Below are 115,343 nucleotides of genomic sequence, written 5' to 3' on the forward strand. Positions count from 1 at the left end.
TACGATTATGGTAAACATAAATATTTAGATCAACAAAGACAATTAGGTAAACTACTTGGAAAAGAAGATAAAGTAAAAAAATGGGAAGAAAAATGGAAATCACAAACTGAAAAAGATGGTGAAGCAATCAAAGCGAAAATTGGTGAAGATACAACAGTGTCAATTTTTGATGAATTTGATAAAAAACTTTACACTTACGGACCTAACTGGGGACGTGGAGGAGAAGTTATGTACCAAGCATTTGGATTAAAGATGCCTAACAAACTCAATGAGCTAGTTAAAAAAGAAGGCTGGGCTGAAATTAAACAAGAAAAACTAGCGGATTATGCTGGTGATTATATCGTTTCCACGAGTGAGGGTAAATCAAAACCAGGTTATAAAAAAACTGATTTATGGAACAACTTATCTGCAGTTAAAAATAATCATGTTATAGAAGTGCAAGCAGAAACTTATTGGTACAACGACCCTTATACATTGGAGTATATGAGAAAAGATTTGAAAGAGAAATTTTTAAAAACGAATTCATAATCTATTATTTACAGTAGTATTTTAGAGATTTAAATAAATATCACCAAAATAAAACATGAGCGTGTGACAAAGCAAAGATGTCTCAAGCTCATGTTTTTTTGTTTAGAAAAAGATTATAAATTTAAATTGTAAACTTTTTATTTTTAACAGTTTACATTTGTGGTATAATTTTTTCATCGAAGGAGGTTTGATGATGTCAACGAAATATTTAGTTTATACTGCTTTAATGACTGCTATTATTGCAGTTTTAGGTTTTGTACCTGCAATACCATTACCCATAATGCCTGTACCAATTGTGTTACAAAATATCGGTATATTTCTAGCTGCCATTTTATTAGGTCGTAAATATGGCACATTGAGTGTCGTTGTTTTATTACTTTTAGTTGTTGCTGGATTACCATTGTTATCAGGTGGCCGTGGTGGTATTGGTGTTTTTGCAGGACCATCAGCAGGTTTTTTATTTATGTACCCTGTTATTACATATCTTATTGGTCTTGTAAGAGACTTATATTTGAAAAAGATCAACTTTATTGTATTATTAATAACAACTGTATTGATAGGTGTCGTTTTGTTAGATGTTGTGGGTACGATTATAATGGGACTTATTACAAATTTGCCAATTTCTAAATCAATCATGTTATCTTTTGTCTTTATGCCAGGAGATGTTATTAAAGCGCTAATTGCTAGTTTAATAGGCAATATCATGTTAAACCATAGTCGATTCAAGCAATTACTTAAGTAGAATTAATTGAGACAAAGAGGAGGAGAAATGATGGTGAACATAACTTTGAGTAATATTTTCCAACCTGGGAATGTTTACGTTGAAGATGCATATAAAACTATTTATTTAACTCCTCAAATGCCTTTAATATTTGATGCAAATAAATGGGTGTATAAACAAATGCCTTCAATTCAACAATGGAAAGCGGATATAGCTACACAAACTGATTTTCATAAGCAACAAAACTCTAATCATTTAACTTTTACTTTTCCGGAAAACGTAGCATTAGACCAACAATGGTTAGGATTAATTAGCCAAGAGCAATTTGAATTAGGACTCATGGAGTTATATGCGATTGAACCTCAAAAATTCAAAAAGTATATAGACTCTGAAGTAGAAGTTAAAGTAGTGGATGCGCATACTATAGATGATTATATTAGTGTTCATAGTCAATTTGCAGCACCATATGGTGAGGGGTATGTTAAAGAAAGTACAAATATGATTAAAAATCAATATATTAATGATGCTAAAACACGTCTTATAGCATATAGGCAGGGTGTTCCAGCTGGTATATTAGATTTGATCATAGATGAGACAACTGTGGAAATTGATGGATTTGGTGTTTTAACATGCCATCAAAGACAAGGCGTCGGTAGTGTGATGCAAAGTTTTGCTGCAGAATTAGCCATGCCCAAACCATTGATTTTGATCGCCGATGGAGAAGATAGTGCTAAAGATATGTACGTGAAGCAAGGTTATGTTTTTATTAGTTTTTGTTATCACATTGTAAAAGAAGATATTTGAAAAGCCTCATTTTTACTTTAATTAAAAAATATGCTCGCAACGTGAGCGTACTATACTGTCGACAAAGCCATTAACTTTGTCGACATTTTTTTATGCATATTTTCTGAAGGTACTGTTTTATGGTGTAATATTTGGCTGATGTTTTGTGTAAGTATTAGCGTTAACCCACATCCAACATTAAATACATTATTAATTTTGAATGAGTGTAGATACTTTTATCAAAGCGCATCATTAAATAGATAAAAAAAAACAAACCTCAGGTGAATCATCACTTAAGATTTGTCTTTAATTTGGTATTTTTATGATGTAAAGGGCGTTTAACACATTATGATATTATGCGCTCTGGATGACTATAAACATTAAAATTACCATCCCGAATAAAACCAATTGCTGTAATATTTAAATCATTGGCAAGTGTTACAGCTAATGTGGTTGGTGCGGATTTAGATAAAATCACACCAACGCCAATTTTCGCAGCTTTAATAAGGATTTCGGAAGATATACGCCCACTAAATATTAATACTTTATTTCGCACAGGTATATGATGTTGTATGCAATAACCATAAAGTTTATCTAAGGCATTATGTCTACCTATATCTTGTCTATGTTCAAAAAATGCCTCTCCATCACTGATGGCAGCATTATGCAATCCACCAGTTTGTTTGAAAATTTTACTTGCACTTTGTAAACGTGTCATCATGTTAAGGACTTGGTGAGGGGTGAGTTTAATTTTAGACATTGATGTTTTAGCTATTGCAGCATCATTGTGGAAATAAAATTCACGACTCTTACCACAGCAAGATGCAATCATCCGTTTAGTAGAATATTCAAACCGGTCATTAAGTGATTTGGTTAATTCGACATGTGCAAAGCCTTTACTATCGTCAATTTGGATTGATTTCAAATCATCACTTTTTAAAATAGCACCTTCTGAAGCTAAAAAACCTAGTACTAATTCTTTCATATGATTTGGACTGCAAATGACCGTTGCAAATTCTTCACCATTGACCATAATCGTCAGTGGGAATTCTGTGACATAGTGATCTGTTGTTTCAATAAGTTTACCTTCTTCATATCTAACAATATGTTGGTTTGTTAAAACATCTTCGTTCATAGTATTTATCCCCCAGTTCCTATTCACTATCTATTTTAGCGTATTTTTTGTTGCAAAAAAATAAATTGCATTTATATCCAAAAGCTTAACTGCAATATTTGTTTGATATATACCAAACTTAGAAGTAAACTTATAGTAAACACAATAGTGAGAGGTGATTCGGCAAATGGCTAGTATAAGAGATATTGCGAAAGAAGCAAGGGTGAGTCCAGGAACGGTTTCCCGCGTATTAAATAATGATCCCACCTTATCTGTCGCGGAAGAAACGAGAAAAAGAATATATGACATAGCAGAAAATTTTCAATATAAAAAAGCTGAAAGAAAAAATAAAAGTATACAAATTATTACTTATGCATCAAGAGCCAAAGAAATGTCTGATCCGTATTATCGTGAGATTAGATTAGCTATTGAAGCAGAAGTAAAACGTTTAAATCTATCATTAAAAAGAACGCTTCGCATTGATGGAGAACATGATGCGATTGATTTTACTAAAATAGCCAAAGCTGGCGCAATTATTGTTGTAGGTAATTTTGCTGCAGAAGCTATTCTAGAATTGCAGAGTTACAATCAGAATATTGTGGTTATTAATAACCCTAACACGCCTAAATCAGTTGATGCAGTGTATTCGGATTTATATGATGCAATGACTCAACTATTAGATGATATAGATCATTCAGAATTAAACGATATTGTTTACGTAGGTGGTACTCATACAATAAAAAACCTTGCAGGCATGCCAACACTAAATAATCAAAATTTTGAAGATAAACGGTATATCGCATTCAATGATTGGTGTAATAAGCACCAAAGAAAAGGTAAAGTATTAATGAATGGTTGGCATAAAGAAGATGGTATAAATGCAGTAAACGAAGTATTACAAAATCAACATCTACCTCAAGTTTTTATCGCAGGTAACGATATGATCGCTTTAGGCATATTGCAACAACTACAACTAAAAAAATACACTTTACCTGATGATATCAAATTGATAAGTTTTAACGATTTGGAAGTGATTCAGTATGCGGTTCCTTCTATAAGTAGCGTACATATACCGATAGACGACTTCGGAAAAATAGCAGTAAGAATGGCAGAAGAGAGAATAAATAAAACAAGGAAAATTGCTATTCATGTAATTGCAGAAGCACAACTGAAAGAAAGGATGACTTTTAAAGTTAATAAGTGAAGTGTATTGACAAAACATTTAGTAAACAAGTAAACTTTATTTAAGTTTACTAAGGGTTTTGATTTTTGTGTATATCGATTTTTAAAGGAGTGGGACGTTATGTTAGAAGCTATGCGCGAGAAATTCGAAAGTTTATTTGACGTGAAGCCTGAAGTGAGTGCATTTGCACCAGGAAGAATTAACTTAATAGGAGAACATACTGATTATAATGGGGGATATGTGTTTCCAGCAGCAATTGAATTAGGTACGTATGGTTTAGCAGTTAAACGAGAAGATAAATTGGTTCGCCTATATTCTAATAATTTTGAAACGGTTGGTATGATTTCCTTCGACTTAGAACATTTAGATTTTCATAAAGAGCATGATTGGGCGAATTATCCGAAAGGTGTTATTAAATATTTAGTAGAAGCTTTTTCAGAAATTAATCAAGGCTTTGATATTTTGGTAGAAGGTAATATTCCAAACGGCGCTAGCCTTTCATCTTCTGCATCAATCGAATTACTAACTGGTTGGTTGGTAAAGCAGTTATTTAACTTGAATTTAGAGAGATTAGAGCTTATTAAGATAGGGCAACGTACTGAAAATCAATTTATGGGTGTCAACTCAGGGATTATGGATCAATTCATTATAGGTATGGGGAAAGCAGAACATGCCATATTACTAGATACTGCAACGTTAGATTATGAATATGTACCTGCTAAGTTTGGAGACTATGTCATATCCATCATGAATACCAATAAACGACGCTCATTAACTGAAAGTAAATATAATGAACGGAGAAGTGAATGTGAATCTGCACTGTCATCATTACAACAAAAATTAAATATTGAGTCTTTAGGTGAATTAACAATGGAACAATTTGAAAAACATCAAATGCTTATTAAAGATGATGTGAAACGCAAAAGAGCAAAACACGCTGTTTCAGAAAATGAACGTACGAAACTTGCTTATCAAGCATTATCTGTTAATGATTTTGAAAAATTTGGCTATTTATTAAATGATTCGCACGCCTCATTAAAAGATGATTATGAAGTAACAGGTATTGAGCTTGATACATTGGCGGAAACTGCGCAACAAGTGGAAGGCGTACTCGGTGCAAGAATGACTGGTGCTGGCTTTGCAGGATGTGCAATTGCTTTAGTGCACAAAAATCAAATTCAAGCACTAGAAGATGAAGTCTCAAATAAATATATAGAAAAAATCGGCTATGAGCCATCGTTTTATCATGTGGGCATTAGTGATGGTGTAAAAACAATTTAAAATAAATTTGAAAAAGAAAGGATTTTTCCATGAGCGTATTAGTATTAGGTGGCGCAGGTTATATTGGAAGCCATGCCGTAGACCAATTAATTCATAGAGGCTATGATGTTGTAGTTGTAGATAATTTAGGCACTGGACATAAAGCAGCAATACACAATAAAGCGAAATTTTACGAAGGTGATATTCGTGATAAAGCATTTTTAGAAAATGTATTTAATAGTGAAAATATTGAAGGTGTATTTCATTTTTGCGCATACTCATTAGTTGGTGAATCTGTAGAGAAACCATTAACATATTTTAATAATAATGTTAATGGTCTACAAGTATTGTTAGAAGTGATGTATGACCATGATGTCATGCATATTGTTTTCTCATCAACAGCAGCTGTATATGGTGAACCTGACTCTGTACCAATTACAGAAAATGATTCTAAAACACCAACAAGTCCTTATGGTGAAAGTAAATTAATGATGGAAAAAATGATGCATTGGTGTCATGAAGCATATGGTGTGAATTTTGCTGCACTCCGATACTTTAATGTTGCAGGCGCTAAAGAACACGGCATAATAGGGGAAGATCATAGACCTGAAACACATTTAATCCCAATTGTATTACAAGTAGCGTTAGGGCAAAGAGATGAACTAACTGTTTTTGGTGATGATTATGATACGGAAGATGGCTCTTGCATACGAGATTATTTACATGTCGTTGATTTAATAGATGCGCATATTTTAGCGTTTCAACATTTAAAAAATGGTGGAGAATCAGGTGCGTTTAACTTAGGTAGTAGCCAAGGTTATTCAGTGTTTGAAATTTTAGAATCAGCAAGAAAAGTCACAGGTAAAACAATAAACGCAGTTGTTGGTGAAAGAAGAGCTGGAGATCCTAGCAAATTAATTGCATCAAGTAATAAAGCACAGGAAGTATTAGGATGGAAACCTAAACATGATGATATACACGATATTATTGGTTCTGCTTGGCAATGGCATGAAAAGCACCCTAGCGGGTATCAGGAGGTATAATGGATGTTATTGAATCACTACGCTGTCCAACTATTTGTATCTCACGCTATAGCACATGGAGATTATGAAGTGGAAGATGCCATTTATATTCAAAATAGATTGCTGAGTATTTTAAATGCTTCAGGCATAGAGGACACAACATCTTCCAAATTTAATTCTGAGACTACAGCGCTTGAGATAACGCAATATTGGATTCAAGAAGCAATCAATGCGAAATGTATAGATGACGCTTTATATAGCAAAGAAATCATTGAAGCACAAATATTAGATTTAATCACACCACGACCATCTGTACTGAACCATAAGTTTTATGAATTATATCAACAGAGTCCAAAGAAAGCGACAGACTATTTTTATAACATAACCAAACGCAATCATTATGTGAAAGAAGATGCAATTGCGCATAATATAAATTTCAACACAGCAAGTGAGTATGGTGATATGGAAATAACAATCAATTTATCCAAACCAGAAAAAGATGCTAAACAAATTGCCAAAGCGAAAGAAGCGCCTGCAACAGATTATCCTAAATGTGCACTATGCATGGAAAATGAAGGTTTTAAAGGGTCTGTAATACAAGCAGCGAGAACAAATCACCGTATCATCAGATTGAACTTAGGACAAGAACAATGGGGATTTCAATATTCTCCATATGCCTATTTCAAAGAACATAGTATTGTGTTATCTCAATCACATGTTCCTATGAAGATAGATAAGCAAACATTTGTACAACTGTTGGATTTTGTAGATAAATTTCCGCATTATTTTATTGGTTCAAATGCAGATATTCCGCTTGTTGGCGGTTCAATATTGACACACAATCATTATCAATCGGGTAGACACACATTTCCGATGGATAATGCTAAGGAAATGAACAATTTTAACTTAAAACAATTTTCAACAGTAACGGCTTCTACATTGTATTGGCCTATGAGTGTTATTCGTTTGAAAAGTGAAGATAAAAATGATTTGGTGGCAGCGGCAGAATTTATTAGAAAAGCATGGAATAGTTATTCAGATGAAACTGTAGATATAAGAGCATACAGTAAAAATGGTGAGCGTCATCATACTGTAACGCCGATTGCCCGTTATAGGGAACAACAATATGAACTTGATATTGTTTTAAGAGACAATCAAACATCGGAACAATATCCGGATGGTATATTTCATCCCCATCAAGACGTTCAACATATCAAGAAAGAAAACATTGGATTAATAGAAGTAATGGGGACTGCCATTTTGCCTGGTAGATTAAAACAAGAATTACAACAGGTTAAAGCATTTTTATTAGGTGAACAACAACAAGTGCCAAGCATACATCAACCATGGGCAGAAGACATGACACAACGATATGATATTCATGAGAAAAACGTAAATGAAATTATTGAAAAAGAACTTGGTTTCAAATTCAAACGTGTACTTGAAGACGCAGGTGTATTTAAAAACACATCACAAGGCCAAAGTGCATTTAAAACATTTATAGCATCGTTACAATAAATATTTTGAAAATTGAGCTATACGAAGTACCTTTTACTTTTGTATACGCTCTTTTTTTTGAAATAAATAGGCATATAATTATATGAAAAAGGAGACAATCAAATGAAAAACACTTGGAAATTTTTAATGATTGCAACGATTATGGCATGTATATTAATAACTGGATGCTCTAATAGCGATAAGAAGCAGAGTGAAAAAGATGCTAGCACTCAGGATAATCATAAGAAAGAAATACATATTTCAGCTGCAGCAAGTTTAACAGATGTCACTAAAGATTTAGAACGAGCATTTAACAAAAAACATAAAAATGCTAAAATCACCTTTAATTATGGTGGCTCAGGCGCATTGAGACAACAAATAGAAAAAGGCGCACCTGTAGATGTATTTATGTCTGCAAATACAAAAGATGTAGATGCTTTAGGTAAGCAAGCTCAAAATAAATATGAATACGCACAAAATGACTTAGTGCTTATAGGTGAAGATAATAGTACATATAAGAATGTGTCTGATTTAAAACAAGGTGAAAAATTGGCTATCGGCGAGACTAAATCTGTGCCTGCAGGGAAATATGCTGAGAAATACTTAAAAGATCATCAATTATATGATGATGTTAAACCGCATTTAGTTTTTGCAAAAGACGTGCGACAAGTATTAAATTATGTTGAAAAAGGTAATGCTCAATTAGGTTATGTTTATAAAACAGATTTATATCAAAGTCAAAAAAATGGTGATAGTAACGTAAAAGAAATTCAAACCGCTAAATTAAAACAGCCAATCACATATAAGTCAGCGACAGTTTCAGATAAAAAATTAGCAACAGCGTGGATTGAATTTTTAAAAACAGATGAAGCGCAAGAAATTTTAAAAAAATATAAATTTAAAGTATAGGGGGTAGCAGAAATGCCAGATGTCACGCCGTTTTGGATATCATTAAGGGTTGCAATTATCAGTACGATTATCGTTACGATACTAGGTGTTTTTATATCAAGATGGTTGTATAAGCGTCGTGGCTTTATAACGAGACTTTTAGAAAGTTTCATTGTCTTACCAATTGTGTTACCACCGACAGTGATGGGTTTTATTTTACTGATTGTATTTTCACCACATAGTGTGGTTGGAAGATTTTTTAGCGATGTATTACATTTGCCAGTTGTATTTACTTTAACTGGTGCCATAATAGCCTCCATCATTGTCAGCTTTCCACTGATGTATCAGCATACTGTACAAGGATTTAGGAGTATAGATCCTAAAATGTTGAATACTGCAAGAACGATGGGTGCAAGTGAAAATAAAATTTTTATGAAATTAGTTTTACCGTTATCTAAGCGCTCAATACTTGCTGGTGTAATGATGAGTTTTGCACGGGCAATTGGAGAATTTGGTGCTACGTTAATGGTAGCAGGTTATATTCCTAATAAAACTAACACGTTACCTTTAGAAATATATTTTTTAGTAGAGCAGGGAAAAGAGAATCAAGCATGGTTATGGGTGATTGTATTAGTTGCATTTGCTATCACTGTAATTGGTACAATCAATCTATTGAATAAAGATGGTTATCGGGAGGTTCGTTAATGCTTAATATATCTTTGAATCATCTTTTAAATAGTACACAATTACATGTAAAAATAGATGATACTACACCTAAAATTTATGCCATTAAAGGACCTTCAGGTATAGGTAAAACAACAATTTTAAATATGCTTGCTGGTCTACAGCAACCAGATCAAGCGTATATACAGATTAACGACCATATATTGACAGATACTACTTCAAATATTGATGTAAAAATTCAAAAACGCAATATCGGTTATTTATTTCAAGATTATCAATTATTTCCAAATATGACTGTATTTCAAAACATCACTTTTATGACACAGTATTCACAGCATATAGACAATTTGATGAATCAATTAAACATTGTTCACTTAAAAGATAAATTTCCAATACGCTTATCTGGTGGTGAATCCCAACGTGTTGCATTAGCTAGAACATTAAGTACTAAACCAGACTTGATGTTACTAGATGAGCCGTTTTCTAGTTTAGATGATACAACAAAAGCAGAAAGTATTTTGTTAGTAAAACGAATCTTTAAATTATGGAATATACCTATTATTTTTGTTACTCATTCTCAATATGAAGCAGAAGTACTGGCACATGAAATTATTAATATCGGATGATATGCAACTATAATTTATGAGAGGTTGCGTAAGAATTATGATCACATTTATAAATAAGTAGGGGGTGATACAATGATAATCGAATGTTTAGGAACTTCTGGGGGTGTACCAACACTTTATCAATCAGTTTCACAGCATAAAGATGCACAAAAACGAACAGGGCCTGGTATCTTCATTCATGATTTACAATTACTAATCGACACTTCGGAAGATATATTTCAACAACTAAGACAATCAAAAATTTATGATATAAAATATGGCATTTATTCTCATTGGCATCCAGATCACACGATGGGGATGAGGATATGGGAAACACTCAATTTTGATTTTATTCACAAAGTACCTAAGTCCAAAACGACAACGGTTTATATTACAACTCAAGAAGTGGAAGATTTTAAAGCATATTTTGCGCGTTGGGAATATGTTCAATATTTAGATTCATTAGGCGTAATTAACCTAGTAATTGTTGACAATGATGCAGAAATTAGTTTTGAAGACACAACGGTAGAGTGGATTCAATTAGCAGAGCAATTCGCGTTTGGTTTTTATTTAACTACAAATACCAAACGTATACTTATTATTCCAGATGAAATTAAAGGCTTTCGACCAACGGATAAGTTGAAAAATGCTGATGTTGCTATTTTACCTTTTGGTAGCAATGAAGTTAACCCTATAACTCATGAACGAATTCATCCAGAAGGTATGTTAAATGCTTTAGGAGAGGTTACATTTGATGAATGTGTGACTATTGCTAAAACTATTAATGCTAAGCATACATATTTTACTCATATTGAAGCTACTGAAAGTTTAACGAAGGCACAAATTAAACAATTAGAAGAGCGATTAGAAGAAGATGGCTTAAAATCAACCATTGCATTTGATGGATTGAAAATTCAAATTTAAATAATGATTAGTGATTTTAATACCAAAAATCAAAGTATCAGTAATCACCATAAATGTATCATTATATTTTTTGAAACTGTTTTGCGATAAAGAGTAGGACTATGAAATCAATATCTAGTTTTGATTTTGTACCTACTCTTTTATTTTGCCTTTTAGGTAATATGAATAAAAGTGGTGTACATGATTTTTGATTAATGAATTCAAACCGTTGTTACAGAGAACGCCAAGATTTATAATGAAAATAATGACGCAAAGTGAGGGATTTCATAGTGAATGAAGAACGTTATTCAAGGCAAATGCTATTTAAGCATATAGGCACATCTGGGCAAGAGAAAATTATGAATGCACATGTGCTAATTATAGGTATGGGTGCTTTAGGAACACACCTTGCGGAAGGACTTGTGAGAGCTGGTGTAGGTGAGTTGACGATTGTCGATAGAGATTATATTGAATTTAGTAACTTGCAGCGCCAGACGATGTATACAGAAATGGATGCAGTAGATAAGTTACCTAAAGTAATCGCAGCAGAACGAAATCTAATGGCAATACGTCAAAATCTGAACTTGCACATACACATTGCACATGTTGATCGATTATTCTTAGAAACATATGCGCAAGATGTTGAACTTATACTAGATGCTACAGATAATTTTGAAACAAGACAATTGATTAATGATTTTGCTTATAAAAATACCATACCATGGATTTACGGTGGCGTCGTACAGAGTACTTATGTGGAAGCAACATTTATACCTAAACAAACACCGTGTTTTAACTGTTTAATTCCACAGTTACCTACAATTAATATGACCTGTGATACAGTAGGTGTTATTCAGCCAGCAGTCACTATGACGACCAGTTTACAATTAAGAGATGCATTAAAAATATTAACTGGCGCAACAATAGCGACTAAAGTTACTTACGGTGATATTTGGGAAGGCACACACTTTACATTTGGCTTTAGTAAATTGCATGATAGTGCTTGTACAACTTGTGGTACACAACCGACATATCCTTATCTCAATACAACACAAAGACAATTTGCAAGTTTATGTGGCAGAGATACTGTTCAATATGAAAACCCAGAAATTTCCCAGGAAATGTTAGAAACATTTTTACAACAACAAGAAATACCATATCAACGTAATCCTTACATGTTACATTTTGAATACAAAAAACATAGAATTGTTAGCTTTAAAGGCGGGAGATTATTAATTCATGGGATGACTCGCCCACAACAGGCGATAACATTGATCAACCAATTATTCGGCTAAGGAGGTTTAATATGCATACAAATGTAAAGCTTGATAGAAATATTAGATGTGCAGTATTAACTGTTTCTGATACAAGAGATTATGAAACCGATAAAGGTGGTAAATTAGTTAAAGAGTTACTTTCAACATTAAACGTTATGATTACAGAATCACATTATAAAATTGTTAAAGATGAACAAACTGTAATTACTGAGCAATTAAAGCATTGGCTAGCAGAGGATATTGATGTCATTATCACCACAGGAGGTACTGGTATAGCACAAAGAGATGTAACGATAGAAGCTGTTTCCAGTTTGATTACGAAGGAAATTGAAGGATTTGGAGAATTATTTAGATATCTAAGTTATACAGAAGATGTTGGGACTCGTGCGTTGTTATCTCGAGCAATTGCTGGCACGGTAAATAATAAATTGATTTTCAGTATACCAGGCTCTACTGGTGCAGTTAAATTAGCATTAAATAAGCTCATTAAACCAGAATTGAATCATTTAGTGCAAGAGATTACAAAATAAATTAGAGCCCAACATTTTAAGTTTGTTGGACTCTATTTCTTACATATTAATATTTATGACAACTATCTTTGATAGTCACCAGATTTACCGCCTGTTTTAGAGAGTAGATAAGTTTCTCCAATGACCATGCCTTTATCTAACGCTTTTGTCATATCATAAACCGTAAGTGCTACAGCTGAAGCGGCAGTGAGCGCTTCCATCTCCACACCAGTTTTTCCAGTTGTAGAGACCGTTGCCTGTATATTTAAAGTGTATGCTTGTGTATTTTCTTGCCAATCAAATGTAATATCTATACCAGTTAAAGGTAATGGATGACACATTGGTATAATATCAGATGTGTTTTTTGCAGCCATAATACCAGCAATTTGAGCAGTATTAAGCACATTCCCTTTTTGGTTAGTATGATCAACGATTTGTTTATAAATCGCTGGATTTACCGTAATACTAGAATGCGCAGTAGCTGAGCGTTTTGTTGTGTTTTTGTCAGAGACGTCTACCATTTTCGCATTTCCTTGTTTGTTTATATGGGTGAATTCAGTCAAAGTATCCCTCCTAATCGTTTTCTAGTATATCATGAAATTATTAATTATAAGGAGTAGATTTACGATGCCTGTAGAGAAAAGAAATCCGATTCCAGTGAATGAAGCAATTCAACGTGTGGTAAAGCAAAATATTTTTACAAATAGAATCACTTTACCTTTAGCAGAAAGTTTAAACTATATTTTAGCTGAAGACATTGTAGCAACTCATGAGATACCAAGGTTTGATAAATCACCATATGATGGTTTTGCATTAAGAAGTATTGATACAAAAGAGGCGAGCGGTGATAATCGCATTAAATTTAAAGTCATTGACCACATTGGAGCGGGATCAGTTTCAACTAAAAAAGTTGGAGCATTTGAAGCTGTAAGAATTATGACAGGTGCACAAATACCTGAAGGCGCCGATGCTGTAGTTATGCTTGAACAAACTGTCGAAGGTGAACATGATTTTACAATAAGAAAAACTTTTAGCGAAAATGAGAATGTTTCGTTAAAGGGTGAAGAAACCAAAGTTGACGATATTGTATTAGAAAAAGGACAATGTGTTAATCCAGGTGCAATCGCTGTTTTGGCAACATATGGCTATACAGAAGTTCCAGTTTTTGAAAAACCTAGCGTGGCTGTGATTGCTACAGGAAGTGAATTGTTGGATGTTAGCGACGATTTAGAACCGGGAAAAATTCGTAATTCAAATGGTCCTATGATAACTGCATTAGCAAAAAAGCATCAGTTAGATGTCAATGCATATAAAATTCAACAAGATGATTTAAATAGTAGTATTCAAGTGATGCGTGAAGCAATGGTTGAGCATGATATTGTCATTACAACTGGAGGTGTGTCAGTAGGCGATTTCGATTATTTGCCTCAAATTTATGAAGCGGTCAACGCTAAAGTCTTGTTTAATAAAATCGCCATGCGTCCAGGAAGTGTCACTACGGTAGCTATTGCAAATAACAAATATTTATTTGGATTATCAGGTAACCCCTCTGCTTGTTTCACCGGGTTTGAACTCTATGTCAAACCTGCAATACAGCATATGATGGGTGCCAGAGCGATATATCCACAAATTGTGCAGGCCACACTCATGGAAGATTTTAAAAAGCCAAATCCATTTACTAGATTTATTCGAGCAACAGTGACTTTTAATGGTAAAGAGATGACGGTTGTACCATCAGGATTTAATAAGTCCGGTGCAGTAGTAGCGATTGCGCATAGTAATGCAATGATTGTGTTACCTAGTGGTACAAGAGGATATCAAAAAGGCCACACAGTTGATGTCATTTTAACTGAATCACAAGCATATGAAATGGATACGACGCTATGATATTACAAATCGTAGGTTATAAAAACTCGGGAAAAACCACTTTGATGACGCACGCAGTGAAATTTTTAAAATCACATGGCTTTTGTGTAGCAACGGTTAAACACCACGGTCAACATGACTTAAACTTGTCAGATATTGAACTGCAGGCAAATACTGTTGATCACATGAAACATTTTAATGCAGGTGCAGATCAAAGTATTGTTCAAGGACATCATCTACAACAAACAGTTACACGAACTGAAAAACAAAGGTTGGATGAAATCATTGATAAATCTGTTACAATAGACAGTGACATCATTTTAGTAGAAGGTTTTAAAGAGGCAAATTATGATAAAGTGCTTATATATCGTGATGATGCTGATTACCAAAAGTTAAATAAATTAACAAATATTCAGTATTATATTAATATTGGGCAACCATTAGCATTTCAAAAATTTGAGCAATGGTTATTATCTTTCGTTAACGAAAAGGGAATGGATTAAATGAAACAATTCGAAATTACAAATAAGCCAATAGAAACCGAACAATATCGCCAATATGTGCTCAATGAACATCAAGGTGCTGTTGTTGTTTTCACTGGTCATGTACGTGAGTGGACAAAAGGAGTTAAAACAGAGTATTTAGAGTATGAAGCGTATATACCTATGGCAGAGAAAAAGTTGGCACAAATAGGTGATGAGATTTCAAACAAATGGCCAGGGACAAAAACGGCCATTGTCCATAGAATTGGACCGTTAGCTATTTCTGATATAGCGGTATTGATAAGTGTATCATCGCCACATAGAAAAGATGCTTATCGTGCTAATGAATATGCAATTGAGCGTATTAAAGAGGTAGTGCCCATTTGGAAAAAAGAAATTTGGGAAGATGGTGCTGAATGGCAAGGTCATCAACATGGTAACCATGAGGATGCAGTTGGAGGGAAAAAGTTATGAAAGTTTTATACTTTGCGGAAATAAAAGATGTTTTGGATAAAAGTTCAGAAGATATTGACTTAAGTTATGATATTACCGTTGATGAATTTGTATCAGATTTGTTTGAGCGTTATCCTAGTATTAATAGCAAAAAGTTTCAAATTGCGATTAATGAAGAATTTGTCAAAGGTGATGATATCGTAAAACCTAATGATACTGTAGCGTTGATACCACCAGTTAGTGGAGGGTAATGGAAATATGAAAGCAATCATACTTGCTGGTGGACAATCAGAAAGATTTGGAAAACCAAAAGCATTTGCAAAGATTCATTCACAAATGTTTTATAAACGTATCATTGAAGTTTTAGAAGCTACAAATATGTTTAATGAAATAATTATTAGCACAAATGAAATATTAGCACATGAATTTGATTATGATAATATTGTTATCGATCATGCTAAAAACAAAGGTAAAGGCCCGCTGGCTGGAATTTACTCTGTCATGAAACAACATACTGACGAAACGCTTTTCTTTGTGATTTCTGTAGATACACCGATGATTACACAAAAAGCAATAAGTAAATTGTATCAATTTATGGTTGAACATTTAATAGAAGATCAACTAGATATCGCCGGTTTCCAAGAAGATGGCATGCCCATTCCAACGATGGCTTTTTATAGTCCACATACGCTTTCTTTTATAGAGGCAGCATTGGAATCAGGTGATTACAGCCTTAAGAATGTCTATTCAAAAGTCAAAAGTGATTGGTTAGATGTGCACGAAATTGGTTCATCTGATTATTGGTACAAAAATATTAACTATCAACAAGACTTAATAGATTTACATCACGACATTAAGAATAGATAGGGGGCTGATCAGATGGTAGAGCAAATAACTGATAAACTTGGGCGTCCAATTCGAGATTTAAGATTGTCAGTTACAGATCGTTGCAATTTTCGTTGTGACTATTGTATGCCAAAAGAAATATTTGGTGATGACTTTGTTTTCCTACCCAAAGATGAATTACTTACTTTTGATGAAATGGTCCGTATTGCTAAAGTTTATACGCGATTAGGAGTCAAAAAAATACGTATTACCGGTGGAGAGCCTCTACTCCGAAGAGATTTATATAAATTAATATACGAGTTGAATCAACTTGATGGTATAGAGGATATTGGTTTAACTACCAATGGTTTATTATTAAAAAAACATGGTCAAAGATTATATGATGCTGGTTTAAGACGTATTAATGTAAGTTTAGATGCGATTGATGACAAAGTGTTCCAAGCTATAAACAACCGGAATATCAAAGCTTCCACAATTTTACAGCAAATAGATTATGCGGTCTCAATTGGTTTTCATGTCAAAGTAAATGTAGTTGTTCAAAAAGGTGTGAACGATGATCAAATTTTACCTATGATTCAATATTTCAAAGATAAGGATATTGAAATACGCTTTATTGAATTTATGGATGTAGGCAATGATAATGGTTGGGACTTCAGTAAAGTAGTAACAAAAGATGAAATGTTAAAAATGATTGAGTCATCATTTGATATAGAACCTGTAAAACCTAAATATTTTGGTGAAGTAGCTAAATATTATCGACATAAAGATAATGGTGCTAAGTTTGGTCTTATCACAAGTGTATCTGAATCATTCTGTTCAACATGTACACGTGCAAGATTATCATCAGATGGTAAGTTTTATGGTTGTCTATTTAGTACCGTAGATGGATTTAATGTAAAGTCATTTATGCGATCAGGCGTGTCAGATGAAGCTCTGTTTGAACAATTTAAAGCTTTATGGAATATTAGAGATGATAGATATTCAGATGAACGTACTGCACAAACAGTAGCTAATAGAAAACGTAAAAAAATCAATATGAACTATATTGGTGGCTGACTTATCAAATATAATCGTTTATGGAGATTGCACTTTTATCACAACATTCATAGCTATTAAATTTTTAAGAAGTTCAAATAACTAATAATACGAAAATTATATTCATTTATGAAGTTATTCTAAAATATATTAAGAGTAGGAGATAATTCAAATTTCAATTGAATTATCTCCTACTCATTTTTTATAATTTGAACTCATATCTTATGTGAAATGATTTCAAAAATGAGGAAAGATATTTTTATATGAAAATGTATTATACATAAGTAATTTTTTAACGATTAAAGATAATGAACAATAGAAAAAGATTACCATAATCAATTGTAGCTATATAAAAACTTTACAATAGTAAAATTTATTTATCTGTTTCTTTTAAAATAATAGATTTAATGAAGAAAGTGTTATATAATATTTTAAAAGCTTATTCATTATATAAAGCCAATACTAACAATGAAAGTAAATCATGAGGAGGCCAAATTTATGGAAAGTAAAGCATCATTTTATATTACGTCTGAGAGGGCTTTAAGTCAGTTGAAACATTGGTTGAAGTCAGCTCACCGTTTATCTATCGAAGAGTTTGTAGTTCTGTTTAAGGTTTATGAAGCTAATAAAATTAGCGGAAAAGAATTAAGAGATACCTTACATTTTGAAATGTTATGGGACACTAGTAAAATAGATGTTATTATAAGAAAGATTTATAAAAAAGAATTGATTTCAAAAGTTCGATCAGAAACAGATGAAAGACAAGTGTTCTATTATTACACAGATGATCAGTTAAAAGTAATAGATGATATTATAACAGAAATCGAAAACATAAAAGTCGCTTAATCATTAAGGTTACAAACAGATGATAATCATTAACAACAATATAAATTTGAAATAAGCCAAGTGCTAAAATAGCATTTGGTTTTTTTATATATTTGAAAAATAGAATAAACCTAATTCAGTAATAACTATAATATAAATAAACAAATTTCAATTTTAAATATTGTAAAATGTAGACGAATTGATGCTTCAGCCATAAAGTATGTAAAAAAACTGCCAACAATACTTTTGTTGACAGCTAAAAACAATGTTTTTCAGGATATTTAGTTTATTGTTTAATGAAAAGATTAGATGTTCATGTGTTTTACTTTTCTACCATGAACAAAGTAATAAATAACTCCAGTAATTAAAACCAGTACACCCATAATAGCGTATAATTGAGCGAATGAAACTGCAGAGGTTACAAATCCTAATATATATGGACCAAATCCTAGTCCTAAGTCTAAACCAATGAAGTAAGTTGAGGTAGCTATTCCATATTTTGCCGGTGGAGATACTTTGATTGCAATTGCTTGCATACAAGAAGAAATATTTCCGTAACCAGCACCAAGGAGTAATCCCGCAAGAATTAATAACCAACTATTATTTGTAATACTTAACGTTAAAAAGGTAAGTATTAAAAAGATGAAAGCAGGATAAGCGATGACGTTTTCATTTTTGAGATCCATCATTCTACCAGCGATTGGTCTTGTAATGAGTGATGCAATAGCATAGAAAATAAAGAAATAACTAGATATTGTAACTAAATTAATTTCTTGTGCAAAAAATTGTAAAAATGTCAGAATAGACGAATAAGATAACCCGGCAAGGAGCATAATGATTGCCACAGGTAATGCTTCTTTGGCGATGTAGTTATTAATATTAAATTTTTTACTTTCAGTAGTTTGAGGTTTTATGATATCACGCGTTGTATCGATATTTAACTTAATGAAAAAAGAAATGATAAAACTAATGATACCGCACATTAAACAAAGTAAAAATAACAATTGAATTGGGAATGTATTAATAAGTAAAAGGCCAAAAAATGGACCGATTGCAGCGCCGATAACTAAGCTTAAAGAGAATAAACTAATACCTTCACTTTTTCTCTCCTGAGGCGTTGCATATGCAGCAATTGTTCCTGTCGCTGTTGTAGTAACCCCAGTAGCAATACCATTAACTAATCTCGTGAACATTAAAATAGCTAAGGCACCTTCTATAAAATAGAACAATTGTGTGATGATTAATAAGATTAAACCAATGATTAAAATCCGTTTAGGTCCTATTTTATTAACGTACTTTCCAGTGATAAATCGTCCGATTAAAGAACCGATAATAAATAATCCGGATACAAGTCCTGCCATACTGTCTGAGGCATGATATTCAGATTTTGTATAACTTGCTATGATAACGATAAGTAAATACATGCATAAGTAGACTAAAAAATTAGTTATGAAATTAATATTAAAATTCTTTGTCCAAATTGGTGTCTTCATCGATGCTGATTGATTCATGTTAAAACTCCTCTTTCTCTAAAATTTTCGCGTGAATAAGTTGTATTGATTGTGTGATATGCTCCAGTTCTGAATCTGACAAACCTGTATTTTTAATGATTTCATCTTGCACTTTATCTACGCGAGTACTAATGCTTTTATAAAGATTCTCTCCTTTTTGAGAAAGTGAAAGCCATTTTTCTCGTTTATCGGTACCTGTTTCTACAGTTAATAAAGATTTTTCAGAAAGCACTTTTAATATTTTTCTTGTGGTCGGTTTTTCAATAGAGCGTCGTTTTGAAATTTGTACTAAAGTGGTTGGGGTATTATAGGAGATATCTTTTAAAACGAGCCATTGTGCAGGATAGAGATCAAATGATTCAAAGATGGGTTGGAATAGTTTTGTATATGGTCTATAAATTGCAATGATATTATCAAAGACAAATTTATTTTGCATGAATGCACACCTCCGAAAATAGTTAGCAAAGCTAACTTAATTTTTAAACAAGTTATATTTTAGTCTATTATGCCAAGGAAATCAATAGCTATTTTTTAAAATATGATTTTTAATCATTATATAAATATGATTTCACAAAAGTAAATTGAATCGTAATCATAGGTTATCGGAAGTAAACGCTTAAACAATTTGTTAGAATAAATATAAAGAAAAAATAGGGGGATCAAGGTATGCAAGATTTAAAATTAGATCATATCGTTCATTATGTACAACAATTAGATAATTTCAAATTCCCAGGCCATTTATTTACACTATATCAAGGTGGTAAGCATGATCAATTAGGCACATATAATCGTTTAGCGTACTTAAATAATGCTTACATTGAATTACTGGATATTTATAAACCAGAAAAATTGCAAAAAATTGTCAAAAGTGAAGAAGGTCGAGTCTCATTTCCTTCAAAAATCGTTCAAGATCAGTATAAACAAGGACTGAAAACAATAGCATTTCAAACGCAAGATATTACTAAACTAAAAGAAAAACTTGAAGCACAAAATATAGATGTTATAGGTCCTGTAGAAATGGAAAGGGAAAATACTAAAGGAGAAAAGACTACATGGCGCTTGTTATATATAGCTGATCCAGATTATAGAGTTAAACCGCCATTTTTTATTCAATGGAATGAAAATATTGAAACAAGAGAAGAAAAGCTAACATCATTACGGCAAAACGCCTTTAGTATCAAGGGGATTGAAATTAATAGTACAGAAAGAACACATACGGTTGAAAAATGGCAACAGTGGTTTGGGATGGAAGTCGTGAATGATACAGAAACGTTCACAACATTAAAGTTGAAAAACGATGATATTGTATATCGTATATACGATGGTGAGTATTCAGGTTATAAAGCGGTTACTTTGAAAGACGATCATACAACTTCACCGTACACTTTAATCATTAGAGGGCTTAAGTACAAAGTTGAAGCGGATTAGTAAATGTAAACATACATACTATGTGCAATAACGACGATGTGTATCACAGAAGTGATTAGTGTTAAAATAGTTAAGTAAGTTCCCCATTTATTTTTATTAGATAAAAGTAGTAAATACACTGTTGCTACAAATGTAAAAACAGCGAGAATGATTCTTAAACTTAGATATGAAACATTAAACGTTGTACTAAATGTTTGGATTACAAAAATTAAATTGATTAAAAAGAGTAATGACAATATAATGATACGCACTAGAACACCTCATTTCGTATCATATTATAGCAAATAATAGGAAATGATGTGAAAGAATGTGTGAAGCAATGTATAATAACAAAGTATGTAATGGTAAAAGGAGATATCAGTTTTTATGGAAAAGATGAATATAACAAATCAAGCTCATGATGCATTTGTTAAAGCGCATCCGCAAGGTGATCTATTACAATTAACAAAATGGGCAGAAACAAAGCGATTGACTGGCTGGTACTCAAAGCGTATCGCAGTAGGTGAAGATGGTGAGATTTTAGGAGTGGCTCAGTTATTATTTAAAAAGGTTCCTAAATTGCCTTATACGCTATGCTATATTTCAAGAGGTTTTGTAACAGATTATAGTAATAAACTCGCATTAGAAACATTACTAGAATACGCAATTCAGATAGCAAAAGAAGAAAAAGCTTATGCAATAAAAATCGACCCTGATGTTGAAGTAGATAATGGTGCTGATGCGCTTACACATCTAAGAGCATTAGGTTTTAGACATAAAGGGTTTAAAGAAGGACTTTCGAAAGATTATATCCAACCAAGAATGACAATGATAACACCGATTGATAAGAACGATGACGCTTTAATTCAAAGTTTTGAAAGACGTAATCGTTCAAAAGTTAGATTGGCATTAAAACGTGGTACGAAAGTAGAACGTTCTGATAGAGAAGGTTTGAAAACATTTGCCGAATTAATGAAAATTACGGGTGAAAGAGATGGCTTTTTAACGAGAGATATTAGCTATTTCCAAAATATATATGATGCTTTACATCCCGATGGAGATGCAGAATTATTCTTAGTGAAATTAGAGCCTAAACCCGTGCTTAAGGATTTACGCCAAGATTTAGCGCAGTTAGAAAAGGAAAAAGAAAAGCTAGCTGAAAAAAAACAAGATAAAAAGACATTAAATAAAATAAACGATGCTGACAATAAAATGAAAAAAACGCAAGAACTTATCAATGAGATGGAAGCTTTAGAAGCTAAGCACCCAGAAGGATTATATTTATCAGGTGCATTGCTTGTGTTTGCTGGAAATAAATCTTATTATCTGTATGGCGCGTCATCAAATGATTATCGAGACTTCTTGCCAAATCATCACATGCAATTTGCAATGATGCAATACGCTCGAGCACATGGTGCTAAAACATATGATTTTGGTGGCACAGATAATGATCCCGATAAGGAATCAGACCATTATGGATTGTGGGCATTTAAGAAAGTATGGGGAACTTATTTAAGTGAAAAAATAGGTGAATTTGATTATGTGTTAAATAAACCATTATATCAAGTTATTGAAAATGTTAAACCTAAATTGACTAAAGCTAAAATAAAACTTTCACGTAAATTAAAACGTTAGTAGTTTTGTTTGTGATTTTGTAAAAAAGTAGACACGTTATAAAGTTTTAATATGCAACTTAAACTTTATAACGTGCATTTTTTATGAATTTAGAAAATACATATATAATTAAGCGTAATGAAATTAAATGAAGTATCGCATTAAAATGCTAATTGAGAGGAGAAAAGATATGATTAAAAAACTATTACAGTTTTCACTTGGAAATAAGTTTGCAATTTTTCTTATGGTATTGCTGGTCATTTTAGGTGGTGTGTATTCAAGTGCAAAAATGAAACTTGAATTATTACCTGATGTTGAGCCACCAGTGATTACAGTACAAACAACCATGCCTGGTGCTACACCAGAAACGGTGAAGGAAGAAATTAGTGATAAAATTGATGACCAAATAAGGTCAATGGCAAGTGTGAAAAATGTTAATGCACAATCTATTCAAAATGCTTCTATGGTTTCTGTTGAATATGAAAATGGCACAGATATGGATAAGGCAGAAAACGATTTAAAAAAAGAACTTGATAAAATTAAGTTTGATGATGGTGTGGAAGACCCCGACTTAACAAGGAATTCAATGAATGCTTTTCCAATTGTGGCTTATTCTTTTACCACAAAGGATAATAATTTAAAAGATACAACAAAAAAAGTTAACAATCAGTTACTACCTAAACTTCAAACAATCGATGGTGTACAAAATGCACAATTGAATGGACAAACATCTAGAGAAGTTTCAATTAAATTTGATCAGGAAAAATTACAAGACAGAGGATTGACTGTAGATAGTGTGGAACAATTCTTAAAGGGTGCCACAAGTGAAACCCCGTTAGGTTTATTCCAGTTCGGTAAAACTGAAAAGTCAGTAGTGGTTGATGGCCAATTTACTTCAATAAGTGCATTGGAAAACCTTGAGATTCCATTATCAGCTTCAAGTATGAGCACTCAAGGTAACAACGATGAAAATGCAAGTCAAAGTACGAGTGACCAAAGTTCATCACAAGGAGGTAACATGGCAGCAGCAATGCCTACCTCAGATGATCAAGACGGTGAAAATAGCATGCCTTCTGTTAAACTCAAAGACATTGCAAATATTTCAGTTGGTGATGAACGACAATCTATTTCTAAAACAAATGGCAAAGATGCAGTCAATGTACAAGTGACGAAAGCACAAGATGCCAATACTGTTAAAGTAGCAAAAGATACGAAAAAAGAAATTGATGAATTTACCAAAGACAATAAAGATATCAAAGCTACTAAAGTTATGGATACTGCGAAACCAATAGAAGACTCGCTGTATACAATGATTGAAAAAGCAGCACTCGGTACGATTGTTGCCATAATTGTTATATTATTATTTTTAAGAAATATTAGAACAACAGCAATTTCAGTCGTTTCGATACCGATGTCTATATTAATTGCAATGGTTGCATTGAAATTAACAGATGTGTCGTTAAATATATTGACACTTGGTGCGTTAACAGTTGCGATAGGTCGGGTGATCGATGATTCAATTGTTGTAGTTGAAAATATTTATAGACGTTTATCAGATAAAAAAGAAACACTAACTGGTAACAACCTCATTATTAGTGCGACGAGTGAAGTGTTTAAACCGATAATGTCGTCGACAATCGTTACTATTATAGTTTTTCTACCATTGGCGTTTGTCAATGGTTCAGTAGGTGAGATGTTTAGGCCATTTGCATTAGCGATTGCATTTAGTTTACTAGCTTCTTTACTTGTTTCGATTACCATCGTACCTTCTTTAAGTGCTACTTTCTTCAAAAAAGGTGTCAAACAACAGAGAGAAGAAACATTAGGTCTGGTAGGAAGAGGATATAAACGTATACTCCGCTGGTCATTAGCGCACAAATGGATTGTAATGATTTTAAGTACAATCATTTTAATCGCTAGTATCGGTTTAGGGGCCGCTAAACTAGGGACTAGTTTTATCTCAACTGGAGAAGATAAATTCATGGCATTAACTTACACTCCTGAACCAGGTGAGACAGAGCAAGGTGTATTAGCACATGCCGAACAAGTACAAAAATACTTGAACACTAAAGATAAGGTGAAAACAGTTCAGTACTCTGTAGGTGGAGCAACGCCAACGGATCCTACAGGTAGTTCAAATAGTATGGCTATCATGGTTGAATATGAGAGTGATACACCTAACTTTGATGAAGAACCAGATAAAGTATTAAAACATATCAACAAATATCATCATCCTGGAGATTGGGCAAATCAGGATATGGGTACAGGTGGTACAAATAATGAATTAGCAATCACTGTTACTGGTCCATCTGTTGATGCTATCAAAGGAACTGTCAATAAAGTCGAAAAAGAAATGAAACATATTCATGGCATTGCTAATGTTAAGTCTGATTTATCTCAAACATACGAACAATATAATATCAAAGTCGATCAAAATAAAGCTTCCAATTATGGTTTGTCTGCATCACAATTAGCCATGACATTAAATCAGAATACACCTGAGCAAAGTGTCACAACCGTAAAGGAAAATGGTAAATCGATAGATGTGAAAATTAAAGAAGATAAAGAAACGGATTGGACAGAAGAAAAACTTAAAAATACTAAAATACAAACAGCTACTGGTCAATCTATTGAATTAAGTGATATCGCAAAATTAGAAAAAACAACGACGCCAAACAAAATAGAAACTAAAGCAGGAGACTATACGTCAAAAGTTTCCGGAAAAGTGACAAATGATGATGTTGGCGGGACTTCACAGAAAGTGTTGTCACAGTTAAATAAAATAGATAAGCCGAATAACGTAGACGTCAACATGGGAGGGGCAAATGAAGATATAGGAAATGCAGTAACACAATTATCTATGGCGATGTTAGCAGCAATTATTATAGTTTATTTAGTACTTGTGTTAACATTTAAAGGCGCCTTGGCACCTTTCACCATATTATTCTCATTGCCATATACAGTGATAGGTGTAGTGGTTGCATTAGTGGTGACTGGCGAGACAATATCTGTACCTAGCATGATTGGTATGCTTATGCTAATTGGTATTGTTGTAACCAATGCAATTGTGTTAATTGATAGAGTGATTAATAAACAACATCAAGGTATGGCAATGCAAGCGGCACTGTTAGAAGCAGGAGGAACGCGTATCAGACCAATACTTATGACAGCATTAGCAACGATTGGTGCGTTGCTGCCAATGTTATTTGGTCAAGACAGTTCTATTATTATTTCAAAAGGTATGGCAGCGACTGTAGTAGGTGGATTGGTTTCTTCAACCTTATTAACTTTAATTGTTGTACCAGTAATATATGAAATATTATTTACATTAAAGTCAAAAATCTTGAGAAAAAGAAAGTAAAATAAAATGTGGACATACGAGATGACATGCTTTTTGTGGATTTTGTATGTCCGTACTTATATATATGAGCACGTGTTTGAATATATAAAATCAGCCCCGATAAGTTTCTTTTAATCAGAAATCTTGTCGGGGCTGATTTATATGTGTGACGTTACAGTATTTTAAAATAGTGGTTTTTAATATAAAACTAAAGTCAAAATAACATAAATTACAAATAAGATAACGCTCATTATATTTAAAATTTGAACGGCTTTTTGGTCTTTTTTGCCGTTTTTGAAAGCTGTAATTTCTACATTACCTATGATAAGCAGTAGGACAATAAAGACCCACCAATTGATTGCTGGGAACGATAATGTTGTAATAGCTACCACGAATAATAAAAGTAAAGACATAATAATACGTAAAATACGCGTTATAATGGTGTTCATTTTAAATATACTTATGTAACTTACGATTAAATATAACACTGGCAAAAATATAAGATACAGTTGCATTTATTACATCCTTTCTATGTTCGCCCTTAATCTTAGCATGTAAGTTATTGATTTACTAGGATGTTATTTATTTTCTTTTTGTCTAATTTCTGAACGTACCTCTGACATTTCTTGCTCTATTTTTTCAAGTTGTTTTATTAAAGGATCCACAGATTGATTAACTGATTCTCTTTTTTCGAGGTCTCCTTGTAATCTAACATAATCATATTTCAGTTCCGCTAATTTATCATTTAAATCCATTCAATTACCTCCATTTTTGTTTAATGTAAGCATTTCGTATATTAGTTGAATTATAACATGGATTCGAAAGCTTCTAAAATGGTTGCCACTTATGTTAAAGTATGAAAATAGAATGAAAACAGATGATTGGATGAAAGAAGGAATAATGTGACCCAACAATTTATCATTATTATATTACTCATTGCATTAGGCTATGTACTCAAACGGATAAATTACTTTAAAGCTAACGATAGTCAAGTCTTTTCAACACTCGTATTAAACATAACATTACCTTCTTTAGTGATTGTTAATTTAAATGGTGCAAGTTTAGATTTGTCACTATCAATATTACCGATAATGATGATATTGTATGGTGTTATCGCTAAGGTCATCGTGATTTGGTTTTTCTTAAAATATGACAATCACATACGTGGAACAGTTGGCATGATGACAGCTTCGCTAAATATTGGTTTATTTGCTTATCCACTTGTAGAAGCGATATGGCCTAAAACAGGAATGATATATTTTGGAATGGCAGATATAGGTGGCGCAATGATTATGTTTGGTGTTACATACTTTGTTGGCAGTTATTTCAGTAGTGCAGGTGATAATTTTGATTATAAATATTTAGGAAAGAATTTACTTAAATCGGTTCCTTTAATGACATATATCATTATGTTTATATTAAATATGCTTAATATACACTTCCCAGAGCCTGTAATTAAATTTTTCTCTGTACTATCTGGCGCTAATATGCCACTTTCAATGATATTATTAGGTTTGATGCTCAACTTTAGTATTGATAAACGCTTCTTGCCTATTGCTTTAAAGTATTTAGGTTTACATTATGGATTGGGAATCATCGCAGGATTGCTCGTTTACTTCTTTTTACCAGTTGATAATGATATGATTAAAACAACACTACAAGTTGCTTGGTTATTACCAGTAGGTGTTGCTATTATACCTTATTCCATTCAATTTAAGTATAAGACTTTGCCACTCGTTGGAATGGTGAGTAATTTAACGATTTTAATTAGCATTATTATATTGTATGTATATCAAGCGTTATTTGTTTAATTGATTTTTGGAAGACTATGAAACGATTTGAATATAAAAAATAAGGGTCTGGGACATATCAATGGTGTCCCGGACCCTTAAATATCGAGCATAAGTATTAATGATCAAATGCATGTGTTTGGATTGGCGTGATGACTTTATCCTTTACCTCCCATAAACGCGGGGTAATTAGTCATTCCACCATCAACGTAAATGGTAGTTCCATGAATATAACTTGCTAAATCAGAGGCAAGAAATCTTGCTACATTTGCGACTTCATTTGCTTCACCAATCTCTTTTGCCGGAATCATTTCTAATGTTTCTGCCCGTGTTGTTGGGTCTGAAAATTTTTCTTTTGTATGTTCCGTTACAATTGCCCCTGGTGAAATATTATTAATGCGGATGCCATATTGAGCATATTCCATAGACATTGTTTCCATCATTAATTTTAAACCACCTTTACTAGCAGCGTAATTCACATAGTTAGGCCAAGGGATTTTATCATGTACACTTGAAGTATTAAGAATAACACCTTTTTTATTCTCTTTGAGAAATTGATTAACTGCGGCTTTGGAACCTAAAAAAGCACCTGTTAGGTTAATATCAATTACTTTTTGCCACTCATCTAAAGGCATTTCATGTGTTGGGATTGCTTTTTCAAATCCGGCATTGTTAATCATGATATCTAATGTACCAAAGTGATTTACAGTAGTTTGAATGAGGTGATCAATATCATTTTCTTTAGAGATATCTGCTTGAACTTTTAATGCTTTGCCACCAGCATTTTCAATTAATTTAATTGAGGCTTCTATAGCATCCATATGACGTTCGGATCTGTAGTTTAATACGACATTCGCTTGTTCTTCACCAAACTGCTCTGCCATGGCTTTTCCAATACCACTACCAGCCCCAGTAATAATGACTACTTTTCCTGCTAAATCTTTAAACATTTAAAATTCCTCCTAGTTATTCGGCATAAATTTTGATGAATTAAAGTGTTTAGTCGAATATAGTTTTATAATACTTGATTAAGCTTTAATATTGCCTAAAACAAATGCAGCGATAACGATTAAAATGATACCTGTCCAGATGCCTATCATCTGACGTTTATCTTTTCGTTCACCTAAAAGAAAAATGCCACCAAGTGTAGAAACAATTACTAATAATTGTGAAAATGAGAAACTTGTCGCCACACCTACTTTTGGTTGTGAATAGAACATAAACAAGTTTCCTATACCCCATATGACACCAGGTATTAGATTCCAAACTGTACTTCTAATCGTAGTTTCATGTTTAGCTGATAATATTAATCCACCTATTGCCATACCAATAGATTGGAAAAATAGGGCATTCATACCATCAACACCAAAAATTTGTGCAACTACAACATAGACGACATAACCTACAGTGGAAATTAACAAGATAGGAATTGCTTTACCAAAGTTTTTCGTACTTTCTGAAGCTTCATTTTTACCTTTAATTGAAGTAAGCGCAATACCGCCAACAAGTAAAATCATTGCAACTAAGCCAAGAATTACTTGTGTGCCAGTACTCCATTCACCTAAAAATATAGCACTAAATAAAGTGGTACCTACAAGTTGTAACCCTGTTGAAATTGGCATTGTTTTAGATACGCCAATTAAACTGACTGATTTTAATTGATAACCTTGTCCTAATGCCCAAAAAGCACCAGATATTAAACCTACAATAATGACGATGGGGTCATCGAATTTTGTATTGCCAGTAAGTAATAATAAGATACCTATGATAAGTGCACCGAAAGTAGTCCCTCTGATTTGATTGTAAGGGCCACCACCAACGAGTACATTAATTAAAACAACACTTCCCCAAAATAATGCTGGGAGCAGGGCAATTAATAAATCCATAATTAAGCTTCACTCACTCTCTATTTATTTTTACTTTCCCTTTATAAAACAATCACTGAAGATTGCCCTAGACACTCATTTTAAAGTAAAGGTATCGAATAGTAAAAATATTAGATTACAGTTCAGCTTTTTAATTTTTAAAAAGTCTATATGGATATTAAAAATGTAAAAATATAAAACACTTATAATTTAAATGTATGCCGCTACGTACTTGAATTTTTTATATTCATAATTAATGTTAAAACCTAATTCGTTGAAACGCTCAACAAGTGTAGTATTTTTACTGCGTATTTTAAAATATATCTTATCAATATCAAAAGTTGAAAAAGCAAAATGTAGAGAATATGATAGTAAATCAAAAGCAATCCCCATTAATCTGTAATCAGAGTGCGAAGAAAAGTATTTGATTTCAGCTATATGGTTGTTTTCAGCGATTTCAAGATATAAATAACCTTTTAATAATCCTTCAGACATGAATATAAATAGGCGATGGTACTCATCTAATGATTTTACAATTTCATCAGCAGTCATTACATCATGTTTAAATGTTTGATCATGTAATTTACTAAAATAAGGGTAGAACGCAGGTTGATATTCAATAATATTTTGTTCATTACCAACATTTCCAATATCTTTTGTAGAAATGAGATAGTAGTCAGTAAAGCTATAGGATGCACCTAATGATTTCATAAACGGCAAGTATTCTTGTTCATGTTCTTCAAAAGAAAAATTAAAATTTGCAGTATCAGGTTTACTTTGAGCTAAAGCATCAAAAAGTTGTGTCATTTCTTCGATAGTAGGCGTAATATTTTTGCGTATAAATGGGCCTAATACTTTATATTTATTATCTTCGTACTTTAAAGCTAAAAGTAACATTGTAATTTCATCTTGATTGTTCACTTGTGCAAATACACCAGGATCCTGTATTGCATTGGTAATAACAGACCTAATATCATTATGCATTTGTGGTAATTTGTACAAATAAGAAGCAGATTGATAGTTAGCATTATTCAAAAATTCCAAGATTTGATCGACATCGTTCGGATTTGTTGTTTTCATATAATACCTCCATATGATGAACTATTAAGTTAATTATAAGAACTTTTTCATGTAAATGGAAGTTTTGATGTGCTATATACATGTTACAATAAGAATATCATTGAACTGAAAGGACGAAATTATGAAATCACTCATTATTGCAGAAAAACCTTCTGTAGGTAGAGATATTGCGCAAGCATTGAATATAAATGATAAACGTAATGGTTACTTTGAAAATAATAAATATATTGTGACTTGGGCATTGGGGCATTTAGTTACAAATGCTACGCCAGAACAATATGATAATAATTATAAAGAATGGAAACTTAACGATCTCCCTATTATACCTAACCGTATGAAGACGGTTGTCATAAGTAAGACCAAAAAACAATTTTCTATTGTACAATCATTAATCAATAACAAAAACACAAAAGATATTATTATTGCAACAGATGCCGGTAGAGAAGGTGAACTTGTTGCGCGTTTAATTTTGGATAAATCTCATAATAAGAAACCGATTAAAAGGTTGTGGATTAGTTCAGTAACAAAAAAAGCAATTAAAGATGGCTTTTCAAAATTACAAGATGGTCGTAAATTTAACAATTTATATTATGCAGCACTTGCTCGAAGTGAGGCAGACTGGATTGTTGGTATCAATGCGACGCGTGCATTAACTACGAAATATGATGCACAATTGTCTCTCGGTAGAGTTCAGACACCGACGATACAACTCGTTCAAATGAGACAAAACGAAATTAATCACTTTTCTCCACAAACTTATTTTAAAATGAATATTGTTGCTGGGGGGCTTACATTCCAATGTGTGACGCCAGAGTCAAATAATGATAAATCAGTTTTTGAAAAGATAAAAAGTGAAATCAGTGAGAAAGACGGTTTGATTGAAAGTATAAATAAAAAACATAAAAAGTCCTATGCACCTAAACTGTTCAGTTTAACAGACTTGCAACAAGAGGCATACAAACGTTATCACTATGGTCCAAAAGAAACATTGAATGTTTTACAGACTTTGTATGAAAGACATAAACTAGTAACATACCCACGAACAGATTCTAATTATTTAACTGATGATATGGTAAATACACTAAAAGATAGAATACAAGCTATCATGGGCACATCGTTAAAAGAAATTGCAAAAAAACAATTAACACAATCTTTTTCAATAAATGAAAAATTTATAAATAATCAAAAAGTATCAGACCACCATGCAATTATTCCAACAGAAGTACGTCCAGATATGAATCAACTAACCCAACGTGAAACAAAAATTTATCTGATGATTGCTCAAAGATTTTTAGAAAATCTTATGCCGCCACACGAATACGAGGCTGTATCAATCCAAATTGTAAGTGAGAAATATAAATTCGAATTTAAAGATAAAATTACTAAAAAATTAGGGTTTAAAGCGATTTATGAAACTGAAGCATCAGTAAACGAGCAAATAGAAAAATTAACAAAATCATCCAAATTGCATATCACACAAGCTAAAATTGAGCACCATGAAACAACGCCACCTTCATATTTTAATGAAGGTACATTATTAAAAGCGATGGAAAGCCCACAAAAATTCTTTAAATTAAACAATAAAAAATATAATGAAACATTAAAAGAAACAGGTGGAATTGGAACAGTTGCGACTAGAGCAGATATCATTGAAAAATTATTTAATATGAATGCAATCGAATCACGTGACGGTAAAATCAAAGTTACCTCTAAAGGAAAACAAATACTAGAGCTTGCACCACAAAAATTAACATCTCCGCTATTAACTGCTGAGTGGGAAGAAAAACTATCTTTAATAGAACAAGGTAAATATAATGCCAATCAATTTATATCTGAGATGAAAAATTTCACACATGAAGTTGTCAGTGAAATAAAAGAAAGCGAACAGAATTATAAACACGATAATTTAACCACAACGGAATGTCCTACATGTGGCAAATTTATGATTAAAGTTAAAACTAAAAATGGACAAATGCTGGTTTGTCAGGATCCGAAATGTAAAACTAAAAAGAATATTCAAAGAAAAACCAATGCGCGTTGTCCAAATTGCCATAAAAAAATGATGTTGTTTGGAAAAGGAAAAGAAGCAGTATATCGTTGTGTGTGCGGACATACTGAAACACAAGCACAAATGGATAAACGTCATAAAAATAAAAAATCAGATAAAGTAAACAAAAAAGATTTAAAAAAATATATGAATAACAATGATGGCTTAGAGAACAATCCATTTCAAGATGCGTTAAAAGGTTTGAAATTTTAAATAAATCGAACGAATAGCATTAATTTTGACAAGAAGTTCGTGTTTGCTATTGTAAAATAATGAAATTGGTATTAGAATGTGTAGGTATTTTAAAAAAAGGAGAACTAAACCGTGAAAAAGTATTTCAAGTTTGAAAAACATAAAACAAACTATAAGAAAGAGATACTTGGTGGGCTTACAACTTTCTTGTCAATGGCATATATCTTAGCTGTCAACCCTCAAGTACTAAGTTTAGCAGGCGTAAAAGGTGTTTCAGAAAATATGAAAATGGATCAAGGTGCTATTTTTGTTGCTACAGCACTAGCAGCGTTTGTTGGTTCGTTATTCATGGGCTTGATAGCTAGGTATCCAATTGCCTTAGCACCCGGCATGGGCTTAAATGCGTTTTTCGCATTTACAGTGGTGTTAACAATGGGAATTCCATGGCAAGTAGGTTTGACTGGTGTGTTATTCTCTGGTGTAGTTTTTGCAATACTGACTATGACAGGTTTAAGAGAGACCATTATTAATGCAATACCCTATCAAATGAAAATGGCGGTTTCAGCGGGTATAGGTTTGTTTATTACCTTTGTAGGATTACAAAGCTCAGGAATTATTACTAATAATGATTCTACATTAGTGACTTTGGGTCATATAACTGATGGTCCAGTATTGTTAACAATATTTGGAATTATAATAACAGTGATTCTGTATGCTGTTAGAGTACCTGGTGCTATATTTATTGGTATGGTACTAACATCTATTTTAGGTATGCTTACAGGATTAATACATACACCAAGTGGCATTGTAGGCAAAGTACCAAGTATTGAACCTACTTTTGGAGCAGCTTTTGAAGCATTCAAAGATCCCGGTCAGTTGTTCACTGTGCAATTTTTAATTGTAATTTTAACGTTTTTATTTATAGATTTCTTCGATACTGCAGGTACACTTGTTGCAGTAGCAACACAAGCAGGTATGATGAAGAATAATAAATTACCGAGAGCTGGACGCGCACTATTTTCTGATTCATTAGCAACGATAGTTGGTTCAATTTTTGGTACGACAACAACAACTTCCTATATTGAATCTACGTCAGGTGTCGCTGTAGGGGCGCGTACTGGATTTGCTAGTGTTGTTACAGGTTTTTGTTTCTTATTAGCTATATTTTTTAGTCCTTTAATGGAAGTAGTAACAAGTGCAGTGACTACACCAGCGCTTGTAGTCGTGGGCGTGTTGATGGCTGCCAACTTTGCGGAAATAGATTGGAAAAAATTCGAAGTTGCTGTACCGGCATTTATCACGATTATTATGATGCCATTATCCTATTCAATCGCAACTGGTATTGCTTGTGGTTTCATCTTTTATCCAATCACAATGTTGATTTCTAAAAGACATAAAGAAGTCCACCCAATCATGTATGCTTTAATGATATTGTTTATATTATATTTTGTATTTGTTCACGGCTAAATAAAAAATCCTTTTGCAGCGTTTCGTATCGCAGCAAAAGGATTTTTTTATAAGCACTTATTACTAATAAAAATTTTATAAAAAAGGATGTGTTTCTTCATTATAATATAGCTATCATAACTATATATTTTTAAAACTTCTTATTCTCTTGTTTGTGTTGTGTATAAACAACTTTTGCATGTTTATTTGGAACATAAAGTGGTGTCGAAAAAATAATTAACACAAAGAACAACATTAAAAAGAATAAAATCCAATGCACAATCATACCAACAAAAGGTACAAATGCTAAAAAGGAACCGAAAACACCTAATAAAGGAATCACTAACATTGGTTTAATAGAATTTTGTTTATCGACGACTAATATAATCACGATTACAAAGTAGAGCAATGCATTGATTAATAAAGGTTGCCAACCAAAACTAAAAATAATACTCCCACCTAAAAACGGAATACCATATATAAACTCACCAGCAATTAATATTAAACTCAAAATTATAAGCGTTGTACGAATACCACTTTTCATTAATATTCACTCCTAACTAAATAATAGTATAAACGAAATAAATGAAATAGAAATAAAAAAGAACAAATAATCAATTAAAATTACAAACATCAAAAATTTCCGAAAAGAGGTTGAACTGAATAAGTAGTTCAAGTATAATAACAAGGTATGTGTTAGGCAAATAGTAAAAACTTTTGCAGAAAAGCTTGATAAATCACTGCTTTTCATGTAACATATCTAATGTTGGACTTTAAGAACACGCGATGAAGCGAAAGGTTACTGACACACCCGGCCGCTTTGCCATGGCGCTGTGTGAGATAGTTTTCGTGGAGAAGTCTATCACTTAAATGTAGACGAATAAGGAGGGAAAATTATGGCAAAACAAAAAATCAGAATCAGATTAAAAGCTTATGATCACAGAGTTATCGATCAATCTGCAGAAAAAATTGTTGAAACAGCAAAACGTTCTGGTGCAGATGTTTCTGGACCAATTCCGTTACCGACTGAAAGATCAGTTTACACTGTAATTCGTGCCGTGCATAAGGATAAAGATTCACGTGAACAATTCGAACAACGTACACATAAACGCTTAATCGATATTGTTAACCCTACACCTAAAACAGTAGATGCTCTTATGGGCTTAAACTTACCATCTGGTGTAGACATCGAAATCAAATTATAATAGAAAAATTTAGGAGGTGGACTTTCGATGACCAAAGGAATCTTAGGAAGAAAAATCGGGATGACACAAGTTTTCGGAGAAAACGGTGATTTAATCCCTGTAACAGTAGTAGAAGCTAGTGAAAACGTAGTATTACAAAAGAAAACTGAAGAAGTAGATGGCTATAATGCAATCCAAGTAGGTTATGCTGATAAAGCAGCTTACAAAAAAGGAAGCAAATCAAGCAAATATGCTAATAAGCCAGCTGAAGGTCACGCTAAAAAAGCGAGCTCAGCACCTAAGCGCTTCATTCGTGAATTCAGAAACGTCAATGTTGATGAATACGAAGTAGGTCAAGAAGTCTCAGTTGAAACATTTGAAGCTGGTGACATCATCGATGTAACTGGCGTATCTAAAGGTAAAGGATTCCAAGGTGCTATCAAGCGCCATAACCAAGCACGTGGACCAATGTCACATGGTTCTCATTTCCATAGATCACCTGGTTCAGTAGGTATGGCATCTGATGCTTCAAAAGTTTTCAAAGGACAAAAAATGCCAGGACGTATGGGTGGAAACACAGTAACAGTCCAAAACTTAGAAGTAGTTCAAGTTGACGCTGAAAACAAAGTTATCTTAGTAAAAGGTAACGTACCAGGTCCGAAAAAAGGATTCTTAGAAATTTCTTCATCAATTAAAGGTAATAAATAATTATAGAGCGAAAGGAGGAAATGCATAATGGCAAATTATGATGTATTAAAAGTAGATGGAACTAAATCAGGTTCAGTTGAATTAAGCGATGCAGTATTTGCAATCGAACCAAACAACAACGTTCTTTTTGAAGCAATTAATTTACAACGTGCTTCATTACGCCAAGGTACACATGCTGTTAAGAACCGTTCAGCAGTACGTGGTGGTGGACGTAAACCATGGAGACAAAAAGGTACAGGACGTGCGCGTCAAGGTACAATTCGTGCGCCACAATGGCGTGGTGGTGGTATCGTATTCGGACCAACACCAAGAAGCTATGCTTACAAAATGCCTAAGAAAATGCGTCGTTTAGCTTTACGCTCAGCATTATCTTTCAAAGCACAAGAAAATAGCTTAACAATTGTAGATACATTAAGTTTTGAAACTCCGAAAACAAAAGAATTCAAAACTGTACTTTCTAACTTAGAGCAACCGACAAAAGTGTTAGTAATCACTGAATCTGAAGATGTAAATGTTGCACTTTCAGCACGTAACATCCCAGGTGTTCAAGTAACAACTGCACAAGGTTTAAACGTTCTAGATTTAACAAGCGCTGACAGTGTCGTAATCACAGAAGCAGCTACTAAAAAAGTTGAGGAGGTGCTCGGATAATGGAAGCAAGAGACGTTCTTAAGCGCCCCGTAATCACTGAAAAATCTTCAGTTGCAATGGCTGAAGACAAATATACATTCGATGTTGATACTCGTGCGAATAAAACACAAGTAAAAATCGCTGTAGAAGAAATCTTTGATGTAAAAGTTGATAATGTGAATATTATTAACTACAAACCAAAGAAAAAACGTATGGGCCGTTACCAAGGCTATACAAACAAACGACGCGTAGCAATCGTTAAATTAAAAGAAGGATCAATCGATCTATTTAACTAAAAAATTACCAATAAGGAGGTAAACGACAATGGCTCTAAAAAAATATAAGCCAATTACTAACGGTCGTCGTAATATGACTAGTTTAGATTTCGCTGAAATTACGAAAACTACTCCTGAAAAGTCACTATTACAACCGCTACCGAAAAGAGCGGGACGAAATCATCAAGGTAAATTGACTGTACGCCATCATGGCGGTGGACACAAACGTCAATATCGTGTAATTGATTTCAAACGTAACAAAGATGGTATCCAAGCAAAAGTTGATTCAATTCAATATGATCCAAACCGTTCAGCAAATATCGCATTGTTATTTTACGCTGATGGAGAAAAACGTTATATTATTGCACCTAAAAACTTAAAAGTAGGTCAAACACTTGAAAGTGGTGCAGAAGCAGATATTAAAGTAGGTAATGCACTACCACTACAAAATATTCCAGTAGGTACTGTTATCCATAATATCGAGTTGAAACCTGGTAGAGGTGGACAAATCGCTCGTTCTGCTGGTGCAAGTGCACAAGTATTAGGTAAAGAAGGTAAATATGTATTAATCAGATTAAGATCTGGCGAAGTACGTATGATTCTTTCAACTTGCCGTGCTACTATTGGACAAGTTGGTAATATCCAACACGAACTTGTTAACGTTGGTAAAGCTGGACGTTCAAGATGGAAAGGTATCCGTCCAACAGTTCGTGGTTCTGTAATGAACCCTAACGATCACCCACACGGTGGTGGTGAAGGACGCGCACCAATCGGTATGCCTTCTCCAATGTCACCTTGGGGCAAACCAACACTTGGTAAGAAAACACGTCGCGGTAAAAAATCATCAGATAAACTTATCGTTCGTGGACGTAAGAAAAAATAAAAATAACTTATTTGGGTGTGCGGCTTAACCGCTGCACGCACATAATAAGAAGGGAGGCGCCACTATGGCTCGTAGTATTAAAAAAGGACCTTTCGTTGACGATCACCTAATGAAAAAGGTTGAAGCTCAAAGCGGAAGCGAGAAAAAACAAGTAATCAAAACTTGGTCACGTCGTTCAACTATTTTCCCTGATTTCATCGGACATACATTCGCTGTATATGATGGACGTAAACATGTGCCTGTATTTGTAACAGAAGATATGGTTGGTCATAAACTTGGAGAGTTTGCACCAACACGTACATTTAAAGGTCACGTTGCAGACGATAAAAAAACAAGAAGATAATATCTAACAGGTAGAGGAGGAAATTGGAATGGAAGCAAAAGCGGTTGCTAAAACAATAAGAATCGCACCTCGTAAAGTTAGATTAGTATTAGATCTAATTAGAGGCAAAAGCGCTGGTGAAGCGATAGCGATTTTGAAATTAACAAACAAGGCTTCATCACCAGTAATTGAGAAATTATTAATGTCCGCTTTAGCTAATGCAGAACATAACTATGACATGAACACAGATGAGTTAATAGTTAAAGAAGCTTATGCTAATGAAGGACCAACTTTAAAACGTTTCCGTCCACGTGCACAAGGTAGTGCAAGTGCGATCAACAAACGTACAAGCCACATTACAATCGTCGTAAGTGACGGTAAAGAAGAAGCTAAAGAAGCTTAATAAAATCTTAAGGAGGGAACACTGTGGGTCAAAAAATTAATCCAATTGGACTTCGTGTCGGTGTAATCCGTGATTGGGAAGCTAAATGGTATGCAGAAAAAGACTTCGCATCATTATTACACGAAGATTTAAAAATCCGTAAGTTTATTGATAACGCATTAAGTGAAGCTTCAGTTTCTCATGTAGAAATTGAACGTGCTGCTAATCGTATCAACATCGCTATTCACACTGGTAAACCTGGTATGGTAATCGGTAAAGGCGGTTCAGAAATAGAAAAACTTCGTAACAAATTAAATTCATTAACAAATAAAAAAGTACACATCAACGTAATTGAAATCAAAAAAGTAGATTTAGATGCTAAATTGGTAGCGGAAAACATTGCGCGTCAATTAGAAAATCGTGCATCTTTCCGTCGTGTACAAAAACAAGCTATTACAAGAGCGATGAAACAAGGCGCTAAAGGTATCAAAACACAAGTATCTGGTCGTTTAGCTGGTGCTGATATCGCTCGTGCAGAACAATATTCAGAAGGAACTGTTCCACTTCATACACTACGTGCTGACATAGGCTATGCACACGCAGAAGCAGACACAACTTATGGTAAGTTAGGTGTCAAAGTGTGGATTTATCGTGGAGAAGTTCTTCCTACTAAGAACACTAGTGAAGGAGGAAAATAATAATGTTACTACCAAAACGTGTTAAATATCGTCGTCAACATCGTCCTAAAACAACTGGTCGTTCTAAAGGCGGTAACTATGTAACATTTGGTGAGTATGGTTTACAAGCAACTACAACGTCTTGGATCACATCTCGTCAAATCGAATCAGCTCGTATTGCAATGACTCGTTATATGAAACGTGGCGGGAAAGTTTGGATCAAAATCTTCCCACACACACCTTACACTAAAAAACCTTTAGAAGTTCGTATGGGTGCTGGTAAAGGTGCCGTTGAAGGCTGGATTGCTGTTGCAAAACCAGGTAGAATTTTATTTGAAGTTGCAGGCGTAAACGAAGAAGTTGCGCGTGAAGCATTACGTTTAGCTAGTCACAAACTTCCAGTTAAAACTAAGTTTGTAAAACGTGAAGAATTGGGTGGTGAAACAAATGAAAGCTAAGGAAATTAGAGACTTAACCACTTCTGAAATCGAAGAACAAATCAAATCTTCAAAAGAGGAGCTTTTTAACCTACGCTTTCAGTTAGCTACAGGACAATTAGAGGAAACTGCACGTATTCGTACAGTAAGAAAAACGATTGCACGTCTAAAAACTGTTGCTCGTGAAAGAGAAATTGAACAAGGTAAGGCTAATCAATAATCAAATTGAAAGAGGAGGTTACTAAAGTGAGCGAAAGAAATGATCGTAAAGTTTATGTAGGTAGAGTCGTTTCCGATAAAATGGATAAAACAGTAACTGTACTTGTTGAAACATACAAAACACACAAACTATATGGCAAACGAGTAAAATACTCTAAAAAATACAAAACACATGATGAAAACAACTCAGCTAAATTAGGGGACATCGTTAAGATTCAAGAAACACGTCCTTTATCAGCAACTAAGCGTTTCCGTTTAGTAGATATTGTTGAAGAATCAGTAATTATTTAATAAACAGTGAAGATAAAGGAGGTTTAACTCATGATCCAACAAGAAACACGATTAAAAGTAGCAGATAACTCTGGTGCACGTGAAGTACTTACAGTCAAAGTATTAGGTGGATCTGGTCGTAAAACAGCGAACATTGGTGACGTAATCGTCGTTACTGTTAAACATGCTACACCAGGCGGCGTTGTCAAAAAAGGTGAAGTAGTTAAAGCTGTTGTTGTACGTACTAAATCAGGTGTACGTCGTAATGACGGTTCATATATCAAATTTGATGAAAATGCATGTGTCATCATTCGTGACGACAAAGGCCCACGTGGTACTCGTATTTTTGGACCAGTTGCGCGTGAATTACGTGAAGGTAATTTCATGAAAATTGTATCATTAGCTCCAGAAGTACTTTAATAAACTATTTATAAATATATAAATTTAAGGAGGTGCCACACATGCATATCAAAAAAGGTGACAACGTAAAAGTTATCGCAGGTAAAGACAAAGGTAAAGAAGGTAAAGTAGTAGCTACTGAACCTAAAAAAGACCGTGTCGTTGTGGAAGGTGTTAACACTATTAAAAAACACCAAAAACCAACTCAATTTAATCCTGAAGGTGGAATCTTAGAAACAGAGGCAGCAATCCATGTTTCTAATGTACAATTATTAGACCCTAAAACGAATGAACCTACTCGTGTAGGTTACAAATTCGAAGACGGTAAAAAAGTTAGAATTGCAAAAAAATCTGGCGAAGAAATTAAATCTAATAATGAATAATTAATTGAAAGGAGGATCCACTGTGAATCGTTTAAAAGAAAAATTTAATACTGAAGTTACAACGGACATAGTAAAAAAATTCAACTATAGTTCTGTAATGGAAGTACCAAAAATAGAAAAAATTGTAGTAAACATGGGTGTTGGTGATGCTGTACAAAACTCTAAAGTATTAGATGATGCTGTAGAAGAATTACAAGCTATCACTGGTCAAAAACCATTAGTAACTAAAGCGAAAAAATCTGTCGCTACATTCCGTTTGCGTGAAGGTATGCCAATCGGTGCTAAAGTAACTTTACGCGGTGAAAGAATGTATGACTTTTTAGATAAATTAATTGCGGTATCACTTCCACGTGTTCGTGACTTCCGTGGTGTATCAAAATCAGCATTTGACGGTAGAGGTAACTACACTTTAGGTGTTAAAGAACAATTAATTTTCCCTGAAATCGACTATGACCGAGTAAGTAAAATACGAGGAATGGATATCGTTATCGTAACAACTGCTAACACTGACGAGGAAGCTCGTGAATTGTTAACACAATTCGGTATGCCATTTCAAAAATAATCTCTAAAGGAGGCTAATTAAGTGGCTAAAAGTTCAATGGTTGCTAAGCAACAAAAAAAACAAAAGTTCCAAGTACGTGAATATACGCGTTGTGAACGTTGTGGTCGTCCACATTCTGTATATCGTAAATTTAAATTATGCCGTATTTGTTTCCGTGAATTAGCTTATAAAGGCCAAATCCCTGGCGTTCGTAAAGCTAGCTGGTAATAGAAAAAAGTCTGAAAGGAGGCAACATTCAATGACAATCAACGATCCAATTGCAGATATGCTAACTCGTGTAAGAAACGCAAACATGGTGCGTCACGATAAGTTAGAATTACCTGCATCAAATATTAAAAAAGAAATTGCTGAAATATTAAAAAGTGAAGGTTTCATTAAAAACGTAGAATACGTTGAAGACGATAAACAAGGGGTTATCCGTTTATTCCTTAAATATGGTCAAAACAATGAACGTGTTATCACTGGATTAAAACGTATCTCAAAACCAGGTTTACGTGTTTATGCTAAAGCAAACGAAGTACCTAAAGTATTAAATGGTTTAGGTATTGCATTAGTTTCTACTTCTGAAGGTGTAATCACTGATAAAGAAGCAAGAAAACGTAATATTGGTGGAGAAATCTTAGGTTACGTTTGGTAATAATTAATAACAAGGAGGTGCGATAACATGAGTCGTGTTGGTAAAAAAATTATTGACATCCCTAGCGACGTTACAGTAACTATCGAAGGAAATACAGTTTCTGTTAAAGGTCCAAAAGGCGAATTATCACAAACAATGAATGAAAGAATGACATATAAGCAAGATGAAAACACATTAGAAGTTGTTAGACCAACTGATTCTCAAAATGATAGAACAGTTCATGGTACAACTCGTGCTTTGATTAATAATATGATTCTAGGTGTTAAAGATGGCTATAAAAAAACACTTGAGCTTGTAGGTGTTGGTTACCGTGCTCAAATGCAAGGTAATGACCTAGTATTAAACGTTGGATACTCACATCCAGTTGAATTTAAAGCTGAAGATGGAATCACTTTCGGTGTTGATAAAAACACTACAGTAACTGTAGAAGGTATTTCAAAAGAACAAGTTGGAGCGATTGCTTCAAACATCCGTTCAGTAAGACCTCCAGAACCTTACAAAGGTAAAGGAATCCGTTACCAAGGTGAATACGTTCGCCGTAAAGAAGGTAAAACTGGTAAATAATAAATAACTTTCAGAAGAAAGGAGTAATAAAATGATCAGCAAAATTGATAAAAACAAAGTGCGTTTGAAAAGACATGCACGTGTCCGTAACAAATTGTCTGGCACTGCTGAAAAACCACGTCTAAATGTTTATCGTTCAAACAAACACATTTATGCACAAGTTATCGATGATGTTAATGGCAAAACATTAGCACAAGCTTCAACACAAGAAAAAGATCTAGCTAATGAAACTGGATCTAAAGTTGATTTATCAGCTAAAGTCGGCGAAACAATTGCTAAAAGAGCAAATGAAAAAGGCGTAAAAACAATTGTATTTGACCGCGGAGGATATTTATATCACGGACGTGTTAAAGCATTAGCAGAAGCAGCTCGTGAAAATGGTTTAGAATTTTAATTTAAAGGAGGGACATTTACATGGCTCGTAGAGAAGAAGCGAAAGAATTTGAAGAACGCGTTGTTACAATTAATCGTGTTGCAAAAGTTGTAAAAGGTGGTCGTAGTTTCCGTTTCAGCGCTTTAGTAGTAGTTGGAGATAAAAACGGTCGCGTTGGATTCGGTACTGGTAAAGCACAAGAGGTACCTGAAGCAATCAAAAAAGCAGTTGAAGCAGCTAAGAAAAACTTAGTTGAAGTTCCACGTGTCGAAGGTACAACTCCTCACATGATTACTGGACAATTCAGTTCAGGTAGTGTATTAATGAAACCAGCTGCACCTGGTACTGGTGTTATTGCGGGTGGTCCTGTTCGTGCGGTATTAGAACTAGCAGGTATCACTGATATCTTAAGTAAATCTTTAGGTTCAAACACACCAATCAACATGGTGCGTGCAACAATTAATGGATTACAAAACCTTAAAAATGCTGAACAAGTTGCGAAATTACGTGGCAAGTCAGTAGAAGAATTATATAATTAAGGAGGGAAAATAAGTTATGGCTAAATTACAAATTACCCTCACTCGTAGTGTTATAGGTCGTCCAGAAACACAACGTAAAACTGTTGAAGCTTTAGGTTTGAAAAAAACAAACTCTTCAGTAGTTGTTGAAGATAACCCTGCTATTCGTGGGCAAATCAACAAAGTAAGTCACTTAGTGACAGTAGAAGAAAAATAATTAAGGAGGTGCCGAAATGAAATTACATGAGTTAAAACCAGCAGAAGGTTCTCGTAAAGTTCGTAACCGCGTAGGTCGTGGTGCAGCTACTGGTAACGGTAAAACTAGTGGCCGTGGACAAAAAGGACAAAAAGCGCGTTCAGGTGGTAGTATCAGACCAGGATTTGAAGGTGGACAATTACCTTTATTCCGCCGTTTACCAAAACGAGGTTTTACTAACATTAACCGCAAAGAATATGCTATTGTTAACTTAGACCAACTTAATAAATTTGAGGATGGTACTGAAGTAACTCCTGCTTTATTAGTAGAATCTGGTGTAGTTAAAAGTGAAAAATCTGGTATTAAAGTACTAGGTAACGGTTCACTTGACAAGAAGTTAACAGTGAAAGCTAACAAATTCTCTGCTTCTGCAGCAGAAGCTATTGATGCTAAAGGCGGAGCACACGAGGTGATCTAATGTTTCAAACGCTTGTGAGCTTCTTTACTACAAAAGAAGTTCGTAACAAGATCTTTTTTACGCTCGCAATGTTAGTTATTTTTAAAATAGGTACTTATATTCCAGCACCTGGCGTAAATCCAGCTGCTTTTGACAGTCAACAAGGTTCTCAAGGTGTCACTGACTTACTGAATACGTTTGGTGGCGGAGCCTTGCAGAACTTTTCTATCTTTGCCATGGGTATAATGCCATATATTACTGCATCAATTGTGATGCAGTTATTACAAATGGATATTGTTCCAAAGTTTTCAGAGTGGGCAAAACAAGGTGATGCAGGTAGAAAGAAACTTAATAACGTAACCCGTTATTTTGCGATTGTACTTGCTTTTATCCAATCAATAGGAATGGCGTTCCAATTTAATAATTATTTACAAGGTCAACTTATTATGGATCAGTCCGTAATAAGCTACCTGACAATAGCTGTTGTATTAACAGCTGGAACAGCGTTTTTAATTTGGATAGGTGAACAAATCACTCAATTCGGTGTTGGTAATGGTATTTCCATCATTATCTTTGGAGGTATTTTATCTTCATTACCTTCATCATTAATCCAGTTTTACCAACAGTCCTTTGTAGGACAAGATGACACAACTTTAGCATGGTTAAAAGTTATTGGGTTAATTGTTGGAATGATATTGCTAACAGTTGGTGCAATATTCGTACTACAAGCTATTAGAAAAATACCAATTCAATATGCGAAAAAACAGTCTGCACAACGATTAGGTTCACAAGCAACATATTTACCTTTGAAAGTTAACTCTGCAGGGGTTATCCCAGTCATCTTTGCAATGGCGTTCTTCTTATTACCAAGAACATTAACTTTGTTCTTCCCTGATGCAAGTTGGGCGCAAAAAGTATCTGACGTTGCAAATCCATCGAATAATATAGGGATGATTGTTTATGTAATCCTTATTATTGCATTTGCATATTTCTATGCATTTGTACAAGTCAATCCTGAAAAGATGTCTGATAACCTTAAAAAACAAGGAAGTTATGTTCCGGGTATTAGACCTGGCGAACAAACAAAAAAATATATTACTAAAGTTCTCTACAGATTGACCTTTGTAGGATCAATATTCTTAGCTGTCGTTGCTATACTACCAATCATTGCTACTAAGGTGATGGACTTACCACAATCGATTCAAGTCGGTGGTACAAGTCTACTTATCGTAATTGGTGTTGCGATTGAAACAATGAAGAGTCTTGAAGCTCAAGTGAGTCAAAAAGATTATAGAGGCTTTGGTGGTAGATAAATTGTAGGAGGGCACTTATGAATATCATTTTAATGGGTTTACCTGGCGCAGGTAAAGGAACTCAAGCGAGTGAAATTGTTAAGAAATTCCCAATTCCACACATATCTACTGGAGACATGTTCAGAAAAGCGATTAAAGATGAAACGGATTTAGGCAAAGAAGCTAAATCATACATGGATCGTGGAGAATTAGTCCCTGATGAAGTTACTGTGGGCATCGTAAAAGAAAGAATTTCTGAAGACGATGCAAAAAAAGGATTCTTACTTGACGGCTTTCCTCGTACTATTGAACAAGCAAAAGCATTAAGTGAAATCATGCAAGAATTAGATAGAAAAATTGATGCTGTTATCAATATAGAGGTACCTGAAGAAGAATTAATGAACCGCCTTACTGGTCGTAGAATTTGCGAAAAATGCGGGCACACTTATCATCTTGTATTCAATCCTCCAAAAGTTGATGGCATTTGTGATATTGACGGTGGTAAATTATACCAACGTGAAGATGACAACCCAGAGACAGTTGCAAATCGTTTAAATGTCAATGTGAAACAATCTAAGCCAATCCTAGAATACTATGATAATGAAAATGTATTGAAAAACATTGATGGTTCAAAAGATATTAACGAAGTTACTTCAAACGTAATCGATATTCTTGAGAATCTAAAATAGTATCAACTTTGTACGGTCTATGTAATGCCAAGAGTATAAACGAAAAAGAGTGACAATGCGATATAGTAATTCATTTTAATTTTGTTGAACTTATTAACAACACTTATAGACTCGTAGGGTTAGAGTTGATCTTAGACGATAACCAACTATTGTAAAAAGGGGGAAGTTAATAAATGGCTAAGCAAGATGTTATTGAATTAGAAGGTACAGTATTAGATACTTTACCAAATGCAATGTTTAAAGTAGAATTAGAAAATGGTCATGAGATTTTAGCTCACGTTAGTGGTAAAATCAGAATGAATTATATTCGAATTCTACCTGGCGACAAAGTAACTGTAGAAATGTCTCCGTATGATTTAACACGCGGAAGAATTACGTATCGTTATAAATAATCGTCACTCCATAATATAGGGAGGTATTAAAATGAAAGTAAGACCATCAGTAAAACCAATTTGCGAAAAATGTAAAGTCATTAAACGTAAAGGTAAAGTAATGGTAATTTGTAGCAATCCAAAACACAAACAAAGACAAGGTTAATAAAGAGAGGTGTAAATAATTATGGCACGTATAGCAGGAGTAGATATTCCACGTGAAAAACGTATTGTTATTTCGTTAACTTATGTATATGGTATCGGTACTACTACAGCTCAAAAAATTGTTGAAGAAGCAAATGTATCTGCAGATACACGCGTTAAAGACTTAACTGATGACGAATTAGGTCGTATCCGTGAAGTAATCGACAATTATAAAGTAGAAGGTGACTTACGTCGTGAGCAAAACTTAAACATTAAACGTTTAATGGAAATCTCATCATACCGTGGTATCCGTCACCGTCGTGGATTACCAGTACGCGGACAAAAAACAAAAAACAATGCTCGTACTCGTAAAGGCCCAGTTAAAACTGTAGCTAACAAGAAAAAATAATAGGTAAAGGAGGCAAATTTTAAATGGCACGTAAACAAGTATCTCGTAAACGTAGAGTGAAAAAGAATATTGAGAATGGTGTAGCACATATCCGCTCAACATTCAATAATACAATCGTAACTATTACTGATGAATTTGGTAATGCTTTATCATGGTCATCAGCAGGTGCACTTGGATTTAAAGGATCAAAAAAATCAACACCATTCGCAGCACAAATGGCATCAGAAACTGCAGCTAAAGCAGCTATGGAACATGGTTTGAAAACTGTTGAAGTTACAGTTAAAGGTCCTGGCCCAGGTCGTGAATCAGCGATCCGTGCATTACAATCAGCTGGATTAGATGTAACTGCAATCCGTGACGTTACTCCAGTACCACATAATGGTTGTCGTCCACCAAAACGTCGTCGCGTATAATATTATCGTTATTGTCGCAAGTCACTGAGAAACACAGTACAATTCAAGTCGACGTAATCAAGGAGGATATTTGTAAATGATTGAAATCGAAAAACCTAGAATTGAAACAATTGAAATTAGTGAAGATGCTAAATTCGGTAAGTTCGTTGTTGAACCACTAGAACGTGGCTACGGTACTACACTAGGAAACTCCTTACGTCGTATCCTACTATCTTCATTACCAGGTGCAGCCGTTAAATACATCGAAATCGAAGGTGTATTACATGAATTCTCAGCAATAGATAATGTTGTAGAAGATGTTTCAACAATTATCATGAACATCAAAAAACTAGCATTGAAAATTTATTCTGAAGAAGATAAAACATTAGAGATTGATGTAAAAGATGAAGGCGAAGTTACTGCAAGTGACATCACACATGATAGTGATGTAGAGATTTTAAATCCTGAGATTAAGATCGCAACAGTATCTAAAGGTGGACATTTAAAAATCCGTCTTGTTGCTAATAAGGGTAGAGGTTACGCATTAGCAGAACAAAATAACACTAGTGATTTACCAATTGGTGTAATTCCAGTGGATTCACTATATTCACCAGTAGAACGTGTTAACTATACTGTAGAAAACACACGTGTAGGTCAAAGTAGTGATTTTGATAAATTAACTTTAGATGTTTGGACTAATGGTTCTATTACGCCACAAGAGTCTGTTTCTCTAGCGGCAAAAATCTTAACTGAACATTTGAACATCTTCGTTGGATTAACTGATGAAGCTCAAAATGCTGAAATCATGATTGAAAAAGAAGAAGATCAAAAAGAAAAAGTACTTGAAATGTCTATTGAAGAATTAGACCTATCTGTACGTTCATATAACTGTTTGAAACGCGCAGGTATTAATTCTGTTCAAGAATTAGCTGATAAATCTGAAGCAGATATGATGAAAGTGCGCAATTTAGGACGTAAATCATTAGAAGAAGTTAAATATAAACTTGAAGATCTAGGTTTAGGTCTTAGAAAAGAAGATTAATATAAAGGAGGTTAACTCATGGGTTACAGAAAATTAGGACGTACATCTGATCAACGTAAAGCGATGTTACGTGACTTAGCTACTTCACTTATTGTAAGTGAGCGTGTTGAAACTACAGAAGCACGTGCAAAAGAATTACGTAGTGTTGTTGAAAAATTAATCACTTTAGGTAAAAAAGGAGATTTAGCATCTCGTCGTCAAGCTGCTAAAACTTTACGTAATGTTGAAATCTTAAATGAAGATGAAACAACACAAACTGCACTTCAAAAATTATTTGGTGAAATTGCTGAACGTTATACAGAACGTCAAGGCGGTTACACTCGTATCCTTAAAGTAGGCCCTCGTCGTGGTGACGGTGCTGAATCAGTAATTATAGAATTAGTTTAATTTAAATACACATACTACTATGTATAAAGCAAATGAGTGCAACGATAATGTTTGCCACATACAAATATTGTCTAGCTCAGAGTACCCCATCAAACTTAATAAATTTTAAAGCGTGAACTCAAATATGATGGGGTGCGCGCTTTTTTTTTGTTAGTCCCCCTTAATTCGAAGAATTTAGGGGGACTTATGCAATTGCAAAGCAATAGCGAACCACTGAGCCTTAATTCGAAGAAGATAAGGAATGCCTTCACGGAGTGGAGACATGAGCAGTTCTAGCTAATCAGCGATTTGTTTATAAATTCATATAAGTTTATTGTTAGGTATCAGTAATTGTTAATCGTGAAATATAATCTTTAGATGTTTAATGGTATCTTTTTGAAGACTCAATAAATGAGATTTAAAAGAAAAATTAGTGAAGAAGAAGTGCTTATTTATTATTTTTCATGTAAAATGATTAAGTATATGATTAATATTTTTGATTTAGGAGATAACTGACATGGTAACGCAAGCAGAAGAAATAATTAAATTTGATCACGTATCTTTTAAATATAATAGCGATGAACCACTTGCGTTAAATGATGTATCATTTAGCATACCAAGAGGTAAATGGACTTCTATAGTAGGCCACAATGGTTCAGGTAAATCAACGATAGCAAAACTGATGATAGGCATTCAAAAACCTTTTGAAGGCCAAATTTATTTGAACGGTATAAGTATCAATGATGATAACTTAAATGAGTTAAGACAACATATAGGAATTGTATTTCAAAATCCAGAAAATCAATTTGTAGGGTCTACTGTAGAATTTGATGTAGCTTTTGGTTTAGAAAATAATGCGATAACTTACGAAAAGATGCACGAAATTGTACCCAAAGCATTAGCGGATGTAGATATGTTGGATAGAGCCACATATGAGCCGCAATCACTTTCAGGTGGTCAAAAACAGCGTGTCGCAATCGCAGGTGTCTTAGCATTAAATACGGATATCATTATATTAGATGAAGCGACGTCTATGTTAGATCCAGAAGGCAGAACAGAATTAATTTCATTAATTCACCGTTTAAAAGAAGAAAAAGATGTGACAATCATTTCCATCACTCATGATTTATCAGAAGCTATAGATGCGGACCATTTAGTTGTTTTAAACCAAGGTTCCTTATATCAAGCAGGTTTGCCTCAAGTTATTTTTAATAAAGGAGCGGCACTGACACAAATTGGTTTAGATTTACCGTTTGCAATGAGAATGAGCCAACAACTCTTAGGTGTTACTGACTATATTTCTTACGAAAGGTTGGTAAGCAAATTATGACTGTTAAATTTGATCAAGTATCTTATGTTTATCAAAAAGGAACACCTTATGAGCATCTTGCATTGAAAGACATTGTAACCACTTTTGAACAAGGGAAGTATTATGCAGTAATTGGTCAAACAGGCTCAGGCAAGTCTACATTAATTCAGCATATTAATGGACTACTCAAACCTTCACATGGCTCTTTAGAGGTCAATGATGTCCAAATTACACATAAAACTAAAGATAAGTATTTAAAACAAGTACGAAAACGTGTGGGGGTAGTATTCCAGTTTCCAGAATCACAACTTTTTGAAGACTCAGTAGAACGAGAAATATTATTTGGACCTAAAAATTTTAATATGTCACTTGAAGAAGTAAAAGTACGGGCATTTCAATTATTAATCGAATTCGGTTTTAATAGAGATATACTTGAACAATCGCCTTTCCAAATGTCGGGAGGCCAAATGAGAAAAATAGCAATTACTTCTATCTTAGCTATGGATCCAGATATTGTCATATTAGATGAACCCACTGCAGGTCTTGATCCTAAAAGTAGAAATCAAATCATGGAAATGTTAAAGAAACTTCAAGTTGAACAACATAAAACAATCATATTAGTCACGCATGAAATGAATGACGTTGCAAAATATGTTGATGAAGTAAAAATTATTAAGCAGGGCAAATTAGTTGAAAGCTGTTCTCCAAGAAAATTGTTTAATGCAAATGACTATGTTAAAGACATGCACTTGGATGTTCCAGACATCGTTAAATTACAGAGAGACATTGAAGCAAAACATCAAATTAAATTTGACCGTATTGCATTAACCGAATCAGAATTCACTGAGATGTATAAGGAGTGGCAAAAAAATGAGAGATAAGTTTATTATAGGACGTTATCTTCCATTAGACACTTTTGTACATCGTCGTGATCCACGTGCAAAATTAATTTTTGTCTTTTTATTTATTATATTAATATTTTTTGCACATTCATTTTTTACTTATTTATGGTTATTTATAATCATTGTAACCATGATGAAAACTGCTCATATAAAAGCTTGGTTTTTAATTAATGGGTTAACCCCAATATGGATTTTTCTGATTTTCACCTTTTTAATGCATTTATTTTTAACTAAAGGTGGTATACGGATATTTGAATTCGGTTTTATTTCAATTGATACACATGGTATTTTAGAAGGTATTTATATTGTCTTGAGGTTAATGTTTATCATTATGGTGTCTACAATTATGACTTTAACGACAAGTCCTTTAGATCTTACTGATGCATTTGAAAGGTTATTATACCCATTAAAGTTGATAAAAATACCTGTACATTTACTGAGTATGATGATGTCAATTGCTTTACGTTTTATTCCAACTTTAATGAATGAACTGGATAAAATTATCTTAGCACAGAAATCAAGAGGTTCTGAAATCAGTTCAGGGGGATTAATCAATAGAGTGAGCGCGTTTATACCTTTGTTAATTCCTTTATTTATCTCAGCTTTCCAAAGAGCTGAAGATTTAGCAATTGCAATGGAAGTACGTGGTTATGATACAAACAAACAGCGAACGAGTTATCGTCAATTAAACTGGCAAAAGTCTGATAGCTTGTTATTGATATCAATAATACCAATAGCAATAATATTATTTGTGTTAAAGTATATGGGAGTGTAAAGGATGGTTCGTGTTTTAGTAAATATTTCGTATCAAGGTAGTCAATTCTTAGGTTTTCAAATTCAAAATAATGGTAGAACGGTACAACAGCAATTTGAAAAAATACTTAAGCGCATGCACAAGCGACATGTTAGAATTCATCCTAGTAGCCGAACTGATCGTGGTGTGCATGCAATAGAGCAATATTTTCATTTTGATTCAGAGCTTAACATTTTACCAGATCAATGGCAGTATGCAATGAATCGGGCATTACCTGATGATATTTTTGTGAAACATGTTTCATTTGTAGATGCGTCATTCCACTGTAGATATGATTGTGTGGGTAAAACTTACCGCTATAAAGTTTATCAATCACCTAATAAAAATCCATTTGAATGTGGTTTGAAAGCACACGTACCTGAAAGTTTAGACTTTGAAAAGATGTCTCAGGCTGCCAGTTTATTTATGGGTACACATGACTTTACTGGTTTTTGTTCTCAAAAAACAGAAGTTGAAAGTAAAGTACGTACTCTATATGAAAGTAGAATCGAAAAAACAGAATATGGTTTTGATTATGTAGTTACTGGTTCAGGGTTTTTATATAATATGGTACGTGTGTTAGTTGCATTTTTAATTGGTGTGGGTAAAGAGAAATTTCAGCCTGAGTCAGTTCCACAATTATTAAAAGCGAAAGATCGCAATAAAGTTCCGTTTACTGCACCAGCAGAAGGATTATATTTGGAACATATATACTTGTCTCCCGAAGCACTCATAAGTGATTTTGGTGAAGACATAAAAATATATCAAAAAAAATCCACACAAAATAGGTAAATTACATTGACAAAACACCATAAAAATTATACGATAACTAACGGTATTGTTTTATATCACCCCACGATAAGCCCCGGAATCTTATTGTGTAACAAGATATAGAAGCACGTAGAAATTATAAATTAACAAAATAAATGCATTTAAGTTTAAATATCATTTCAATTAGACAAGAAACATTTATTTATTCTAGGAGGACAATTATATGCGTCAAACATTTATGGCTAATGAAGCAAACATTGAGCGCAAATGGTATGTTATTGATGCTGAAGGTCAAACACTTGGTCGTTTATCATCAGAAGTAGCTGCTATTCTACGCGGTAAAAATAAAGTAACTTATACACCACACGTTGATTCAGGTGATTATGTAATTATCATCAACGCTGCTAAAATTCAATTCACTGGTAATAAAGAACAAGACAAAATGTATTACCGTCACAGTAACCACCCAGGCGGAATCAAATCAATCTCTGCTGGTGAGTTAAAAGCTAAAAACCCAGAACGTTTACTTGAAAACTCAATTAAAGGTATGTTACCAAGCACACGTCTAGGTGAAAAACAAGGCAAAAAATTATTTGTATATGGTGGCGCTGAACATCCACACGCTGCACAACAACCAGAAAACTACGAGTTACGTGGTTAATTAAAAGGAGGAAATTACATTGGCACAAGTTGAATATAAAGGCACAGGCCGTCGTAAAAACTCAGTAGCACGTGTACGTTTAGTACCTGGCGAAGGTAACATTACTGTTAACCACACTGATGTACGTAGCTACTTACCATTCGAATCATTAATCTTAGACTTAAACCAACCATTTGATGTTACAGAAACTAAAGGTAACTATGATGTATTAGTTAACGTTCACGGTGGTGGTTTCACTGGACAAGCACAAGCTATCCGTCACGGTATCGCACGTGCTTTATTAGAAGCAGATCCTGAATATAGAGGTTCATTAAAACGCGCTGGATTACTTACACGTGACCCACGTATGAAAGAACGTAAAAAACCAGGTCTTAAAAAAGCTCGTCGTTCACCACAATTCTCAAAACGTTAATATATCAAATACAGTGGCGAATACGCTTCACCTACAGATTTGTACATTAATTGCTTAAGTAATTGGTGTTTATATAGCAACAATATTTCTAACTTCCCATATTTGTATGGGAAGTTTTTTTTGATTTATAAAATATTAAAAAAACAAACTTTGCTACTTTTAAAATTCAAAGCATTTGGTTTACTTTAGTAAGTTCAGTTAGTATGAAGTATAATAAAGTAAAATGGTATTAGAGGTTATACATATGGCGTTCAATAAATTAAAACATCTCTTGAAGCAATTGGTTTTCGTGTTAATATTTATTTTTTTAGCTAGTATTGTCGTTTTGACTTTGAATCAACTGTTTTACAAAACCCACATTAAAAACATGTCTAACGAGACATCGATTCCTACATTTTATTTGCATGGTTTTGCCGGTACAGCTAATTCAGAAAAATACATGGTTAATTCAGCAGTGCAAAATAATATTACAAATGACGTTGTTGAGGCCAAAGTTTCATCAAAGGGAAAGGTGACATTTAATAAAAATATAGTTAATAATATGAAACGCCCGATTATAAAAATCATTTTTGAAGATAATGAAGAAAAAGATTTAGAAAAAGATGCGCAATGGATTAAAAATGTTATGGTTGCTTTTAATGCAAAATATCATTTTAAAAAATTCAATTTTGTAGCTCATTCTATGGGAAATCAATCATTTAGTTACTATATGTTAAAGTATGGTGATGATAGTGCCTTACCTAAGTTAAATAAGCAAGTGAGTTTAGCTGGAAACTTTAACGGGGAAGTGGATATCAATGGTTTGGACTTAAATATATATTTAGATAAAAATGGCAAACCTAACAGGATGTTAAAAGCATATCGAAATTTATTATCTATGCAAGCGCACTATCCTAAAAATGCTGAAGTGCTTAATATTTATGGAGATTTAAAAGACGGAACCCTTTCTGATGGTAGAGTTACAAATGTATCTTCAGAATCGTTAAGGTATCTCTTGTCAAATCACGTTAAAACTTATAAAACATACAAAGTATATGGACCAAAAGCAGAACATAGTGAGCTCCATGATAATAAAAAAGTTACAGATCAAATGAATGCATTTCTTTGGGGCTTATAAATGAAAAAGATAACTCTATGATTTTAGAATTATCTTTTGTACAGTTTTGAATCCATGTTATTTACTCATTCTAAAAGGCTTAAAATGTATTATTTTCAGCTGCTAATAATTGTAGTAAGTTTTTGCGATTTGCTTCACCATATACATGTGGCTGTATCATCATTTCATCTGCATTATATTGATTTGCGATAGCTTTAAGTTGAGTGAAAACTTCATTTGGCAAACCACTGATAACACGTGCTTTATTTTGATGCATTTTTTCTATTTCTCTAGTGGATGGCTGTCTTTGTTGCGCAAATGTAATTGATGGATAATGACTAGGTTGTTTTAAATAATTAATGCGTAATAGCCATAGATGAAAAGCTTGTTCTAACTCTTTGATTTTTTGAATGTCATTTGCTGTGATGACAAAAGTTGAAATAATAACATAAGGTGTTCGGTTTGGATGAAGTTCTGAAAATAGCTTACGATAAACAGCGATAGATTGTTTAACTTTATTTTTATTTTTCCCCATTAAAGCGGTGACAAAAGGTAAGCCGTGTTGTGCAGCGAGTTCAGCGCTATTTTGACTTGTGCCTAATAAATGCATATTAGGTTGCGTTGGGATTAAAGGCGTGGCGTATAATCCAGGAAATCTTTGCTTTTGAATGTCATCATTAAAATAGTTTGTTAGATCCACAATTTGTGTTTCAAAATCAATGTTAGCTGTTTTGTTTTCATTTAACGCTTGATTTACATTTTTAAAACTGAAAGAGCGGCCAATGCCTAAATCTACTCTACGAGGGTGACGTCCTTCTAATATTTTAAAGACTTCTGCTATTTTATAAGCACTATAGTGAGGAAGCATAACGCCACCACTGCCAATGCGTATCGAAGTCGTATTTTCTAACAAAGCCATCATAATCATTTCTGGAGCACTAGAAGCAACTGACAATACTTTGTGATGTTCAGCAACCCAAAATCGATAAAAACCTAATGATTCAGCAAGTTGAGCTAATTCAACAGAATGATTTATCGCTTGAGTGGTGTTACTACCTTCAAATATTGGGACATAGTCTAGTATACTTAATCGCATGTTTACATTCTCCTTCATTACAATCATTTAAGTGCTCTATTCTGTTTATCATAACATGTGGACAAAATATCAAATAAGCGATTTGATTGATTGCATCACCTCATCACTATAAAATAGAAGAAAAGATGAAATGGAGGCAAAATAATGAAAACAGAAAGCATTGTATTAGCAAAACGTCCAGAAGGTATACCTTCAGATGATGTATTTAGATACGAAACTGTTGAAATAGATGAGCCTAGTAAAGATGAGATTCAAATTGAAGCGATATATATTTCGGTAGATCCATATATGCGTGGCAGAATGGATGATAGTAAATCTTATATTCAACCATTTCAATTGGATGAACCATTGGCAGGTCATATTGTTGGAAAAGTAATACAATCCAATGCTGATGGTTTTGAACAAGGCGATTATGTTGTAGGTATGCTACCTTGGCAAAAACACACAAATGTATCAGCACAAAGTGTTACGAAAATTACCCAGCGAGACATTCCACTATACTTATATCTTAGCGTACTAGGTATGACTGGCCAAACAGCATATCACGGATTGCTAAAAATTGGACAACCAAAAGAAGGGGAAACAGTTGTTGTATCTGCAGCTTCAGGAGCTGTGGGTTCAGTAGTAGGTCAAATTGCTAAACTCAAAGGTGCTCGTGTAGTTGGTATTGCAGGTGGAACAAGTAAAACAGAATATTTAACTGATCAATTAGGATTTGATGCTAGCGTAGATTATAAAGCTGATAACTTCTCAGAGCAATTAGCTCAAGCGGTGCCTGATGGTGTAGATGTTTATTTTGAAAATGTTGGTGGACACATTGCAGATGAAGTTATGAAACACTTAAATCAATTTGCTAGAATTCCAGTATGTGGAGCGATTTCTGGTTATAATGATAAGGGTATTGAGCATGGTCCACGGATTCAACCAATTTTAATAAAATCACAAGCACTTATGAAAGGGTTTGTTGTGGCTAATTATGCAGACGACTTTAAACAAGCTAGTCAGCATCTTGCACAGTGGGTAAATGAAGACAAAATAAAAACAAAAACTTCAATCGTAGAAGGATTTGAAAACGTGCCTAATGCATTTAGAAATTTATTTACTGGAGACAATTTTGGTAAACAAGTGGTTCAAGTATCAGATAATTTATAACTAAAGGAGATGCACATATGAAAGCAATTGGTGCAGACAAACCGTTTACATTAGATGAGGGTAATCAATTTTATGAAATGGATATAGAGACGCCAAAACCTCAGCAGCGTGAGTTATTAGTACGTTTAACAGCTATTAGCGTTAATCCAGTAGATACGAAAATTAGACAATCGTCTATAAATGAGTCGCCAAGAATTCTAGGTTATGATGCTGTAGGCATTGTAGAAGATTTAGGTGAAGATGTTAAACAATTTAAAATTGGAGATGAAGTTTATTACTCAGGCTCACCATCATATCAAGGCTCAAATCAGACCTATCAACTTGTTGATGAACGCTTAGTAGCATTAAAGCCAAGTAATATTAGTGATACAGCAGCGGCAAGTTTACCATTAACTGGCTTAACAGCATCAGAGACACTTTTTGATGTTTTTAATATTTCTAAGAATCCTGAAGAAAATAAAGGTAAATCCTTATTAATAATTAATGGAGCAGGTGGCGTAGGCAGTATCGCGACACAGATAGCAAAATATTACGGATTACATGTCATCACCACTGCATCACGTGATGAAACGTATAATTGGTCAAAATCATTAGGTGCGGACATCGTGTTGAATCATAAAAATAATTTGACAGATGAATTTAAAAAATATGAAATTAGTGAAGTAGATTATATTTTTTGTACTTTTGATACGGACTTATATTATGAAAAAATGATTGAACTTGTAAAACCACGTGGTAAAATTGCGACAATTGTTGCTTTCAATCATGAGCAAGATTTGAATTTACTAAAGCCTAAAAGCATAACCTTTACTCATGAATATATGTATTCAAGACCTTTGAATCAAACAGAGGATATGGCTATTCACGGTACGTATCTAAAAGACATCACTGATAAAGTAGAATCTGGTGATTATCAACCAACAGCAAATGAAGTGTTAAAAGGATTAACAGCAGATAATATTTTTGAGGCGCATAGAAAAATGGAAAATCATAGAATGGTCGGTAAATTGGTTATTTCAATTTAACAAAAGTGAAAAATATTCTTAACGAAAACACTGTTAGTTATATATAAATTATTGTTAAATCATATGTGATATGCCAAAGCGATTTGATTAAATTAAGAGCTTTCAAGGAGCAAATGCAGTCAAGTTATTATATTTGATTGTTATTTTGCTCCTTTATTTTTTCAACATAACCGTCTATCACATGTTCGGTATCATCATTTTCACTTTTGAATATATGTGCGTCTTAAAATAAAAGTTATATATAAATTAAAATGTTAAATGCAATTAAATTCATAAATTACGCATATTAGCACGATGTAAGGGTATATGTGACACATAAAGTAAAGGGAGAGTGTCATGTTAATATGCGATTTAGAAAATTAACAGTGGTTTTTTGGGTAGCGTTAACGATTTGTACGCTATTTGTTATATATGGAGCAATTGCGCCTAAACAATTAGAGTCGGTTACACAAGCAATTACCAATTTTATTGCAGTAAATTTTGGATGGTATTATTTACTATTAGTATTAGCCATTTTAGTTGTATCTATCTATTTATTATTTTCTAGATATTCAACAATAACTTTAGGTCAAGAGGGAGAAGACCCAGAATTTTCACTTAAATCATGGTTTGCAATGTTATTTAGTGCAGGTATGGGGATAGGCTTAGTATTTTGGACAACAGCTGAACCCATCAGTCACGCATTTACTTTAACACCGATACATAAAGCAGGAACACAAACTGCTATAAATGAAGCGATGCAGTTTTCATTTTTTCACTGGGGTATACATGCGTGGGCAGTGTACGGAATTGTTGGACTCGTGTTTGCGTACTTTAATTTTCATAAAGGATATCCTGGATTAGTTAGTGCTACATTAAGACCCATTTTGGGTGAAAAAATGATGCGAGGCCCAATAGGTGGCGCAATCGATGTGCTTGCAATTATTGCCACAGTAACTGGTGTTGCTGCGACATTAGGTTTTGGTGCATTACAAATTAATGAAGGGTTGAATTTCTTATTTAAAATACCTTCTAATTTTGGTACACAAGTTGTGATTATCGTTATAGCTACAGTGTTATTTACCTGGTCTGCTTGGTCCGGTATTGATAAAGGCATTAAAAACTTAAGTAATATTAATATGTTTTTAGCTTTTGTAGTTTTGATCGCATTATTTTGTGTCGGTCCTACGTTAAACATTTTAAATATGTTTACGAATTCATTGGGTGATTATATTGCTAATTTCTTTAATATGAGTTTACGTATCCCACAAGCAGGTGGAGAGAAATTCCAATGGTTACAACAGTGGACAATCTTCTACTGGGCATGGTGGGTTTCTTGGGCGCCATTTGTTGGTATATTCATTGCTCGGGTTTCTCGAGGTAGAACAATTAAAGAATTTATTTTAGGTGTACTTTTTGTACCAGCACTTGTTTGTTTTTTATTCTTTGCAGTATTCGGGGCATCTGCAATTTATTTACAGCAAAATGGTATTGCCAACATTGCTAAAGAGGCAACTGAAACTGCAACATTTGCAATGCTTGAGCATTTCCCATTAGGATTTTTACTCAGTATTATCACGCTCATTGTAATTATGATTTTCTTTGTTACTTCAGCAGACTCAGCAACTTACGTGCTTGGTATGTTGAGTTCTAAAGGTAGTATAAACCCATCCGGTATAGTAAAAGTAAGCTGGGGGATTATTTTAGCTTTATTTGCGATGATTATGATTTATACAGGTGGTACACAATCAATACAAAATTTATTAATCATTGCAGCTTTGCCTTTTTCAATCGTCATTATCTTTATGATTTGGTCACTATTCAAATCATTATCAATTGAAAAACCGCGTCCTAGCAATAAATTACTTGTTTCTGATGAAAAGTATTTACAATATCGAAAATCAAATCAAGATCATGAAAAAAATACCTAATTACAAATGCATCATGGCAGTGATTAAAATTATTTTACCAAATACATTATAATTTCAATTTAAAATGTTTTTACGTTTATTTAACGGGGTATAAAGATGTATGACATGTACATATAATTTGACTATAGGAGGTGTCATACGAGGTGAAGCGAATTAAAAATTTTATACTAGGTCTATTAATCGTAGTCATCGTTGGTTTTTTACTATTTATGTATATCAAAGATTCTAGAATTAGTGAGTACCAGGACTACTTCAAGCAATTTAATTGGTTTGAACCAACGTTAATTGGCTTAGCAGCTCTATTGATTTTAATAGGTCTAATACTTGTATTTAGCTTGTTTAAACCTACGTATAGAAAACCTGGACTTTATAAAGACTATGAAGATGGACATATTTATGTATCGAGAAAAGCAGTTGAAAAATCTGCATACGATACACTTGTAAAATATGACCAAATTCGTCAACCAAATGTTATAGCGAAACTATATAACAAGAAAAAGAAATCACATATTGCTTTAAAAGCTGATTTCTTTGTTCCGGGTGATGTTCAAGTTGGTTCATTAACAGAAGAAATAAGAAATGACATTAAACAAAATGTTGAGCATTTCACTGAATTACCAGTTTCAAAATTAGAGGTTAACGTTAGAGATCAAAAAGCCTCAGGCAAACGTGTGTTGTAAGGGAGGGTTATCATGGCTAACAATAATAACCAACAAAGACAAGATTCTACACAAGAAGTTGTTGATTTTTTTAAAACATTTAAATGGAGAATAATTGGATTTTTAGCATTTCTAATTATCGCTATATTATTTTTAACGTTAGGTTTCTGGAGTACAATATTAATTATCGTTTTATGTTTAATTGGTATTGGTATTGGGTATACTAAAGACCGTAAGCAAGATTTTTAAATTTCTTAAATCGATGGAGTTAATTAATTTAAATAGTATATTATTAATTTTAAAATCTTATATAACAAAGGAGAATTAATTATGGCAGTAGATAACAATAAAGCAAAACAAGCATATGATAACCAAACTGGAGTAAACGAAAAAGAGCAAGAAAAACAACAACAGCAGCAACAACAGCAACAAGAACCAGAATTCACAAATAAGTTAACGTTCTCAGACGAAGTTATTGAAAAAATTGCTGGTATTGCCGCACGCGAAGTAAATGGTATTTTAGAAATGAAAGGCGGCTTCGTTGATAACATTTCTAGTTCATTCGGAAGCAGCAACAATGTAACACAAGGTGTTAGCGTTGAAGTAGGCGAAAAACAAGCTGCAGTTGATTTAAAAGTTATTTTAGAATATGGTGAATCTGCACCTAAAATTTTCCGCAAAGTAACAGATTTAGTTAAAGAACAAGTAAAATATATTACTGGTCTTGAAGTTGTAGAAGTGAATATGCGTGTTGAAGACGTGATGACTAGAAAAGAATGGTCACAAAAAAATGAAAAAAGCCAAAATTCAAGCAACGAAAATAAAGGCTTACAATAACATATAATTTAAAAAATACCGGTAAAGGTAATCCTTTACCGGTATTTTTTGTATATATATTGTGTATATTTATTTCTGATGTAAAGGATTGTCAACTTTAATATAGGTATAGTAATCCGCTTCATCAGTCAGACGCATGGTTGTAACACATTTATAATCTATTTTGGGTGCCAATAGGATTGATTTTATATTTTTCACGCGTTGTTGGTCATCTATATCGTTTGCAATATCATTTAATTTAGCAATTAAAATATCTCGAATCAATTGCCAAAGTTGCTTTTCAAAATTAGAATCTTCACTTGATTTTGTAATACTGACAATTAATTCACCGAGATGATTTTGAATACTTGAATAAAAGACTTTATTAAATACTGTTTGAGGTTGATCAGATAAAATCAAAGATTTTTCATGAAAACTTGCAGTACTATAACCCATCTTATTCAAGCGTATGCGATCGATACGTAACCCCTCAAAATCACGTATATAAAGCCTATCTAATCGTCCATCTTCACTAAATGTAGCGATTGAATTTTGTAAATGTGCTTCAAGGGCGATACCGTATTTCACATATAGAGGAATCGTGATATCTATTAAGGCTTGACCGTATTGATTTATCCAAGATAAAGCAGCGAATTCAAAGGTCGGAAACTTATTTTTTTCTTTATATTTGTTAATTAACGAAACAATTAATGGTTCATTATTATATATAGTTGAACTAACTAACGCTGAAGGGATGATAGGTGTAGTTTCATTTTTAATTAAATGATAAATATTGGTTCTAAATAATGTACCTAGTTGTTCACTTCTTTTAGTTCTGGTAGTGACTTTGTCCAATGAATTATAAAAATGAATACCAGCAAGTTCATCTATTGTATCAGCGTTTATATGCTTAAATAATGAATCTTTTTGTTTTATATCATTAAGGATATGTGTTACTTGTGGACCATTTATTGTAGTTTGCTCAGATAATGTTCTAATCTCACCAGTAATATGAACATTGGTTGATAACTTGATATGAGGTGACTTTTTAGGATATTTGGGCATTAAAGTTCTAAATGATAATCCTGCGTAATAAGATTGTTGATAATCAATTGGTATCAATCGATTTGTTTTTAATTCTTCTTTATATTCTTGTAATAAGATATGGTCGTATTGCCATGGATGGACGACCATAACGTAATATTGATTAACTTGATCATGACCAACATGATTCATAACAGCTGCTTCTAACCCTTCAAACAATCTAAAAAGTAAATCATTTTCTTCTTCAATATAAGTCTGAGATTTTGCTATTGATTTATGTATTAAAATAAATTGTAAGGATATGGCATTACCAAATTCGGCTGAATAATTAATTACAGTTTCTGGTGTCATTCCTTTACGTAATTTAGCACCCGGATGAATTGGGTGACCTTCAATAACAAACTGTTCAGAACTCAAATAACTGTCCTCTGCATTCATGATTAATTCATATAAGCTTTTTTTATTGTTTTCTAATGTATATGCTTGATAACTTAATGCAATGGCCATATTTGTGACACTGTTGTTCAAATCTTCATAAAATTGTGTACTAGCTTCATTATCTAGCTCTGGTGATATCGTTAAAATAATATTTAATATTTCATTTGGATGTTGGACTCTATTGTAATTTCCGTTGTCTTCAATATAAAATGGTCCTTGAACGTCTAGACGATCAAATGCATGATTTCCTGTAATCGTTGCATATAGCGTCTTATTAACTTTCGGAAACGCAATGGATAACAATTTGCTGTTTGCTGGTAAGTGCACAATGTTCAAATCTTGGTTAGAAATAATCTTACTGTAACTCCGACTGTCTATTAAATTTTCTCTATGTAATGAAGAAATTAATCTTTGAGATATTTTATCTCGACTTTCTAAAAGCATATTTAAAAACAATTGTGCCCATTGTTCATTGATTGATAATAAATAATCAAATGCATGTTGTTCATCATTGTTCATTTTATTTAATAAATTGTTGTTAATACTTTTTGAATTCATAAAGCACCTCTAAATATTATTTTACAAAAGTATAGGATATTTGTATAATCCATAATATCGATAATGATAATTATTATCAATTAAAAAGTCGGGTGAAAATATGGCAAAGTACTTTTTTTCAAGTTCTTTCCTATTGTTTTTAGGAAATTGGATTGGACATATCACTTTAAATTGGTATGTGTATTCGTTATATCATAACGCAATTTATCTTGGACTGATTAATTTTTTCCGCCTTGTACCTATTTTGCTCATAAGTGTATGGGCTGGTGCAATAGCAGATCGATATAATAGGGGGAAACTACTGAAAATAACTATCTCTTCCTCTTTTCTACTTACCACTTTACTGTGTGTCTTAATCTTTCAAGATTGGGATATACCGATTGTAGTATTTTTATTATATTCTTTGGGTAGAGGTATGATGAGTGCAATAGAAACACCAGTACGTCAATCTGTGCTACCAGATTTGTCGAAACGCTTAACAACAACTCAGGTGGTTTCGTACCATTCATTTATTATTAATATTTGTCGATCAATAGGTCCTGCTATAGCTGGTTTAGTAATGGCAAACTATAACGCACAAATAAGTTTCAGTATACAAGCGATATGTTACTTAATATCTCTGATACTATGTTTGCCTCTAAAGTTTGAACAACCGCATTATAATGAAGTGGAAAAACAAATGAGTATTAAATTTGTGTTTGAATATTTTAAGGATAATAGCGTGGGTACAAGGATATTTGTAACATCTTTGTTTATCATGGCTAGTGGTTTTACATATACTTCACTATTACCAGTTTTAACAGATAAGACGTTCCCTGAACAAGTCACGATGTTTGGGACAGCGATGACATGTTGCGCAATAGGTGGAATTATTGCGACGATGATTTTACCTAATTTATTAGAAAATATTCCTATGGTGAAGATGTATTATTATAGTTCGATATTATTTGGCGTCTCTTTGTTAGGCAGTATTAGCCAGAATACGATATTATTTTTTATTTCAATATTCTTAATCGGTCTGTTCAGTCAATGGGCGCGTACAACCAATAGGATTTATTTTCAACATCGTGTTAAATCAGAGCATCGAGGGAAGGTATTAAGTGTTGTAATGATGGATAGGGGGATGATTCCTTTAGGTGCTATGATCATGAGTTTTTTAACAGAATATATAGGTGTTATTGAAACATTTATAATTATGGGATTAAGCACCTTAACGATTGCATTAATATTTGGCATGATTAACAGACAAAGAAGAAACGGAGGCAATGTTGTATGATGCATCATTTATGGAAATCAGCAGATTTAAATATTCAATATCGCATGTTTAATGCGATTCTTAAAGAACATATTTTTCCAGAGAAAATGTTTTTTAAATCTTTTGATAACTGCGTAGAACTACAATATAAAGGACAAGCATTAGCTGTTAACTATATCAGAAAGAGTCCGTTAATGCGTTATGTTTTTGAGGGTGAGCTACGTTATATTAAAGGTGATGCAAGTGTCACTATTAAAACTTTGGAACAATTACTTGAAATATTAACAAATCAATTTGATATTCCTATTAGCGCTAGACTAACTGCAGAGTTACAATCAAGCCGAGAAGGTTTAGCGATGAGTTATGAAAATTTTAAGCATAGACAATCTAACATTCGTGATAGTTTGAAATTTTCAAGAATGCCTAGGACCATCAACTTTTTTACATGGCTTCAACATATGAAAGAAAATAATGGTGTAAATGATTTAATTTATTCTGAAAGTCTTGTAGAGGAAGGCCATCCTACGCATCCTTTAACTAAAACAAAGCTGCCATTAACGAAAGAAGAAGTTAAATTATATGCGCCGGAATTTGAAAAAATTATTCCATTGAAAATTATGCTTATTCATAAACAATTTTGTATAGCAACTGCGATGGAAGGTGATGAACTATATATCATCAATCAAGTCATTCCTGAATATAAAGATAAAATAAAAGTATTTCTAGCTTCACATGATTTAGAATTAGCAGATTATCGCATTATACTTGTACATCCATGGCAATATGAAAATGTTATTCCACAACAATTTGGTCATTGGATAGAAACACAACGTCTTTTAGCGACGCCTTTTGACATAGAATCCAAAGCAACATTGTCTTTTAGAACAATGGATTTGCTCGATAAATCTTTTCATGTCAAGTTACCAATCAATGTACAGGCGACAAGTGCAGTGAGAACTGTTTCATCAGTAACCACCGTTGATGGCCCGAAATTAAGTTATGAGTTACAAGATATGATGGATGTATATCCTCAATTGAAAGTCGCTATGGAGCCCTATGGTTTACATGCTGATACAGATGAAGATAGTGCACGACAATTAGCTTGTATCGTGCGCTATCAGCCACAAATTTCAAACACTGGTCTCACGATAGTAACAGGAAGTTTAGTCAACAGAAACCCTGTAGATAATCAAATTATTGTTGATAGTTATATAGAATGGCTTGGTTTAAAAGTAAGCAAAGCTTCAATTAAAACATTTATTAGTAATTATGCATTAACGCTTATAAAACCATTAATAGCGTATATCCAAGATTATGGTATTGCTTTAGAAGCACATATGCAAAATACCATTGTTCATTTGGATCAAGAATTTAAAATGGAATTTTTGATTAGAGATTTAGGAGGCTCAAGGATTGATTTAAATACGTTGAGGGGCCGATTACCTAACATTAATATTACTAATAAAAGTTTAATAGCTGAAAATATTGAAGCGGTAATCGCAAAATTCCAACATGCAGTCATTCAAAATCAAATGTCAGAACTAATCCATCATTTTACACAATATGAAGATATTGAAGCAGATGAATTATTTGAACTTGTGCGTGAAGCTGTTGAACAATCTATTGACCCTCAAAAAGCACATGCGCAAATATTACGACAAACCTTATTTGGATCCAAGATTAATGTAAAAGCATTGTTACGCATGAGAATGGAAGGTAAGGTTAAAAATTATTTAACTGTAGATTTAGATAACCCTTTAAGTAAAGAGGTGTAATTATGGCAAAGATCAAAGTAAATCTTTCTAAAATTAAGTACAATGCCATGACTTTAAGTGCGCTTTTAAATCAGCACCATATTGATTTTACACCTGTGATTAAATGTGTGGCTGGCGATGAAAAAATCGTTGAAATGTTTAAAAATATTGGCATTACACATGTTGCAGACGCAAGAATCAGTAATATTCAAAAAAGTACAGATAAAGCAATGTCTTATACATTAATTAGAAATAGTAACCGTAATGAATTAGAAAATTTAGTTCATTACGTTGACACGAGTATTCAAACTGAATTGGCAACAATACGACAAATCAATGAAATCGCAAGTAATTATGATGTGAAACATAATATATTGTTAATGGTTGATTGGAAAGATGCTAGAGAAGGTGTGTTGACTTACGATGTGATTGATTATATTAAAGAAATTATTAACATGCATCATATCTATCTTAAAGGATTGGCTTTTAATTTTATGTGTTTTAATGCAATTGCTCCGACTGAAGAAGATGTTAAGCTGATTAATCAATTTATAACTTCAATCGAGGAAGTCATGCATATGCAATTCGATGTTATCTCAGGTGGCAACTCTAGTATGCTATTACAAATGCTTTATAATGACTTAGGGAAAATTAACGAATTAAGGATCGGAGAAACTTTATTTAGAGGCATTGAAACGACGACGAATCATTCATTTGATACTTTATATCAAAATGCCATCATTTTAGAGACAGAAATTGTGGAAATTAAGCCACGTATTAACGTAAATGATGGTCAACATTATTTACAAGCAATTGTAGATATAGGAAATTTAGACACAGACGTCAACGATATTCAACCATTACATCATCAAGTGAAAGTTTTGGGTGCAACGAGCGATCACCTTATGATAGATTTGTTAAATAATGAACATTATCATATTGGAGATAAAATTCAGTTTAGCCTAGGTTACAAAGCTTTAGCGCAAAGTATGTTTGTGCCTAATTTACCAAAAGACTATAAGCGTGATGATATCATTGAAAAAATGTGTTATCCCCAAATTAAGGGAATATTGAATAAAATTTGATTTTTATCAAGTTTTAATAAAAAAATTATTGACATTGAGAATCGTTATCAATAAAATTAGATGTGTAATGATACATATCTAAGGAGTGAAAACGATGAAGCAAAGATCTAAATGGATAGGTCTGTTATTAATTACAGTAACGCTTATCTTGCTAGCGGCTTGCGGTAAGGTTAGTGACAATGGTTCTGACCAATCTAAAAATGACGACAAAAGTAAAAACGGCACAACGATAAAGCATGATGGGGGAACAACGAACATTGATAAAAAACCTAAACGTGTAGTTGCACTTGAGTTTTCATTTGTTGATGCATTGGCTGCATTAGATATTAAACCGGTTGGTGTGGCAGATGATGGAAAAAAAGAGAGGATTTTAGCACCGATTCGTGAAAAAATAGGTGATTATCAATCAGTGGGTGCACGTAAACAACCAAATTTGGAAGAAATTAGTAATCAGAAACCAGATTTAATTATCGCAGATAGCAACAGACATAAGGGTATACAAAAAGATTTAGAAAAAATTGCCCCAACGATTATGTTACCAAGCTTTGATAGTGATTATAAAGATAACCTAGATGCTTTTAAAACAATTGCTAAAGCTACAGGTGAAGAAGATAAAGGAAAAGAGAGACTGAAAAAACATAATGAGTTAATGGATAAATACAAGAAAGAAATAACAATGGATAAATCACAACCAGTATTAGCGACAGTCATTGCCAAATCTGGTTTGCTCGCACATCCAGAAAACACATATGTTGGTGAATTATTGAAAGAATTAGGCTTTAACAACGCGCTTAATAAAACTGAAACAGATAACCTATCTAAATATTTGAAAGGACCATATTTACAACTAAATTCAGAAGTGCTTTCAGATATTAATCCAGGACGCATGTTTATCATGGTGGACAAGGGAAAAAATGATCCAAACTTGAAAAAACAAGAAGAAGAACCAGTTTGGCAAAGTTTAGATGCTGTTAAAAATGATAGAATTGCAGTTGTAGATAGAAATACTTGGGCTCGTGCACGAGGCATCATTTCTTCTGAAGAGATAGCTAAACAATTAGTAGAGATTTCAAAAGATGAAAAAAATGATAAACAACAAAAGTAAGGTGAACGGTAAATGACTAAGTCTAATAGCATTAACCAAACCAAAACTGAAGATAAGAAACATAATAAACGCACAGCACTCACATTTATTGTGAGTGTGTGTGCGCTTTTTGTGATTATTTATTTTAACTTAAGTGTAGGAGCATCTCATATTACATTAAATGATTTTAATGATTATTTTTTAACACATTCACATACTAAACAAACATTTTTAATACATAATGTACGAATCCCAAGAATGTTAGCAGGATTATTCATAGGTGCAGCGCTAGGGTTAGCAGGATTGTTAATGCAAGCAATGACTAGAAATCCATTGGCTTCTCCTCAAATATTTGGCGTAAATTCTGGCGCATCTTTCGTGATTGTATTGATTACTATGATCATGCCTTCATTGTCGACTTATGCCACGATATTCGCTTTTATAGGTGCATTTATAGGAGGGCTTACGGTTTATGCATTATCTGGCTCAACAAAAGGGATGACACCCATTAAGTTAGCGCTTGCTGGAATGGCTATCCATTTATTTTTTTCAAGCATGACACAAGGCATTATCTTATTAAATGAAGATGCTACATCAACGGTAATGTTTTGGTTAGTAGGGTCTTTATCTTCGATTACATGGACGCAAGTTTTAGGTATCTTGCCGTGGTTGATACTTGCATTTATTTGTACAATTATCATTTCTAAACAATTGACAATCATGGAATTAGGTGAAGATTTAGCAACTTCATTAGGCCAAAATGTTAAATTAATAAGAATGATTATTGGTATCTTAGTTATTGTACTGGCAGGTACTTCTGTTTCAATTGCAGGTCCAATCGGTTTTGTAGGTTTGATTGTACCGCATATCGTTAAACATTATATTCAAACAGATTATAGATTAATGGTTCCTTTAACAATGATTATCGGCGCAAATTTATTATTATTATCTGACGTTTTAAGCAGATTGATTGCCTTTCCTTTTGAATCACCTGTAGGCATAGTAACGTCATTTATAGGTGCTTTTTATTTCTTAGCATTTACAATAAAAGGGGTGAGAAGGCTATGATGAGACCATTCATATTTCGATATTCGCTTGTCACAGTATTGTTATTGATTGCGTCGATTGCGTCTCTTTCGATAGGTGCTGTATTCATCAATCCGTTTGAAGCAGTAAGTAGCCTTTTTACACAAAATAATTTTATTATTAACGAATATAGAGCACCAAGAATGTTTTTAGCATTAATTGTAGGTAGTAGCCTTGCCATTTCTGGCGCATTAATACAGGGCGTTGTAAGAAATGCGCTAGCTTCCCCTGATGTGATTGGTATTACCAAAGGTGCAAGTTTATCTGCTGTTACAATTATCATGTTATTTCCATCAGCGCCTTTATTCATATTGCCGTTTGGCTCTTTTGCAGGTGCATTAATTATCAGTATGATTTTAACTATATTAATATCAAAATTTAATGTAAAAGGTTCTAAGTTAGCGCTAATTGGTTTAGCGATAGGTGCGATATGTACAGCAATCGTGCAATATATGCTCATACGTAACCCCCTTGATGCTAATACGGCATTAGTTTGGCTGACAGGTAGCTTATATGGTCATAGTATGTCAAATGTGTGGGTGATATTACCTTGGTTTATTGTTGCATTACCAGTGATATTTTATTATTGTCATCAACTAGATATTTTAACATTAGGTGATGATATAGCGATTGCACTCGGAGCAAAAGTGAAAAAAGTAAAGGCAATACTTTTATTTTTAGCTGTTATTCTAGCAGGTGCTTCAATATCTGTTGTTGGGGGTCTAAGCTTTTTAGGACTTATTGCACCTCATATGGCTAGACAGTTAGTTGGTCACAAGCACAAACATATTACATTTATGTCTGGTTTGTTAGGCGCTTTAATTTTAATGATAAGTGACAGCCTAGCAAGAGGTATTCACCCGCCAATTGATATTCCAGTTGGTGTTATCGTCGCTATTGTTGGTGTGCCTTATTTTCTGTTTTTATTAAGAAAATTATAAATTTAATATATAAAATATTGAAAAAGAAAACGCTTTCATTTAAAGTAGAGGCTGAGAAACAATAGATTCGTACTAGCCTCATTGCACATTGACAGTAAATGACTGAGCTGAAAATAAAAGTCCACTTCATATTTTATCGAGTTAAAGGGACTTATGCATGAGCGACGGCTCAAGCAATTAATTTATAATTTTTTCAATTCTAGTCATGCTTGCCGGGGTGGGACGACGAAATCTATTTTATAAAATTAGATTTCTGTTCCGCTCCCTTTTATTATCTATAAAAAATTATGACATTAAAAAGACATAAAAATTTAATTTACATATTTATACAAAATAGGTTATAATTATTGCTGTTGCTTTTAAAGTGTTTATAAAAATATATACACACCTAAGGGGTGAACAAAATGGACGATTACAGTAAAGCACAAATTATTAAAGGAAGATTAAAATTCATTTTGATGTCAGTTTTGGGGATTATACTATTTTTGATTCCTGTAACTGTGACTGAAGATGGCGAAAAGCAAACGACTTTACCAGTGGCATTTTTAGCAGGCTTATTAAAAGATTTATTAGGTGATGCGATGCCATTAATCATTGTAATAATAATAACTATTTCAGGTGTTTTATCTATCATCTGTTCGACGGTATTAAAAAATAAATTGCAACCTGAAGGATTAATGAATAATGCATTTAATGTCAAATTTGTTTGGCTTATTTTAAGAATTTTAGCCGTTATTTTTGTCTGGATGACATATTTAAAAATGGGATCAAAAGCAGTTTATTCTGCTGATACTGGTGGTTTAGTGTTTGAAAGTTTATTACCAACGCTTGTATCTGTATTTTTCTTTGCTGCGCTTTTTTTACCTTTATTAATGGAGTATGGCTTATTGGAATTATTAGGACCTATTTTCAGACCAATCATGAGGCCATTATTCACATTACCAGGACGTTCGACAGTGGATAATTTAGCATCATTTATTGGTGATGGGACAGTTGGTGTTTTAATAACAAGTAGACAGTATGAAGGTGGTTTTTATTCTAGACGTGAAGCGACAGTTATAGCCACTACCTTCAGTGTAGTATCATTAACCTTTGCAATTGTAGTTGCAGAAACAGTACATATGCAAAATCATTTCTTTTATTTTTATTTATCAGTAATTGTATCATGTATTGTATGTGCTTTGATTTTACCTAGAATATGGCCGTTGAGTACGATTAAAGATGAATATTCAAAAGAAGTATCTGAGGAAATGCGTACTGAAAAGTTACCTGCAAATAAAACTGCTTTGAGACATGGTTTTGACATGGCTACTGAAACTGGAATCAAAGCACCAGGATTCAAATCGTTCTTTAAATCTGGTTTTAAAACAGTTATAGATATGTGGTTCGTTATATTACCAGTTGTGATGAGTGTTGGAACTTTAGCTACGCTCATTGCGACTTATACTCCAATATTTGGAATTATAGGTAAACCTTTTGTTCCTTATTTAGAGTTATTGCAAATTCCAGAAGCTGCACAAGCTTCAGAAACTGTCTTGATCGGTTTTGCTGACATGTTCTTGCCATCTATTTTAATTGAAGGCGTTGGAAATGACATAACATTGTTTGTCATTGGTGCTTTAAGTATTACGCAGTTGATTTATTTATCTGAAGTGGGTGGCGTGATTTTAGGATCTAAAATCCCAGTTAGTATTTTTAAATTATTTGTTATTTTCTTGATTAGAACAATCATTGCTTTACCGATTATTGCATTAATGGCCCATCTTTATTTTAATTAAATTAAACAAAATAAAACACACATAAACTCATATTTGAAATTATTTTAAAAGTGATTGACCTTTAAAACGTTTCTTATATGTGTAAATGTGTGTGTTTTATTTAATTAGTGAAGTTTTGTTAAAACAGTTGCTTTAACGATTTTATTTCCTAAAATAGGTGATGGTTCATCTTGTGAAGAAGTGTTTCTTTGGCTGTGCGCCTCTTTAAAAGCATCACTTTTTAGCCAACCATTAAAAGCTTCTTCATTTTCCCACCACGTATTAACATACATTTGGTCGTAATCTGTCTCGTCGTCTATTAACCATACTTCAATATGATGAAAGCCATCTAAATCTTGAATTTTTCCACCTTGTGTAAATTTCGGAGCTAGCTTTTCAGCAAACCCTTTCTTAACATCTATTCGATTAGTAACTACATACATATTTTCCACCTACTTTCATATTGATATTTTTAGTATAGCATTTAACTAAACTGTTATCTGATTGAAAACTTTTATTTATTATTTCATGTGTTTGCATATAAAAAGAAGTGAAATCCTATTTTTCAGAATTTCACTTCTTTTTATAATCAATTAAATTCACTAAATTTAACTTTTAGTGACTACTATTTTGTAATTTCATTATAAACTTTTTGATCATTTTGTGTGTAAATAATGTATTCATGGTTATCAGTATCGATGATAACACGATTAGTTTTTCCAAATGTAGAACCAATACGTGAAACTTTATCTCTATCTAATTTTGGAACTGCATGGATATTTTGATCTTGTGAAACATTTTTAATCTCGCTTGTTGGAATCTTAATATCAGCGACTCTCCATTGAATTCTTACTTCATTGTTATCTTTTTTTACTGTCATTGCCATATCGTGAACACATCCTTTAAATTATTTATAGCTATAGCATACAACAAAAAGTAATCGTTTTCAAGTGATTGTGTGATACTTTTGATTATTATGTCATACTATTTATCTTTTACGAAAGTATGTTCGCATTATTGTGGATTTTATGGTAAAATTTAGCCGAGAAAAGGGGCAATGAACATGACAGGCAAAACTCACACATCATGTGGTTTGTTAGTAGGTGCATTAACTATAGAATACTATCAGACAGATTTATTTACATCGATAACAATAATGACACTTGCAGTTATATCAAGCTTATTACCTGATATTTGTCACACGCAGAGTAGAATTGGCAGGCGATTCAAAGTATTAAGTATTTTTGTTCGTATACTGTTTGGGCACAGGACATTCACACACTCGTTATTATTTATTTCTATAATTGGTATCCTTTTATATATTATTCAAACACCAGAATATTATTTAGTTTCAATTATCTTTGGTTTGCTTTCACATGTTATACTAGATATGTTAACGCCTAGAGGTGTAAAGTTATTATATCCAATACCGTTAACGATTAAATTCCCCTTAGTTTTTAAAACAGGTGGCTTAGTAGACTTATCGTTAGCAGGCGCGCTTTCAATAGGTGCACTATACGTATTATTCAAACCATTCTTTAATCATTTCTTTTTAAATTTATGATGATTATGGTTGTGATTATATTTGTAATAATATAAAGTGCATATAGTGAAATTATATATTCCTATTAGATATAAGATATATTTTTTATCTATTTTGAATATAAAGGAGAGAGGACATGTTAGATAAGAAAGAGTTAGAAAAGTTTAACCAAGAACATCTAATAGAATTTGAAAAATTAATGAGTAATAATGAAAAAGAACAATTAGCTAGTCAAGTGGATCAATTAGATTTAACTTACATTCAAAATTTATATCGTGATTTGTATTTAAATAAACAAATAATAGATGACATATCTTCAGTAAATGAAGTGAAATACGATATCAAAGAAAATTTCTCTGAAGAAGAAATTAAACAATTTGAACATGTTGGCCTAAAAGCTATTAAAAAAGGAAGATTTGCAGTAGTTTTAATGGCAGGCGGACAAGGCACACGATTAGGATACAAAGGACCTAAGGGTGCATTTGAGATTGAAGATGTGAGCCTATTTGAATTACAAGCACGTCAATTACTAGAATTGAAAGAACAATCGGGTGTTTATGTAGATTGGTACATTATGACAAGTAAAATAAATGATAGTCAAACTCAGTTGTTTTTTGAAGAAAAAAAATATTTTGGATATGACAAGAACCACGTTCATTTCTTTATTCAAGATAATATCGTTGCATTATCTGAAGAAGGAAAACTTATTTTAGATGTAGATAGTTCTATTTTAGAAACGCCAAATGGTAACGGTGGTGTATTTAAATCACTGAAAAAAGCAGGCTATCTTGAAGATATGACTGAAAACGGTGTTGAATATATCTTTTTAAATAACATTGATAATGTTTTAGTGAAGGTGTTAGATTTGTTTTTTGCAGGATACACTTTCCAAAATAGTATGGATATTACGACGAAATCGATTCAACCTAAACACGGTGAGAGTGTTGGAAGGTTAGTTAAAAATGCTGATAAAGATACCGTGCTTGAATACTCTGAACTAGAAGCGGAAACTGCAAACCAATTAAATAATGCAAACATTGGTATACATATGTTTAAGTTACAATTTATTAACGCTGCTGTAGATAATAAATTGCCTTATCATTTAGCAGTAAAACAGCTTAAACAATTGGATGACGATTTTGGAATTATTGAAAAACCCGCTTTAAAATTTGAATTATTTTATTTTGATATTTTCCAATATGCAAATAGTTTTCTTACATTACAAGTGCCAAGAGAAGAAGAGTTTTCTCCGTTAAAGAATAAAGAAGGAAAAGATAGTGTAGAAACTGCTACAGCTGATTTAAAACGTTTAAATAGGATCTAAGAAAAGGTGATTACACTAATGACTAAACCATTAGAGGTTAAAAGTAATAAAGTCACTAAAACATTTAAAAATATCATACCATTAACATTTGGAGAAGAAATTGGTAATGCAGTATCACATGGCGTCGCTGCCTTTGTAACATTATGCGCTTTACCATATGCAGCGTTACAAAGTTATTTTGCGCATGGTATTTTAGGTTCTTTTAGTGTTTCTATCTATGTAATAAGTATTTTTTTAATGTTTTTATCTTCAACGGTATATCATACAATGCCTAATCATTCGTCGCACAAATTTATTCTTAGAATCATTGATCATAGCATGATTTATATTGCCATTGCCGGTACCTATACACCTGTATGTCTAGTGTTAGTAGGTGGTTGGATAGGTTGGACAGCAATGATAGTTTTATGGGGCATAACCATTTGGGGCATACTCTATAAATCTTTGGCTAAACATGTAAATCATAAGCTTAGCTTAACGATGTACTTAGTGATGGGTTGGATTGGGATAATATTTTTACCTACAATTCTTTTCGATACGAGCTTGAAGTTTATGTTATTCATATTGTTGGGTGGCATAGCCTATACGATAGGTGCTTGGTTCTATGCACAAAAAGAGCGACCGTATTTTCACATGATTTGGCATTTATTTATTTTAATAGCTTCTGTGTTTCACTTTATAGCTATTTTATATTTTATGTAATGATCGAATAGATGGAACGTTTTAATGTAAAACATTATTAATTTATAAGATTAATGAGATTAAAGAAATACAGCTAATCAGGGAAGCGGGAGATAAATCAAAATGGTTCATTTGATTTTAATTCTCGCTTTCTTTTTAGTCATTTTTATAGGGCAAAAGAAGTAATTTACTGGAAACCTATTGAACTTAGGCACAAATAGTGATTTAGTAATGATTGATAATGAATGTTTCGTGTTAGGAGATTAAATATGAATATAAAAACATTTGGTGTTGTTGTTGCATTAATACTAATTATGTTTATGTCTGCAATTGAAACTTCAATCGTTTCATTAGCATTGCCAACTATAAAAGAAGATTTAAATGTGACTGGTTCAATATCACTGATATTTTCAGTTTACTTTATAGCAATTGTGATTGCTAATCCAATTGTAGGTGAATTATTGGATCGCACTAAAATTATATACATAACACTTTTGGGATTAGTATTTTTTACAATTGGAAGCTTTTTTTCAGGTATAAGTAGTACATTTGGTATTTTAATTATTTCGCGTTTTATTCAGGGATTGGGTGCAGGAATAATGATGGCTTTGAGCCAAATTGTACCAAAGCTTGCTTTTGCAATTCCTTTAAGATATAAAATTATGGGAATTGTAGGTAGTGTGTGGGGGATATCCAGTATTATAGGTCCGGTCTTAGGTGGCGGAATTTTAGAATTAGCTACTTGGCATTGGTTATTTTTCGTTAATATACCTATCGCTATCATCGCCATGTTATTGGTCATATTTACATTTCATTTTAAACATGAACAGACGACAACTTCACATAAATTAGATATGAAAGGACTTATGTTATTTTATCTGTTTGTTTTCTTTTTAATGTTTACAGTAATGAATAACAATCTGTGGTATTTAAATTGTCTTTCATTTATTATAGCAATTATTATGGGTATGATATTAATTAAAAATGAAAAGGGTGTAGCAGCTCCTTTCTTCCCTGTTAAAGAATTTAATAAAACTATCATACTCGTTTTTACTACAGATTTTTTATATGCAATGATACTGATGGGATATAATTTATATATGCCAATATATCTACAAGAAGAACTGGGTCTATCTCCCTTGCAGAGTGGATTTGTTATTTTTCCAATTTCCTTTGCTTGGTTAGTGTTGAATTTTAATTTAAATAGGTTAGAAGCAAAAATGTCTAGAAAAGGTTTGTATATATTTGCTTTTACTCTTTTAACAATATGTGGCATTTTTATATTCGCAGGTACAAAAACACCGATATTTATAGCGTTTAGTTTATTGCTGGCTGGTGTTAGTTTTGGAACAGTATATACGAAAGACAGTGTAATAACTCAAGAAGAAACGTCACCTCAGAATATGAAACGCATGATGTCACTATATACATTAACGAAAAGTCTAGGTAATTCTATCGGCTCTACAATTATGGGAACAGTTTATGGTTTAACGGTTTCATTTATCCATTTACCGATACACAATGTGATTATACTTAGTCTTATCATCTTAATCATATTGTTTGTACTTTGGCAGACACAATATAAACAAGATAATCACAAATGCAATTCTTAGAATAAAAATGAAAAGTCATATTTATTTTAATTATTAAGCAAGTATTGAAGTTTAGTGAATTTTAATACTTGCTTATTTGTATTTTGGTGTATGTTGTTATAATGGTAAAATAAGAAACAGTTTTTTTAATTAAGAATTAATGTAAAATAAACAGAAAATAAATTAGATGAAGGGGAGGACAGTAAGCAATGAAATATATAAAGTATTTATTTACGACGCTTATTGTACTTTCGGTATTTATCATTTCAGGTGCTATATTTCTTGCATTCTTAGGATTTGGTTTATATGGATTAAGTCGTATCCTTATATTTTTTCATCTAGCATACTTTGGTTATAATAAAAGCTTTTATGATAACTTGATCTATTATGGTAGTTATATCGTATTGGGTTATTTTACACTGTTTATCATTGAAAATTTGATGGATTATTTTAGGAAAAAACTACCAGATAACCCTTATTTTCAAGGGATAACGTATCATTTAATAACATTTACTGTTACCACATTACTATTCTATTTTATAGTTCACATTCATTATGCATATATAGATATTGATTTTTGGGTAATTGTTGTAATTATGGGTATGTTATTTGTGTGTAAAGAAGTCTTTTATCCTGATAGCGAAAATCTTAATCAGAATAAATAGTCGATGATATAAGTGGTGAGAGGTGATTAAGTGTCCGTAGAATATTTGTCTAAAACAAATAGAAACATGATTGTTGCGGTTATGATTATCAGTGCTTTTATTGCTATATTAAATCAGACACTTTTAAATACAGCTTGCATTAATGCACTTCATAAAAGAGAGATTTCTCATGGAGCTGCAATAAGTAATTTTGGCCGTGTTACTGCGGGCTCCTTAGGCACTGCCTTGATGGTTACAGTTATGACAATAGGAACAAAGATATATACTCAGAATGCTAGAGGTATAGAAAATAAAGAACTATTACAACGACAAGCGATTGCTAATGGTGTGGAGTTCTCATTTATAGTTATTAGTGTATTCGTTATTATTGGGTTTATCATAGCTTTGTTTATTAAGGAAAACAGGGATGTCAACGAATTTAACATGCGAAAGGTATAAAGAAAGTATAGAGGTTAGCTCCAGCTGTTAAGAATTAAAACAAACTGAGCTAACTTCTTTTGTATTACTAAGATTATATTTATACTAAATGTAAACTACTTAAAGCAAAATTAAGTGATGTTTGTTAGAATATTAATGGATATATTTATAAAATAGAGGGGGACGCTTTGTGTTAACGATAGAGCAAGTTAAAGAACTTGTTGGAGAACTTAAAGATCCAATTATTAATGTTCCTTTAAAGGAAACAGATGGAATCATAGAGGTAACAACAAAAGATGAGATAGAACATGTAAGTGTGAAAGTGGCAATGGCTCAGTTAGGAGGACAGCCTCAGTTAGATTTACAAATGGCTATTGTGGAAGTGCTAAAAGAAAATGGTGCGAATACTGTTGGGATAAGGTTTGAGGAGCTGCCGTCTGATGTTGTTGAACAATATAGAGGTAACAGTGATGACCAACCACAAACAATAGAAGGGCTATTATCAAAAGATAATCCTGTTGAATTTATAGCGATTGCTTCTGGAAAAGGGGGCGTTGGTAAATCCACTGTTGCTGTAAACTTAGCTGTTTCACTAGCAAGAGAAGGCAAAAAAGTTGGACTCGTAGATGCTGACATATATGGATTTAGTGTTCCAGATATGATGGGAATAGATAAAAAACCGGAAGTAGACGGCAAAGAAATTATACCGGTTGAAAGACATGGTGTTAAAGTAATCTCAATGGCATTTTTTGTTGAAGAAAACGCACCAGTTATATGGAGAGGACCTATGTTAGGTAAAATGTTAACTAACTTTTTTGTTGAAGTACGATGGGGAGATTTAGATTACCTGCTTTTAGATTTACCACCAGGTACTGGTGATGTTGCTTTAGATGTACATACGATGTTACCATCCAGTAAAGAAATCATTGTTTCTACACCTCATCCAACTGCAGCTTTTGTTGCAGCAAGAGCGGGAGCTATGGCTAAACATACAGAACATTCTATATTAGGTGTCATAGAAAACATGTCATATTTCGAAAGTAAAGAAACCGGAAATAAAGAGTATGTATTTGGTAAAGGTGGCGGAGAAAAATTAGCAGATGAGTTGCAAACTGAGCTTTTAGGTCAATTACCTTTAGAGCAACCATCATGGAATCCAAAAGATTTCGCACCATCCATTTACCAAGCAGAAGATCGACTAGGTAAAATATATCAATCAATGGCAAAACAAATCATCGACAAAACAAAAAAATAAGGTTTTTAGAAGCGTGAGTAGAAAACTAAAGTTTTCTACTCATTTTTTTCTCTTGCAATTTTTTGAATTGGTGTTAAAATGATTTCTTGTGACCAACAAATGTGTTGTTATATAGTTGTAAAAGTTTGCTACAAAAATTTATATAAACCATTGACTTTTTATAGTCAAATTGATAATATATAAAAGTCGTCAAAAACGGCAAAACATTATTTAAATAAATTTTTAAAAGTGTAAAAAATATACTTGAAAAAAGGAAATAATATTTTAATATTATTAAAGTGATGTTAAGTGATTGTTAAATAAATTGATTTTTTGTTGACGAAACGTTAACGAAGATGATAAGATAGAAAAGCAATTATTTATCGAAAATGAACATTGAAAACTGAATTGCAATATGTCAACGTTAATTCCGATTTCAACATTAAATGTTGAATCAAAACAACGTGTTATTGATAACACAAATTAGTATTTTATGAGCTAATCAAACATCATAATTTTTTATGGAGAGTTTGATCCTGGCTCAGGATGAACGCTGGCGGCGTGCCTAATACATGCAAGTCGAGCGAACAGATAAGGAGCTTGCTCCTTTGACGTTAGCGGCGGACGGGTGAGTAACACGTGGGTAACCTACCTATAAGACTGGAATAACTCCGGGAAACCGGGGCTAATGCCGGATAACATTTAGAACCGCATGGTTCTAAAGTGAAAGATGGTTTTGCTATCACTTATAGATGGACCCGCGCCGTATTAGCTAGTTGGTAAGGTAACGGCTTACCAAGGCAACGATACGTAGCCGACCTGAGAGGGTGATCGGCCACACTGGAACTGAGACACGGTCCAGACTCCTACGGGAGGCAGCAGTAGGGAATCTTCCGCAATGGGCGAAAGCCTGACGGAGCAACGCCGCGTGAGTGATGAAGGTCTTCGGATCGTAAAACTCTGTTATTAGGGAAGAACAAATGTGTAAGTAACTGTGCACGTCTTGACGGTACCTAATCAGAAAGCCACGGCTAACTACGTGCCAGCAGCCGCGGTAATACGTAGGTGGCAAGCGTTATCCGGAATTATTGGGCGTAAAGCGCGCGTAGGCGGTTTCTTAAGTCTGATGTGAAAGCCCACGGCTCAACCGTGGAGGGTCATTGGAAACTGGGAAACTTGAGTGCAGAAGAGGAAAGTGGAATTCCATGTGTAGCGGTGAAATGCGCAGAGATATGGAGGAACACCAGTGGCGAAGGCGACTTTCTGGTCTGTAACTGACGCTGATGTGCGAAAGCGTGGGGATCAAACAGGATTAGATACCCTGGTAGTCCACGCCGTAAACGATGAGTGCTAAGTGTTAGGGGGTTTCCGCCCCTTAGTGCTGCAGCTAACGCATTAAGCACTCCGCCTGGGGAGTACGACCGCAAGGTTGAAACTCAAAGGAATTGACGGGGACCCGCACAAGCGGTGGAGCATGTGGTTTAATTCGAAGCAACGCGAAGAACCTTACCAAATCTTGACATCCTTTGACAACTCTAGAGATAGAGCCTTCCCCTTCGGGGGACAAAGTGACAGGTGGTGCATGGTTGTCGTCAGCTCGTGTCGTGAGATGTTGGGTTAAGTCCCGCAACGAGCGCAACCCTTAAGCTTAGTTGCCAGCATTAAGTTGGGCACTCTAAGTTGACTGCCGGTGACAAACCGGAGGAAGGTGGGGATGACGTCAAATCATCATGCCCCTTATGATTTGGGCTACACACGTGCTACAATGGACAATACAAAGGGCAGCTAAACCGCGAGGTCATGCAAATCCCATAAAGTTGTTCTCAGTTCGGATTGTAGTCTGCAACTCGACTACATGAAGCTGGAATCGCTAGTAATCGTAGATCAGCATGCTACGGTGAATACGTTCCCGGGTCTTGTACACACCGCCCGTCACACCACGAGAGTTTGTAACACCCGAAGCCGGTGGAGTAACCATTTATGGAGCTAGCCGTCGAAGGTGGGACAAATGATTGGGGTGAAGTCGTAACAAGGTAGCCGTATCGGAAGGTGCGGCTGGATCACCTCCTTTCTAAGGATATATTCGGAACATCTTCTTTAGAAGATGACAAAGGAATAACATTGACATATTGTATTCAGTTTTGAATGCTCATTCGAGTATTCTTTAATGATTTGTACATTGAAAACTAGATAAGTAAGTAAAATTTATGATTTTACCAAGCAAAACCGAGTGAATAAGAGTTTTAAATAAGCTTGAATTCAAAAAGAAATAATCGCTAGTGTTCGAAAGAACACTCACAGATTAATAACATTTTGGGTTTTCAACCGACGGTTGTCGAGTTGGAAAGCAAATAGATTAAGTTATTAAGGGCGCACGGTGGATGCCTTGGCACTAGAAGCCGATGAAGGACGTTACTAACGACGATATGCTTTGGGGAGCTGTAAGTAAGCTGTGATCCAGAGATTTCCGAATGGGGGAACCCAATACGAGTTATGTCGTATTATCGATACGTAAATACATAGCGTATCGAAGGTAGACGCGGAGAACTGAAACATCTTAGTACCCGCAGGAAGAGAAAGAAAAATCGATTCCCTGAGTAGCGGCGAGCGAAACGGGAAGAGCCCAAACCAACGAGCTTGCTTGTTGGGGTTGTAGGACACTCTATATGGAGTTACAAAGGAATAGATTAGACGAAGCATCTGGAAAGATGCATCAAAGAAGGTAATAATCCTGTAGTCGAAAATCTGTTCTCTCTTGAGTGGATCCTGAGTACGACGGAACACGAGAAATTCCGTCGGAATCTGGGAGGACCATCTCCCAAGGCTAAATACTCTCTAGTGACCGATAGTGAACCAGTACCGTGAGGGAAAGGTGAAAAGTACCCCGGAAGGGAGTGAAAGAGAACTTGAAACCGTGTGCTTACAAGTAGTCAGAGCCCGTTAATGGGTGATGGCGTGCCTTTTGTAGAATGAACCGGCGAGTTACGATTTGATGCAAGGTTAAGCAGTGAATGTGGAGCCGTAGCGAAAGCGAGTCTGAATAGGGCGTTGAGTATTTGGTCGTAGACCCGAAACCAGGTGATCTACCCTTGACCAGGTTGAAGTTCAGGTAACACTGAATGGAGGACCGAACCGACTTACGTTGAAAAGTGAGCGGATGAGTTGAGGGTAGCGGAGAAATTCCAATCGAACCTGGAGATAGCTGGTTCTCTCCGAAATAGCTTTAGGGCTAGCCTCAAGTGATGATTATTGGAGGTAGAGCACTGTTTGGACGAGGGGCCCTTCTCGGGTTACCGAATTCAGACAAACTCCGAATGCCAATCAATTTAACTTGGGAGTCAGAACGCGGGTGATAAGGTCCGTGTTCGAAAGGGAAACAGCCCAGACCACCAGCTAAGGTCCCAAAATATATGTTAAGTGGAAAAGGATGTGGCGTTGCCCAGACAACTAGTATGTTGGCTTAGAAGCAGCCATCATTTAAAGAGTGCGTAATAGCTCACTAGTCGAGTGACACTGCGCCGAAAATGTACCGGGGCTAAACATATTACCGAAGCTGTGGATTGTCCGTAGGACAATGGTAGGAGAGCGTTCTAAGGGCGTTGAAGCATGATCGCAAGGACATGTGGAGCGCTTAGAAGTGAGAATGCCGGTGTGAGTAGCGAAAGACGGGTGAGAATCCCGTCCACCGATTGACTAAGGTTTCCAGAGGAAGGCTCGTCCGCTCTGGGTTAGTCGGGTCCTAAGCTGAGGCCGATAGGCGTAGGCGATGGATAACAGGTTGATATTCCTGTACCACCATGAATCGTTTTAAGCGATGGGGGGACGCAGTAGGATAGGCGAAGCGTACGATTGGATTGTACGTCCAAGCAGTAAGACTGAGTGTTAGGCAAATCCGGCACTCATAAGGTCAAGCTGTGATGGGGAGAGGAAATTGTTTCCTCGAGTCGTTGATTTCACACTGCCGAGAAAAGCCTCTAGCTAGATTTATGGTGCCCGTACCGCAAACCGACACAGGTAGTCAAGATGAGAATTCTAAGGTGAGCGAGCGAACTCTCGTTAAGGAACTCGGCAAAATGACCCCGTAACTTCGGGAGAAGGGGTGCTCTTTAGGGTTCACGCCCAGGAGAGCCGCAGTGAATAGGCCCAAGCGACTGTTTATCAAAAACACAGGTCTCTGCTAAACCGTAAGGTGATGTATAGGGGCTGACGCCTGCCCGGTGCTGGAAGGTTAAGAGGAGTGGTTAGCTTCTGCGAAGCTACGAATCGAAGCCCCAGTAAACGGCGGCCGTAACTATAACGGTCCTAAGGTAGCGAAATTCCTTGTCGGGTAAGTTCCGACCCGCACGAAAGGCGTAACGATTTGGGCACTGTCTCAACGAGAGACTCGGTGAAATCATAGTACCTGTGAAGATGCAGGTTACCCGCGACAGGACGGAAAGACCCCGTGGAGCTTTACTGTAGTCTGATATTGAAATTCGGTACAGCTTGTACAGGATAGGTAGGAGCCTTAGATACGTGAGCGCTAGCTTACGTGGAGGCGTTGGTGGGATACTACCCTCGCTGTATTGGATTTCTAACCCGCACCATTAATCATGGTGGGAGACAGTGTCAGATGGACAGTTTGACTGGGGCGGTCGCCTCCTAAAGAGTAACGGAGGCGCTCAAAGGTTTCCTCAGAATGGTTGGAAATCATTCATAGAGTGTAAAGGCACAAGGAAGCTTGACTGCGAGACTTACAAGTCGAGCAGGGTCGAAAGACGGACTTAGTGATCCGGTGGTTCCGCATGGAAGGGCCATCGCTCAACGGATAAAAGCTACCCCGGGGATAACAGGCTTATCTCCCCAAGAGTTCACATCGACGGGGAGGTTTGGCACCTCGATGTCGGCTCATCGCATCCTGGGGCTGTAGTCGGTCCCAAGGGTTGGGCTGTTCGCCCATTAAAGCGGTACGCGAGCTGGGTTCAGAACGTCGTGAGACAGTTCGGTCCCTATCCGTCGTGGGCGTAGGAAATTTGAGAGGAGCTGTCCTTAGTACGAGAGGACCGGGATGGACATACCTCTGGTGTACCAGTTGTCGTGCCAACGGCATCGCTGGGTAGCTATGTATGGACGGGATAAGTGCTGAAAGCATCTAAGCATGAAGCCCCCCTCAAGATGAGATTTCCCAACTTCGGTTATAAGATCCCTCAAAGATGATGAGGTTAATAGGTTCGAGGTGGAAGCATAGCGATATGTGGAGCTGACGAATACTAATCGATCGAAGACTTAATCAAATTTAAAAGTTTTGTTGGTTAAACTAAATTTTACTTACAATCTAGTTTTGAGTGTATAAATTTTATACATGACATTGTCTGGTGACTATAGCAAGGAGGTCACACCTGTTCCCATGCCGAACACAGAAGTTAAGCTCCTTAGCGCCGATGGTAGTCGGACTTACGTTCCGCAAGAGTAGGACGTTGCCAGGCAATGTATTATTATTCCACAGTAGCTCAGTGGTAGAGCTATCGGCTGTTAACCGATCGGTCGTAGGTTCGAGTCCTACCTGTGGAGCCATATGGCCCCGTGGTCAAGCGGTTAAGACACCGCCCTTTCACGGCGGTAACACGGGTTCGAGTCCCGTCGGGGTCATTGATACATATTGGAGGATTAGCTCAGCTGGGAGAGCATCTGCCTTACAAGCAGGGGGTCGGCGGTTCGAACCCGTCATCCTCCACCATTGCTAATTTAATAATACGGAGGGGTAGCGAAGTGGCTAAACGCGGCGGACTGTAAATCCGCTCCTTCGGGTTCGGCAGTTCGAATCTGCCCCCCTCCACCATTAATGGGCTATAGCCAAGCGGTAAGGCAACGGACTTTGACTCCGTCACGCGCTGGTTCGAATCCAGCTAGCCCAGCCATTAGAGCCATTAGCTCAGTTGGTAGAGCATCTGACTTTTAATCAGAGGGTCAGAGGTTCGAATCCTCTATGGCTCACTTTTAAGCATTCCTTCGGGAATGCTTTTTTTGTTTTTAATAGAAGTTTTTTGATATTTATTATATACATTTTTTTGTTTAAAATAATGAAATTATGTTGCTATACCTAGTTATTTTGAATTAAAAATCGTTATTTTGTTTCTTTATGTAATTTGCTTAAATTTACATAATTGGGGGCTTTTGTATTAGCTTGAAAGTCATATCACTTTAGATTATCCTAGTATCAAACGAAAACAAAGGGGTTTTTTAAATGGATAAATTAGTAGAGATTATTGGTGCACCTTCGACTTATGGCCAAAAAAAATTGGGGGTAGATTTTGGACCGGACGCAATCCGTTATGCAGGTATTGTAGAACGAATACAAAATATTGGAATTAATGTTAAAGATTCAGGTAATATTAGTGTTCCTGCAATACATTTAGAGAAGTTCAACTCAGCTCAAAAAGGATTACGCAATTTAGATGAAATAGTTGAAGTATCTAACCAACTTAGTGAAACAGTATCACAAAGTGTTGATAATGGTAATTTTCCACTTATATTAGGTGGTGACCATTCCATAGCAATAGGCTCAATTTCTGGTATTAGTAAACACTATGAAAATTTAGGAGTGATTTGGTATGATGCACATGGTGATTTAAATGTACCTGAAGAATCACCTTCAGGTAATATACATGGGATGCCACTGCGAGTGTTGGCAGGCGAAGGGGACTCACGTTTAGTGAATATCTCTAATTATGCGCCAAAAGTTAGATCAGAGAACATTGTACTGATAGGTATGAGAGATTTAGATAAGGGAGAACGTCAATATATTAAAGAAAATAATATAAAAACATATACAATGGCCGATATTGATAAACTTGGGATTAAGCACGTGATGGAGGCAACTTTAGATTACTTGAAATCTAAAACAGATGGCATTCATTTGTCATTAGATGTAGATGCCTTAGATCCTGCTGAAACACCAGGAACTGGTACAAGAGTACTAGGAGGCTTAACATATAGAGAAAGTCATTTTGCGCTAGAATTATTACATAATTCAAATTTAATCACTTCCATGGATTTAGTTGAAGTAAATCCTTTGATAGATATGAATAATCACACGGCAGAACAGGCAGTTTCATTAGTAGGTAGTTTCTTTGGTGAAACATTATTATAAAACAATAAAAGGAATAATATGGGGGTAATTGATATGCTCCCTTCAAAGTAGACACTTAAAAATGTAAACTTTGAAGGGAGCTTTTTTATGACTCATAGAAAATTATCACCTGAAACTTATCAAAAAGCTTTCAGCTTATATGAAGAAGGATATAGTATGAAAAATGTAATTCAAAAATTAAATTTAAATTGTTCTCCTAGAACATTATTGATTAACTATTATAAATTTAAGAAGCATGGAATAAAGGTGCTTTTACCAATTCAGAGAAATAATACCTACTCAAATGAATTTAAGCTTAAAGTTGTGCACGAATATATAAATGATGGCCTATCTTTAACTGATTTAGTAGTTAAATATAATATCCCCACTACTTCAACTGTAAACAAATGGATTTCAAAGTATTTATCGGGTAAAATATTAAAAACATATTCTCCAAAACCCGAGGTGTATCAATTGAAATATAAATCATTAACATTTGAAGATCGTGTAGAAATCGTTGATTATTATATGAATCATGGCCAATCGTATAAGATAACAGCAAATCATTTTAACATCAATTATAGCCAAGTATATAACTGGGTAAAAAAGTACAACTTGTATGGGTATGATGGACTTAAAGATGGACGTGGAAAAGGGAAACCCCAGTCTGTATTAACACCTGAAGAAGCATTAAAAGCTGAAATTAAGATACTTAAAGAGAAAAATAAATTTCTTCAAATGGAAAATGACGTTTTAAAAAGGAAGAAGAAATAGAAAGGAAGTTGATGAAACAGGCATCAGACAAAAAGCATCATACCAAACGGTAAAAGCATTTAAAAACCTTTATCCGATAGCTTGGTTATGTTCAGTATTAAAGATATCACGTTCAAGTTACTATAAATGGTTACATCGCAAACCATCAAATAAAGAAATTGAAAACCAAAAATTAATCAAAGATATCGTTGATATCTACAATAAATACAAAGGCATATATGGATATCGTCGTATATACATATATTTAAGACTTAAACTACATCAAAAAGTAAATCATAAACGTGTCTATAGATTGATGAATCAACTTAATCTAAAATCTACTATCCGCCCTAAAAGAAAACGATATATTAAAACAACACCTGAAATTACAGCACATAATATATTAAATAGAAAATTTGAAGAACAAATCCCAAATAAAAATGGTTAACTGACGTTACAGAATTCAAACTCAGCAATGGTAAAAACTTTACTTAAGTGCTATTTATGACTTAGGCAGCAAACAGATTATCAGTCATAAATTAAGTACCTCAAATAACAATAAATTTGTATTAGATACGCTCAAAAAAGCAGTCAAACTTGTGCCGAATACCGAAGGTATACTCTTGCATAGCGACAGAGGATATCAATATACAAGCAGATTATTTAAAGTTACGTTAGAGCAACTTGGTATAAAACAAAGTATGTCACGACCAGGATGTTGCATAGATAATGGACCTATGGAAGGAGTATGGGGAACTATTAAAAGTGAATTGTTTAGAGGAAGAAAAAAGTGATTTTTAAAGACAAGTCTACAGCAATAAAAGCAATTAATTCATATATAGAATTTTTTAATCAAGAAAGAATAACATTAAAAATGGCTACCCTTATATCGTAAATATAAGGTAGCCATAAACATTTTGTTTTTTTCACTGTCTACTTGACAGGGTGCAGTTCAAATTCCATATTATTCCTTTTAATTTTATGATAAAAAATTAATACTTAATATGACAGTTAATGTTATGATTGGTATAATATATAACATGGGAACAGATAACCGGAGGAGATGTTATGGATTTATCCAACTTTTTTGATGATTGGAGTACAGTCAAAATAATTGCTAGTGTACTCGATTTGCTCATTGTATGGTATGTACTTTATCTTCTCATTACAGTATTTAAAGGTACAAAAGCGATTCAATTGCTGAAAGGTATTGTAGTAATTGTGATCGGCCAACAAGTGAGTAAAATGTTAAACTTAACAGCGACATCTCGTTTGTTTGATTTAGTAATACAATGGGGTGTTTTAGCTTTAATCGTTATATTTCAGCCGGAAATTAGACGTGCTTTAGAACAACTGGGTAGAGGAAGTCTATTTAAACGCTATTCTACAAGTTTGAATAGTGATGAAGACAAGCTTATTTCATCTGTTTCTAAGGCTGTTCAGTATATGGCTAAACGCCGGATTGGCGCATTAATCGTATTTGAAAAAGAAACAGGATTACAAGATTATATTGAAACAGGTATAGCAATGAATTCCGAAATTTCTCAAGAATTACTGACTAATGTGTTTATACCAAATACACCTTTACATGATGGTGCTATGATCATTCAAGCGAACAAAATTGCAAGTGCTGCCAGTTATTTGCCACTGTCAGACAGTGCTAAAATAGCTAAAAGTCTGGGAACAAGACATAGGGCAGCTGTGGGCATTTCAGAAGTTTCAGATGCATTTACAGTAGTAGTATCTGAAGAAACAGGATCTATTTCAGTCACGTTTGATGGTAAATTAAGAAAAGATATATCTAATGAAGCATTTGAAGAATTATTGGCTGAACATTGGTTTGGCACACACTTTCAAGAGAAAGGTGTGAATTAATATGTTAGAAAGTAAATGGGGATTAAGATTAATCGCATTAGTTTTAGCATTAGTATTCTTCTTATCTGTCAATAACATGTTTGGTAATATCTTTAATGCTGACCAACTGGGACAAAAATCTACTGAAACACTTCAGGATGTACCAGTACAAGTTAATTATGATAGTAAATCGTTATATGCTAGCGATGTACCGAATAAAGTGGATATTGAAATATCTGGTCCACAATCTCAAGTGTTGAAAGCTGAAAACGGCGAAAATATTAAAGCTGTACTTGATTTGAGTGGTGAGAAGGCTGGAAAACATACCACACAATTCAAGGTCAATGGTTTAAATAAAGACGTTGATTATACAGTTAAGCCAAAAGAAACAACAGTTAATCTTGAAGAAAAAGTTACTAAGAAACTTAAAGTAGAACCTGATGTGAGTGATAATGACTTAGATGCCAATTATAAAGTGAGTGACCAAAGCGTATCGCCTGAAACAGTTAAAGTTACTGGTGGTAACAAGCAAATTGATAAAATTGCATACTTAAAAGCTACGTTTAAAGATAAAGATAAAATTAGTAAAGATACTACGGATATTGCACGTATCACTGCTTTTGATAGAAAACTCAATAAAATCAAAGTATTAATACAACCAAATGAAGTTAATTTGAGCGTCAAATTGGAAGATTATAGCAAGAAAGTAAAAGTGAAAACTAAAGCAATAGGCGCCTTACCTAAAGGTAAAGAGATAGATGATATAAAATTAGATAAAGAAGAAGTAGAAATTTTCGGTAATAGAAACGACATTCAAGATATTGACGAAATTACTGCAGAAATCGATTTAGATGGAGTTACAGAATCAACTGAAAAAAATGTAGAATTTAAATTACCAGATGACGTTTCAAAAATTGAACCAAATGAAACAACAGCAAAAATTAATATTAAATAGATTTTTATAAAGGAGATATAAATCATGGCAAAATATTTTGGTACAGACGGCGTAAGGGGCGTTGCAAACAAAGAATTAACGCCAGAACTTGCGTTTAAATTAGGGCGTTTTGGAGGTTACGTGTTAGCCCATAATGAAGGTGAAAAGCACCCTAAAGTACTAGTAGGTAGAGATACTCGTGTTTCTGGTGAAATGCTTGAATCTGCGTTGATCGCTGGATTGATTTCAATCGGTGCAGAAGTCATGCGTTTAGGCGTTATATCAACACCTGGCGTAGCATATTTAACTAAAGAGATGGAAGCTGAATTAGGTGTTATGATTTCTGCTTCTCATAATCCTGTCCCAGATAACGGTATTAAATTTTTCGGTTCAGATGGTTTCAAACTATCTGATGATCAAGAAAGAGAAATTGAGCAATTATTAGACCAAGAAAATCCAGAATTACCACGTCCTGTCGGTGAAGACATTGTGCATTATTCTGATTATTTTGAAGGTGCGCAGAAGTATTTAAGTTATTTAAAATCAACGATTGATGTTAACTTAGATGGTATGAAAATCGCCTTAGATGGTGCCCATGGTTCTACTTCATCTCTAGCACCGTTTTTATTTGGAGATTTAGAGGCTGATACAGTTACGGTTGGCTGTAATCCTAATGGTTATAATATTAATGATCATGTAGGATCAACACATCCAGAAACATTGTCTGAAAAAGTTGTTGAGGCTGAATGTGACTTTGGATTAGCGTTTGATGGTGATGGCGATAGAATAATCGCTATTGATGAAAATGGAGATATCGTTGACGGAGATCAAATTATGTTCATCATTGGTCAAGCAATGAGCAAGAACCAAGAATTAAATAATAATATGATCGTCTCAACCGTCATGAGTAATTTAGGATTCTACAAAGCTTTAGAAGATGAAGGTATTCAATCTAATAAAACAAAAGTAGGAGATCGTTACGTAGTTGAAGAAATGCGTAGAGGTAATTATAATTTAGGTGGAGAACAATCTGGCCATATCGTGTTAATGGATTATAACACTACAGGTGATGGTTTATTAACAGGCGTGCAGTTAGCAAGCATTATTAAAATGACTGGTAAAAGCTTGAGTCAACTTGCAAGACAAATGAAAAAATATCCTCAATCTTTAGTTAATGTGCGTGTGACTGATAAATATCGCGTAGAAGAAAATGTAGATGTTCAGGAAGTTATGACTAGAGTAGAGGTTGAAATGAACGGAGAAGGGCGTATTTTAGTTAGACCATCAGGCACGGAACCATTAGTAAGAGTTATGGTTGAAGCAGCAACTGATGAAGCAGCACAACATTATGCCCAAACAATTGCAGATGTAGTTAAAGAGAAAATGGGGTTAAATGAATAAGTTCTATGACTTATTTGAAACTGTTAATACAGATACTAATGATAGTGTTAGTACATGTATTGACAGTTTTTTATTAGCTATAAACCAAACGAAGTGTGTAATTCATAATATTATATTTTAAATTCATTTTGTAAATTAAGTTAGGTAGATATCTAGTAGAATCAGAAGCATAAGAAAAGTACAGAATTGAGCTATAAAGTCACTTATTTCTTGCAAATACAACTAATGTTATAAAAATTAACTAAAAAGACTAATCCATATAAATGAGGATTAGTCTATAATTTTGGATATTTAATAATACATTATCTTTTATAAAACGTTGTATTCTTTGTTAATTTCAGAAGCCAAGTGATCATCAATTTTAGCATAATCTTTTAAGAAGGCTTCAACACCATAATCTTTAATATAATTATTTTTTTCAACTGTTTCTTGATCATTCGTATCATCGTATTTTAATAGTAATGCAGCTGCTTTAATTAAGGCATGATGTTTTAGATTATTTTGATAGAGATAATTTAATGGTTTAATTATTCTATCTTGAGGTCCAATTTTACGGATTGTGCCTCGACCAACACGAGTTACTTCATCTGAAAGATGAGGGTTTTTAAAGCGCTCAATAATTTTATCAACGTATTTTGCTTGTTCTGATGTTGAAAAATCAAATTGGTTCGTAATGTATTGACTGGTTTCTTTTAAAACTTCTTCCAGGTCATGTTTGATTATTTTATCATTCATTGCATCTAAAATCGTAGGTTGATTATTATATCTACCAGCGTAGGCTAAGAATGCATGACCAGTGTTTACCGTCAATAATTTTCGTTCAATATAAGGTGTTAAATTAGACACGTATTTGATATGATCTAATTCTGGACCATACCATGCATCTTTTTCTACAACCCATTCATAGAAAGGTTCCACGATGACATCTAAAATATTCTCATTGGACTGCAGAGGAACAATTCGATCAACTGCAGAATTGACAAAATGAATATGGTCATCTAATGGACCAGTGATATCTAAGATTGCCTCTTTCAATGTGTTCGTAGCCATAATGGCATTTTCACATGCTACAATATTTACCGGTGTTTCTTTTTCTTTTAAATAAGGCGCAAACGTTTTAGCTATAATTGGTAAAATATTTACACCGACTGCAGTAGTAATTAAATCAGCTTCTAATACAGCTTGTTTTAATTTAGCAGAAGGTTGTCCTGAATTGATTGCGTCAACATTGTGCACACGAGTTGTTGTTTGCGCATCGTCAGCTAGTATCACATCATATTCATGTTTTGAATCTAAAGCATCAATAATTTCAGCATTGACATCTGCAAATGTAACTTTAATATCATTATCAGCTAAAATATAACCAATAAAACCACGACCAATGTTACCCGCACCAAAATGTAATGCTTTCATTATGCGTCAGCCTCCTCAAATACTTGTTTAATTTCTTCAGCTGATGAAGCATTGATAATGCGTTCAACATTTTCTTCTTCACTAAATGTAATAGCAATTTTTGATAGTAAATCTAAATGCTCACCATCTTTACCTGCGATACCTACAACCACTTTAACTTCTTCTCCATCCCAATCAACACCATTAGGAATTTGAATTAAAGTTAACCCTGATTTTAATACACTAGTTTTCGCTTCATCAGTACCGTGGGGAATGGCCAATCCATTACCCATAAATGTTGTTACAACTTGCTCACGATCTTTCATAGCTTGAATGTAGTCTTCTGTAACTGCACCACTGGATACAAGTGCTTGTCCTGCTTTTTCAATTGCTTCGTTTTGATCTTTCACTGTTTGATTAATGAAAATATTGTCATTGCTAAATAATTCGCTCATATTATTCACTCCATGTTTAATTGATTTTGTAATGCTTTCAGATAACTTTGTTTTAGTAAATCTGATAATTGTTCTGTTTGTTGCATAAATTGATCGATATTATCGAGATGCTCACCAATTTTTCCAGATAATTCACTAATAAGTTGTGCCATGATATCATCCGGAGGTATGAACATATTTAATAAATATGTTACAGAAACTTTGTCATTTTGATTACTTTTAAGCAAAAGTGGGTTTTCTAATATAGTGACTAGGATAAATGGTTTTTTAATTAAATCACTTTTTAAGTGTGGCATAGCAATAGGATAAGGATCTAAAACAAAGCCTTGTTCATCCATGCGTTGCTTAATAAGTTCAGCGAATGACTGTTTATCTTCAATAATTTGATGTTTAAATAATTGTCTTGTTAAATACATAATCCAATCTTGAATATGTGTATAATCAATATATATCGAATCAATGACTTCAAGTCCTTTACGGATATAATCTAATTGATATTCAGGATTTGAAAAGGTTATATCAGCATCATCAAATATTTGCGTTTGTGGCTTGTCTTGTTGCATGTTTAGAAAAGCAGCTACGTGATTAATGTCTGCATCTGGTAACAATGGATTAACAGTGAGATATGGTAAGCTGATATCTAGATTAACTGTTGAAATAATAGCATCATATTGTTGAATATCAATGGAATTAAGATCACCCACAGAGGCTTGCGTTGTTTGTTGAATTTCACTAAATGTTTGTTGTAATCGTGTAGCAAGTAGACGGCTTGTACCAATCCCACTACTGCAAACGACGAGCACCTTATAAAAAGATGTGGCTTGTTTTTGAATTGCACCACCGAAATGTAATACGATAAATGCAATTTCACTTTCTGGAAATTGAAAATTTGGCCATGTTTTTATTAAACCTTGATGTACACTTTCAAATAATCTTGGATATTTATGCTTAATCATTTCAGTTAAAGGATTATGCGTTTCAATATTAGCATTTAATCGATTGATTGCAGGTATTATATGCAATTTTAACCCTTCGCTTAATGTTCGCCAATCTTTAAATGTTTGTTGAGAAATCTCTGATACCATTTGAATAAGATTTTTGATGCGTTGATCATCTTTATTATTTTTAAACACTTCAGTAGTTTCTTTGCGTTTGGCCCCGCGTAAATGAATCGTGATAAAGGTTATTTCGGCTTGGTTGAACTGAACGCCGTAGATGTGCTCTAAATGTAATGCTAAAGCTGAGGCGACTTGATGTTCAAAGGTATCTTTGACATGATTATAAATATCATCATTTAAAGCTACATATTCATCTTTAAGCATTCGATCAATGCTGAGCACAATGTGTACTGTTAAAGTTAAATAGCTTGATTCTGTCAGTGAATAAGGTAGTTGTCCTAAATGATCCATAAGAATTCTCTCAACTTGGAAGATTTTATCTAAATCTACCATTGGTAACTGAGTTTGATTAATGGATTGATACACAAAGTGGTTTTCTATTACAGAATAAACACTCGTACTGTTTAAATTATTAACCATCAATTGACTTAATAACTCTCTTTTTTTTGATTCAGCACCATAAAGGTGAATACCTTCACCACGCTTTTTTTGAAGCGTTAATTGATATTGTACGAGTTCACCATCTAACTCATCTAGTAATTTAGCTAGGGTTTGCGTAGAAACACCAATTTCGTGTGCTAAACTGTATTGCTTGATTGGGTCTTTAGCTTGAATAAGTGCATATAATATAATTACTTTTTGTTCTTCTTGAGACAAATCAATCGTAACTTGTTGAAGTAATTCATTTTTTAATGAATGTATCGCTGATGGACTACCAGATAACTGTAAACCTTTTTTCGTAACGCGTTCCAATTCAATATTAAAACTTTCTAAAAATGGCTCAATAGACTTTAATTCTCTATGAATAGTACGAGAGGATACAGCTAAATGTTGAGCAATGTCATAAATAGTGACATATTGACCGTGATACTTAATTAACATTTCGATAATTTCCTTTTCACGTGTACTCAAAAACATAGCCATACCCTCCAATTTATTTCTCTTTTAGTGAGTGATTAGTTTTCTTCTTTTTTAAGGTTTTCTAATAATTCATCATATCTAGGAGAATTTAAGAAATTCTCTACTGAAATATGAATTGCATTTGGAACTTGTTTGATTGCTCTATCTGTTAATTTTTTCTGAGTAATGACAAGTTGAGCGTCACTTGGCAATTGATTAATCGCTGTATTCGTTACTTCAACGTCTTGAATGCTAGCTTTTTTGAATTTGTTACGTAACATGCTTGCGCCCATAGCACTTGATCCCATACCTGCGTCACAAGCGAAGATAACATGATTTACTTTACTGTAGTCATGTGCATCTACATTCTCTGTATCATAGTTATATAGTAAATCATCCTCTGATTGACTATCACTATTTTTGTCAGCTGTATCTTTTGTAGTTGTTGAAGTGTTATCATCACTATTCCCTGTTAACTTAGAAGATACACTCGATTTTTTACCTTTTGATGCTTCCATTTTCTCTGTCGCTGCTTCTAAATCTTCTTCTGTTTCTTTTGTGAATTTTAAAATAATTGATGAAACAATAAATGAAACGATTGCTGCTAATAACACACCTGTAATCATGTGTAAGAATTCGCCTTTAGGGGCATTTAACATATATACGATAAATGAACCAGGTGAAGCTGGACTTTTGAACCCAAAGTCTAATAATGAATAAGTAGCAACACCAGTCATACCACCTAATATTACTGCGATGAACAATAAAGGTCTCATTAACACATAAGGGAAGTAAATTTCATGAATACCACCTAAGAAGTGGATAATCCCAGCCCCATATGAAGTAGCTTTAGCTGTCCCTTTACCAAAGATCATATAAGCAACTAAAACACCTAAACCTGGACCAGGGTTTGATTCGATTGTGTATAAAATAGATTGGCCTGCAGATGCAGCTTGATCTGCACCCAATGGTGTAAATACACCATGATTTATAGCGTTATTTAAAAATACGATCTTAGCAGGTTCAACAATAATACTTACCAATGGAAGTAAATGCGCATGTACCAATGCTTCAACAGCAACTGATAAAATATGCATGATAAATTCCATGATTGGTGCTAATATTTTAAAACCTATGATAGTCATAATAAAACCTAAAATACCAGCTGAGAAGTTATTGAATAACATTTCAAAACCTTGTGGTGTTCTTGGTTGAATGAATTCATCAGTTTTCTTCATTAACCAACCAACAAGTGGTCCCATAATCATTGCACCTAGTAACATAGGTGTTTCTGGTAATGCTACAATAACACCCATTGTTGCTACAGCTGCAATAATTCCGCCACGCATCTCGTGTATTAGGCGACCACCACTATAAGCAATTAATAATGGTATTAAATAAGTAATCATTGGTCCAGCTAATTCACCTAAATCTTTATTTGGCCACCAACCGCCATCTATAAATATTGCTGCTATAAAACCCCAAGCAATAAAAGCACCAATATTAGGCATAATCATACTACTTAAAAATGAACCAAAGGCTTGAACTTTACGACCAATTCCTTTATTTTCTTGAGCATCTGTTTGTGACATAATTTGCACCTCTTTTTCTCTGTATTTAAGTATCATTGTAGGTCTGTTTACATAAATAAACAACAAATAGTAATCTCAAATTTGTCACATATTTTTTGACAAGTTTATGACTATTAATATATGGAAGATTTTGAATTTTTAATAATAAAAACATTTTGCAATTATTTTAAGGATGAAGTTAATAAAAAATTTGCATTTGGTCACAAATACATTGTACAATTAGTGGTATTGAAGGAAAGGAGGAAAGTTTGTCTTAAATATATCAATAAAAGCGCCTGTGCAAGTGAAGCGGTTAAATATTTAACATTTAAGATTTATAGCAGAAATCTTAATAGATATGAAATCGAAGCTTGTAGACGAGGAGGATAGTTATCGAACCATCGGCGGATGCTATCCCGGATGTGGCTCATTCGTAAACTTATTAAGGAAAACATTAGGGTGACCTAGTGCACAAAGTTAATAAGATAGCCAAATTAAATAAAAATTAAAAGTAAAGGTGAATGGGATTTCTGTGCCTATTTTTAAAATTTCTTACAAAAACGAATGTTAAGAAATTTATTTGAATTGGTCTTATATATTGAACAGGTTCCTATACGCCGAACGTTCAATACCCTTCACCATTAAATTGGAGGAGTATTTATATGTGTGGAATAGTTGGATATATCGGGCATGATAATGCCAAAGAATTGTTACTAAAAGGATTAGAAAAATTAGAATATAGAGGATATGACTCTGCTGGTGTTGCTGTTGTTAACGATGATGGCACAAATGTATTTAAATCAAAAGGACGTATTGCAGAGTTAAGAAAAGTTGCAGATAGTAAAGACGTTGATGGCAATGTAGGTATTGGTCACACACGTTGGGCAACACATGGTGTGCCAAATTATGAAAATTCACACCCACATCAATCTGCAACTAAACGTTTCACTTTAGTGCATAATGGTGTAATTGAAAACTATGAAGAGTTAAAAAATGAATATTTATCAGATGTAAAATTTCTATCTGAAACTGATACAGAAGTTATTGTTCAATTAGTTGAATACTTCTCAAATACTGGACTTTCTACAGAAGCAGCGTTTACGAAAGTTGTATCGTTATTAGAAGGTTCTTACGCATTAGGATTAATTGATAGTCATGACCGTGACACTATGTATGTTGCAAAAAATAAATCGCCGTTATTAATTGGTGTAGGCGATGATTTTAATGTTATTGCTTCAGATGCACTTGCAATGTTACAAGTAACAAACCAATACAAAGAAATTCATGATCATGAAATTGTTATTGTTAAACGTGATGATGTAGTTATTAAAGACCAAGAAGGTACGGTACAAGACAGAGAAGCTTATACTGCACAAATTGATGCTGCTGATGCAGAAAAAGGTGTTTATGATCATTACATGTTGAAAGAAATCCATGAACAACCTGCAGTAATGCGTCGTATTATCCAGGAATATCAAGATGCTGAAGGTAATTTGAAAATGGATGCGGATATTATAAAAGATGTAGCAGATGCAGACAGAATTTACATCATCGCAGCAGGTACAAGTTATCATGCAGGATTAGTTGGTAAAGAATACTTAGAAAAATGGGCAGGCGTGCCTACAGAAGTACATGTTGCTTCAGAATTTGTATATAATATGCCATTACTTTCTGAAAAACCATTATTTATTTACATTTCACAATCAGGTGAAACAGCGGATAGTCGTGCTGTATTAGTAGAAACTAAGAAACTAGGGCACAAATCATTAACAATTACAAACGTTCCTGGTTCAACATTATCTCGTGAAGCAGATCATACTTTATTATTACATGCCGGTCCTGAAATAGCCGTTGCATCTACAAAAGCCTACACTGCACAAATTGCAGTACTTTCAATTTTGTCACAAATTGTAGCGAAAGAACACGGTAAAGAAGCCGACGTTGAGTTATTACGAGAACTCGCGAAAGTGACTACTGCTATTGAAACAATTGTGGATGATGCAGATGTAATGAAACAAATTGCTACAGATTTCTTAGAAACAACTAGAAATGCATTCTTTATTGGTCGTACAATCGACTATAATGTTAGTTTAGAAGGCGCATTGAAGCTTAAAGAAATTTCTTATATTCAAGCAGAAGGTTTTGCAGGTGGTGAACTTAAACACGGTACGATTGCTCTTATTGAAGAGGGTACTCCAGTGATTGCTTTAGCTACACAAGAAAATGTAAACCTTTCTATTCGCGGCAATGTGAAAGAAGTTGCTGCACGTGGCGCAAACCCTTGTATAATTTCTATGGATGGATTAAATAAAGAGGGCGACACATACGTTATTCCTCATGTCCATGAGTTGTTAACACCATTAGTTGCTGTTGTGGCAATGCAGTTAATTTCATATTATGCTGCACTGCACAGAGATTTAGATGTGGATAAACCACGTAACTTAGCTAAGTCTGTAACAGTTGAATAAATTTATAAATAAATTTGAGCTGGGACATTAAATTGTCTCAGCTTTTATTTTTAACTTATTGAAAGTGAAATGTTTTCAAAAGTTTAGAAAATTTAATATGCTAAGAAGAACGATTACATATAGAAATTAAAGAAAGGTAGTGTAAAATAATGACAAAACCTAAAATTTATACTATGGCTTTTGGAAATGTTTATCCTCATTTAGTGAAAAAGGCCGAAAAAAAAGGTAGAACGAAAAATGAAGTGGACACGATCATTAAGTGGATGACCGACTATAGTCAACCTCAGTTGGATGAAATGGTAGAAGATGGCACTGATTATGAAACATTTATTCAACAAGCACCACAATTAAATCCACATAGAACTAAAGTGACAGGTGTTATTTGTGGGATTCGTGTTGAAAATATGGAAGAATCAGTAATGAAAGAGATTAGGTATTTAGACAAGATGGTTGATGAATTAGCTAAAGGTAAGACATTGGAAAATATATTTAGACAGAATCAAAAATAAATGGCAATTTAACAAAGGGGGATATATATGCTAATTGATTTGAACAATATAGCAAGAAGAAAAGATGGAAAAGAAATTGTTCAAGGTGTGAGTTGGCAGATTAAAGAGGGAGAAAAATGGATGTTATATGGTTTGAATGGGGCAGGTAAGACGACACTATTGAATATTTTAAATGCCTATGAGCCAAATACGTCAGGTGAAATGACTTTATTTGGTATGAAGCCTGGAAACAAAGGATATTCTGCTGAAAATGTACGCCAGCAAATTGGATTTGTATCTAGTAGTTTAATGGATCGTTTTCAAGATGGTGAAATTGTTTTAGATGTAGTAATGAGTGGGATATTTAAGTCAATCGGTGTGTTTCAGGATGTACAACAACAACACATAGATTTGGCAAAACAATATTTAAAGCAAATGGGAATGACTCAATTTGAAAATCAATATTATGGTTATCTTTCTACTGGAGAGCGTCAAAAAGTGTTGATAGCAAGAGCTTTGATGGGGAGCCCTAAACTTTTAATTTTGGATGAACCAGCTTCAGGACTAGATTTTATTGCAAGAGAAGATTTATTAAGTGCACTGACACAATTGTATAAGCAAAATCCTCAATTAGCAGTAATTTATGTCACGCATTTTGTAGAAGAAATCACCCAGGACATTGATTATGGTTTTTTATTGAAAAATGGACAATCTTTCAAACAAGGTCAATTATCCGAAATTCTAAATAATACAACATTAAGTCACTTCTTTAAGCGGAATGTCAGCATAACATATAACCATGGGCGCTATACATTGTTTTTAGAAGATGAAGACATTGCAGAAACATAGACAAAGTGCCATAATTTAAGACGATAACATATGATGGAGGATTTATATTAAATGGAAAATGTTAAAGCAATATTTTTGGATATGGATGGTACAATTTTACATAAAAACAATCGTGTAGATAACGAAACGACAGAAATAATACAGACTTTAAGAAATCATGGTTATAAAGTGTTTTTAGCTACTGGAAGAGCACATGATGAAATTCATTACCTTGTACCTAAAGACTTTAAAGTGGATGGTATTATTAGTTCTAATGGTACGAACGGTGTCGTTCACAATGAAACTATTTTTAAACATAGTTTAACATTTGATACGGTAAATGAAATTGTGAAAAGAGCAAAAGCACAAGCAATTTATTATGAAGTGTTTCCTTTCGACGGCAATCGTATCATTCTTAATGAAGATCAAACGTGGGCAGAAGCTATGTTTAAACAATCAACACCACCTGAAAACGTAGGCTATAGTGAGTGGACATCCCGTAGAGAATCTATTGTTGAAAAAGTAAGTTGGGAACCAATTATCCCTGACACATCATTTTCAAAAATTTATTTATTCTCACCAGATTATGATAAGATTACTCAATTTCGAAATCAGTTAATCGATGACCAAACAGCACTTCAAATCAGTGTATCAAATTCATCGCGCTTTAACGCGGAAACAATGGCTTTTGGTATTGACAAAGGCACTGGAATTAAAGAAATGATAGACTACTTTGGCATTAAACAAGAAGAAACATTAGTCATTGGTGACAGTGATAACGACAGAGCGATGTTTGCGTTTGGTAATTATACTGTAGCGATGAAGAACGCTCGGCCAGAAATTCAAGCTTTAGCTGATGATGTCACTTCATTCACAAATGAAGAAAATGGTGCGGCATTATACTTGAAAAAACATTTATTATAAAATATACGTATAGATAAATTGATTAAAAAAGACACTTTTCTCGTTTAATAATGATCATTAAATGAGATAAAGTGTCTTTTTTGATATGGATAATTGACTGTTCAAATGCTTTAGCATAAGAATCAATTGAGAGTGTGCAAGTATAATATAAACAGTTAAGTAGTATCGTAAAAAAAGACAAGTATAAATTCAAAAGGACTAATCCTTTTGAACGTGGATTAGTCCTTTTTGAAGGTAGAACGATGGTCCTAACTGTTTCCTATTGATATTTATTTTTCTTTGTTATCAATTTGATCTTTGATATCTGAAGCCTTTTCTTCAGCATTATCTTTAAACTGATCAGAAGTTTGATTAACTTTATCCGTAGCTTTCTCAGTTGTATGATTAACACTATTGCTTACTTTAGATGTTTGATTAGATTGTGTAGAAGCTTTTGATTTTTTAACTTCTGATTTATCTATTTTCTCGCCATTTTTATTGTAGTATTGAATAATTGCTAATAAGTTTGTGTAATAAACGATTAATCTAATTATAATAACGATTACTGACACAATATAGATAATAGTCGTTGCTAATGTTTGTGAAATACTACCAGTACTAATAGAAACTAATTGACTTACTGGGTTTGCTAAGATGATAACAAGTAAATTTAGCAATAATATACCTATATAGAATTTAAACCAAGTTTTATTGCCGTTTTTAATAGCTTTAAAGCCACGTTTCACAGATGACCAAGCGCCTCTACTAGGTTCCTTAACAAAAGCTAATGTATAATTGATGATTAGGATTGTAAAGAACCAATAAACAAATGACAATATAAATACTTGTAAAGTAGCGGCAATGATTTGGAATGTTAATGACCATCCAAGTGCATGATCAGAACTGCTTAACGGTCCTTGTAATGCAGTGAATAATTGTACAATGCCTAATTGTAATAGCTTACTTATTAGAATATTAAGTAATAATATAATAATAATACTTAATAAAGTAATTAAAGATAATTTTAACGATTTAGCATATTTACCTTTTTTAAATATTGAAAATAAATCTTTGAATTTAACCTTGTCTTTATTAATTGCATTGTCTATAGTGTATATAGTTCCAGCAATAAGTTGATAGCCTACAAATATGAAAACCACTAATGGAATTAATATTGCTAGTATTAATGTAATTAAGGCACTACCAATAGGTTGTTGCATTGCCATTGACATTAAAAACTTATATATTGCTGGTTGAACTGGTATAAAAGTTAGAACAGTCAAAGCAAATAATATGATAAAACTTACAATTGTGAATAGTAAAATTTTAGCATTTTGCGGTTTAGCATTTTGTAATGCTAGTTTATGAAATTTAAACAAATTTTAAGCACTCCTTTTTAGTGATAAGCATATGCTATCAAAAAATTAGAGATTTTAAAATTAATAGGTAACAAAATGGCTATAAAATGTTAAAATGACCAAATGAGAAAATGTTGAAAGGAGATATCATCATGAAATTTGCAATTCTTACTGATGTACATGGCAATTTTGATGCGTTGGATACAGTATTGGATGATATTGATAGAAGAAAAGATATAAATAAAATATATAACCTAGGTGATAATATTGGTGTAGGCCATGAAACAAATAAAGTACTTGACGAAATATTTGAAAGAGATGATATGGAAATTATTGCAGGTAATCATGATGAAGCGGTGATGTCAATTGTTAACGATACGCCTTATCCTGAAGACTTAAAAGATAAATTTTATGAACACCACCAATGGATTGAAAGCCACTTAGATGAAGATTATTATGATAAATTAAATGCATTACCTCGTGTTATTGAAAAAACTATAAATCATAAAAAAATCATGTTCATTCATTATGAAATCCCAAATGATAAATTGAAAACGCCAATTGATGGGCAGCCGTTTAGTCCCATTGTGGAACCTACAGAAGAAAATATTAAATCACTATTCGAGGATAAAGAAGCAGATTTAATTGTTTTTGGTCATAATCATACGGTTCATTTGTTTGATGATAAATCTAAAGTTTATTTTAATCCTGGATCTGTTGGATTGAATAATGGCGCATATGCTGTATATGGTATTGTTACTATCGATGAAAATGAATTTTCATTTGAAAGGGTTAAAGTTCCTTATGATAATGAAGAATTTATAAGAGGTTTTAAAGAAAAACAAGTGCCAGCTAAAGAGCTGATATTTGATAAATTTTTATAGGCATAAAATGTTTTGGATTTGTTATATATTTTAAAAGAAATTTAAATAATAAAAGTGACTAGATTGATATTGCTTATTTTAAGCTTTAAAATCTAGTCACTTTTTATTTTTATTCATGTTATTTTTCTGTATAAATTGCTGAACATAAAGTATTGTTGTCATGATTATGATATTCTGTTTCAAACTGTATTGTCATATGTTGAATGTTTAAATGTGTTAGACGATGTTCGAGTAAGTTTAAAAGTTGTTCACCTTCTTCAATTGTCATGTCATTTGGTACAACTGCATGACAACTTAAAGCATTTATTTCGTTAGAAATAGTCCAAATATGACAATCATGTACATTTATTATTTGCGCTTCACTTGTAATAGCACTTATGATTTCACTCATATTGACATCGCTTGGCGTACCTTCCATCAATATATTGATGGATGATTTCGTTATCCCCCAACTACTTTTAATAATAAGTAGAGAAACGATAATACTCGCAATAGGATCTGCAAATGTCCAATTAAATGTCCAAATAAGAATAGCTGCTGTAATGGCTCCGACTGAACCTAATAAGTCACCAATAACATGGAGAAATGCACCACGCATGTTTATATTATGATCTGTATCTCCACCTTTAAACATAAAGGAAGCAACAACGATATTAACGATGAGTCCAATTACACTGATAATAAACATTTCTGTAGATTTTACAGCTACTGGATTAAAGAAACGGTCGATTGCTTCTATGATTATAAAAATACCGATAACAAATAGCGTTACGCCATTAAATAATGCAGCTAATATTTCGAAGCGTTTGTATCCAAAAGTCTTAGATTTAGTAGCGTGTTTTTCAGAATAAATAAAAGCTAATAAAGCCACACCTAATGAAATTGAATCACTGAACATGTGTAAACCATCAGATAATAGTGCTAAACTATGTGCTAAAAAACCTCCGATGATTTCAACAATCATAAATATACCAATAATTAAAAAGCTAATGAGCAAGATTTTTTTATTATTGGTATGTACATGTCCATGTGTATGATTATGTGTGTGATTGTGTTCGTGTTGTTGAGTCATATAGGTCCACACCTTTCATTATAGTTTTATAGTTTGTGATTTGCGTGATGTATTGCTTGTTTTAGTAAATCAGTTACATGTGTATCGTCAATTGAATATATCATTGACTGGCCTTCTCGGGTAGATTTGACTAGGTGGGCTTGTTTGAGTATACGTAACTGATGTGACACATTAGATTGGCCCATATTTAAAGTGTGCGCAATATGTCCTACACTGCTAGAACTTTGAGATAATAAGTGCATGATGCGTATGCGATTTGTTTCGCTTAATGCTTTGAAAATATCGGTTACATGATTTAATGTTTCAGTGTTTATTGATGCATCCACAAAATTCACCTCTATATATGAATATATTAGTATATATTCATATATTAATGCTTTCGTACTAATATGTCAACAAAAAGTGCATAATTGTTTTAAATTCTTATAAAAGTGGTAGACTTTTAGTATTAACTTAATTAAGGAGGTACCAATATGAGTATTTTAGTTATTGGCGCTAATGGTGGCGTTGGTCAACATTTAGTAGAACAATTGAAAGAAAAAGATATAGACTTTACCGCTGGAGTTAGAAAAGAATCCCAAGTTGAACAGTTAAAAGAAAAAAATATCAAAGCAACATTAATTGATGTAGAAACAGACGATATTCAAGCTTTAACTGAAAAATTCAAAGGTTTTGATCGTGTAGTATTTTCTGTTGGTTCAGGTGGTAGTACAGGCGCTGATAAAACAATTATTGTAGACTTAGATGGTGCTATTAAAGCTATTAAAGCAAGTGAGGCAAATCATGTTAAGCAATTTGTTATGGTGTCAACATATGATTCTAGAAGAGAGGCATTTGATGCTAGTGGAGACTTGAAGCCTTATACAATTGCTAAACATTATGCTGATGAATATTTAAAACAAGCATCAGTATCATATACGATTGTACATCCTGGTGTTTTATTAAATGATGATGGCACAAACAAGATTGAAGTAGGAGCCTTTTTTGAAGGTAGAGGCTCAATTCCAAGAGAAGATGTCGCTTCAGTTATCAATGAAGTTGTAACAACTGATGATTATTTAAATACTGAATTCCAAATTATTAGTGGAGATGTGGAGATACCACAAGCTTTAGATAATTTTAAAAATAAATAATTAATAGTTACAAAGATGGGCCAATTTACAACTTATAGTAATTTGGTCCATTTTTAACTGAAATATCTATTATTTTAATAAATTTTAGGAAGAAAATTTGATACAATAATAGATATCGTTTGGAGGTAACTATGAAGATTTCAAACACTAAAATTTATGAACAAGTCGCAGATACTTTATTGGAAAGCATCAAATCTGGAAATTATCAAGTCGGAGATAAAATACCATCGATACAAAAGCTCAGTAAAGAATTTGGTGTGAGTGTGGCTTCGGTAAGAGAAGCTTTGAATGCATTAAGAACGATAGGCGTATTAGAAATAAAACAAGGATATGGGACATTTGTAAAACAAATTGAACCAACTTTTTTTGAATTAGGAGATAAATTTAATTCAGTAGTTCAGATAAAAGAATTGTTAGAGTTAAGAGAAATTGTTGAAAGCGCCACCGTTAAAATGGCTGCTTGTCATCGTACAGAAGCAAACTTAATTGATTTGAAAAATGCTTTGAATCGAATGGGGGAAGCGATAACAGATGGCACGTCAGGAGAAAGAGCTGATTTAGAATTCCATTTATTAATTGCTAAAGCTGGCAATAATTCTTTATTAGTTGAATTACTAAATAATATATCTGAACTCATGCAAGATTCTATGAAAGAAACAAGAAAGATATTTATTTATAGTAAACAAAAAACAATGAATAAATTGCTAGAGGAGCATGTAGTCATTTATAATGCGATTGCTAACAAAGATGATGTAGAAGCAGTTAAAGCAATGGAGTCACATTTATTAGAAGTCAAAGAAACAATATTAGCCAACTTCAAAGAAAAATAGATTTGAGAAAGCATCATGGCGATAATCTTCAAATTTATTTTAATGCTTTCCAAATTCATAAAGTCTAAGGCGAGTATAATTAAATTTCAATGAATAAAAAGCCCAAACTATAGCAGTTTGGGCTTTTTATTGCAAATTTTAAATTTTGAACAGTAATCATCTGATCAAAATCATCATAATTCATTACCTTATATGTAAAAGAATCTGAGTCTTTTAAAGACTCTAGTATCATTATAATGTGAAAAATATTGACAAGGCAAGTCTTTATTTAAAAAATTTATGACAATTGAATAATTTTATTGTCAAATTCAACTGAATGTAATTGAATCACATTAATTTAACTATACGTCTATGAAACGTATTGATATAATAATTATTGATTTAAATATGAGTAAACGTTGAAGTGACAGTTTATAATGCGTTAAGATATGTGATACAATTTCAATAGTTCTGTCAAATTAATTTTAAAATGTAATATTAATAGTATAAATTTATATTTTTCTAAATTGGAAATATCAGATTAAACAATATATTAACTAAGTTTGGAGGTGTGGTGAATGCCATTATTTTTAAAACCAGTATTACATGAGAAAATTTGGGGTGGCACAAAGTTGAAATCACTCGGTTATGATTTGCCGGCTGAAAATATTGGAGAAGCATGGGGGATTTCAGCACACCCAAATGGAAAATGTGAAGTGTTGAATGGGCCATACAAGGGGCAGACACTAGATATGGTATGGGAAAATCATCGAGAATTGTTTGGTGATTTCCCGAGCCAAGAGTTTCCATTAATGACAAAAATTGTAGATGCAAAAGAAGCATTATCAATCCATGTGCATCCTGATGACGCATACGCTTATGAAAATGAGAATGGACAATATGGTAAGTCAGAATGTTGGTATATCATAGATGCAGAAGAAGACGCAGAAATCATTTATGGTGTGAATGCAGATTCGAAAGATATTGCAGTGAATCAAATCAATGAAACTGACTATGCAAATTTATTTAATAAAGTTAAGGTTAAGCCGGGTGAATTTTATTTCATACCAGCAGGAACGGTTCATTCTATAGGTGCTGGTGTACTTGTCTATGAAACAATGCAATCTTCTGATGTCACTTATCGCGTATATGATTTTGGTCGAGAGAAAAAAGCACATCATAGCAGAGGATTGGATCAAGCAAAAGCAAAGGATGTCATCGAAGTTACTCAAGAAAATATTAATATAGCTACGGATACTGAAATTATTGAAAATCACAAACGAATTCAACTAGTTTCAAATGACTTTTTTACAATGGTTAAGTGGGAAATATCTGGCACATTAAATTATATGAAACCGAGAGAATTTGTTTTAGTTTCTGTATTAAAAGGCAATGGACAAGTCATAGTTGATGGAGACATTTATGATGTAACACAAGGTCAAAATTTCATACTAACTTCAGACGATTTAGATACAATTTTTGAAGGGAATTATGAATTAATTATAAGTTATTTATAGAGAATAAAAACGGAGTGTTTTAAAATGTATAAGTATTTATATGTATCGTTAATTTGCGGCTTATTAGCTGGCGCAGGGATATTTTTAAAAATACCTATTTTCCCTTCATTTTTCTTACCCGTAATCATTGGTGCAATTGGTATAATTGCTACATTAATTACGATACCTAACAAAGAAATAAGTGGATTATTAAAACTTGGTGGTGTACTCATTAATTTAATGCCAATTATGGGTGCATTGACGATGGTTCAATAATCAATAAATTTAGTGTCTTTACTTTTGAAGTTAAAGATACTTTTTTTATAAGTAATAATCATTAGTTTTATTAATTAAATCAAATTCAGTTTGGACGAAATGGATATTAATAATTAAAATGAATCAGTTTTATAATTAAAAGATTATAAAATTTTCTTTAGCGATAAAATATTTATGGTAAAATAGAATTTAAATTGGAGGTGGGCTAAATGTCGAAATCTCGAGGCTTATTGATGACATTTATTATTGCGCTTATTGCAACCATTATGGGAAGCAAATTTCCAGTAATAGGAAGTGCAATCTTTGCCATTGTTATAGGTATTCTTTTAAATAACTTTATTGAAATTCCCAAAAAATATCGTGCCGGTATCCAATTTAGTAGTAAAAAAGTATTGCATTATAGTATTATTGTTCTCGGTTTTACGTTGAGCTTTCAATCTATAGGTTCAATTGGTTGGAAATCTCTGCCAATTATAATTATAACTTTATTAGCTGCATTTATAATCGTGTTTATTTTGATGAAAATATTTAAAATAAATGAAAATCTTAGCATCCTGATTGGGGTTGGGACATCTATCTGTGGTGGGTCTGCGATTGCTGCCACAAGCCCAGTTATCAAGGCTAAAGAAAACGAAGTAGCATTTGCTATTTCAACTATATTTTTATTCAACTTAATAGCTGTTTTTATATTCCCACCACTCGGTCATTTAATGAACATGGGTCAAACGGCTTTTGGATATTTTGGGGGTACGGCAATAAATGATACATCTAGTGTTATTGCTGCGACTTCTAATTACGGAAATAAAGCATTAGAAACTGGCGCAATTGTAAAATTAACACGGACGTTAATGATTATTCCAGTAGTATTATTTTTTACATATAGAACGATTCGTAAAGAAAAATCTAAACAAACAGGCACGTCGATCAAACAAATCTTTCCATGGTTTATAGTTTGGTTTATTATAGCCTCATTAATTAGTACAATTTTTAATTTTTCACCAACTGTTATTCATATATTTCAACAAATATCACTATTCTTAATAACGATGGCAATGGCAGGTATAGGATTAAATGTAGATTTCAGACAATTTAAACAAGCTGGTGCAAAGCCGATTTTATTAGGGCTAGTGACTTGGATAGTAGTAATAATAACAAGTTTGATATCAATGAAATTGATTAATTTATTGTAATCGTTGTTTGCGGATTAATTTTTAAATATAATGAGAAGATAGAATTTTTTATATGAGATAAGGAGTATCTAAATGGCAGAGGAAACAAATTATTTTTGGTTAAATTGCGGATATAATCGCTGGAATCATAACGAACCATTAGTGGGTCAAACAACATTATTTGAATCAGGTGCTCAATTTAATCCGTCACAAGGTTTCCGATCTTTTAAACAAGCTAAAGTAGGAGATAAAGTTGTATTTTATCAAGTACAGATGGATACTGGTTTACTAGGATTTGGTGAAATTACTAGCGTTCAAACAGGCGCACAGAATAAAATTCGTGTTCATTTTCAGTTGTTAGAACAATTGAAACCATTAACTGCTGATTACTTAAAAAGAAGTGAACAATTAGAATTTCGTATTACTAATATGAAAGAAACACTATTTAATCAAATTACAAAAGACGAATTTGACTTAATCGTGAGTTTGGGTAAAGGAGAAACGAAAATACCTAGATATTTCTTTATATCAGAGGAGCAAGAATTCGAACCCAATTCTTATAATACGTTGTTTACACACACATATAATGGTATTAAACGAAATGGATACCATTTTTATAGACAACTTGAAATTGGAGACCAACTCGTTTTTTATAATAAACATAGAGAACAATCAGTGATTGGTGTTGGTGAAGTAAGTCAACATTTACATGAAAAATCTCCAATCCCTGGTCGTACAAATAGTACAGCGATAGAGGTTTATTTTGAAAAAGAAATCGAGCCCGTAACATTAAGTACATTAAATAAACACCCAAAATTAAAAAACTTATATTATTTACAAGAAAATGCAAAACAAGCGATTGCGAGTATGTCACGTACACAATTTGATGCAATACTTGAAATGAGTGAAAACGATGGAATGAAATCTCAGTTTGAAGCAGTTAAAAGTCAAGATGTTATTGATAAAGCAGATGAGGATGTAAAACCATTTATTCTGTTAGTAGTTGATAAAGGCGAAGGTCTAAAAGCTGCAGAAAACTTGCTACAAAAGACAAATGCTAATCCAGTAATTACGGCAGGGCATCCAGATTTTACAGAGGATATGTTATATGGTAAATATTTACCAAATGAGGCGGGTGCTTTGTATTATAGAGAGGGTTTCATTACTAATCTTATGCCAAGAAATGATAAAAGTTATCTGGTTATTGATAATTTTAATCGTATAGATCCAGACATTTTTCAAACTTATATTAATGTTTTAGAAGGCTATGAAATGACATTACCAAGATATAATAGAGATGGAAGTATGGTTAAATGGTCCAGAAAAAAAGATTCATTTTATCATTTTAATCCCAATTGGCATATCGTTGGCATTACGTATGATAGCATAAATGATATAAAACAAAAATATACTGAACAGTTTTTAAAATATGCAAGAATTGTTAAGGTAAATCAAGATTAAAATCACAGTTTAAAAATAGTGAATAAGCGTCTGGGACATCATTGGTTCGTCCTGGGCGTTTTTATATTATCTGTAGAAGACTAAAGCTCAATTCAGGTAAAGTTTAATACTTTTTCTATTCTAGTCATCATTACTGTGGTGAGGTGACGAAATATTTTAAATAAAATGAGATTTCTGCCCAATTTTGTATGTGAAATAAATACTTAAGGAGACCTAATAATATATTTCATATAATGATTTATTTTTATCATTTTAGGATATAATAGAACTGTGAATAAATAATTTATATTTTATGGTTACAAATCATAAAAGGAGATGAAGGCATGCCAATAATTTATTACGATGGTAACTGCGTATACTGTTACAATTACGCAATTTGGCTTATTCAAAATGGGTTGTCTGGACGTTACCAATTTGCAAAACTGCAAGGTTCTACAGCTCAAAATATGTTTGAAAATTATCCAGAAACAAAACAACACGATAGTGTTATTTTGCAAGAAGGAGACCAATTTAAGTATAAATCAGATGCAATAGCATCATTGATTTCATCTTTAACAAATTATAAATGGATTGGCTTATTATTATATATAACCCCTAAATGGTTAAGAGATTTTGGTTATCAACTTTTTGCAGATAATAGAAACAGAATGTGGAAAACACATTGGCACAAACCTAATGATTATGAGCAATCATTTTTTATTGACTGAATGCATAGATGGAGGAAAAGAATATGGGAAACATAGTTGTGATTGGTAGCGCATCAATCGATTTAGTGGTAAAAACAGATATTTTACCTAATGTAGGTGAAACAGTAATGGGAGAATCATTTTTCACAAATCCTGGAGGTAAAGGTGCTAACCAAGCTGTTGCGGCTGCACACTTAAGCGACCATGTTTATATGATCGGGGCTGTAGGCGATGATGATAATGGACAGCAAATACTGTCAAATCTTAAAAAAAACAATGTAAATACAAAGTATATGGATATTATTGAAAATGAAGCGTCAGGAACTGCACATATAACGTTGTTTGAAGATGATAATCGAATTGTTGTAGTGCCGGCAGCAAATAATTATGTAACGCCAGATAAAGTAATTCCAAAACTAGAATTTTTTGCTGCTGGCGATATTATTGTAATGCAACATGAAATACCTGAAGAGACTATTAAAAAAGTAGTGGAATATGCACAAAAACATGAAATGAGGGTAATGTTAAATCCTGCACCATTTCGACCATTAGATAAAGAAATAATTGAGAAAGTTAATTGGTTGACGCCAAATGAATCAGAAAGTGAACTATTATTTGAAAATGAAGTTGATAAAGCTCTTATGATGTATCCTGAAAAATTAATCGTAACTAAAGGGGCTGCGGGTGCATTGTTTTACAGTGATTCTCAACAACTTGTTAAGGGATATAAAAAAGAAGTAGTTGATACTACAGGGGCTGGAGATACGTTTAATGGTGCGCTAGCAGTTGCTCTAATTGAAAATAAGTCATTAGAGGAAGCAGTTAATTTTGCCAATTTAGCTGCTAGTTTTTCAGTTACAGGATTAGGTGCTCAAGGTGCAATGCCATACAGAAAAGAACTAGATTAAATGACTTAATTCAGGGTATAATATAAGTGAGTGATTAAGCTGCATTCTAAATTATAATAATTATAATTTAATACTGATAAACACTTTACAGATTGTAATTATTATAATATAATAATTATTGTAATCGAAAATTGATTGTCGCTTAGTTACGACAAAAATTTAAAGGAGAGATTTTTGATATGTCAAAAAATAATGAAGAAGTTGTAAAAGTATTAAACCAACAAGTAGCAAACTGGACAGTTGCATTCACCAAATTACACAATTTTCATTGGTATGTAAAAGGACCAAATTTCTTCTCACTACACACAAAATTTGAAGAATTATATGATGAAGCAAGTCAATATATAGATGATTTAGCAGAGCGTATTTTAGCAGTAGACGGTAATCCAGTAGGTACATTAAAAGAAAGTTTAGAGTTATCAATTATAGATGAAGCAGGTAAAGGTTATACAGCAGAACAAATGGTTGAAGCATTATCAACAGATTTTGAAAATATTTCAAAACAATTAGAAGAAGCAATTGAAGTTGCTTCTAATGCCGAAGATGATGTAACTGAAGATATGTTTATCGGTATGCAAACCAATATTGATAAACATAATTGGATGTTAAAATCTTATTTAGGAAAATAATAGTTTATAGATAGACAAACAGTATTTATATTTAAAACAGTAAAAGACAGGAATCAAATTTTTCATTTGATTCCTGTCTTTTTTGTAATAGAGATAGAAATAAGAACTTACTTCATGTATGAACGCTATAAAATTTTATTCAGCAATTTCTAATGCAATTTCCATCATTTGAGTAAATGAGTTTTGACGTTCTTCTGCAGTAGTTGCTTCATCACGTAGAATATGGTCACTTACAGTGAAGACGCCTAAAGCCTTTTTATTAGCAAAAGTTGCATTTAAGTATAATGCAGCAGATTCCATTTCAATGCCTAAGATGCCCATACGTTGCCATTTTTCGTTAAATGTTGGATCGGCATTATAAAATGTGTCTGAAGAAAGAATATTACCAACATGGGTAGTAGCACCAATTTCATCCGCTTTTTGTTTTGCTTTTAACATTAAGTCAAAATCAGCTAAAGGCGCATAGTGACCTGGAATATTATATTGCTCTACATAACTCGAATTCGTAGAAGCACCTTGAGCAATAATGATGTCATATAGGTTAACGTTTTCCTGTAAAGCGCCACATGATCCAATTCGAATAATTGTGTCGACATTGAAAAAATTATATAGTTCGTATGAATAAATACCAATACTTGGAATACCCATTCCAGAACCCATAACAGAAACTTCTTT

Annotated in this window: 122 protein-coding genes, 6 tRNA genes, 3 rRNA genes and 2 pseudogenes (2 of these 133 running past the window's edge); 110 read left to right on the forward strand and 23 right to left on the reverse strand. The window is 33.4% G+C overall.

The window, feature by feature from the left end; genetic code table 11:
• From JG554_RS03290 to JG554_RS03300, 3 genes are all read left to right on the forward strand, one after another.
• Nucleotides 1–528: the 3' portion of an ABC transporter substrate-binding protein gene (locus JG554_RS03290; RefSeq protein WP_046208460.1), read on the forward strand. Its footprint begins 390 nt before the window's first position; only the last 528 of its 918 coding nucleotides appear in the window; its start codon lies beyond the left edge, outside the window; the stop codon is at nucleotides 526–528.
• 193 nt (nucleotides 529–721) lie between these two features.
• On the forward strand, nucleotides 722–1,270 hold the full coding sequence (locus tag JG554_RS03295) for a biotin transporter BioY (protein WP_046208459.1): 549 nt from the start codon (nucleotides 722–724) through the stop codon (nucleotides 1,268–1,270).
• 30 nt (nucleotides 1,271–1,300) lie between these two features.
• Complete coding sequence (locus JG554_RS03300; RefSeq protein ID WP_046208458.1) at nucleotides 1,301–2,053, forward strand: GNAT family N-acetyltransferase; 753 nt, start codon at nucleotides 1,301–1,303, stop codon at nucleotides 2,051–2,053.
• Between the two features lie 325 nt (nucleotides 2,054–2,378).
• Here JG554_RS03300 and fdhD read toward each other — a convergent pair whose 3' ends face one another.
• On the reverse strand, nucleotides 2,379–3,167 hold the full coding sequence (fdhD, locus tag JG554_RS03305) for a formate dehydrogenase accessory sulfurtransferase FdhD (RefSeq protein WP_070037618.1): 789 nt from the start codon (nucleotides 3,165–3,167) through the stop codon (nucleotides 2,379–2,381).
• Nucleotides 3,168–3,333: 166 nt separating this feature from the next.
• Between fdhD and JG554_RS03310 the strand changes: the two genes are divergently transcribed.
• The 10 genes from JG554_RS03310 (at nucleotide 3,334) to JG554_RS03355 (ending at nucleotide 12,995) form a co-directional block, all read left to right on the forward strand.
• Nucleotides 3,334–4,350, forward strand: a complete 1,017-nt coding sequence (locus JG554_RS03310) for a LacI family DNA-binding transcriptional regulator (RefSeq protein WP_046208456.1) — start codon at nucleotides 3,334–3,336, stop codon at nucleotides 4,348–4,350.
• 99 nt (nucleotides 4,351–4,449) lie between these two features.
• Entirely contained in the window at nucleotides 4,450–5,610 is a 1,161-nt protein-coding gene (locus JG554_RS03315; protein WP_070037621.1) for a galactokinase, read from the forward strand.
• A gap of 29 nt (nucleotides 5,611–5,639) precedes the next feature.
• Nucleotides 5,640–6,632 (forward strand): UDP-glucose 4-epimerase GalE, encoded by a 993-nt coding sequence (gene galE, locus JG554_RS03320; RefSeq protein WP_070037624.1) that lies wholly within the window; start codon nucleotides 5,640–5,642, stop codon nucleotides 6,630–6,632.
• 3 nt (nucleotides 6,633–6,635) lie between these two features.
• The gene (gene galT / locus JG554_RS03325; RefSeq protein WP_107360042.1) at nucleotides 6,636–8,129 is read left to right on the forward strand and encodes a UDP-glucose--hexose-1-phosphate uridylyltransferase; all 1,494 of its coding nucleotides are present in this window, start codon (nucleotides 6,636–6,638) and stop codon (nucleotides 8,127–8,129) included.
• Nucleotides 8,130–8,231: 102 nt separating this feature from the next.
• Nucleotides 8,232–9,017 carry a molybdate ABC transporter substrate-binding protein gene (gene modA / locus JG554_RS03330; RefSeq protein ID WP_070037632.1) on the forward strand — a complete coding sequence of 262 codons (786 nt, stop codon included), beginning with the start codon at nucleotides 8,232–8,234 and terminating at the stop codon, nucleotides 9,015–9,017.
• A gap of 12 nt (nucleotides 9,018–9,029) precedes the next feature.
• Nucleotides 9,030–9,701: a molybdate ABC transporter permease subunit gene (gene modB / locus JG554_RS03335; protein WP_046208451.1), complete on the forward strand. Its 672-nt coding sequence runs from the start codon at nucleotides 9,030–9,032 to the stop codon at nucleotides 9,699–9,701.
• Nucleotides 9,701–10,306 carry an ATP-binding cassette domain-containing protein gene (locus JG554_RS03340; RefSeq protein ID WP_070037635.1) on the forward strand — a complete coding sequence of 202 codons (606 nt, stop codon included), beginning with the start codon at nucleotides 9,701–9,703 and terminating at the stop codon, nucleotides 10,304–10,306. Before modB ends, JG554_RS03340 begins: the two co-directional genes overlap by 1 nt.
• Nucleotides 10,307–10,378: 72 nt before the next feature.
• Nucleotides 10,379–11,209, forward strand: a complete 831-nt coding sequence (locus JG554_RS03345) for an MBL fold metallo-hydrolase (protein ID WP_070037638.1) — start codon at nucleotides 10,379–10,381, stop codon at nucleotides 11,207–11,209.
• Nucleotides 11,210–11,478: 269 nt separating this feature from the next.
• Entirely contained in the window at nucleotides 11,479–12,483 is a 1,005-nt protein-coding gene (locus tag JG554_RS03350; RefSeq protein WP_070037641.1) for a ThiF family adenylyltransferase, read from the forward strand.
• Nucleotides 12,484–12,494: 11 nt separating this feature from the next.
• Entirely contained in the window at nucleotides 12,495–12,995 is a 501-nt protein-coding gene (locus tag JG554_RS03355) for a MogA/MoaB family molybdenum cofactor biosynthesis protein (RefSeq protein ID WP_046208447.1), read from the forward strand.
• A gap of 62 nt (nucleotides 12,996–13,057) precedes the next feature.
• Here the strand turns inward: JG554_RS03355 and moaC are convergent, their stop codons facing one another.
• The gene (gene moaC, locus JG554_RS03360; protein WP_070037644.1) at nucleotides 13,058–13,537 is read right to left on the reverse strand and encodes a cyclic pyranopterin monophosphate synthase MoaC; all 480 of its coding nucleotides are present in this window, start codon (nucleotides 13,535–13,537) and stop codon (nucleotides 13,058–13,060) included.
• Nucleotides 13,538–13,601: 64 nt separating this feature from the next.
• On the opposite strand from moaC, the gene JG554_RS03365 reads away from it, so the two are divergent.
• The 7 genes from JG554_RS03365 to JG554_RS03395 all read left to right on the forward strand — a co-directional run bounded on the left by JG554_RS03365 (nucleotide 13,602) and on the right by JG554_RS03395 (nucleotide 18,502).
• Nucleotides 13,602–14,861: a molybdopterin molybdotransferase MoeA gene (locus JG554_RS03365; RefSeq protein ID WP_064209373.1), complete on the forward strand. Its 1,260-nt coding sequence runs from the start codon at nucleotides 13,602–13,604 to the stop codon at nucleotides 14,859–14,861.
• The gene (gene mobB, locus JG554_RS03370; RefSeq protein ID WP_070037647.1) at nucleotides 14,858–15,343 is read left to right on the forward strand and encodes a molybdopterin-guanine dinucleotide biosynthesis protein B; all 486 of its coding nucleotides are present in this window, start codon (nucleotides 14,858–14,860) and stop codon (nucleotides 15,341–15,343) included. Before JG554_RS03365 ends, mobB begins: the two co-directional genes overlap by 4 nt.
• Entirely contained in the window at nucleotides 15,344–15,796 is a 453-nt protein-coding gene (locus JG554_RS03375) for a molybdenum cofactor biosynthesis protein MoaE (protein WP_064209375.1), read from the forward strand.
• Nucleotides 15,793–16,026: a molybdopterin converting factor subunit 1 gene (gene moaD, locus JG554_RS03380; RefSeq protein ID WP_070037650.1), complete on the forward strand. Its 234-nt coding sequence runs from the start codon at nucleotides 15,793–15,795 to the stop codon at nucleotides 16,024–16,026. The genes JG554_RS03375 and moaD overlap by 4 nt, the downstream gene beginning before the upstream one ends.
• Nucleotides 16,027–16,033: 7 nt before the next feature.
• Nucleotides 16,034–16,642 carry a molybdenum cofactor guanylyltransferase MobA gene (gene mobA, locus JG554_RS03385; protein ID WP_046208441.1) on the forward strand — a complete coding sequence of 203 codons (609 nt, stop codon included), beginning with the start codon at nucleotides 16,034–16,036 and terminating at the stop codon, nucleotides 16,640–16,642.
• Nucleotides 16,643–16,654: 12 nt separating this feature from the next.
• Entirely contained in the window at nucleotides 16,655–17,677 is a 1,023-nt protein-coding gene (gene moaA / locus JG554_RS03390) for a GTP 3',8-cyclase MoaA (protein ID WP_070037653.1), read from the forward strand.
• Nucleotides 17,678–18,154: 477 nt separating this feature from the next.
• Nucleotides 18,155–18,502, forward strand: coding sequence for a SarA family transcriptional regulator (locus JG554_RS03395; protein ID WP_046208439.1), 348 nt, complete (start codon nucleotides 18,155–18,157; stop codon nucleotides 18,500–18,502).
• A 284-nt stretch (nucleotides 18,503–18,786) separates the two neighbouring features.
• On the opposite strand, the gene JG554_RS03400 is transcribed toward JG554_RS03395, so the two are convergent.
• Entirely contained in the window at nucleotides 18,787–19,992 is a 1,206-nt protein-coding gene (locus JG554_RS03400; RefSeq protein WP_064209377.1) for an MFS transporter, read from the reverse strand.
• Nucleotide 19,993: 1 nt separating this feature from the next.
• Nucleotides 19,994–20,428, reverse strand: coding sequence for a MarR family winged helix-turn-helix transcriptional regulator (locus JG554_RS03405; protein WP_070037656.1), 435 nt, complete (start codon nucleotides 20,426–20,428; stop codon nucleotides 19,994–19,996).
• Between the two features lie 230 nt (nucleotides 20,429–20,658).
• On the opposite strand from JG554_RS03405, the gene JG554_RS03410 reads away from it, so the two are divergent.
• A complete protein-coding gene (locus JG554_RS03410; RefSeq protein ID WP_070037659.1) occupies nucleotides 20,659–21,420 on the forward strand; it encodes a VOC family protein in 762 nt (253 codons plus the stop codon).
• On the opposite strand, the gene JG554_RS03415 is transcribed toward JG554_RS03410, so the two are convergent.
• Complete coding sequence (locus tag JG554_RS03415; RefSeq protein WP_073343811.1) at nucleotides 21,417–21,671, reverse strand: hypothetical protein; 255 nt, start codon at nucleotides 21,669–21,671, stop codon at nucleotides 21,417–21,419. The genes JG554_RS03410 and JG554_RS03415 overlap by 4 nt on opposite strands.
• A 115-nt stretch (nucleotides 21,672–21,786) precedes the next feature.
• Between JG554_RS03415 and JG554_RS03420 the strand changes: the two genes are divergently transcribed.
• Together JG554_RS03420 and JG554_RS03425 are read left to right on the forward strand one after the other, a co-directional pair.
• Nucleotides 21,787–23,034: a lipid II:glycine glycyltransferase FemX gene (locus JG554_RS03420; RefSeq protein WP_046208435.1), complete on the forward strand. Its 1,248-nt coding sequence runs from the start codon at nucleotides 21,787–21,789 to the stop codon at nucleotides 23,032–23,034.
• 169 nt (nucleotides 23,035–23,203) lie between these two features.
• On the forward strand, nucleotides 23,204–26,374 hold the full coding sequence (locus JG554_RS03425; RefSeq protein ID WP_070037662.1) for an efflux RND transporter permease subunit: 3,171 nt from the start codon (nucleotides 23,204–23,206) through the stop codon (nucleotides 26,372–26,374).
• A 176-nt stretch (nucleotides 26,375–26,550) separates the two neighbouring features.
• On the opposite strand, the gene mspA is transcribed toward JG554_RS03425, so the two are convergent.
• Together mspA and JG554_RS03435 are read right to left on the reverse strand one after the other, a co-directional pair.
• A complete protein-coding gene (gene mspA / locus JG554_RS03430) occupies nucleotides 26,551–26,868 on the reverse strand; it encodes a membrane stabilizing protein MspA (RefSeq protein ID WP_046208433.1) in 318 nt (105 codons plus the stop codon).
• A gap of 63 nt (nucleotides 26,869–26,931) precedes the next feature.
• Entirely contained in the window at nucleotides 26,932–27,108 is a 177-nt protein-coding gene (locus tag JG554_RS03435) for an SE1832 family protein (protein ID WP_164987263.1), read from the reverse strand.
• Nucleotides 27,109–27,255: 147 nt separating this feature from the next.
• Between JG554_RS03435 and JG554_RS03440 the strand changes: the two genes are divergently transcribed.
• On the forward strand, nucleotides 27,256–28,164 hold the full coding sequence (locus JG554_RS03440; RefSeq protein ID WP_070037665.1) for an AEC family transporter: 909 nt from the start codon (nucleotides 27,256–27,258) through the stop codon (nucleotides 28,162–28,164).
• Nucleotides 28,165–28,301: 137 nt separating this feature from the next.
• Here the strand turns inward: JG554_RS03440 and JG554_RS03445 are convergent, their stop codons facing one another.
• The 3 genes from JG554_RS03445 to JG554_RS03455 form a co-directional block, all read right to left on the reverse strand.
• Entirely contained in the window at nucleotides 28,302–29,093 is a 792-nt protein-coding gene (locus tag JG554_RS03445) for a glucose 1-dehydrogenase (RefSeq protein WP_064209382.1), read from the reverse strand.
• A gap of 78 nt (nucleotides 29,094–29,171) precedes the next feature.
• Nucleotides 29,172–30,029 (reverse strand): RhaT/GlcU family sugar-proton symporter, encoded by an 858-nt coding sequence (locus JG554_RS03450; RefSeq protein WP_046208430.1) that lies wholly within the window; start codon nucleotides 30,027–30,029, stop codon nucleotides 29,172–29,174.
• 189 nt (nucleotides 30,030–30,218) lie between these two features.
• Nucleotides 30,219–31,088: a GNAT family N-acetyltransferase gene (locus tag JG554_RS03455; RefSeq protein ID WP_070037667.1), complete on the reverse strand. Its 870-nt coding sequence runs from the start codon at nucleotides 31,086–31,088 to the stop codon at nucleotides 30,219–30,221.
• Between the two features lie 121 nt (nucleotides 31,089–31,209).
• On the opposite strand from JG554_RS03455, the gene JG554_RS03460 reads away from it, so the two are divergent.
• Complete coding sequence (locus JG554_RS03460; RefSeq protein ID WP_070037670.1) at nucleotides 31,210–33,348, forward strand: DNA topoisomerase III; 2,139 nt, start codon at nucleotides 31,210–31,212, stop codon at nucleotides 33,346–33,348.
• 111 nt (nucleotides 33,349–33,459) lie between these two features.
• Nucleotides 33,460–34,794 (forward strand): NCS2 family permease, encoded by a 1,335-nt coding sequence (locus JG554_RS03465; protein WP_046208428.1) that lies wholly within the window; start codon nucleotides 33,460–33,462, stop codon nucleotides 34,792–34,794.
• 130 nt (nucleotides 34,795–34,924) lie between these two features.
• On the opposite strand, the gene JG554_RS03470 is transcribed toward JG554_RS03465, so the two are convergent.
• Nucleotides 34,925–35,317 carry a hypothetical protein gene (locus tag JG554_RS03470; protein ID WP_070037675.1) on the reverse strand — a complete coding sequence of 131 codons (393 nt, stop codon included), beginning with the start codon at nucleotides 35,315–35,317 and terminating at the stop codon, nucleotides 34,925–34,927.
• Between the two features lie 352 nt (nucleotides 35,318–35,669).
• On the opposite strand from JG554_RS03470, the gene rpsJ reads away from it, so the two are divergent.
• From rpsJ to JG554_RS03650, 36 genes are all read left to right on the forward strand, one after another.
• Nucleotides 35,670–35,978, forward strand: coding sequence for a 30S ribosomal protein S10 (rpsJ, locus tag JG554_RS03475; protein ID WP_194375799.1), 309 nt, complete (start codon nucleotides 35,670–35,672; stop codon nucleotides 35,976–35,978).
• Between the two features lie 27 nt (nucleotides 35,979–36,005).
• Nucleotides 36,006–36,665 (forward strand): 50S ribosomal protein L3, encoded by a 660-nt coding sequence (gene rplC, locus JG554_RS03480; protein WP_046208426.1) that lies wholly within the window; start codon nucleotides 36,006–36,008, stop codon nucleotides 36,663–36,665.
• Between the two features lie 27 nt (nucleotides 36,666–36,692).
• Nucleotides 36,693–37,316 carry a 50S ribosomal protein L4 gene (rplD, locus tag JG554_RS03485; protein ID WP_070037678.1) on the forward strand — a complete coding sequence of 208 codons (624 nt, stop codon included), beginning with the start codon at nucleotides 36,693–36,695 and terminating at the stop codon, nucleotides 37,314–37,316.
• Nucleotides 37,316–37,591: a 50S ribosomal protein L23 gene (rplW, locus tag JG554_RS03490; RefSeq protein ID WP_046208424.1), complete on the forward strand. Its 276-nt coding sequence runs from the start codon at nucleotides 37,316–37,318 to the stop codon at nucleotides 37,589–37,591. The genes rplD and rplW overlap by 1 nt, the downstream gene beginning before the upstream one ends.
• Before the next feature lie 28 nt (nucleotides 37,592–37,619).
• Nucleotides 37,620–38,453, forward strand: a complete 834-nt coding sequence (gene rplB / locus JG554_RS03495) for a 50S ribosomal protein L2 (protein WP_046208423.1) — start codon at nucleotides 37,620–37,622, stop codon at nucleotides 38,451–38,453.
• A 64-nt stretch (nucleotides 38,454–38,517) separates the two neighbouring features.
• A complete protein-coding gene (gene rpsS, locus JG554_RS03500) occupies nucleotides 38,518–38,796 on the forward strand; it encodes a 30S ribosomal protein S19 (protein ID WP_019468644.1) in 279 nt (92 codons plus the stop codon).
• A 28-nt stretch (nucleotides 38,797–38,824) separates the two neighbouring features.
• The gene (gene rplV / locus JG554_RS03505; protein ID WP_019468645.1) at nucleotides 38,825–39,178 is read left to right on the forward strand and encodes a 50S ribosomal protein L22; all 354 of its coding nucleotides are present in this window, start codon (nucleotides 38,825–38,827) and stop codon (nucleotides 39,176–39,178) included.
• 23 nt (nucleotides 39,179–39,201) lie between these two features.
• Nucleotides 39,202–39,855 (forward strand): 30S ribosomal protein S3, encoded by a 654-nt coding sequence (gene rpsC / locus JG554_RS03510; protein ID WP_019468646.1) that lies wholly within the window; start codon nucleotides 39,202–39,204, stop codon nucleotides 39,853–39,855.
• Nucleotides 39,856–39,857: 2 nt separating this feature from the next.
• Nucleotides 39,858–40,292, forward strand: a complete 435-nt coding sequence (gene rplP / locus JG554_RS03515) for a 50S ribosomal protein L16 (protein ID WP_019468647.1) — start codon at nucleotides 39,858–39,860, stop codon at nucleotides 40,290–40,292.
• Nucleotides 40,282–40,491, forward strand: coding sequence for a 50S ribosomal protein L29 (gene rpmC / locus JG554_RS03520; RefSeq protein ID WP_002482620.1), 210 nt, complete (start codon nucleotides 40,282–40,284; stop codon nucleotides 40,489–40,491). The genes rplP and rpmC overlap by 11 nt, the downstream gene beginning before the upstream one ends.
• A gap of 26 nt (nucleotides 40,492–40,517) precedes the next feature.
• The gene (rpsQ, locus tag JG554_RS03525) at nucleotides 40,518–40,781 is read left to right on the forward strand and encodes a 30S ribosomal protein S17 (RefSeq protein ID WP_019468648.1); all 264 of its coding nucleotides are present in this window, start codon (nucleotides 40,518–40,520) and stop codon (nucleotides 40,779–40,781) included.
• A gap of 30 nt (nucleotides 40,782–40,811) precedes the next feature.
• Nucleotides 40,812–41,180 carry a 50S ribosomal protein L14 gene (rplN, locus tag JG554_RS03530; RefSeq protein WP_019468649.1) on the forward strand — a complete coding sequence of 123 codons (369 nt, stop codon included), beginning with the start codon at nucleotides 40,812–40,814 and terminating at the stop codon, nucleotides 41,178–41,180.
• A 41-nt stretch (nucleotides 41,181–41,221) separates the two neighbouring features.
• Complete coding sequence (rplX, locus tag JG554_RS03535) at nucleotides 41,222–41,542, forward strand: 50S ribosomal protein L24 (protein ID WP_040029978.1); 321 nt, start codon at nucleotides 41,222–41,224, stop codon at nucleotides 41,540–41,542.
• Nucleotides 41,543–41,564: 22 nt separating this feature from the next.
• Nucleotides 41,565–42,104, forward strand: coding sequence for a 50S ribosomal protein L5 (gene rplE, locus JG554_RS03540; RefSeq protein ID WP_203265371.1), 540 nt, complete (start codon nucleotides 41,565–41,567; stop codon nucleotides 42,102–42,104).
• A gap of 21 nt (nucleotides 42,105–42,125) precedes the next feature.
• Nucleotides 42,126–42,311, forward strand: coding sequence for a type Z 30S ribosomal protein S14 (locus tag JG554_RS03545; protein ID WP_046208421.1), 186 nt, complete (start codon nucleotides 42,126–42,128; stop codon nucleotides 42,309–42,311).
• A gap of 31 nt (nucleotides 42,312–42,342) precedes the next feature.
• Nucleotides 42,343–42,741: a 30S ribosomal protein S8 gene (gene rpsH / locus JG554_RS03550; RefSeq protein WP_019468652.1), complete on the forward strand. Its 399-nt coding sequence runs from the start codon at nucleotides 42,343–42,345 to the stop codon at nucleotides 42,739–42,741.
• Nucleotides 42,742–42,768: 27 nt separating this feature from the next.
• Complete coding sequence (gene rplF / locus JG554_RS03555) at nucleotides 42,769–43,305, forward strand: 50S ribosomal protein L6 (protein WP_019468653.1); 537 nt, start codon at nucleotides 42,769–42,771, stop codon at nucleotides 43,303–43,305.
• 31 nt (nucleotides 43,306–43,336) lie between these two features.
• Nucleotides 43,337–43,699: a 50S ribosomal protein L18 gene (gene rplR, locus JG554_RS03560; protein ID WP_046208420.1), complete on the forward strand. Its 363-nt coding sequence runs from the start codon at nucleotides 43,337–43,339 to the stop codon at nucleotides 43,697–43,699.
• A gap of 20 nt (nucleotides 43,700–43,719) precedes the next feature.
• On the forward strand, nucleotides 43,720–44,217 hold the full coding sequence (gene rpsE / locus JG554_RS03565; protein ID WP_019468655.1) for a 30S ribosomal protein S5: 498 nt from the start codon (nucleotides 43,720–43,722) through the stop codon (nucleotides 44,215–44,217).
• Between the two features lie 16 nt (nucleotides 44,218–44,233).
• Entirely contained in the window at nucleotides 44,234–44,413 is a 180-nt protein-coding gene (gene rpmD, locus JG554_RS03570; RefSeq protein ID WP_002482630.1) for a 50S ribosomal protein L30, read from the forward strand.
• Nucleotides 44,414–44,429: 16 nt separating this feature from the next.
• Entirely contained in the window at nucleotides 44,430–44,870 is a 441-nt protein-coding gene (rplO, locus tag JG554_RS03575; protein WP_046208824.1) for a 50S ribosomal protein L15, read from the forward strand.
• Nucleotides 44,870–46,162: a preprotein translocase subunit SecY gene (gene secY, locus JG554_RS03580; RefSeq protein WP_046208418.1), complete on the forward strand. Its 1,293-nt coding sequence runs from the start codon at nucleotides 44,870–44,872 to the stop codon at nucleotides 46,160–46,162. Before rplO ends, secY begins: the two co-directional genes overlap by 1 nt.
• A 17-nt stretch (nucleotides 46,163–46,179) precedes the next feature.
• Nucleotides 46,180–46,830, forward strand: a complete 651-nt coding sequence (locus tag JG554_RS03585) for an adenylate kinase (protein ID WP_019468658.1) — start codon at nucleotides 46,180–46,182, stop codon at nucleotides 46,828–46,830.
• A 173-nt stretch (nucleotides 46,831–47,003) separates the two neighbouring features.
• Nucleotides 47,004–47,222 carry a translation initiation factor IF-1 gene (gene infA, locus JG554_RS03590; protein ID WP_001118443.1) on the forward strand — a complete coding sequence of 73 codons (219 nt, stop codon included), beginning with the start codon at nucleotides 47,004–47,006 and terminating at the stop codon, nucleotides 47,220–47,222.
• Nucleotides 47,223–47,253: 31 nt separating this feature from the next.
• Nucleotides 47,254–47,367 carry a 50S ribosomal protein L36 gene (gene rpmJ, locus JG554_RS03595; RefSeq protein WP_002482634.1) on the forward strand — a complete coding sequence of 38 codons (114 nt, stop codon included), beginning with the start codon at nucleotides 47,254–47,256 and terminating at the stop codon, nucleotides 47,365–47,367.
• A gap of 21 nt (nucleotides 47,368–47,388) precedes the next feature.
• Nucleotides 47,389–47,754: a 30S ribosomal protein S13 gene (gene rpsM / locus JG554_RS03600; protein WP_046208417.1), complete on the forward strand. Its 366-nt coding sequence runs from the start codon at nucleotides 47,389–47,391 to the stop codon at nucleotides 47,752–47,754.
• Between the two features lie 23 nt (nucleotides 47,755–47,777).
• Complete coding sequence (rpsK, locus tag JG554_RS03605; RefSeq protein ID WP_019468660.1) at nucleotides 47,778–48,167, forward strand: 30S ribosomal protein S11; 390 nt, start codon at nucleotides 47,778–47,780, stop codon at nucleotides 48,165–48,167.
• A gap of 76 nt (nucleotides 48,168–48,243) precedes the next feature.
• On the forward strand, nucleotides 48,244–49,188 hold the full coding sequence (locus tag JG554_RS03610; protein WP_019468661.1) for a DNA-directed RNA polymerase subunit alpha: 945 nt from the start codon (nucleotides 48,244–48,246) through the stop codon (nucleotides 49,186–49,188).
• Between the two features lie 18 nt (nucleotides 49,189–49,206).
• A complete protein-coding gene (gene rplQ, locus JG554_RS03615) occupies nucleotides 49,207–49,575 on the forward strand; it encodes a 50S ribosomal protein L17 (RefSeq protein WP_046208416.1) in 369 nt (122 codons plus the stop codon).
• A gap of 496 nt (nucleotides 49,576–50,071) precedes the next feature.
• Nucleotides 50,072–50,884, forward strand: coding sequence for an energy-coupling factor transporter ATPase (locus JG554_RS03620; RefSeq protein WP_046208415.1), 813 nt, complete (start codon nucleotides 50,072–50,074; stop codon nucleotides 50,882–50,884).
• The gene (locus JG554_RS03625) at nucleotides 50,881–51,744 is read left to right on the forward strand and encodes an energy-coupling factor transporter ATPase (protein ID WP_203265372.1); all 864 of its coding nucleotides are present in this window, start codon (nucleotides 50,881–50,883) and stop codon (nucleotides 51,742–51,744) included. The genes JG554_RS03620 and JG554_RS03625 overlap by 4 nt, the downstream gene beginning before the upstream one ends.
• Nucleotides 51,734–52,540, forward strand: a complete 807-nt coding sequence (locus tag JG554_RS03630; protein ID WP_070037684.1) for an energy-coupling factor transporter transmembrane component T family protein — start codon at nucleotides 51,734–51,736, stop codon at nucleotides 52,538–52,540. Before JG554_RS03625 ends, JG554_RS03630 begins: the two co-directional genes overlap by 11 nt.
• A 3-nt stretch (nucleotides 52,541–52,543) precedes the next feature.
• Entirely contained in the window at nucleotides 52,544–53,350 is an 807-nt protein-coding gene (gene truA, locus JG554_RS03635; protein ID WP_046208412.1) for a tRNA pseudouridine(38-40) synthase TruA, read from the forward strand.
• A 202-nt stretch (nucleotides 53,351–53,552) separates the two neighbouring features.
• Nucleotides 53,553–53,990: a 50S ribosomal protein L13 gene (rplM, locus tag JG554_RS03640; protein ID WP_046208411.1), complete on the forward strand. Its 438-nt coding sequence runs from the start codon at nucleotides 53,553–53,555 to the stop codon at nucleotides 53,988–53,990.
• A 19-nt stretch (nucleotides 53,991–54,009) separates the two neighbouring features.
• A complete protein-coding gene (rpsI, locus tag JG554_RS03645; RefSeq protein WP_019468668.1) occupies nucleotides 54,010–54,402 on the forward strand; it encodes a 30S ribosomal protein S9 in 393 nt (130 codons plus the stop codon).
• Between the two features lie 367 nt (nucleotides 54,403–54,769).
• Nucleotides 54,770–55,519, forward strand: coding sequence for an alpha/beta hydrolase (locus tag JG554_RS03650; RefSeq protein WP_238394788.1), 750 nt, complete (start codon nucleotides 54,770–54,772; stop codon nucleotides 55,517–55,519).
• A gap of 79 nt (nucleotides 55,520–55,598) precedes the next feature.
• Here the strand turns inward: JG554_RS03650 and JG554_RS03655 are convergent, their stop codons facing one another.
• Nucleotides 55,599–56,594 carry an LLM class flavin-dependent oxidoreductase gene (locus tag JG554_RS03655; protein ID WP_070037690.1) on the reverse strand — a complete coding sequence of 332 codons (996 nt, stop codon included), beginning with the start codon at nucleotides 56,592–56,594 and terminating at the stop codon, nucleotides 55,599–55,601.
• Between the two features lie 144 nt (nucleotides 56,595–56,738).
• Here JG554_RS03655 and JG554_RS03660 point away from each other — a divergent pair, with 144 nt between their 5' ends.
• From JG554_RS03660 to JG554_RS03685, 6 genes and pseudogenes are all read left to right on the forward strand, one after another.
• Nucleotides 56,739–57,746: an NADP-dependent oxidoreductase gene (locus JG554_RS03660; protein ID WP_064209390.1), complete on the forward strand. Its 1,008-nt coding sequence runs from the start codon at nucleotides 56,739–56,741 to the stop codon at nucleotides 57,744–57,746.
• 17 nt (nucleotides 57,747–57,763) lie between these two features.
• On the forward strand, nucleotides 57,764–58,771 hold the full coding sequence (locus tag JG554_RS03665) for a zinc-binding alcohol dehydrogenase family protein (protein WP_070037693.1): 1,008 nt from the start codon (nucleotides 57,764–57,766) through the stop codon (nucleotides 58,769–58,771).
• Between the two features lie 344 nt (nucleotides 58,772–59,115).
• A complete protein-coding gene (locus JG554_RS03670) occupies nucleotides 59,116–60,681 on the forward strand; it encodes a BCCT family transporter (RefSeq protein WP_070037696.1) in 1,566 nt (521 codons plus the stop codon).
• A 143-nt stretch (nucleotides 60,682–60,824) separates the two neighbouring features.
• Nucleotides 60,825–61,361: an alkaline shock response membrane anchor protein AmaP gene (amaP, locus tag JG554_RS03675; protein WP_019468674.1), complete on the forward strand. Its 537-nt coding sequence runs from the start codon at nucleotides 60,825–60,827 to the stop codon at nucleotides 61,359–61,361.
• A 12-nt stretch (nucleotides 61,362–61,373) separates the two neighbouring features.
• Nucleotides 61,374–61,612, forward strand: a pseudogene (locus JG554_RS03680) (DUF2273 domain-containing protein).
• A 58-nt stretch (nucleotides 61,613–61,670) separates the two neighbouring features.
• Nucleotides 61,671–62,177 carry an Asp23/Gls24 family envelope stress response protein gene (locus JG554_RS03685; protein WP_046208404.1) on the forward strand — a complete coding sequence of 169 codons (507 nt, stop codon included), beginning with the start codon at nucleotides 61,671–61,673 and terminating at the stop codon, nucleotides 62,175–62,177.
• A gap of 69 nt (nucleotides 62,178–62,246) precedes the next feature.
• On the opposite strand, the gene JG554_RS03690 is transcribed toward JG554_RS03685, so the two are convergent.
• A complete protein-coding gene (locus JG554_RS03690) occupies nucleotides 62,247–64,196 on the reverse strand; it encodes an IucA/IucC family protein (protein WP_070037699.1) in 1,950 nt (649 codons plus the stop codon).
• A 100-nt stretch (nucleotides 64,197–64,296) separates the two neighbouring features.
• Here JG554_RS03690 and JG554_RS03695 point away from each other — a divergent pair, with 100 nt between their 5' ends.
• From JG554_RS03695 to JG554_RS03725, 7 genes are all read left to right on the forward strand, one after another.
• Nucleotides 64,297–65,472, forward strand: coding sequence for an MFS transporter (locus tag JG554_RS03695; RefSeq protein ID WP_064209393.1), 1,176 nt, complete (start codon nucleotides 64,297–64,299; stop codon nucleotides 65,470–65,472).
• Nucleotides 65,469–67,226, forward strand: a complete 1,758-nt coding sequence (locus JG554_RS03700; protein WP_070037702.1) for an IucA/IucC family protein — start codon at nucleotides 65,469–65,471, stop codon at nucleotides 67,224–67,226. Before JG554_RS03695 ends, JG554_RS03700 begins: the two co-directional genes overlap by 4 nt.
• Nucleotides 67,227–67,228: 2 nt before the next feature.
• A complete protein-coding gene (locus JG554_RS03705) occupies nucleotides 67,229–68,290 on the forward strand; it encodes an alanine racemase (protein ID WP_046208400.1) in 1,062 nt (353 codons plus the stop codon).
• Nucleotides 68,291–68,384: 94 nt separating this feature from the next.
• The gene (locus JG554_RS03710) at nucleotides 68,385–69,395 is read left to right on the forward strand and encodes an ABC transporter substrate-binding protein (RefSeq protein ID WP_070037704.1); all 1,011 of its coding nucleotides are present in this window, start codon (nucleotides 68,385–68,387) and stop codon (nucleotides 69,393–69,395) included.
• A gap of 12 nt (nucleotides 69,396–69,407) precedes the next feature.
• On the forward strand, nucleotides 69,408–70,442 hold the full coding sequence (locus JG554_RS03715) for a FecCD family ABC transporter permease (protein WP_070037706.1): 1,035 nt from the start codon (nucleotides 69,408–69,410) through the stop codon (nucleotides 70,440–70,442).
• Complete coding sequence (locus JG554_RS03720) at nucleotides 70,439–71,401, forward strand: FecCD family ABC transporter permease (protein ID WP_046208397.1); 963 nt, start codon at nucleotides 70,439–70,441, stop codon at nucleotides 71,399–71,401. Before JG554_RS03715 ends, JG554_RS03720 begins: the two co-directional genes overlap by 4 nt.
• Nucleotides 71,402–71,805: 404 nt before the next feature.
• Nucleotides 71,806–73,179: a YjiH family protein gene (locus JG554_RS03725; protein ID WP_046208396.1), complete on the forward strand. Its 1,374-nt coding sequence runs from the start codon at nucleotides 71,806–71,808 to the stop codon at nucleotides 73,177–73,179.
• 104 nt (nucleotides 73,180–73,283) lie between these two features.
• Here JG554_RS03725 and JG554_RS03730 read toward each other — a convergent pair whose 3' ends face one another.
• Together JG554_RS03730 and JG554_RS03735 are read right to left on the reverse strand one after the other, a co-directional pair.
• Nucleotides 73,284–73,601, reverse strand: a complete 318-nt coding sequence (locus JG554_RS03730) for a heme oxygenase (RefSeq protein ID WP_046208395.1) — start codon at nucleotides 73,599–73,601, stop codon at nucleotides 73,284–73,286.
• 182 nt (nucleotides 73,602–73,783) lie between these two features.
• Nucleotides 73,784–74,044: a SunI/YnzG family protein gene (locus tag JG554_RS03735; RefSeq protein ID WP_046208394.1), complete on the reverse strand. Its 261-nt coding sequence runs from the start codon at nucleotides 74,042–74,044 to the stop codon at nucleotides 73,784–73,786.
• A gap of 177 nt (nucleotides 74,045–74,221) precedes the next feature.
• Between JG554_RS03735 and JG554_RS03740 the strand changes: the two genes are divergently transcribed.
• From JG554_RS03740 to glmM, 21 genes and pseudogenes are all read left to right on the forward strand, one after another.
• Nucleotides 74,222–74,722, forward strand: coding sequence for a metal-dependent hydrolase (locus JG554_RS03740; protein ID WP_070037708.1), 501 nt, complete (start codon nucleotides 74,222–74,224; stop codon nucleotides 74,720–74,722).
• Nucleotides 74,723–74,837: 115 nt separating this feature from the next.
• Complete coding sequence (locus tag JG554_RS03745) at nucleotides 74,838–76,025, forward strand: UTP--glucose-1-phosphate uridylyltransferase (RefSeq protein ID WP_203265373.1); 1,188 nt, start codon at nucleotides 74,838–74,840, stop codon at nucleotides 76,023–76,025.
• Between the two features lie 18 nt (nucleotides 76,026–76,043).
• Entirely contained in the window at nucleotides 76,044–76,727 is a 684-nt protein-coding gene (trhA, locus tag JG554_RS03750) for a PAQR family membrane homeostasis protein TrhA (RefSeq protein ID WP_046208391.1), read from the forward strand.
• Between the two features lie 248 nt (nucleotides 76,728–76,975).
• On the forward strand, nucleotides 76,976–78,319 hold the full coding sequence (gene sdrM / locus JG554_RS03755) for a multidrug efflux MFS transporter SdrM (RefSeq protein ID WP_046208390.1): 1,344 nt from the start codon (nucleotides 76,976–76,978) through the stop codon (nucleotides 78,317–78,319).
• Between the two features lie 188 nt (nucleotides 78,320–78,507).
• Nucleotides 78,508–78,963, forward strand: a complete 456-nt coding sequence (locus tag JG554_RS03760) for a SepA family multidrug efflux transporter (protein ID WP_046208389.1) — start codon at nucleotides 78,508–78,510, stop codon at nucleotides 78,961–78,963.
• Between the two features lie 30 nt (nucleotides 78,964–78,993).
• Nucleotides 78,994–79,401 (forward strand): MFS transporter, encoded by a 408-nt coding sequence (locus tag JG554_RS03765; protein ID WP_070037716.1) that lies wholly within the window; start codon nucleotides 78,994–78,996, stop codon nucleotides 79,399–79,401.
• Between the two features lie 169 nt (nucleotides 79,402–79,570).
• Entirely contained in the window at nucleotides 79,571–80,635 is a 1,065-nt protein-coding gene (locus tag JG554_RS03770) for an Mrp/NBP35 family ATP-binding protein (protein ID WP_046208387.1), read from the forward strand.
• Nucleotides 80,636–81,132: 497 nt separating this feature from the next.
• Nucleotides 81,133–82,685: ribosomal RNA gene (locus JG554_RS03775) — 16S ribosomal RNA — on the forward strand.
• 283 nt (nucleotides 82,686–82,968) lie between these two features.
• Nucleotides 82,969–85,887 (forward strand): 23S ribosomal RNA (locus tag JG554_RS03780).
• A gap of 77 nt (nucleotides 85,888–85,964) precedes the next feature.
• A 5S ribosomal RNA gene (gene rrf / locus JG554_RS03785) occupies nucleotides 85,965–86,079 on the forward strand.
• Together the 16S, 23S and 5S rRNA genes with 6 tRNA genes alongside form the textbook arrangement of a ribosomal RNA operon.
• A gap of 13 nt (nucleotides 86,080–86,092) precedes the next feature.
• Nucleotides 86,093–86,167 (forward strand) — tRNA-Asn (locus JG554_RS03790).
• Nucleotides 86,168–86,170: 3 nt separating this feature from the next.
• Nucleotides 86,171–86,242: transfer RNA gene (locus JG554_RS03795), tRNA-Glu, on the forward strand.
• Nucleotides 86,243–86,254: 12 nt separating this feature from the next.
• Nucleotides 86,255–86,330 (forward strand) — tRNA-Val (locus JG554_RS03800).
• Nucleotides 86,331–86,348: 18 nt separating this feature from the next.
• Nucleotides 86,349–86,432: transfer RNA gene (locus JG554_RS03805), tRNA-Tyr, on the forward strand.
• A 4-nt stretch (nucleotides 86,433–86,436) separates the two neighbouring features.
• A tRNA-Gln gene (locus tag JG554_RS03810) sits at nucleotides 86,437–86,511 on the forward strand.
• Nucleotides 86,512–86,514: 3 nt separating this feature from the next.
• A tRNA-Lys gene (locus JG554_RS03815) sits at nucleotides 86,515–86,587 on the forward strand.
• 250 nt (nucleotides 86,588–86,837) lie between these two features.
• Nucleotides 86,838–87,743, forward strand: coding sequence for an arginase (rocF, locus tag JG554_RS03820; RefSeq protein WP_070039777.1), 906 nt, complete (start codon nucleotides 86,838–86,840; stop codon nucleotides 87,741–87,743).
• A gap of 87 nt (nucleotides 87,744–87,830) precedes the next feature.
• A pseudogene (locus tag JG554_RS13330) lies at nucleotides 87,831–89,370 on the forward strand (IS3 family transposase).
• Between the two features lie 173 nt (nucleotides 89,371–89,543).
• Entirely contained in the window at nucleotides 89,544–90,350 is an 807-nt protein-coding gene (gene cdaA / locus JG554_RS03840; protein WP_019467737.1) for a diadenylate cyclase CdaA, read from the forward strand.
• A 1-nt stretch (nucleotide 90,351) separates the two neighbouring features.
• A complete protein-coding gene (locus tag JG554_RS03845) occupies nucleotides 90,352–91,284 on the forward strand; it encodes a CdaR family protein (RefSeq protein WP_064209821.1) in 933 nt (310 codons plus the stop codon).
• A gap of 24 nt (nucleotides 91,285–91,308) precedes the next feature.
• Nucleotides 91,309–92,664, forward strand: a complete 1,356-nt coding sequence (gene glmM, locus JG554_RS03850) for a phosphoglucosamine mutase (protein ID WP_046207709.1) — start codon at nucleotides 91,309–91,311, stop codon at nucleotides 92,662–92,664.
• Nucleotides 92,665–92,973: 309 nt separating this feature from the next.
• Here the strand turns inward: glmM and JG554_RS03855 are convergent, their stop codons facing one another.
• The 4 genes from JG554_RS03855 to JG554_RS03870 are packed head-to-tail and all read right to left on the reverse strand — an operon-like array spanning nucleotide 92,974 to nucleotide 98,121.
• A complete protein-coding gene (locus JG554_RS03855) occupies nucleotides 92,974–94,077 on the reverse strand; it encodes a mannitol-1-phosphate 5-dehydrogenase (protein WP_064209822.1) in 1,104 nt (367 codons plus the stop codon).
• Nucleotides 94,077–94,511, reverse strand: a complete 435-nt coding sequence (locus tag JG554_RS03860) for a PTS mannitol transporter subunit IIA (RefSeq protein ID WP_070039544.1) — start codon at nucleotides 94,509–94,511, stop codon at nucleotides 94,077–94,079. Before JG554_RS03860 ends, JG554_RS03855 begins: the two co-directional genes overlap by 1 nt.
• A 5-nt stretch (nucleotides 94,512–94,516) precedes the next feature.
• A complete protein-coding gene (locus tag JG554_RS03865) occupies nucleotides 94,517–96,547 on the reverse strand; it encodes a BglG family transcription antiterminator (protein WP_203265375.1) in 2,031 nt (676 codons plus the stop codon).
• A 38-nt stretch (nucleotides 96,548–96,585) separates the two neighbouring features.
• On the reverse strand, nucleotides 96,586–98,121 hold the full coding sequence (locus tag JG554_RS03870) for a PTS mannitol transporter subunit IIBC (protein WP_070039542.1): 1,536 nt from the start codon (nucleotides 98,119–98,121) through the stop codon (nucleotides 96,586–96,588).
• Nucleotides 98,122–98,762: 641 nt separating this feature from the next.
• Here JG554_RS03870 and glmS point away from each other — a divergent pair.
• From glmS to JG554_RS03890, 4 genes are all read left to right on the forward strand, one after another.
• Nucleotides 98,763–100,568, forward strand: a complete 1,806-nt coding sequence (gene glmS / locus JG554_RS03875; protein WP_046207715.1) for a glutamine--fructose-6-phosphate transaminase (isomerizing) — start codon at nucleotides 98,763–98,765, stop codon at nucleotides 100,566–100,568.
• A 149-nt stretch (nucleotides 100,569–100,717) separates the two neighbouring features.
• A complete protein-coding gene (locus JG554_RS03880) occupies nucleotides 100,718–101,077 on the forward strand; it encodes a DUF2200 domain-containing protein (protein WP_046207716.1) in 360 nt (119 codons plus the stop codon).
• Between the two features lie 27 nt (nucleotides 101,078–101,104).
• Complete coding sequence (locus tag JG554_RS03885) at nucleotides 101,105–101,905, forward strand: ABC transporter ATP-binding protein (protein ID WP_046207717.1); 801 nt, start codon at nucleotides 101,105–101,107, stop codon at nucleotides 101,903–101,905.
• Nucleotides 101,906–101,956: 51 nt separating this feature from the next.
• Nucleotides 101,957–102,808, forward strand: a complete 852-nt coding sequence (locus JG554_RS03890; RefSeq protein ID WP_046207718.1) for an HAD family hydrolase — start codon at nucleotides 101,957–101,959, stop codon at nucleotides 102,806–102,808.
• A 269-nt stretch (nucleotides 102,809–103,077) separates the two neighbouring features.
• Here JG554_RS03890 and JG554_RS03895 read toward each other — a convergent pair whose 3' ends face one another.
• The gene (locus JG554_RS03895; protein WP_046207719.1) at nucleotides 103,078–104,166 is read right to left on the reverse strand and encodes a hypothetical protein; all 1,089 of its coding nucleotides are present in this window, start codon (nucleotides 104,164–104,166) and stop codon (nucleotides 103,078–103,080) included.
• Nucleotides 104,167–104,297: 131 nt separating this feature from the next.
• Here JG554_RS03895 and JG554_RS03900 point away from each other — a divergent pair, with 131 nt between their 5' ends.
• On the forward strand, nucleotides 104,298–105,029 hold the full coding sequence (locus tag JG554_RS03900; RefSeq protein ID WP_046207720.1) for a metallophosphoesterase family protein: 732 nt from the start codon (nucleotides 104,298–104,300) through the stop codon (nucleotides 105,027–105,029).
• Nucleotides 105,030–105,147: 118 nt separating this feature from the next.
• Here the strand turns inward: JG554_RS03900 and czrB are convergent, their stop codons facing one another.
• Entirely contained in the window at nucleotides 105,148–106,101 is a 954-nt protein-coding gene (gene czrB, locus JG554_RS03905; RefSeq protein WP_070039538.1) for a CDF family zinc efflux transporter CzrB, read from the reverse strand.
• A gap of 26 nt (nucleotides 106,102–106,127) precedes the next feature.
• Nucleotides 106,128–106,427 carry an ArsR/SmtB family transcription factor gene (locus JG554_RS03910; RefSeq protein ID WP_080937829.1) on the reverse strand — a complete coding sequence of 100 codons (300 nt, stop codon included), beginning with the start codon at nucleotides 106,425–106,427 and terminating at the stop codon, nucleotides 106,128–106,130.
• A gap of 147 nt (nucleotides 106,428–106,574) precedes the next feature.
• On the opposite strand from JG554_RS03910, the gene JG554_RS03915 reads away from it, so the two are divergent.
• From JG554_RS03915 to JG554_RS03955, 9 genes are all read left to right on the forward strand, one after another.
• The gene (locus tag JG554_RS03915) at nucleotides 106,575–107,234 is read left to right on the forward strand and encodes an SDR family oxidoreductase (RefSeq protein ID WP_064209828.1); all 660 of its coding nucleotides are present in this window, start codon (nucleotides 106,575–106,577) and stop codon (nucleotides 107,232–107,234) included.
• Nucleotides 107,235–107,365: 131 nt separating this feature from the next.
• Nucleotides 107,366–108,064 carry a FadR/GntR family transcriptional regulator gene (locus JG554_RS03920; RefSeq protein WP_046207724.1) on the forward strand — a complete coding sequence of 233 codons (699 nt, stop codon included), beginning with the start codon at nucleotides 107,366–107,368 and terminating at the stop codon, nucleotides 108,062–108,064.
• Between the two features lie 557 nt (nucleotides 108,065–108,621).
• On the forward strand, nucleotides 108,622–109,560 hold the full coding sequence (locus JG554_RS03925; RefSeq protein ID WP_070039536.1) for a type I phosphomannose isomerase catalytic subunit: 939 nt from the start codon (nucleotides 108,622–108,624) through the stop codon (nucleotides 109,558–109,560).
• Between the two features lie 24 nt (nucleotides 109,561–109,584).
• The gene (locus tag JG554_RS03930; protein WP_046207726.1) at nucleotides 109,585–109,815 is read left to right on the forward strand and encodes a hypothetical protein; all 231 of its coding nucleotides are present in this window, start codon (nucleotides 109,585–109,587) and stop codon (nucleotides 109,813–109,815) included.
• 209 nt (nucleotides 109,816–110,024) lie between these two features.
• Complete coding sequence (locus JG554_RS03935) at nucleotides 110,025–111,005, forward strand: YeiH family protein (protein ID WP_046207727.1); 981 nt, start codon at nucleotides 110,025–110,027, stop codon at nucleotides 111,003–111,005.
• A 72-nt stretch (nucleotides 111,006–111,077) separates the two neighbouring features.
• Complete coding sequence (locus tag JG554_RS03940) at nucleotides 111,078–112,445, forward strand: EVE domain-containing protein (RefSeq protein ID WP_046207728.1); 1,368 nt, start codon at nucleotides 111,078–111,080, stop codon at nucleotides 112,443–112,445.
• A 323-nt stretch (nucleotides 112,446–112,768) separates the two neighbouring features.
• On the forward strand, nucleotides 112,769–113,152 hold the full coding sequence (locus JG554_RS03945; RefSeq protein ID WP_070039531.1) for a thiol-disulfide oxidoreductase DCC family protein: 384 nt from the start codon (nucleotides 112,769–112,771) through the stop codon (nucleotides 113,150–113,152).
• A 23-nt stretch (nucleotides 113,153–113,175) separates the two neighbouring features.
• Nucleotides 113,176–114,039, forward strand: coding sequence for a ribokinase (gene rbsK / locus JG554_RS03950; protein WP_046207730.1), 864 nt, complete (start codon nucleotides 113,176–113,178; stop codon nucleotides 114,037–114,039).
• A 179-nt stretch (nucleotides 114,040–114,218) separates the two neighbouring features.
• Nucleotides 114,219–114,668, forward strand: a complete 450-nt coding sequence (locus JG554_RS03955) for a Dps family protein (protein WP_046207731.1) — start codon at nucleotides 114,219–114,221, stop codon at nucleotides 114,666–114,668.
• A 135-nt stretch (nucleotides 114,669–114,803) separates the two neighbouring features.
• Here JG554_RS03955 and deoD read toward each other — a convergent pair whose 3' ends face one another.
• Nucleotides 114,804–115,343, reverse strand: partial view of a purine-nucleoside phosphorylase gene (gene deoD / locus JG554_RS03960; RefSeq protein ID WP_046207732.1) — the 3' portion only. Its footprint extends 171 nt past the window's final position; only the last 540 of its 711 coding nucleotides appear in the window; its start codon lies off the right edge, out of view — the gene reads right to left on this strand; it ends in the stop codon at nucleotides 114,804–114,806.

Origin of the sequence: Staphylococcus sp. 11-B-312 (assembly GCF_016743055.1) — a bacterium.
GTDB classification, from domain to species: domain Bacteria; phylum Bacillota; class Bacilli; order Staphylococcales; family Staphylococcaceae; genus Staphylococcus; species Staphylococcus ureilyticus.

Coding starts and splice junctions, on each gene's coding strand:
- JG554_RS03435 (WP_164987263.1), bottom strand. CDS start 27,108: ATGGATTTAAATGATAAATTAGCGGAACTGAAATATGATTATGTTAGA.
- JG554_RS03925 (WP_070039536.1), top strand. CDS start 108,622: ATGCCATTATTTTTAAAACCAGTATTACATGAGAAAATTTGGGGTGGC.
- JG554_RS03450 (WP_046208430.1), bottom strand. CDS start 30,029: ATGGATTTATTAATTGCCCTGCTCCCAGCATTATTTTGGGGAAGTGTT.
- JG554_RS03685 (WP_046208404.1), top strand. CDS start 61,671: ATGGCAGTAGATAACAATAAAGCAAAACAAGCATATGATAACCAAACT.
- sdrM (WP_046208390.1), top strand. CDS start 76,976: ATGAATATAAAAACATTTGGTGTTGTTGTTGCATTAATACTAATTATG.
- mobB (WP_070037647.1), top strand. CDS start 14,858: ATGATATTACAAATCGTAGGTTATAAAAACTCGGGAAAAACCACTTTG.
- rpsJ (WP_194375799.1), top strand. CDS start 35,670: ATGGCAAAACAAAAAATCAGAATCAGATTAAAAGCTTATGATCACAGA.
- rplQ (WP_046208416.1), top strand. CDS start 49,207: ATGGGTTACAGAAAATTAGGACGTACATCTGATCAACGTAAAGCGATG.
- moaD (WP_070037650.1), top strand. CDS start 15,793: ATGAAAGTTTTATACTTTGCGGAAATAAAAGATGTTTTGGATAAAAGT.
- JG554_RS03610 (WP_019468661.1), top strand. CDS start 48,244: ATGATTGAAATCGAAAAACCTAGAATTGAAACAATTGAAATTAGTGAA.
- trhA (WP_046208391.1), top strand. CDS start 76,044: ATGACTAAACCATTAGAGGTTAAAAGTAATAAAGTCACTAAAACATTT.
- JG554_RS03300 (WP_046208458.1), top strand. CDS start 1,301: ATGGTGAACATAACTTTGAGTAATATTTTCCAACCTGGGAATGTTTAC.
- JG554_RS03705 (WP_046208400.1), top strand. CDS start 67,229: ATGGCAAAGATCAAAGTAAATCTTTCTAAAATTAAGTACAATGCCATG.
- JG554_RS03655 (WP_070037690.1), bottom strand. CDS start 56,594: ATGCGATTAAGTATACTAGACTATGTCCCAATATTTGAAGGTAGTAAC.
- cdaA (WP_019467737.1), top strand. CDS start 89,544: ATGGATTTATCCAACTTTTTTGATGATTGGAGTACAGTCAAAATAATT.
- galE (WP_070037624.1), top strand. CDS start 5,640: ATGAGCGTATTAGTATTAGGTGGCGCAGGTTATATTGGAAGCCATGCC.
- JG554_RS03900 (WP_046207720.1), top strand. CDS start 104,298: ATGAAATTTGCAATTCTTACTGATGTACATGGCAATTTTGATGCGTTG.
- JG554_RS03855 (WP_064209822.1), bottom strand. CDS start 94,077: ATGAAAGCATTACATTTTGGTGCGGGTAACATTGGTCGTGGTTTTATT.
- JG554_RS03870 (WP_070039542.1), bottom strand. CDS start 98,121: ATGTCACAAACAGATGCTCAAGAAAATAAAGGAATTGGTCGTAAAGTT.
- JG554_RS03410 (WP_070037659.1), top strand. CDS start 20,659: ATGCAAGATTTAAAATTAGATCATATCGTTCATTATGTACAACAATTA.
- JG554_RS03860 (WP_070039544.1), bottom strand. CDS start 94,511: ATGAGCGAATTATTTAGCAATGACAATATTTTCATTAATCAAACAGTG.
- JG554_RS03930 (WP_046207726.1), top strand. CDS start 109,585: ATGTATAAGTATTTATATGTATCGTTAATTTGCGGCTTATTAGCTGGC.
- rplO (WP_046208824.1), top strand. CDS start 44,430: ATGAAATTACATGAGTTAAAACCAGCAGAAGGTTCTCGTAAAGTTCGT.
- JG554_RS03630 (WP_070037684.1), top strand. CDS start 51,734: ATGAGAGATAAGTTTATTATAGGACGTTATCTTCCATTAGACACTTTT.
- JG554_RS03845 (WP_064209821.1), top strand. CDS start 90,352: ATGTTAGAAAGTAAATGGGGATTAAGATTAATCGCATTAGTTTTAGCA.
- secY (WP_046208418.1), top strand. CDS start 44,870: ATGTTTCAAACGCTTGTGAGCTTCTTTACTACAAAAGAAGTTCGTAAC.
- JG554_RS03625 (WP_203265372.1), top strand. CDS start 50,881: ATGACTGTTAAATTTGATCAAGTATCTTATGTTTATCAAAAAGGAACA.
- JG554_RS03740 (WP_070037708.1), top strand. CDS start 74,222: ATGACAGGCAAAACTCACACATCATGTGGTTTGTTAGTAGGTGCATTA.
- JG554_RS03935 (WP_046207727.1), top strand. CDS start 110,025: ATGTCGAAATCTCGAGGCTTATTGATGACATTTATTATTGCGCTTATT.
- JG554_RS03660 (WP_064209390.1), top strand. CDS start 56,739: ATGAAAACAGAAAGCATTGTATTAGCAAAACGTCCAGAAGGTATACCT.
- JG554_RS03340 (WP_070037635.1), top strand. CDS start 9,701: ATGCTTAATATATCTTTGAATCATCTTTTAAATAGTACACAATTACAT.
- JG554_RS03310 (WP_046208456.1), top strand. CDS start 3,334: ATGGCTAGTATAAGAGATATTGCGAAAGAAGCAAGGGTGAGTCCAGGA.
- rplC (WP_046208426.1), top strand. CDS start 36,006: ATGACCAAAGGAATCTTAGGAAGAAAAATCGGGATGACACAAGTTTTC.
- JG554_RS03725 (WP_046208396.1), top strand. CDS start 71,806: ATGGACGATTACAGTAAAGCACAAATTATTAAAGGAAGATTAAAATTC.
- rplF (WP_019468653.1), top strand. CDS start 42,769: ATGAGTCGTGTTGGTAAAAAAATTATTGACATCCCTAGCGACGTTACA.
- JG554_RS03955 (WP_046207731.1), top strand. CDS start 114,219: ATGTCAAAAAATAATGAAGAAGTTGTAAAAGTATTAAACCAACAAGTA.
- rplW (WP_046208424.1), top strand. CDS start 37,316: ATGGAAGCAAGAGACGTTCTTAAGCGCCCCGTAATCACTGAAAAATCT.
- JG554_RS03880 (WP_046207716.1), top strand. CDS start 100,718: ATGACAAAACCTAAAATTTATACTATGGCTTTTGGAAATGTTTATCCT.
- rbsK (WP_046207730.1), top strand. CDS start 113,176: ATGGGAAACATAGTTGTGATTGGTAGCGCATCAATCGATTTAGTGGTA.
- glmS (WP_046207715.1), top strand. CDS start 98,763: ATGTGTGGAATAGTTGGATATATCGGGCATGATAATGCCAAAGAATTG.
- JG554_RS03400 (WP_064209377.1), bottom strand. CDS start 19,992: ATGAATCAATCAGCATCGATGAAGACACCAATTTGGACAAAGAATTTT.
- rplN (WP_019468649.1), top strand. CDS start 40,812: ATGATCCAACAAGAAACACGATTAAAAGTAGCAGATAACTCTGGTGCA.
- JG554_RS03710 (WP_070037704.1), top strand. CDS start 68,385: ATGAAGCAAAGATCTAAATGGATAGGTCTGTTATTAATTACAGTAACG.
- JG554_RS03690 (WP_070037699.1), bottom strand. CDS start 64,196: ATGAATTCAAAAAGTATTAACAACAATTTATTAAATAAAATGAACAAT.
- JG554_RS03945 (WP_070039531.1), top strand. CDS start 112,769: ATGCCAATAATTTATTACGATGGTAACTGCGTATACTGTTACAATTAC.
- JG554_RS03315 (WP_070037621.1), top strand. CDS start 4,450: ATGTTAGAAGCTATGCGCGAGAAATTCGAAAGTTTATTTGACGTGAAG.
- JG554_RS03445 (WP_064209382.1), bottom strand. CDS start 29,093: ATGTTTAAAGATTTAGCAGGAAAAGTAGTCATTATTACTGGGGCTGGT.
- JG554_RS03420 (WP_046208435.1), top strand. CDS start 21,787: ATGGAAAAGATGAATATAACAAATCAAGCTCATGATGCATTTGTTAAA.
- rplP (WP_019468647.1), top strand. CDS start 39,858: ATGTTACTACCAAAACGTGTTAAATATCGTCGTCAACATCGTCCTAAA.
- glmM (WP_046207709.1), top strand. CDS start 91,309: ATGGCAAAATATTTTGGTACAGACGGCGTAAGGGGCGTTGCAAACAAA.
- JG554_RS03395 (WP_046208439.1), top strand. CDS start 18,155: ATGGAAAGTAAAGCATCATTTTATATTACGTCTGAGAGGGCTTTAAGT.
- JG554_RS03695 (WP_064209393.1), top strand. CDS start 64,297: ATGGCAAAGTACTTTTTTTCAAGTTCTTTCCTATTGTTTTTAGGAAAT.
- rplB (WP_046208423.1), top strand. CDS start 37,620: ATGGCTCTAAAAAAATATAAGCCAATTACTAACGGTCGTCGTAATATG.
- infA (WP_001118443.1), top strand. CDS start 47,004: ATGGCTAAGCAAGATGTTATTGAATTAGAAGGTACAGTATTAGATACT.
- czrB (WP_070039538.1), bottom strand. CDS start 106,101: ATGACTCAACAACACGAACACAATCACACACATAATCATACACATGGA.
- JG554_RS03405 (WP_070037656.1), bottom strand. CDS start 20,428: ATGCAAAATAAATTTGTCTTTGATAATATCATTGCAATTTATAGACCA.
- JG554_RS03375 (WP_064209375.1), top strand. CDS start 15,344: ATGAAACAATTCGAAATTACAAATAAGCCAATAGAAACCGAACAATAT.
- JG554_RS03365 (WP_064209373.1), top strand. CDS start 13,602: ATGCCTGTAGAGAAAAGAAATCCGATTCCAGTGAATGAAGCAATTCAA.
- JG554_RS03745 (WP_203265373.1), top strand. CDS start 74,838: ATGTTAGATAAGAAAGAGTTAGAAAAGTTTAACCAAGAACATCTAATA.
- rplD (WP_070037678.1), top strand. CDS start 36,693: ATGGCAAATTATGATGTATTAAAAGTAGATGGAACTAAATCAGGTTCA.
- JG554_RS03730 (WP_046208395.1), bottom strand. CDS start 73,601: ATGTATGTAGTTACTAATCGAATAGATGTTAAGAAAGGGTTTGCTGAA.
- moaA (WP_070037653.1), top strand. CDS start 16,655: ATGGTAGAGCAAATAACTGATAAACTTGGGCGTCCAATTCGAGATTTA.
- rplX (WP_040029978.1), top strand. CDS start 41,222: ATGCATATCAAAAAAGGTGACAACGTAAAAGTTATCGCAGGTAAAGAC.
- JG554_RS03865 (WP_203265375.1), bottom strand. CDS start 96,547: ATGTTTTTGAGTACACGTGAAAAGGAAATTATCGAAATGTTAATTAAG.
- JG554_RS03295 (WP_046208459.1), top strand. CDS start 722: ATGTCAACGAAATATTTAGTTTATACTGCTTTAATGACTGCTATTATT.
- rplM (WP_046208411.1), top strand. CDS start 53,553: ATGCGTCAAACATTTATGGCTAATGAAGCAAACATTGAGCGCAAATGG.
- rocF (WP_070039777.1), top strand. CDS start 86,838: ATGGATAAATTAGTAGAGATTATTGGTGCACCTTCGACTTATGGCCAA.
- truA (WP_046208412.1), top strand. CDS start 52,544: ATGGTTCGTGTTTTAGTAAATATTTCGTATCAAGGTAGTCAATTCTTA.
- JG554_RS03620 (WP_046208415.1), top strand. CDS start 50,072: ATGGTAACGCAAGCAGAAGAAATAATTAAATTTGATCACGTATCTTTT.
- mspA (WP_046208433.1), bottom strand. CDS start 26,868: ATGCAACTGTATCTTATATTTTTGCCAGTGTTATATTTAATCGTAAGT.
- rpsE (WP_019468655.1), top strand. CDS start 43,720: ATGGCTCGTAGAGAAGAAGCGAAAGAATTTGAAGAACGCGTTGTTACA.
- JG554_RS03355 (WP_046208447.1), top strand. CDS start 12,495: ATGCATACAAATGTAAAGCTTGATAGAAATATTAGATGTGCAGTATTA.
- mobA (WP_046208441.1), top strand. CDS start 16,034: ATGAAAGCAATCATACTTGCTGGTGGACAATCAGAAAGATTTGGAAAA.
- JG554_RS03470 (WP_070037675.1), bottom strand. CDS start 35,317: ATGAAAAGTGGTATTCGTACAACGCTTATAATTTTGAGTTTAATATTA.
- JG554_RS03735 (WP_046208394.1), bottom strand. CDS start 74,044: ATGGCAATGACAGTAAAAAAAGATAACAATGAAGTAAGAATTCAATGG.
- modB (WP_046208451.1), top strand. CDS start 9,030: ATGCCAGATGTCACGCCGTTTTGGATATCATTAAGGGTTGCAATTATC.
- rpsS (WP_019468644.1), top strand. CDS start 38,518: ATGGCTCGTAGTATTAAAAAAGGACCTTTCGTTGACGATCACCTAATG.
- JG554_RS03890 (WP_046207718.1), top strand. CDS start 101,957: ATGGAAAATGTTAAAGCAATATTTTTGGATATGGATGGTACAATTTTA.
- JG554_RS03665 (WP_070037693.1), top strand. CDS start 57,764: ATGAAAGCAATTGGTGCAGACAAACCGTTTACATTAGATGAGGGTAAT.
- JG554_RS03455 (WP_070037667.1), bottom strand. CDS start 31,088: ATGAAAACAACAAATCCGAACGATGTCGATCAAATCTTGGAATTTTTG.
- JG554_RS03700 (WP_070037702.1), top strand. CDS start 65,469: ATGATGCATCATTTATGGAAATCAGCAGATTTAAATATTCAATATCGC.
- JG554_RS03885 (WP_046207717.1), top strand. CDS start 101,105: ATGCTAATTGATTTGAACAATATAGCAAGAAGAAAAGATGGAAAAGAA.
- JG554_RS03940 (WP_046207728.1), top strand. CDS start 111,078: ATGGCAGAGGAAACAAATTATTTTTGGTTAAATTGCGGATATAATCGC.
- rpmJ (WP_002482634.1), top strand. CDS start 47,254: ATGAAAGTAAGACCATCAGTAAAACCAATTTGCGAAAAATGTAAAGTC.
- rpsK (WP_019468660.1), top strand. CDS start 47,778: ATGGCACGTAAACAAGTATCTCGTAAACGTAGAGTGAAAAAGAATATT.
- JG554_RS03915 (WP_064209828.1), top strand. CDS start 106,575: ATGAGTATTTTAGTTATTGGCGCTAATGGTGGCGTTGGTCAACATTTA.
- rpsM (WP_046208417.1), top strand. CDS start 47,389: ATGGCACGTATAGCAGGAGTAGATATTCCACGTGAAAAACGTATTGTT.
- JG554_RS03345 (WP_070037638.1), top strand. CDS start 10,379: ATGATAATCGAATGTTTAGGAACTTCTGGGGGTGTACCAACACTTTAT.
- rpmD (WP_002482630.1), top strand. CDS start 44,234: ATGGCTAAATTACAAATTACCCTCACTCGTAGTGTTATAGGTCGTCCA.
- JG554_RS03650 (WP_238394788.1), top strand. CDS start 54,770: ATGTCTAACGAGACATCGATTCCTACATTTTATTTGCATGGTTTTGCC.
- JG554_RS03585 (WP_019468658.1), top strand. CDS start 46,180: ATGAATATCATTTTAATGGGTTTACCTGGCGCAGGTAAAGGAACTCAA.
- JG554_RS03760 (WP_046208389.1), top strand. CDS start 78,508: ATGAAATATATAAAGTATTTATTTACGACGCTTATTGTACTTTCGGTA.
- JG554_RS03670 (WP_070037696.1), top strand. CDS start 59,116: ATGCGATTTAGAAAATTAACAGTGGTTTTTTGGGTAGCGTTAACGATT.
- JG554_RS03460 (WP_070037670.1), top strand. CDS start 31,210: ATGAAATCACTCATTATTGCAGAAAAACCTTCTGTAGGTAGAGATATT.
- rpmC (WP_002482620.1), top strand. CDS start 40,282: ATGAAAGCTAAGGAAATTAGAGACTTAACCACTTCTGAAATCGAAGAA.
- galT (WP_107360042.1), top strand. CDS start 6,636: ATGTTATTGAATCACTACGCTGTCCAACTATTTGTATCTCACGCTATA.
- rplV (WP_019468645.1), top strand. CDS start 38,825: ATGGAAGCAAAAGCGGTTGCTAAAACAATAAGAATCGCACCTCGTAAA.
- rpsH (WP_019468652.1), top strand. CDS start 42,343: ATGACAATCAACGATCCAATTGCAGATATGCTAACTCGTGTAAGAAAC.
- JG554_RS03920 (WP_046207724.1), top strand. CDS start 107,366: ATGAAGATTTCAAACACTAAAATTTATGAACAAGTCGCAGATACTTTA.
- rplR (WP_046208420.1), top strand. CDS start 43,337: ATGATCAGCAAAATTGATAAAAACAAAGTGCGTTTGAAAAGACATGCA.
- JG554_RS03720 (WP_046208397.1), top strand. CDS start 70,439: ATGATGAGACCATTCATATTTCGATATTCGCTTGTCACAGTATTGTTA.
- JG554_RS03425 (WP_070037662.1), top strand. CDS start 23,204: ATGATTAAAAAACTATTACAGTTTTCACTTGGAAATAAGTTTGCAATT.
- fdhD (WP_070037618.1), bottom strand. CDS start 3,167: ATGAACGAAGATGTTTTAACAAACCAACATATTGTTAGATATGAAGAA.
- modA (WP_070037632.1), top strand. CDS start 8,232: ATGAAAAACACTTGGAAATTTTTAATGATTGCAACGATTATGGCATGT.
- JG554_RS03715 (WP_070037706.1), top strand. CDS start 69,408: ATGACTAAGTCTAATAGCATTAACCAAACCAAAACTGAAGATAAGAAA.